The sequence below is a fragment of the Bacillus sp. GbtcB10 genome, from assembly GCF_019091365.1.
Lineage (GTDB): Bacteria > Bacillota > Bacilli > Bacillales > Bacillaceae > Bacillus > Bacillus altitudinis.
This window is the reverse complement of the sequence record NZ_JAGXJP010000002.1, coordinates 1-114641: the sequence shown is the minus strand read 5'-3', so window position 1 is coordinate 114641 and position 114641 is coordinate 1. Positions and strand designations below refer to the sequence as shown.

Below are 114641 nucleotides of genomic sequence, written 5' to 3'. Positions count from 1 at the left end.
ACAGCGACTCGTGTCAACGCAGTACGCCAATCGCTTATGAACAACTTGAAAACAAAGATTGTCCATTACTTAATGGATCAAGGAGAGGCATACTCCATTATTGGCAGACCGAAATTCAGCTTAGAGCCGATTCCAGGACGAGTCATTATTAACAAAGAAGAGCTTTACTTTGCCCAAATGTTCCTGCCAGTTGAAGGAGAGAACGATCTCGAATTGTTTGAGCATTTAAAACAAGAGATCCAGCTTCTAGACGCTCGCTTTGAATCAGCTGAAAAACCAAAACCTGTGCCAATGCTTCCTGATAAGCTGACCATTTGGGAGCTAGAGATCCGCTTAGGAGAACAAAAACAGCCGTATGACATTCCAGTCGGACTAGATGAGGAATCTGTTGCACCTGTTTACTTTGACTTGAAGAAGAATAAACACTGCCTCATCATCGGTCAAACGCAGCGAGGGAAAACAAATGTGACCAAACTGATGCTTGATCAGCTATTAGTAGCAAAACCTGAGAAGCTGGCTGTCTTTGATTCGATTGATCGGGGGCTCTCTCATTATGCAAAAGAAGAGAACATTGATTACCTTGAAACAAAGGATGATATCACAGAATGGGCAGAGGAAATAGATCGTTTATTCAAGGTGCGTGAAGAGATGTACGTCGAAGCTGTGCGCCGGGGAGAGACTGATCAGTTGTCGTTCTCTCAAATTGTGCTTGTGATTGATGGCATTACGCGTTTTCAGCAGACAATCGATCCACGTCTTCAAGATCAATTGGCTGATTTCATGAAGTCATATGCACACTTAGGCTTTAGCCTGATCGCGTCAGGAAATCATACCGAATTCAGTAAAGGCTATGATGCACTCACAAACGAAATCAAACAAGTTCGTCATGCCATGTTACTGATGAAAAAATCAGAGCAAAACATCATACCGCTTCCGTATGCAAGACAAGAACCAGAGATTCAGCCAGGATTCGGATATTTGGTTGAAAACGGGAAAGAGAAGAAAATCCAGGTTCCTTTATGTGCGGTAGAAAGGAAGAGTGTTCAATGACAGAGCAGCAAAAAAGCTCCATCAAAATCGTGTCGACCATGATACTGATTCTCGTCTTGCCGGTTCTATTTTTCCATCTCATTGGGGATGATCCGGCAAAACAGAAAAAGAATGCCACACGTAACATTGCCGTGGTCAATGAAGATATGGGGGCGAGCGAAAGTGAAAATACCGCTCGTTTTGGACAGGATGTGGTGGCGGCATTATCAGAGCGTCCAGATTACACATGGACAGTCGTCAATCGAAGTGCGGCAGAAAATGGCCTGAAAAATAGAAAGTACGATGCAGTTCTCTATATTCCATCTGACTTCTCTAAAAATGTGCTGAGCTATGATAAGGATCATCCAGAGAAGGCATCTATCCAATTCTCAATCCAAGATCAGCTCAATGCAGTGAATAAAGAAAAAGTACAAAGAGAGCTAGAAAATGCTCAAAAGAAAATGAATGAACAAATGTCGACTTTATATTGGAGTTTTGTATCACAGGAAATCGGCAATGTCAGAGAAGAGTTTGAGCATATTGTTGGTAAAGAGGTCGAATTCCAAAACACGATGTACAACTTCTATAAGCCAAATTCAAACAAACTATCTGATGCCGTCCAGCAGCAGAAGAAACAAATAGAAGAACTAAAAAATGCGATGGCCGACTCACAAAAACAGTATAAAGACGGTTTAAGTACAACAGAAGAAGCGAAAAGCCAGCTGAAGGATTTCGTAAAAGTAGTCGATCAATATCAGCAGTATCAAGACAAACAAAAGGATCTCTTGATCAAAGCGCAATCGACAAGCAAAAAACAAATCCAGCAAGGACTCAAACAGCTTGCGGAGATTCAAAACCAAAACGCCCGCAGCTTTAGCGATCAAATGGGCGGACTCAAAACCGATATCAATGGGGTCCAAAGTCAGCTTAAAACAACGGACAGCGCAATTCAATCTGTTCAAAGGGCAAGAGAAGACGTAATTCCTAAGCAATCGTCGGGATTAACGGACCTTGTGAAGGCGTCTCAAGAAGAACTATTGAAGAATTATGAAGGTCAATACTTAGAGGCCTATAAAAGTAAGATCATCGCCTTGCAGAATAAGCTAGAGACAAAAAGGCAAGAGTTAATGAACGCGCCCGAGCAGCCAGCTGATCCTGATGATGACGGGCAATCAGATCAAGATAACGAGAACCCAGAAGAGATTGGCATTAACTTAGATGATGAAACAAATGAACTCTCGCAAATTTCATCGGAAATGAACGATCTAGCTGATCAATTAGAAGATCAGACTGCACCTCCTACTAATGAAGATGATAAAGAGAGTGAAAATGGCCAGGATGCTGTTCAGCCAGATAACAGCGGCACGAATCAATCAAAAGACGACCTGAAAGCACTGTCTAATCGTTTAGAAGAAGTGAAAAAGAAGATTCAAGAAAAAGCGGCCGCTCATAACGACCAATTGAAAGACAAAGTAAGTCAAATGAGTAAGGAGCTTGAAAGCCTCACGAAAAAAGTAGAGAAGCTTGAAAAGATGATTCTAAGGTTACAAGATCGATATAACGTCATTCCGAATGAAATCAAAAATCAGGAATCCTCTATTTTAAACAAAGTGCAAGAGCTGAAACGAGTAAACTCGCCGATTGGCAACACTGTGAATACGAAAATATTTGATCAAGAGTTTAAAACAAATTCAACAAGCACCAAAAAGTTAATGGAATACTCCAATCAACTGTCTCAGCTAGAGATGATGCTTGGGAATCTATATCAACCAACAAACAACTCATCTCTACTAGACACAAAAGGAGATGAAATCCAGTCCATCCTTGCCATCAAAAAAGAAGAAACGGAAAACTGGGATACACTCAAAAATCAAATGCTGACGTCAAATGATGATGTGTCTACCTTTATTGATGAGATGCAAAAATTCTCAGATGGCTACGCAGAATACATTTCGACTCAGCAGGCAAGCATGGAACAGGAGTTAAATGCCATTTCTGAAAGTGCGGACACAGTAGCTGAACAAATGGCTGATCAAGGAGATGCGGTGTATACGGCAGACCTTGCGGGCAGTTCGATTGTTGTGAGTGCACAGGATTCAATTGGTCAGGAAGTGCTTCGTCTTTCTGAAAATATGAGTTCGTTAACCGACCGCCAAAAAGGGGTGGCGGATTATACGAATAACATTGAAGAAAGTGTCACAACCGTTCAAGAAAAAGCAGATACCCTGAACGAAAACTGGAGTAAGAATGTCAATTCTACAAAGCTTGTTCAACAAGATTTAAAGGGTATTTTAGGCAACACTTTAGACGATCAAGGCAACAGCAACTATGTGTATAACCATTTAGCCAATCCGTTGAAAATTAGCGGCGATGTGCCAGAAGAAAAAACGCAGACTGTACCGCCAGTAGTCATTTTGGTTATTGTCATGATCAGCAGTTTGTTGATTGGCTTTTTTAGCTCGTATTATGCGTCAGCGCCAATGCTGGTCAAAGGTGCACTCTTTGGTATTTTAAATCTGCTAGTCGGGCTCATGATCAGCCTGTTTGGACTCAACATTTACAAACTAGCTGATGACCAAGCCATTCAATGGTCGATCTTTACGATTTTGCTGCTAGTGGCATGCTCTGCCTTCATTCGCACAGCTTTCCTTTTCGGTTCAATTGCCGGATGGATGGCAGCAACGGCGCTTATTTTCTTCTTTGTTGCACCGTTAATTGATTTGGTCATGCCAAACTTCCATTTTACAAATCCAGTGACAGACGTGTATCTGTCCATCCAATATGGAAATGGAGACAACTTCGGTATGGGCATCACAGGGCTACTGATTTTAACGATATTGTTCATGGTCATTCCACTAGTGAAGAAGCTATGGAAAGACAAAACAGAGGAACGTGATGTCACTCATGAGGCTTAATCTATTCGTCAAAGGGATGGCACTTGGTGTCATATCCCTTTTTCTCCTCAGTCCTGCTGCTTTTGCTGCTACAGGTGAAGATACGGATACAAATGTCAAGCCGAATGAATATCAAGAAAAGAACCTCAATATTAATTCGAGTATATTGAGGGATCAAACGAAATACGAACAAAGCAAAACAACATCTAAAGTCAAAACGGACATTCACTTTGCTGACCCGCCTAAGACCTCTGGTGGTCAACTTTCGCCGCAAATTTTTAGTGATCTGAAAGACAATCCGCCTAAAACGCCAGCTCGTATGATGAAAGAGATGAATATCTCTTTCAGCGATTCGGCTGTATCAACTCCTTCTGGCGATGATCATGAAAAGCAGAGATCGGCGCTTCTGCCAATCATTTTTGGCATCTTGATCGCCTTTGGCATCATTGTCATGATCATTCTGATTCCAAAGGTGAATGTGAAGACGGAAAAGAAATAGCCTGCCTCTTTAAAAAGGGGCAGGCTTTTCTTTATGCAGATTGCTTGATGTGATACCGATTCACTATTTAAAATAGTGTTATCAAGGGAGGAGATTGTCATTCGAATTTCAATCGTCACAGGCGGATCAAAAGGATTTGGTTTAGCACTTGTCAAACAGCTACTTTCACGCGGGGATAACGTGTATACCGCTGCAAGAAGTGAGTCGCCACTATCCCATCCACACCTCACGCATTCACAGGTCGATCTCACTGATGAGGAATCGGCTGCAAAGTGGCTTCAGGGCATCTTGTCCTCGCAAACTCTCGCAGACGCTGATGACGTCTTGCTTGTCAATAATGCAGGAATGGTGACTCCTATCAAGCGTGCAGGGCAAGGCGGAGAAGATACGCTTCATCAGCATTATACGCTGAACCTTGTCATCCCTGTTTTGCTCAGTCACGTGTTTGTGAGGGAGACACAATCTCTTGAAGGGAAGAAAACCATCGTGCATCTTTCTTCTGGGGCAGCTAAAAACCCGTACAAAGGATGGAGTGCCTATTGCAGTTCAAAAGCAGGGCTTGATATGTTTATGAGGACTTTACATGAGGAACAGCAGGACGAAGCATATCCTGTCACCACGTTTTCCTTTTCACCCGGTACGATTGATACGGATATGCAGGGAGAGATTCGGAAATCCTCCAAACAGGACTTTGAACAAATTGAACGGTTTCAGCAATTACATGAAACAGGTACGTTAAAGAGCCCAGATGAAGTGGCCGGTATTTTACTCGACCTTCTAGCAGATGACCCAGCTGGCGGTTGTGTATACGATGCCCGTGAGTATGGAAAAAAGCAGTCATAACGGCTGCTTTTTTCGTATTGTACAAGCAAAGACAGCTTATCGAGCATAAGCTAATTTTGAGACTCATCGGAAATATGACAGAACATTTGAGTTTCTTTTCAGAATATGTTAGGATGCTAAAAATATAGATAAGGAGGGGTTTCCATGAGAAAGGTTACATTAATGGATGTTTACACCCATCCAGTCGCTCAAAAATATTTAAATCGTTCAGGAAAAGCCCACGCCATTGCTTGTGCTTATCACGCATTCAAACTGGCGATGCAGGCGGGGATTAACCCGGATCTTGCTGTGAAAGCAGCACTCTTGCATGACATCGGCCACTATGAATGGTATACAGCAGGCGGAGAATGGGATTACGAGACATATAGACGAAATGATATTCATGCCATTAAAGGGGCAGAGCGGGCACATAAACTGCTCATACGGCTCGGCGAGGAACCAAAAGCAGCCAAAGAGATTGCCCTTGCGATTTTGCTTCACACAGATTCATATTTGCCAGAGGGCGACCTGCATAAGGACACACTCCAGCAAATTGTGAAGAAAGCAGATGAAATGGACGAAGAGCCTGGTGGACACCATCATTACAGACAAATAGATGAATCACTTGCGCTCAAAAAAATTGCTGATTTGGATGAGAAGGTGCAGCAGGCGCTTCAGCCCATGAAACGCTCTGTTTAATATGGAATATCTCCATGAATCGTTCCGTGCTGATCCACATACAATGTGCGGATCACAGTACGGTTAAATGCCGACGTCCCTGACGCAGTGAGACCTGTGTAATGAACCGTGACGGAATAAGCACCTTCTTTTTTCAATTGAACGGCAGATGAAGAGCTCGTTTTCAGTGGATGATCCTTCTCGGCATCTTTAAAATAAGTGGTCTCTACAGTTTTGCTTAATCGTTTAATCAGCTTGCTCGAATGTGTCGATGCATCTCCTGATTTCGCTGCAGCGATTTTGATTTCTTCATTCAATGGTGAATCAAAGGATACAAGTAGCAAATAAGGATCCTTTTTTCCTGAATTTGATCGAATCGTCCATTTTCCTGGAACGGGTTTATTGATTTGCACATGGTGTGAATAGGCGCCTTCATATGGGAATGATGCTTCGGATGTCGTCAAATTGGTTAAGACATCTCCATTTGGCGCAACGATTTCCGGATTGGCTTCCTGTCTTTCATTTAACCACTGAATCGATAGGCCATTCGTTCCTTCCTCTACATAGAACGCTTCTGTTTTATCCTTTTCACTTTCTCCACCTTTCACATAAACGTTTGTATTTAGCTCTGAAGAGACTGGTTCTTGCTCTTGTTCGTCTTCGCTTTCAGCGCTTGCGGTACTTGCACGCAGCTGTGCCTGAAATACGGGGAACATGCTTGTGCCGTTTTTGATCGAAAAGTGATCCCATTTTCCTGTTAAAATATTGTTTGCATATGCTAGCTTTGTGCTGCTGACCGTCACAGCGCCATCGTTTGCACCAAAGCTTTTTAAATACATGCCGCCTAAATAAAGCACTCCGCCAAAGGTTCCCCAATCTGAACCAGAATAGGTTACATATTTATGAGGGAACGTCTCCAGCTGGTCGGTTTCACTTCGAAAAGCTGCCATCATCCCGGTTTGCAGAGAATAGAGCGCGTCGCTCTTTTGTCCAAGGATTTGCGCAAGCCAGCTTCCGCCTTTGCTATAGGCTAAATCCGCAAGCGGCGTCCCATAATGTGGAGAGCCAAGTGTGATGACTTTCTCTACATATGGATGAGCGTTGTAATACACGAGTGCAGCCTGCGTATCCACTCCACCTTTACTATGACCGATTATGATCAGTTTTCTGCCGAAAAATTCATAGATTTCTTTTAACTTTTCTGCTAATAGTTTCCCATTCTTTTTCATGTCCTGATCTGGATATAAATCTATGAACGCGCTTTCGTATCCGTTCAGAACAGCTTGTTTTGCCATATCGTTTCGATCAGACCATGTGGAGGAAGAACTGTTTATGCCATGTACAAAAACAAGTGGGGGTTTTGACAGGTCTTTTTGTACCGGTTCTTCGCCTTTAAACCACTTTCCTGGTGTACCAGGTGCATCTCCAATTGTGCCTGCGTGCGCATAACTTGCAGAGGATAGTAAGAGCATGACAGCAACGATACAGATTAATTTTTTCAAGATCATTCACCTCTTCAAATAATTTAAGATGTTGACAGCACCAATCTATTATACTTCTAAAAATTGTAAAAAAATATGAAATGTAAAAATACGGTAATAATGTTGTGGGTTTGCTGAGTGACACTCACATGGGTCATTGCATACGCTGTGGGTAAATACACAAGTAAAGGGGCAGGTAGCATGGCACAACAAGGAAGTCCACAGCTTGTTTCATTAGTTGATCCATATGTTTATCAAACATTGCAGAAAGTAGTCGGTATGAGATTGATTGTTCAAACAGTGAAAGATACAGTACGTGGAAAGTTGAAGGAAGTGATGCCGGATCATATTGTGATTGAGGCGGGGGCAAAATCAGTGTTTTATGTGCGGATCCAGCAAATCGTGTCGGTGATGCCTGATCACAGTGAAAGAGTGTAACAAGCAGACGCACAGGTGTCTGCTTTTTTCAATGCTTACAGAATGTATATCTGGAAAAAGTGCATGATATACCAATTGTTCTTTTTTTTTCAAAAAATATGGTTCTAAAACAAGAAGCAGTTGACAGAAGGTGGGTTGAATAGTAGTTTTTTAATAAGGTCAATACGTAACAGGAGGAGCATCTTTGTTAAAATCTAAAGTTCATTTTTGGACATTCCAAATATTACTGGTTTTACTGATTGTGTATGTATCAACAAAAGTTTCGTTTTTATTTCAGCCGATCATTTTATTTGCTTCAACGTTGTTTGTTCCTATTTTACTGGCAGGTATTCTCTTTTTCATCTTTAATCCGATTGTTCGATTTTTGTCGAAGAAGATACCTAGGACGCTCGCCATTCTGATTATTTATCTCCTATTCATCGGGCTTATCACGTTTGTTGTCAATGCTGCTGGACCTGTCATTGTCACGCAGGTGGGTGGACTTGTCAAAAGCTTCCCGGGGTATGTCACGGACATGCAGAAATTTATCAACGACTTCTCGCATTCTAAAACATTTACATGGATGATGAACCAAGATTATGTGTCTGTTTCGAAGTTTGAACAGTCGATCGTTTCGACATTAAAAGATTTACCGGAAAATATTGCTTCCAGTATGTCGGCGGTGTTTGGCGTGATTGCGAATATTGCCCTCGCTGTCATTACCGTTCCATTCATTTTATTTTACATGCTAAAAGACGGGCATAAGTTTCCGGACAAGCTCGTTCAATTTTTGCCAATGCCTTACCGTAAGGAAGGATTGAAGATTTTTAAAGAATTAAACGATACGCTTGCTGCTTACATACAAGGGCAAATCGTTGTTTGTTTATTTGTCGGAGTTGCTTGTTTTATCGGATACTTATTAATTGGTGTGAAATATGCGCTCATTCTCGGCATCATTATTGCGGTGACAAACGTCATTCCATATCTTGGGCCATATCTTGGTGCGGCACCAGCTGTGCTCATTGCTTTTCTTGATTCGCCTGGAAAAGCGGTTGTGACTGTTATTGTCATTCTTGTTGTTCAGCAGATCGATGGAAACGTCATTTCTCCATTGATCATTGGAAAACGTCTCAACACACATCCGTTAACAATTATCTTGCTATTAATTGGGGCAGGAAGTTTTGGCGGAATCCTTGGCATGATTTTTGCCGTTCCTGTCTATGCGTTGCTGAAAGCCATCACACTCAATATTGTCAGATTGGTTCAGCTGCGTCAGCGCTCTCGAAAAGAACAGCATTTAAACGTTTAGGGCAGATGCACAACTTTTCCCTTTTTGCATAACATAACTCACATAAGCGAATAGGGAGGAGAAGGAAGATGCCTGCGATTGTTGGACCCATCCATATTGAGTCTTTAGGCGGAAACGGCTCGGCTACTTTTGGTGACGTTCTCGCCATTGCCCCTTTGGCTGTAGATCACTCGACCGGTGGAGCGGGAGCTTTTAATTCAGGTGATTATATGTCCCTGACAAGCGATCCGAATGCCACTATGCTTTGGGACTTTACACTGTTTGGCCAGCCTCAATCATTTAATGCATAAAAGACAGCTGATCATATGACATATCAGCTGTCTTTTTTATGTTGGATAGACACGTATTGTTCCGCTAGGCATATGATGAGGGTAGTAAAGGTGGTGGAAAGATGCCAGCAATTGTTGGACCCATTCATATTGACCGTGTCATAGGAAACGGTTCTGCACATTTCGGCGATGTGTTTGCTATTTCGCCAAAAAGTGTGGATCATTCCGCTGGTGGTTCAGGCACCTATAATGCAGGAGACTTTGTTCAATTCTTCAACAATCCGAACGTCACATTTGTTTGGGATTCAAACCTGATCAGCCAGCAAAAGAGCTTTAACGCATAGCCAGCTTTGAAAGGGTCTCCTTTTCAGAAGCTGTCTTTTTTTATGGTACAATGGATAGAAGAAGGAAGAAGAAAAAGGGGGGAAAACACATCAAATGAAAATAAGAAAAGCGCATCTGACAAGCGGGCAACCAACAACCTACAATGTATATTTACATGAAAATAAAAAAGAATATAAAACGCTTGTCGCTGTACCTGATATGGAATGGAGTATTTCTATCGCGTATGAAGACGAAAAAACGCAGCTTGAGCAAGCACTAGAACAATCTTTAAACAAAAGAGTAGAAATAGACGAAGCCCGTGAACTTGCACAAAAAATTGTGCACTGGGTCACAGAAATGTAAATTCAGAAACCAGGAGTGAACACAGCAATGAAAGAAGAATCCGTAGACTTTTATTTGCAGCAAGGGATATTTGGACATGCTGAAACAAAACCAGATGAACGAAGAATGTTTCTCGGCTCATTAAGAGAACGTGCTCTTCTCGCTCTGACAAAAGGACAAGTATCGAGACATAAATCGTATCAAGAGGTAGAGCAAGTATTGAAGGCAAACCGAGAGGCCACTGTTCTTTTAAATGGTGAATTGTCATATGCTTCTTATTCTCCATATGTCAAAATGGCAAATGCCGCTGGTTGTTCTTTTAAAGTGGTCAACCATCACGAGTCACATTCACCTTTTGGGCTTGTGATAGAGGTGCCGCATGCGATCAATCAAGAGCACATCTATGTAGAAGATGAGCTTTTTCAAAAAGCTTTTTCTCGTGAATCTGTTGAATAGGTTTCCCTAGTGAAATGAATAAGCTATAATGATTCAAAAGAGCATATGGGAGAGATGCGGATGGGCAAAGCATTGATTTGTATTGATTATACAGTTGATTTTGTTGCAGACGATGGAAAACTGACGTGCGGAAAGCCTGGACAGGCGATTGAGTCGAAGATCACAGAGATCACTTCCTCATTTATTGATGAAGGACACTTTGTTGTTTTTGCCGTCGATCATCATGAAGAGCAAGATCCATATCATCCAGAGACAAAGTTATTTCCGCCCCATAATATTCGCGGGACAGAAGGAATTGAACTTTACGGAAAACTAAGTTCACTATTTCACACGTCAACACATTTAAATCATGTCTATTATATGGAAAAAACAAGATACTCTGCTTTTGCAGGCACTCAATTAGAAATGAAACTGCGCGAGCGTGGCATCACTGAACTTCACCTAGCCGGCGTGTGTACCGATATTTGTGTACTTCATACAGCTGTTGATGCGTACAATAAAGGCTTTGAACTTGTGATTCATGAGAATGCCGTAGCGAGTTTTAATGAAGCGGGGCACGAGTGGGCACTTTCTCACTTTGAGCATACGCTTGGTGCGAAAGTGGTTAAGTAAGGGAAGGAGAATGGAAGTTGGAGCATCGGTTTATTGACGACAGTTTATCACTACATACAGATCTTTATCAAATTAACATGGCAGAAACGTATTGGAGAGACGGCATTCATGAGAAGAAGGCAGTCTTCGAACTCTTCTTTAGAAAGCTTCCATTTGACAACGGCTTCGCTGTATTTGCTGGTTTAGAGAAAGCGATTGAATATTTATCGGACTTCTCCTTCACCGAGAGCGACCTTGCATATTTAAAAGATGAACTCGGTTATAAAAGCGATTTCATTGAATACTTAAGCGGATTGTCTTTTACAGGGACACTTCATTCAATGAAAGAAGGAGAAATTGTCTTTGCGAATGAACCTATTATGCGCATCGAGGCAACACTTGTTGAAGCGCAGCTAATTGAAACGGCACTGCTCAACATCGTGAACTTCCAGACGCTAATTGCAACAAAGGCGGCTCGTATTAAAGGAATCATTGAAGATGAGACAGCATTAGAATTCGGAACAAGACGTGCGCATGAAATGGATGCAGCCATGTGGGGAGCAAGAGCAGCACTGATCGGCGGATTTCAGGCAACAAGTAATGTCCGTGCAGGGAAACGCTTCAATATTCCCGTATCAGGCACCCATGCCCATGCCCTTGTACAAGCATATCGCGACGAATATACTGCATTTAGAAAATATGCCGAAACACATACAGACTGTGTCTTTTTAGTGGATACATATGATACGGTCAGATCAGGCATTCCAAATGCGATTAAGGTAGCGAAAGAATTCGGAGACAAAATCAACTTTATTGGGGTCAGACTTGATAGCGGAGACCTTGCCTACTTGTCTAAAAAGGCGAGAACGATGCTGGATGAAGCTGGATTCCATGACGCCAAGGTCATTGCATCAAGCGATCTTGATGAACACACCATTATGAACTTAAAAGCACAAGGTGCAAAAATCGATGTATGGGGTGTTGGAACGAAACTGATTACCGCATTCGATCAGCCAGCTCTTGGTGCTGTATATAAGCTTGTATCGATTGAAGAGAACGGTCAGATGAATGACACGATCAAAATTTCTTCTAACCCAGAGAAAGTGACAACACCAGGCCGTAAACGAGTGTATCGCATTATCAATCAATTGAATCATCACTCTGAGGGAGACTACATTGCCCTTGAAGAAGAAGATGTTCAAAGTGAAGATAAGCTGAAAATGTTCCATCCAGTTCATACATTTATCAGCAAATTTGTGACAAATTTTGTGGCAAAGGACCTTCATGTCCCAATTTTTGAACAAGGGAAGCTGGTGTATGATAATCCAGATATCCAAACGATTCAAGCATATGTGCAGGACAGTCTCGGACTCTTCTGGGAGGAATACAAACGAATCAGCAAACCAGAAGAGTACCCAGTCGATTTGAGTCAAAAATGCTGGGATAATAAGATGCAGTTTATCCATGATGTGAAAAATAAAATCAAAAAAGAGCTTTATGAAAGCTGATTACCCCGGGAAAGGAGATCATCAAGCCAGATGGTCTCTTTTTTTTCATGTTGGACGACTCAAAATGAACCTTATGGGCAATCATTTGGTATACTGAAAGCACATCTTGTTTGTCATTGCATAAAGGAGGAATGGAGCAGTTGAGGGTGTTTGTTGCAAGGCAGCCTATTTTTAACAGAAAAGAACAAGTCGTATCATACGAGCTGCTTTATAGAGATAGTGAAACCAATACATATAGCGCTGAAGATGGTGATCAAGCGACAACCGACCTCATTATTAATAGTTTTTTAAACATTGGCATCGAAACACTGACAGAAGGAAAACGATGCTACATCAATTTCACCGAAAGCTTGCTTTCGTCTGATCTGCTCACTTATTTTGATCCACATCAGCTTGTGATCGAAATATTAGAAAATGTACCGATTACCCCGGCACTTATTATGAGATGTAAGCAATTAAAAAAGTGGGGATACACGATTGCGCTCGATGATTTCTTTCTAAGCGGAACACATTTTCATGACAAGTTACTCGATGAACTCCTCTATTGCATTGATATTTTAAAAATTGATTTTCTGAAAACAACATGTGAAGAACGAAGAGACATTTTACATACATATAAAAAGTATCGACTTCGATTCCTTGCTGAAAAGGTAGAAACGCGAAAAGAATATGAAGAAGCGTTAGAAGCTGGCTTCCATTTGTTTCAAGGATATTTCTTTAGTGAGCCGCACGTCATTTCGGGACGAGCCTTATCGACTAGCTTCCACGCATACCATCAGCTATTGAATGAGCTGAGCAAGGAGCAGCCGAATATTCAGACCGTGACGCATTTTATAGAAAGTGATCTTTCTCTTTCATATCAATTATTAAAAATGCTGAATTCTGGCGGCATGAGACGTCTTTATCAAATCAAGAGTATTCGTCAGGCGATTATCCTGCTTGGGTTTAATGAAATACGGCGATGGATCTTTATCCTTTCATTTAAAGAACTAAATGTCCAAGCCAACTCAAGCCAAAAGGAAATCATCAAAATGTCGTTCATTCGTGCCAAAACGTGTGAACTCATTGCTAGTCGGACTGAACGAGAGCATCCCGCTTCTTATATGCTAACAGGTATGTTTTCACTCATTGATACGCTTGTCAGGGCGGACATTACTGAACTTGTGAAAGAACTGCCTCTTTCGGATGAAGTAGGTGAGGCACTGCTTGGCTATGAAAATGACTATTTCCTTGTGTTAGACGTTGCCAAACGTATTGAACGAAATGAATGGGATAATGAGATGTTAGGTGGAAGTCTCCCTAAGCAGGAAGCCTACGGCTGTTATATAGAAGCCATTGAATGGTGTCATAAAATGTTTGAATCTTAAGAAAAGCCGCTCCCACTAGAGCGGCCTTTTTCTTTGTTATCCCCACTGTAAAAGTAGAAAAAGCCTACTGGAAGAGAGGGATAAGTAGATACGGATGCCTTCTGGACTAAAGCGGATATCGATATTGCTTTTCACCCCAATCTGCTTCAGCATTCGAATCACACTTGCGGTGTCAGCACGTTCAGCAGCTTCCATGATTCGCTGTCCAAACGAAAGCGAACCGGAAATCTGCTGTGTAATGAGGGATGCATCAGCCACGAGACGGGTTGATTCCTTTGCAGCCTTTTGAAACGCATGAGCATCTACTGGAGGAAAAGTCATAGGTGTTCGCGGGTATGCGTTCCCCATTGCGGGAACCTGCAAAGGCGGATAAGGAACATAGTAAAACACATGGTCACCTCTTCTCTCATTGAAGTGAATTTGGACGGATATCTGTTCTAAATGTATGAAGAAAATCCGAATAAAGAATCAAAATGATCTTTCTACCTTTGCATATTCATCATAAAAATAGGTACTTTTGCGGTCAATTTCGGTGAATGTCGCCAAAAAATTGCGGTGTCTACAGTAGAGCCTGTCGTCTGACCTATAACATGAAAAACCGAGGAAATAGAGGGGATCGTATGTTCTGTATCGTGAGAATTGTGACGAATGATGCCTGTTCATGTCGCAAAAATGACGTATTTCCTTTGAAATTGAGATAAAAGTATCATTTGAAAAGTCTGAAAATGATGAAAAAAGACCTATTGAATTTTGCGGTATCACGCACACATTTTGTGCATACTTTTCGGTGAAAAAATACTCAATAGCATTTACACTGTTAGTAACAGATCAAATACTTATGACCCAATCAACATACACAAATACATTGATCTTCCAAAAAAGGAGAGTGGAATCGATGGAAAAGTATGAAATCGAAGAACTTAAACAACTATTATGGAAACTTGAAAACGAAATTAGAGAAACAACGGCTTCTCTTCATAACATTAACAAAAGCATTGATCAATACGACAAATATGAATATGTGAAAATTTCTTAAAGACTTGATAACCATCAAGTCTTTTTTTTATCCAAATACATACAAAAAAAGGATATATTATTATATAATTGTTAAATAGTGATGTCAGTGGACATTTGCTTATTTCTTTTTAGTAAAATAAGAGGCGAGAGGGTGAGGATCAAGATCGAGTATGCTAAACTATCTAGAGAATACAAAAATCAAGCAGAAAATGTCTGATTTTATTCAACATGCAGTCAGGCAAAATGATTTACAAAAGCTGCTTCTCGAATTTACAGATATAAAGAATGAATTTCCTTTTGGGCAATTGGCTTACCAACATTATGAGGCATTTGGCGGACAAGACAAGCAAGCGATTACAAAACTGGCAGCAGGGATTGAACTTCTCATCTTATCTGCCGATATATTAGATGATATTGAAGATCAGGATAATGATTCGTATCCTTGGATGAAATGTCAGAGCGGAATTGCGATTAATGCGGCGAATGTTCTCTTTGCATTGAGTTTTGATGTGTTTTCAAAGCTTGATCATGGAGCGAAGCTTTTAAACAATGTATATTCTTATTCCATTCAGTCAATGCAAGGGCAGCATATAGATATGACACTGGAGCCAGAGAATGAGCAGGATTGTTTAAATATCATGAAATTAAAAGCAGGGTCACTGTTTGTGTTACCTTGTGTGTTAGGTGTTGTTTTGGCAACAGGTTCTTTTGAAAAGAAGGTAGAAGAATATGCTTATTACCTAGGAATGGCGGAACAGCTTGAAAATGACTATCTAGGTCTTTTTAATAAAGATAATGTTGACTTTAAAAGAATGCAAACATTACCGCTAGTTTACTTGAAAAATGAGTTTAATCCATCTAGTTCAGACTTGCTCAGTTATTTTCAATCAAAGGATAAGAGTATTGGCTCTGAAGAATTAAAGGATAAATTAAAAGAATCTGGCGTTCAACAATATGTATTTATTATGAGAAACCTTCTCAGAAATAAGTTTAAAGAAGCATTCGAAATACTACATTTAAAGGCTTCTAAAAAGGAAAAGCTAATACTTTTTTTAATTGGAGATGGAGAAGATGAACATTCAGAAACTAGTTAGTTATCTAGCGGGAAACCCCTCGGCGTTAAAGCAAGTTGCTAATGGAAATGCATCGTTACTTCACGTTGATCAAGTGACTGCGAGTATTATTGTTGAAGGTTTTCAGAAAGAAGATACCATTAGATCAAAAAAATGGAGAGATGCTGGGGACTATTGAGGCTCTATGCAAAAATTTTATTCGAAATTAACTGTTATTCTAATTATCCTTAGTTTCATTTATGTGATTTATATTTCCTACATCAATGTGTTTAATATCTTTGTAGGAGCAGTCGTTTCGGTGAATAGTGACGGACAACTTGAAATAGAGGATGTTGTTGATTTTACAGACAGTTATTATGCTGGTGTTAGAAAAGGCGATATCATCCTTGAAGTGAACGGTAATAAAGAACCAACCGAAGAAGTAAGAAGAGGTTATTTAGCAAACGTCAAAAGTTTAGTTGTTGATAGACATGGTGATGAAATTGTCATAGAGAATGTGAGGTTATTAAGTCAAGAAAATCTATTTATTTACTTAATACCGATCATTTTTTATTCAATCTGTCTATTTTGTATATTTATGATTTTAAAAATCAACAAATCTAGGAAAAAAGAGTCTGCCTATATCCTTGCCCTTTTTTTATTGGCTGTTGCTGTAGCATATGTCAGTTCTGGTGGATCTGGTAAAGGTGAGTATATTAGTGGTTTTATCGTCATTACTACGATGACTTGTGTACCTCCTTTATATATGCACTTTATGTATCAGTATTTGAAGGAATTGGGTACGAAAATTATTAGCGTACGTGTGCTTCTTTCTTTGTATGCAGTTCCATTTATAAATCTTGTTTTAGAAATTTATTTTAAAAATATGGTTTTAGCTGCTTTCAACTTACTTTCGTTTTTTACACTTGCATTTATAACGATTATTATCACATTCAGATCAGCTAAAAGGTGGAAAGGCACGGAAATTGGTAATGTCCTTAGTGCATTTGGACTTGTCTTAATCACGTCATTTAGTCCTTTTATGCTGTTCTTTATCATTCCATATTTTTTTCATAAGTATTTTATTTCGCCTTATATTCTTGCTTCGTTTGCATTATTAATTCCGTTTTTCTTAGTCTATCAATTTATGTCAAATAAATTATATAATGTTGATTTCTTTATGGGAAGAATTAAATATTACAGCCTTTTAGCGATCACACCTACGATAGTAGTGGTGATTATATTTGATTTCATTCAGAAGCCAAGTGCTAATTTTTATACATTGAAATTTACAATTATCACATACATTCTTATGCTCACCGTCTTTTATTTTAAAGAAATCATCGATTTTCGTTTTCGTCTAAAGCGTTTCTCGGAGAAACATAATTATCAGGATAGTGTGTTTAAATTTACCCAGCTCATTCGTGATGCTTCATCACTTCATCAAGTGTTATATCATTTGAAATACACCATTTTAGAAGTACTTGTTGTGAATAAAGCCTTTGTGCTTGAGGTTAAGGCTGATGGACAAATTGAAGAAATTGATGAGCAGTCAGAAGACAGCGACCTATGGAAAAAGTATGTCGATCAATTTCACGATTTATTAGGCGAAGTAGGGAAAATCATCGAGCTTAATAAAGGGTTTATGATAAAAATTGGTGAGCGGGGCGGTCACTCGTTTGTGATTTGCTGTTTATCTAATTTACGGACACCTAAGCTGACTCGCGATGAAATCTCATGGCTGAAAACATTGGCATTTTACACAAGTGTCAGTTTAGAAAATGTCGTCAAGATTGAAGAATTGATGGAGCATCTTGAGGATTTGAAACAGCGGGAAGCCAATCCCGCCTGGCTGAAGAAAGTCATGTTCGCCATGGAAGAAAAGCAGCGTTCAGATTTAGCGAGGGATCTTCATGATTCTGTGCTGCAGGATTTGATTTCACTGAAGAGACAGTCCGAGATGTTCTTAACCAATTTCCAAAACAACCAATGCCCAACATCTATTGAAAATTCATTGATCTCATGGAATGAACAAATGTCTAAGGTGATTCAAACCACGAGAGAAACATGTCATGAACTTCGGCCGCAGCTCCTCTATGATTTGGGGTTAGTGAAGGCAATTTCGAAGCTGACTTCGCAAATTCAAGAGGAAGCGCCATTTCATATTAGGCTGAATACAACCCGCTTTGATAAAGAACTGGACATTGATATTGACTCACAGCTGAATATTTACCGGATTGTGCAGGAGCTGTTATCCAATGCGTTGAAGCATTCTAAGGCCAGCCAAGTCTTAGTGATGCTCATTTGTATTAAAGATCAAGTTGTTCTCCATTATGAGGACGATGGAGTCGGATTTGATGCAAGCCAGCTTGATCAGCACACGATGAGCATGGGTCTTTCTGGCATAAGGGAACGAGTCAAAGCTCTAAATGGAAAGCTTCAAATTCACACAGCACCTGAAAAAGGGCTCAAGGTGAAAATTGAAATGGAATTGTAACGATTTCTTAAGGAATAAGACTTGGCATCTGCCAAGTCTTTTATATAAAATGGAAGTGAGTGATTTAAAGGGAGGAAGACATGAAGAAGATATTGGTCATTGATGATCATCCGGCTGTCATGGAAGGGACAAAAAGCATATTAGAATCAGATCAGCAGCTATCAGTCGATTGTTTAAGTCCTGATGCAGAAGGCGCCTTTTTAAAGACGCATGACTTTTCCATCTATGATGTGATCTTGATGGATTTAAATCTCGGGGATATCAATGGAATGGACATTGCCAAACAAATTCTAGAAACGAATCAACAAGTGAAAATTATCATTTATACAGGATATGAAGTAGATGATTATTTCGAAGAGGCCATTCGAGCTGGATTGCATGGTGCAATAAGTAAAACAGAGACAAAAGACAAAATTATTGAATACATACACCGCACATTGCAAGGAGAAGTTGTCATTCAGCTATCCTATTTAAAGAAATTAATTTCACAGCAGCAAGAGAAGCCAGAACAGGCGCAGCAGACGGATCATGAGCTGTTAACAGAGCGTGAATGTTTAATCTTAAGAGAAGTGGAAAAAGGGTACACAAACCAAGAGATCGCCGATGTGCTTCATTTGAGCAAACGCTCGATTGAATACAGTTTGACCTCCATCTTTAATAAGCTGAATGTTGGATCTCGAACAGAAGCGGTGTTAATTGCAAAATCGGAAAGTGTGCTGTAAACGTGTGAAGGGAGAGGGCCTTGATGGATGTGAGTGGTTCAAATACACTGCTTGAGGCACTGGGGATTGAGATTGTGGAATGCAATACGTCACGATGCGTGGCGACAATGCCAGTCGATCACCGAACAAAACAGCCATTTGGATTACTGCATGGAGGAGCATCAGCTGCTCTAGCAGAAACAGTGGCAAGCATGGGTGCTGCTGCTCATTTAGACTTAACTCAGCAGGTTTGTTCAGGTATTGAAATCAATGCCAATCATTTAAAATCTGTACGTGATGGAGTGGTGACAGCTACAGCTGTTCCTGTACATGTAGGACGGCGTACAATGGTATTCCAAATCGATATAAAAGATGATCGAGACCGTCATATCTGTACGTCAAGATGTACACTCGCTGTCATTGATCGCATATAAAAAAGCTCCCGGTGCAGCGGAAGCTTTTTTTAATACCCTTTTATGAACATGCAGGTAAAGTGAACAAGACCTGAATGTCAGGTTCTTCATTTATAAATAAGAGTCTTCTTTTCGTTTAATGACAAAGTTACGGAAACCGCCATAATCATCTTGGACACTTCGTTTGTCCATTTTCACACCAGTGTTGTAAGCGGCTCTTCCGATCAAATGAGCGCCGACTGGTGCGGTCAGAAAGATAAAGACAATCCCAAGCAGGATTTTCGCAGAGATGATCCCTGCAAGAAACCATTCATGAAAGAATACACCAACTAAAATGAGAACAACACCAAGTGTCGATGCTTTTGATGCAGCATGCATACGTGTGTAAACATCCGGCAGGCGAAGGACACCAATGGCTGAAATCAAACAGAGGATAGCGCCAAGCAGAATAAAGAAAATCACAATAGCTTTAGCGATGACGATCATTTTCAATCACTTCCCCTTTCTCAAGGAATTTGGAAAAAGCGACAGTGCCGATAAAGGCAAGAATACCGAGCAGTAAAATAATTTCAAAGAACGTAGTGGTTTTCAGTAAGATAGACACGATGGCTGTCATCCCAATTAAATTGATTCCTATCGCATCAAGCGCACTGACACGATCAGGGATAGAAGGTCCTTTGATGACCCGTATGACAAAAAGCAAAGTAGACAGCGCAAGAATTCCAAGTGACATTTGCAAGATCAGTTCCATTACTTACCACTCACCTCCTGAATCGCTTTTTCAAATGATACCCGAATATCGTGGATGGCTTTTTCAGCATCTTCAATATCCATCGCATGAATATATAAAATCGAGCGATCATCGGAAATATCGATGACCAGTGTACCAGGTGTTAATGTAATCATATTAGCCAGTATGGTAATTTCCCAATCTGTTTTCAAATCTGTACGAAAGGCGAAAATACCAGGCTTGATTTTAAGCTTTGGAGATAACACCGTCTTGAGTACACTCAAATTAGCAAGAAGTAGCTCTCTGATAAAAATGATGACGAGCTTGAAAATCGCATAAAGGGCATAGCCGTAAAAACGTTGCGGGAAGAATCGCCGCAGCATAAAAATGGCGATCATCCCTAGTGCAAAGCCTGATACAAAGTCTGCAGCTCTGTATGTATCATTCATAAACATCCATGTAAAGGCGAGGAGAGCGTTTAATAATATTTGAAAGGCCATGTTCATCTACTCCTTCAGCACAGCTTGAATATATTTTTCTGGTGTTGAAAGCATTTCCGCAGCTTGATTGATATAAGGTGCAATGAATTCTGTGCCTAATCCAATCGCAAGCGATAAGACAACAAGCAGTACCCCAGGATACACCATTCCTCTAATGGATGGCTTTCTTCTTCGCATATCCTGTTTCTCTCCCCAAAACGCGAGCATGAAAATCCTCATAACAGAATAAAGGACAAGAAGACTGGACAGCAAAACAAGGATAGAGAACGTCATGTACCCAGCAGAAAACCCACCTTCAACAATTTTCAGCTTGCCAACAAATCCACTTAGCGGAGGAATACCCGCAAGTGATAAAGCCGATATGAAGAACATCCAGCCGAGTAGAGGCTGGGATTGAATCAGCCCACCCATTTTTTTCAGATGATTGGTTCCAGCATACACAAACAGTGCCCCTGCGAGCATAAATAGAGCTCCTTTGATCACCATATCGTGAATGAGGTAATAAATGGCGCCTTGAAGTGATGCCGGTGTATTGGCCGCAATCCCAAACAAAATGACACCAACAGCTGTGACAATGTTATAAATCACAATTTTTTGCACATCAGAATAGGCGATAGAGCCAATGACACCGAATATAACCGTTAGAGCGGCTAGCCAGGCCATAATTGTATGTGTAAAACCTGTATCATGTATAAAGATGAGCGTAAAGACCCTGGCAATCGCATATAGCCCGACCTTTGTCAGCAGTGCGCCAAACAAAGCTGAAATCGCTGCCGGCGGTGCATGATAAGACCCTGGCAACCAGAAATAAAGCGGGAAGACCCCAGCTTTTAAGCCAAATACAATCAGGAACAGAATGGCAATCACGGTGATTAACCCTGTTTGCCCAGATTCAGCTATTTTCACACTTAAATCAGCCATGTTCAGTGTGCCTGTGACTGCATATAAACACGCTACGCCAACAATAAATAATGCCGATGAGATAATATTAAACACAATGTATTTCAGTGATTCACGAAGCTGAGGCTTTGAACCACCCAGAACAATGAGCATATAAGATGCCATCAGCAACAATTCAAAGAAGACAAACAGGTTGAAAATATCTCCTGTTAAAAAGGCACCACTGACGCCAGCTAACAAGAATTGGACACCAGAATAATAGAACAGCCGCTCTCTTTCTTTCCCAATCGTTTGAAAGGAAAAAAGAACTGTGACAAGTCCAACAATGGAAGCGGTCAGCACAAGAAGTGCAGCAAACTGATCGGCCACAAGGGCAATGCCAAACGGTGCTTTCCAGCCACCCAAATAAAGGGTTTGTATGCCGTTTGTGAAAATCGTTTGGACCAAATAGACATTACAGATAATGGCTAAAAGAGATGCAAATACACTAAAGCCTCTCGACAGCATGGTGTTTTTATTCATAAAAATCAATAATGTAGCAGCTAGTAATGGTATTAATATAGGCAGGATCACGAGATTATTCATGCTGATCATTTCCTCTCATTTGATCCATGTCATCTGTTCTCAGCTCTTGGAAGGCACGGAAGGCCATCACGAGCAAAAAGGATGTTACACCAAAAGCAATGACAATAGCTGTTAAAATTAATGCTTGTGGCAATGGATCTACATAGGATGTGAGCCCCTCTTTCAAAATAGGAGGTGCTCCCTTTTTTAAGCCGCCCATTGTTAATAGAAGCAAATGGACGCCGTGACTTAAAACGGCAGTACCGACGATGACCCGCAGAAGGCTTTTTGAAAGCATTAAATAGGTCGCTGCCATAAAAATGATTCCGACGATAATAGACATTAGAAATTCCATTATTCCTTCTCTCCAATCGTTTGAATAATGGTCATGGTGACACCAACAACAACTAAATACACACCGATATCAAACAGGACTGCTGTCGCCAGTTCTGTTTTCCCTAGAAACGGCAGTTGGAAATAATCAAATGCATGGGATAGGAAAGGTGCTCCGAACAGAAAAGATCCCATACCTGTTAGGATGGCAACTAGCAAACCGACACCAGCCACATAAATAAAGTCAAATGGTAAAATGCGTCTGACTGTTTTAAGGTCATAGGCTAAAAGCAGAAGGACGACAGCACCAGCACTCATCAAACCGCCAATGAATCCTCCGCCAGGATTGTTATGTCCTGCAAGAAATAGGTGAAGTGAGAAAAGCAAGATGATGAATGCTGTAATTTTAGTAGTGACTTGTAAGAGCATATCATTCGTATCAATCTTTCTCATCGCCGTACGCCTCTCTTCCGTTTTCCTTGTGCTTTTACCTTTAATAATCCATAAATACCAAGTGCCGCAATGGCCAGCACTGTAATTTCAAAGAGTGTATCAAAGCCCCTGAAATCGACAAGAATGACATTGACAATATTGTCTCCGCCAGCCAGTTTGTAGCTGTTTTCAATGAAGTACGTTGAAATCGTGTCAAGAGACTGCTGGCTTGTGGAAGCAAAAGCAAGACAGGTGACAACAACTCCAACACCTAATGAGATCATCAAATTTGTTAATTTAAATCTTCGTGTTTTTTGCTTCAGACTCAGCTTTGGCAAATGATAGAAGCAAAGTAAAAACAGCGCGACAGAAATGGTTTCAATAATGAGCTGTGTCAGCGCAAGGTCAGGTGCTCTGAAAATCACGAAGAATAGTGACAGCGTGTAGCCCATAACACCTAGCGCAATAATAGCTGTTAAGCGTGAACGAGCAAATACAGTCGTGACTGTCGCTGCGACCATCACAAGTGAAAGGATGGCTTCGTACGTGCCGATTGATGCAGCGTGCTCAGTTTGAAATGAGAAGGCTTGTTTGTAGAACATCACGCTGCCCAGCACGATAATCATAAAACCAAATACATAGACAAGATAGTCACGAAGGAATCCTGTCATATAGCTGTTTGTTAGGCGGTAAGCCCCTTTTTCTACACCTATAAGCGAACGATCATACAAAGCGTTAAATGACCATTTTTCCTTAAATATGTTGTACATTGGGCGCCATTTTGACAGCGTTAAATAGCCAATGGTACCGAGCGCAACTACACCAATTGTCATGTAAAGCTCTGGCTGGAATCCATGCCACGCTTCAATTTTTACGGCAAAGCGGCTTCCTGTTTGAATGGCTTCTGGAATGATCGCTTGAATGGCAGGTTCAATGACAGAATAGGCAAGAATATTAGGGAAAAAGAAAAATGTGACCACAAGTGCAGCTAAAATAATTGGCGGGATCAGCATACCAATCGGTGCTTCATGCGGTTTTTTCTCCAATTGATCGACATTCAGACGGCCTCTAAATGTTTTGAAGACGATCATCATACTGTAGATGAACGTAAACACACTAGCGAGCCAAGCGATAGCAGGGAAGACAGCCCCCCATGTTGAAACATCCGTAAAGCTGATGTCAGAAATCCGAATCATACTTGTGAAAAATAGCTCTTTACTTAAAAATCCATTAAAAGGCGGGAGTCCAGCCATCGAGAATGTACCAATTAACGTAATTGTAAAGGTAATTGGCATGATGGTCATTAATCCACCTAATTTGCGAATATCACGTGTACCTGTTTCGTGATCGATAATCCCTGCTGCCATAAAGAGACTTCCTTTAAAAGTCGCGTGGTTAATGAGATGAAAAATAGCAGCAAGAACGGCTGCGCCAAAAAAGGCAGGGTTGTTTTCATGAATGGCAGCTGCGCCTACTCCTAGCATGAGCATAATCATCCCGAGTTGACTCACTGTCGAGAAGGCCAGAATGGCTTTCAAATCATTTTGCCGAACGGCGTGGAAAGATCCCCAGAATAGTGTGATAAGTCCGACAATCGAAATGGTCCAAAACCACACCTCTGATATAGCAAAAATCGGACTAAAGCGGGCAACCAGATAAATACCGGCTTTTACCATAGTAGCAGAATGTAGATAACTGCTTACAGGGGTTGGTGCTTCCATAGCATCAGGCAGCCAAATATAAAATGGGAACTGCGCTGATTTCGTGAAGGCCCCTAGTAAAATGAGAACCATCGCAGGGATGAAATAAGGTGATGCCATAATGAGCTGAAGCTGATTGACTGCTTCGCGAATACTGAATGAATCAGTGATCAGGTAAATGAGGATGAAGCCGCCAAGCATAGCTAATCCACCAAACACAGTAATAAGCAGTGATTTGGTTGCTCCGTAACGAGAACGCTCACGCTTATACCAATACCCAATTAAGAGGAAGGAAGAGATACTAGTTAGCTCCCAGAACAAATAAAGTACGACCATGTTGTCAGAGAGAACAACACCGAGCATAGCGGTCATAAACATTAATAAATACGTATAGAAAGAGCCAAGCTGTTCTTTTTCCTTTGATAAGTAGAAAATACTGTACAGTACCACAAGTGCACCAATACCTGTGATGAGTAAAGCAAATAGCAGGCTGAGACCATCTACATACACAGTGAAATTCATCCCTAGAGAGGGAATCCACTCAGCTTGTGAGAACAACGTTCGTCCACTCGAGGTGATCTGGAGCATTTGGATGAAATAGGTAAATAAAAGAATAGGCAAGATGAGAACAAACCATCCTGTATGTATACGCCTTACGTACTTAAAGAGAAAAGGGACGACAAAGGCAAGTAAAAAAGGTGATAGGATGGCGAAGTGAATAAGCTGCAAGAAAATGAACCTCCTTTGATCAATATAAATTCACGTTCTAAAGAACTGGTAACTAAAATTATAGCGTAAATACAGACATAGTGCATTGGTTTGAACTGATTTACGGCAAATCGAAATTGTTTTGAGTTCTTTTGACCACAAAAAATATTTTATCAAAAATGAAACTCGTTGTATATTGTTTTGTATTTCGTACATGCTTTTCTTAAAGGAGCTGATCAAATGAAACGAAAGATCGCCATCAGCTTAAGCATATTCTGCACGATTTTAGGAGGAGCATTCTTGATTGAACGAAATGATCAAAAAAGGTGGCAGGCCGGGAGTGAATGGCCGCTATTTTCCGAACAACTCCTCCATATGACCTATCCTCAGGCGAAACAGTATCCTTTTCAGCCTCGGGAGTATATACGAATTGTATTAGCTGATGAATGAGGATGTATGGGAGAAAAGAAATATAAAAAAAGCATGTCCCTTACGAAAAGGACATGCTCAGCGTGTAGACAAACCCTCGCATTCGTTGTCAGTCCTGCGCTCCGGTGCTCACGAATGTCAAATTCGCTCTGCTCCGGTGCTCGTCCTTCCTAGACTGCAAAGGTTTTCTATCACGCTGAAAAGAAGACAAAGGGCTAAAATAAAGTACATTTTAGCCCTTTGTCAACTATCTGTGCATGTCCCTTATGAAAAGGACATGCTTTTTGTTTCTTTTTTAAGTAAACATTCTGAGTAAGATTGTTGCGCAAATAACGGTTGCTGCTCCGCCAAGACGTGTAGAGACTTGAGCGAAAGGCATAAGGCCCATTCTTCCAGAAGCTGAAAGAATTGCAACGTCACCAGTACCGCCTAATCCACTGTGACAGCCAGTCACAATTGCAGATTCAACTGGATACATGTTCATGAATTTACCAACAAAGTAACCAGAACCAACCATGCCTAGAACAACAGCAATACATACACATACGAAAGGAATCGAAATAACAGTGGCCACATCATCAAGTGGAATGTATAGAATTCCTAAACCAACCATTAGAGGCCATGTAAAGCTTTTCGATACAAACTTGTAGAACTGCTGTGAGCCGTTTTGCAAATGCTGAGGCATCACGTTTAAGTATTTGATTAATGCAGCAAGAACAATCATTAAGATTGGACCTGGAATATGAACAAAACTTTCTAATAAGCCGCCAAAGATAAAAGTTGTACATGCAACAAGCACACCTGCACCCATTAAGCTGAAGTCAACTTTAGTATCCATTTCAGGCTGTTCAAAGATTTCATTTGCTTCTTTTGATTTAACAAGTCGTCCATTCCCGTTTAGTTCAGGACGTTTTTCACCAAGCTTTTTCATTGCGCCAGCACAAATGATGGCAATGACGTTCCCAATGACAGCAGCCGGAATTAATTGAGAAATTAATGACTCTGCTGATACACCAAGAATTTGTGAATAAGCAATCGATAATGGCAATATCCCTTCACCGACACCACCGGCAATAATCGGTACAATGATAAAGAAGAACGAATGATGCGGTGTGTAACCAACTAGAAGACCCACTAGAATTCCAGCAGCCACAGCTGTAATTGTACCTGCAACAAGAGGAACAAACATACGAATAAGGCCTTGTACTAAAACAGTTCGTTGCATCCCAAGAATACTACCTACTACAAGAGCAGATATATAGAAGTATAGGAAGTTCGACGTTTTCATCAGAGACGTAACCGCTTCCAACGAGTTTGGATTCAGAACATGAAAAAAGACCAGGAACGATGGTACGAATAAAGAAAGAATCGCCGGTCCACCAATATCTTTTAAGATTGGAATACGTTGTCCTACATCTCCTAGGAAAATCCCCAAAATCATAATAACAGCGAAACCACCAAGCATATTTGCTGGAATTTTATTAAAATAAGCGGCAGTTAAAATAATCGCTGCAAGTACTATATACACAGGTAGATCAATAACACCAATTTTCCAAGAAAGAATTTTTCGGAAAACGCTTTTATTATTGTCAGAATCGTTTGTAATCGATTTCAATTGTTGTGTATTAGCCACATAAACACCCCCAAATGCTATTTGTCTCAATTGTAGAAGATTCTGTGACACTCATCTATTTATTAAACTAAATTAAGTGTAATAAAAGTAAAATAAACGGGGGTTTTGTCGTTTTTATCATACAAAAATCCCCTGAAGATAGTTTGTCCTTCAGGGGATTGATCATACATGGTATTTATTTATCGTTTTCCTTTTAAATAAGGGGTACCAAGTGCTTTTGGTGCGTCTGCTCGTCCAATGAAGCCAGTAAGAGCTAGGATCGTCAGCACATATGGTGCAATGAGCATGTACACGTTCGGGATATCTTGAAACAGCGGAAGCAGAGAGCCAATGATGCTTAAGCTTTGTGCAAATCCAAAGAATAAAGCAGCGCCCATAGCGCCAAATGGGTGCCATTTCCCGAAAACAAGGGCGGCTAACGCAATGAAGCCTTGTCCCGTAATGGTGGCGTGTGAGAAGTCAAGAGCGATGGTCGATGCATACACAGCTCCGCCAAGACCGCCAAATAGACCACTAATGAAGACGCCAATATAGCGCATCCGGTATACCTTGATTCCCATTGTATCAGCTGCCATTGGATGCTCTCCGACTGCACGAAGTCGCAAGCCAAACGGCATTTTAAATAAAACAAACCAAGCGACAACCGCAAGAACTAATGCGAGAATGGACGTATAATACACATCTTTAAAGAAAATATCACCAATGATCGGAATGTCACTTAAAAGGGGAATATCTCCTTTATAGAAAGGTTCTGTAATTTTATCCGTTTGTGCTTTGCCATAAATCAGTTTGACAACAAACAGCGTAGCACCAAGGGCAAGCATGTTAATCGCAACACCACTGACCGTTTGATCTGCTCTGAACGTAATAGTGGCCACAGCGTGAATGAGTGAGAACACGCCGCCAATGGCCATACCAACAAGTAGACCGAGCCACGGGGTCAAGGCACCAAACGTATCAGCAAACATTAAGTTAAAAATAATACTAGAAAATGCTCCGACGACCATCAAACCTTCAAGACCGATATTGACGACACCTGATCTTTCTGAAAAGACGCCTCCAAGAGCGGTTAAAATAAGTGGTGCAGCATATACAAGTGTAGCCGGGACGATGATTTCAAGAATTTGCAGAAATCCCACTTATTTTCCCCCCTTTTTCTTCAATTGTTGAATGACAAGACGGATGATATAGCTTGAGGCAACGAAAAGAATAATGATCGCAATCACAATATCAACGACCTCAGTCGGTACGCCAGATTCAAGCGGCATGTTTAAAGCACCGACTTTCAATCCACCAAGCAATAATGCCGCTAAGACGACACCAATAGCTGTGTTTCCGCCTAATAAGGCAACAGCGATTCCATCAAAACCAACGCCAGTGAATGATCCTTTAATCGAAGCATATTCAAATGTTCCGAGTCCTTCCATCGCACCTGCAAGACCTGCAAAGGCACCAGAAATGAGCATCGCATAAATGATGTTGCGTCGAACGTTCATCCCAGCATAATGAGAGGCCTGCTGGTTCATCCCAACTGCGCGTAATTCAAACCCTTTAGAGGTTTTCTGGATAATAACCCACATGACAACAGCCGCAATAATGGCAACAAAAATCCCATTATGCATTCTAGAGAAATCAGTGATCTGCTCAAAAAAACCAGATCGAAGGGAAGCTGTTGCATCAATTTTTTCTGTTTTATCTTTATTGTTTGTTAAGACATTTGAGATTAAATAATTTGTGACATGAAGGGCAATGTAGTTCATCATGATGGTGACAATGACTTCATGTACGTAAAAACGAGCTTTTAAAAATCCGGGAATAAAGCCCCATAATGCACCAGCAGCTGCTGCTGTGATCAGTGCAAGAGGCAGATGGATATACATAGGTGCATGGACAGTTGTGCCGATCCATACAGCAGCTACCCAGCCAATCAGCATTTGACCTTCTACCCCGATATTAAATAGGCCTGTCCGAAATGCAAAGGCAACAGCAAGTCCTGATAAAATATAAGGCGTGACTTGTCGGATGGTTTCTCCCATATAATACGTTTCACCGAATACGCCATTCCAAAGGGCGCTATAACCTTCGATGACACTATAACCGCTTGCCAGCATAATGATGGCCCCAACGAAAAGACCAAGTACAATGGCGATAAGCGGAATCAGCAGATTTGTTAAGCGATTAGACATTTGCTTCTTTCCCCACTTCCTGTTGCGTACTTCCAGCCATTAACAGACCAAGTTCTTGCTCTGTTGTTTCTTTTGGATCCACAATGGCAATAATGCTGCCTTCGAAAATCACAGCAATCTTATCACTGACATTGATAATTTCATCAAGCTCAAAGGAGATGAGCAGAACAGCTTTGCCTGAATCCCTTTGTTCAATCAGACGTTTATGAACAAACTCAATGGCTCCGACATCAAGTCCACGTGTCGGCTGTGCGGCAATTAATAAATCAGGATTTCGGTCAACTTCACGGCCAATAATGGCTTTTTGCTGGTTACCCCCTGATAGCGCACGTGCTTCTGTATATTCACTAGGTGTCCGTACGTCGTATTCAGCAATGATTCGTTTTGCTTTTTGATAAATGTTTTTCATATTCATCAAGCCAAACTTCGAATATGGACGCTGATAATACGTTTGTAAGGAAATATTTTCTCCAATTGAAAAGTCAAGGACAAGTCCGTGCTTATGACGGTCTTGAGGAATATGTCCGATACCAGATTCTGTGACCTTACGAGGCGGGAGATTTTGAATGGATTTCCCGTTTAGCATGATCGTGCCAGATTCGGATTTTTTCAGACCTGTAATGGCTTCAATTAATTCAGATTGACCATTTCCGTCTACACCCGCAATTCCGACAATCTCACCAGCTTTTACTGATAAATTGAGTTGTTTCACGGCTTCAATTCCTCGCGCATCTTTGACAGTGAGATCTTGAATTTGCAAGACTTCTTCAGCAGGGGAGGCTACTTTTTTGTCTGTTTTAAATGAGACTTCGCGGCCGACCATTAAACTGGCAAGCTCGTCTTTGTTTGTGTGTTCCACATCAAGTGTACGAATGCCTTGCCCTTTTCGGATAATGGTCACGCGATGACAGGCATCCATAATTTCTTTTAGCTTGTGGGTAATTAAAATAATGGATTTGCCTTCATTGATTAAGTTTTTCATAATTTGTATGAGTTCTTTTATTTCTTGAGGTGTTAAGACGGCTGTTGGTTCGTCGAAGATCAAGATATCAGCGCCGCGGTATAGTGTTTTTAAGATTTCTGCTCGCTGCTGCATACCGACTGAGATGTCAGATACTTTAGCGGCAGGGTCTATTTTCAGTCCATAACGGTCAGAAAGTTCCTGCACTTGCTGAATGGCTTGTTCTTTGTCAATCTTTCCAAATTTCTTTGGCTCTTTTCCTAAAATGATGTTTTCAGCCACAGTAAATGTATCAACTAGCATAAAATGCTGATGGACCATTCCAATGCCTAAATCACTTGCATCATTTGGACTAGAGATTGTAACCGGTTTTCCGTGTACCTTGATTTCACCTTTTTCAGGCTGATACAGTCCGAAAAGCACGTTCATGAGCGTTGATTTTCCAGCGCCGTTTTCACCAAGCAGCGCATGAATTTCGCCCTTTTTTAGCTGCAGCGTAATGTTATCATTTGCTACAATGCCAGGGAATTCTTTGCGTATATTCAACATTTCAATGACATAATCCACAGGTTTAACCGCTCCTTTTTTAGGGTGCTGATGAAGATAAAAACTAGCAAAAGAAAAGCTGCAAAACAAGGCTGCAGCTTTTCTTTTACCACCTTTTACGAATAAAGAGGAGGTAAAGGAGAGGCAAGGGGATAAGGCGCGCTTATCCCGATGCACAAATTAAGCTTTAAAATCTTTTAGTTCATCACGTGTTGCAGGGATTTTCACTTCACCCTTGATGATTTTTTGTTTCCATTCTTCGACTTTCTTCAATACATCTTTATCAAGATTCTCTTGAGATGGAGAGATGTCAACGCCGCCTTCTTTCAGACCGTACGTGATCACTTCGCCACCAGGGAACTTACCTTCTTTTGCTTTTGTTGTTAAGTCTTGTACCGCTGTGTCTACTTTCTTAATCATAGAAGTAAGAGTGACACTTTGTTTTGTTCCAGGTACTTTACCTTCATCATACTGGTCTTTATCAACACCAATGACCCACACTTTGCGGTCAGGATCAGCTTTTTTCAGGTTTTTCGCTTCTGTGAAGACACCAGTTCCAGTTCCGCCTGCTGCGTGGTAAATGACGTCAACGCCAGATTTGTACATACTTTCAGCTGTTGCTTTACCGATGTCTGCTTTATCGAATGCCCCAGCATATTTCACTTCAACTTTTGCTTTTGGATTAGCTGCTTCAACGCCTGCACGGAAACCAACTTCGAATTTTCTGATTAATTCAGAATCAACGCCGCCAACAAAACCAATTTTGTTTGATTTTGTAGAAAGAGCCGCTGCAACACCTACAAGGAATGAACCTTCGTTTTCGTTAAATGTAATGCTTGCTACGTTGTCTTTTTTTACAACTGCATCAACGATGGCAAAGTGGTTTTTCTTACGTTGATTCGCAATTTCAGTAATAGAATCTTGCATTAAGAAACCAATTCCGTAAATCAAATCAAATTTCTCACGAGCAAGTGTGTTTAAGTTTGTTGTATAGTCAGCGTCTGATTTAGATTGTAAGTAATCAAAGCCGTTTTTACCTTTTGTTAAATTGTTGTCTTTCCCAAATGCTTGTAAACCTTCCCAAGCAGATTGGTTAAACGATTTGTCATCGACACCACCGACATCAGTTACCATTGCAACAGTGAATTGATCTTTATCTTTTTTGTTTTCACCGCTGTTTGAGCCAGAGTTGCCGCATGCTCCAAGGATGGTTCCTGCTGCTACGACTAAGGACAATGCAAGTCCAATTTTGCGCTTCTTCAAAACATAACCCCCTATAAAATTTAAAAGTTTCAGAAAAGTCTCGCGAAAAAAGACCGACTCTTGCCTTCTCCTATCCTTCTGAAAAGGGTATTTTATCCTGCATTCTTTTAAAATTGATGGAAACAGGAGAGAAGATGTAAGACATCAGACTTATATCTCGTTGAACTAATCAATCATAATTTATCATTTCCCATCGAATAAATAAATAGAAATTTGTTTTATTTTAAAAAAAATGTTAAAAGGCTAAATTCGATGTCTTTTTATGTGCTGAAATATGATATAATGCCGCTTTTATGATGTGCTCTACTACAGTGAAACCGCTGATATCAAGGGGTTTGTGACATCGTATGCCATAAAAAAACATCTGGCCTTTGTGAAAGGTCAGATGTGTCAAATTAAAGATATTGCTGAATCAAATTCATGTTGCTTGTATTCAGTTTATATTGGAAAACAGGGCGGCCGATTGTCCCGTATGCCATCTCCACATCAACCACTTCGATATCCTCAAGAAATTTCAAATATTTTCTAATCGAAACTTGAGAGATTTCAGTATGATTGGCTAGGTCTTCGGTCGTGAAAGCCTGCTGACCGAATGATTGAATGCTTGTCCAGATGAGTTTGAGTGTGCTCTTCGTCAGGCCTTTTGGCAGCAGGACTTTTTCCGCCTCTGCTTTTTTATGAAAAAGCTTCGCGTCTAAATCATTTTGAGAGATGCTATTCATCGTTTGGTATAGGGCATGTTTTCTTTTATATTCTGCCAGTGCTGATTGGAAGCGTTCAAACTCAAAAGGTTTGATTAAATAGTCGACAGCTCCGTTTCGCATCGTTTGCTGTACGACATCCACTTCATTTGCAGCTGAAATGACGATGACGTCAACGGAATGATTTTGCTTACGAATTTCTGATAATAGGGCGAGCCCATTTTGTCCAGGCATATAAATATCAAGCAATACAAGGTGAATGATTTCTGATTTTAAGATGTCTAGTGCCTTTTGAAATGAGGTGGCAATCCCTTTTAATTCAAATCCTTCTATTTGGGTCAAGTAGCGTTTATTCAGCTCTCCGACCATTGGGTCATCTTCTACGATCAACACATTAATCATGTGAATCCTCCTTTTGTTTATATGGAATACGGAGACTAAAGGTCGTTCCTTCTCCTTTTTCGCTTGTGACGATCATATGTCCGTTCAGTTTTTTGATGCTTTGGTCAACAAAATAAAGGCCAAATCCTCTGTCTTCTCCTTTTGTTGAAAAGCCTTGATCAAACATAATGTCCTGTTCTTCTTTTGTCAGACCGACCCCTGTGTCTGTAATTTCAATATGAAGCTGCTCTTGGACATATCTGAATGAGATGGAGATATTTTTGTTCTCTGTATGGGAAACGGCATCGAGTGCGTTATTTAACAGATTACCGATGACCGTAATAAGGTCATGTGTGACTGCTGGGTCCTCCGAGTTTGGTACCTGTGTACTGCAATTGACTTCTAAAGCTGCGCCTTGTTCTCTGATGTAGCTTTGTTTTCCTAGTAAAAACCCGGCTAAGACTGAGTTTTTCACATGGTTGATGATTTCATTTGTTTCTGTCTGCTGATAAATCGCAATATCTTTAATATAGGTGCCAAGGTCATCATAGTTCTTTAGCTGGACCAATCCTAAAATGACATGGAGCTTGTTCATAAATTCGTGTGACTGGGCACGAAGTGCATTGGCATACATCTTCACCCCGCTCAGCTGCTCAGCCAGATGTTTGACTTCTGTTTTGTCACGGAAGGTTGCGATCGCTCCGACAATTTCCCCTTTTACCGTAATCGGCACCTCATTAAAGACCAGCTCCAGTCCGTTCATTCTGACATCGCGATCAAGCAGCGGTTTCCGTGTTTCGATTACTTGCTTTAAGCCGCTTGAAGGCAGAAGAGCCTGTACATCTTGTTCTCTAGGGTCAACCATAATGCCCATATTATGAAAAAGACGTTTAGCTTCTGCATTTGCCAGCTTGATTTTACCGTGCTGATCAACGGCAAGAATGCCTTCTTTTGTTGATTCTAGCATAGCGCTTCGTTCTTTTAATAATGTGGCAATTTCATCTGGCTCTAGTCCAAACATAATCTTCTTTACTTTACGTGCCACAATGAGTGCGCCGATAATGCCAGATAAAAGGCTTAGCGATGTGACAAAGTAGAGCGGGAGCAGGCTTTGATGAATAATTAAATCAATTTCCTTTAATGTAATCCCAACTGCCACAGCCCCGAGCTGCTTGCCATCTTGGTTATAAACAGGAACAAAGGCACGCATGGACTTGCCAAGTGTTCCAGATGCGGTACTAATATGTTCTTTACCCTGTAATGCCGGTTTTTCATCACCGCCAGCAAACCGCTTCCCAATCTTTTGCGGATTCGGATGTGTTTTGCGGATACCGTTCATATCCATGACGACAACGAATTCGGTTTTGGTAATACGCTGAACACTTGTTGTATATTTTCGCAGTGCTGTATATGATTGATCTTTTTCCAATGATTTTGCTGTGATCGGAGCCTCTGCGACCATTTTGGCAGTGGAGAGGGCGATATCACGTTCCTGCTGATGAATATTTTTGGCTGTTTCTGACCAGATCGTAAAGAATGTGATACAGAGGGAGATCAGGACAACAATACAGACAAAGATCGTCAGCCGTGTTTGCAGTCTTAAAGTTTTTTTCACGAGTATACCCCTAACGCGCAATTTTTTCGTAATAGTAATACTTTAACGGGAAAATGTAAGTTTGTGAAGGAATGTACGTGCAAAATCACAAATTTGATTTAGATTCCAGTTTACTTGGAAAGCATCTTGTCAATCCGTTTTAAGTGAGCCATAATAAAAATGAGCTTATGAGAAAGGATCTATTTATGAAAAATACATATTTGACTGGATATTTTCCGCTGATTTCGATTTTGCTATTCAGCTCTGCCTTTTCTATTTTTACAGTAGGTATCACGACTGACTTCTTGACCCAAGCAGGAATTTTAAAAGGAATGCTGGAATTTTTCTCTGAACAGGGCATTCGTCTTGCTTTATTTGCCGCATTTGCACTTGTTTATTTTATGATTTTATCTGCTTTAAAACTCATTGCAGATACGGTGTTAGAGTTGGCGCTGCTCTTTTTTGCAAAGGACCCTGAAGGGGAGAACTTAAAGAAAATTCGGATTGCATCGGTTGTCTATTTGTTTGCCAGCTTACTTGCATTTCTATTGACGCAGCAGCTTATTCTGCTTGTTGGGCTTTTTGTTTTAGCAAGTCTCGTCTATTTTATCTGGGTTGTGGTACGCATTTATCAATCACTTTCCATGCTGAATTTAATTGGGTTTATGATGTTTAATCTGCTGTTTTGGGCCACGTTTTTGATCGGCATTTTGTACTTATTTATTAAGCTTTATAACAGTGTGATGGCGAGTCTGCCAGCTTAATCAGACGAAAGAAAGCATCCTCCGATGATGGAGGATGCTTTTTTTATGGAAGAAACCGCTTCTGAATATCAGGTGTAGGCATCATACAGGATGTTTTTTGACCAAACCATTTGTAGCGATTCTTTGCAATGAGTTGATAAAACCAGTCACGGATTGGTCGAGGGATCGCGAGGAGTAAATAGCTCCATCTGTATATCCCTTTTAAATGGCGCGCCGCTTTTAAGATGCCTGTTGACTTCATATAAAGGGTCCCATTTTCAATATAAATGAATGAATTGAACTCATCTAAAGGCAAGCCGTTTTCTTTTAAAATACGCTGCCCTGTATCTGATTGTAAAGAAGCAAACATCATCCGCTCATTCGGGTCGCGCTTGATGATAAACTGAACAGCACCACTGCACACGTTGCAGACACCGTCAAATAAAATGAAGTGAGAGGGTTGTGTTGAATGCATCGCAATCAAACCTCCTGTTTATCTAGCGTATTGCATAGTTTGTTTCCAAATACGTAAGTGCGGACTTGAACTATAAATAGATTCAACGGTTCCTCTATCTCTTCCTACCCATACACCCATTGTGTATTGATCTGTCAGGCCAACAAACCAAATGTCTTTGTAGTCATTGGATGTGCCTGTTTTTCCCCCAATGTAAGGAGAATTGAAATTCGCCTTTTTCCCTGTTCCACTTTTCACAACAGAGGCAAGCAGCTTGCGCATTGTTTCATTTGTACGCTGAGAATAGATTTGCTTCGGCGACTCTTTCCACTTGTAAAGGGTTTTGCCGTTTAAGTCTGTGACCTTTGTAATGGAGTGATTTCGCGTATAGGCACCTTGATTGCCAAACACGGTATATGCATCGGTTATTTCTAGCGGCGAGAAGCCTTTTGTAAATCCTCCAAGTGCAGAAGGGAGACGGTAATCATCTGCGACAATATGTTCGAATGAAAACTTTTCTAAATAGCTGAAGCCTTTTTTGACACCGACTGTATCAAGCATACGAATCGCTGGTGTATTGTAAGAGTTCTTAAAGGCTGTTTCAAGTGTTACAGTTCCATACGTTTTATGATTATAGTTTTGCGGGCAATATCCGCTACTGCAAAACTTGCCGGCACTGATTTTGCTTGATGCCGTGGCACCGGTTTGATCAATATAAGGGCCATAATCTAACAGCGGCTTAATGGCGGAACCTGGTTGTCTTTGCGCTTGATAGGCGTAGTTGAAATCAAATTTTTTATAATTCTTCCCGCCAGCAAGTGCGACGATTTGATGGGTTTGGTGGTTAATGACTGCTGAACCGCCTTCCACACCTTGATAAGGCAATTGTGCATTGAGCTGATAAACCGCTCTTTGTTGTAAGGAAGGGTCTAGTGCTGTATAAATCTTCACACCATCTTGAAGCAATGCACTAACCTTTTCTGATAATTCTTTTTGAATTGCTTTTTTTGCGCCAGCTGTTTTGGCTTTTTTCAATCGTTTTGTAAAGCCTTCCTGATCAGACACCAGATCGGTAAATTCTTCATTAGCATATGTCACATAGTCAGGATAAAGATTTTTCTTTTCACTTAAGGACAAGCTGATTTTTTCTTTCACTGCTTTTTTGTATTGCTTCTTCGTAATGACACCATCTTTTTCTAAAATACCAAGCAGCCGTTCCTGGCGTTTCTTTGTATGTTTGAATTGTTTCAATGGGTCATACAGCGTAGGGTTGTTAGGAATCGCAGAAATAAATGCCATCTGTGCAAGCGTCAAAGAACTAAGCGGCTTATCAAAATAGTAATTAGCCGCAGAACCGACACCGTAAACCCCGTTACTGAAATAAATCGTATTTAAATAGCTTTCGAGAATTTCCTCTTTTGTAAATTTTCGCTCGAGCTCATAGGAATAGAGCAGTTCTGTAAACTTTCGGCTGAATGAACGTTCATGACTTAAATATAAATTACGGGATAACTGTTGTGTGATGGTGCTGGCGCCTTGGCTAATGCCATGGTTTTTCACATTTGCAGCAAGGGCACGAATCACGCCCATAAAGTCAATGCCTTTATGGTCATAAAAGTTGCGGTCCTCTGATCGGAGGAACAGCTCCTTGACGGAATCAGGAATTTTATCGTACTTCACGAAAACACGGTTCTCATCGTTTGATACGATCTCAGAGATAAGAGAACCATCTCGATCATACATATAACTGTTTTGGGAAAAGTCTACCTTTTCCAGCTTGATTTTTTGATCAAGCACTTCGTTAACAGGTTTTACACTTGCGGCTTCTTCCTTTGATAGATAAAAAGTCAGAACAAATAATGGGATGAGGGCAGCAAGTAATAACCAACCAATGATTGCACGAAACATGAGGTCACTCACTTTCTTCGGATTTCTAGCCATATCGTACCATTCTTTTGCGATTACGAGAAGGTTATTTTTAGAAAAGAATAGACGTGAAGTCTAGTAAACAAGGCATTTAGACAGAAGAAAAGAGTATCTGATGATGGATCAGACACTCCTCTCTTTTGTCTTTGATTGTGAGCGGACCGCCCATAAAAATAATGCCCCGAAAAGGAAAATGCCGGCGGTAACATAAAAGACAGCTGGAATTCCGTAATGACTCGCCACAATACCGCCTATGACGGGTCCGACGACATTTCCAAGAAAGCGGAAGCTGACATTGTAACCAAGCACTTCTCCTTGCATAGAGGCAGGCGCTTTGATGCGAATATAGGCCGTCGTACAAGGAATGATGCCGCCTAGTGCCATCCCGTATAAGAAACGGAAGATCACTAACATCCCGTAGGAATCTGCCATCGCTTGCGGGATGAATAAAATGGAGGAGAGGATGAGAAGGGCAAGCAGCACCTTATCGTGACCAATACGATCTCCAAGGTCTCCCCATTTCCGTGTAAACAGCAAATTGCCAAGCCCGGTTGCAGAAAACGCCAGCCCTGCATAAAAGGCAAGATTGACTGGGCCGTGTAAATCATGAATGTACAAGGCTAAAAGCGGCTGAATACTAAAGTTCCCGACTTGCGTAATAAATGTGAGTAGCATGGTGACGACAAGTAAAGGCTGTTTGAAAATATGGACAAGGACGTCCTTCCGTGAGTAAGATACCCGTTTTGCTTCTTTTGAACGGATCGGCTGTTCTTTCACACCGAAGATAATGACAATCGCTGACACATATATGACAGCAGCTGTTAAGAAAAATGTATAAATGAATCCGACACTGTCTGCCATAAATCCACCCATTAACGGACCGAATAACCCTCCGGCGACATTACTCATCTGCATCGTACCAAGGGTCTTACCGGCTGTTGCCTTTTCGGTCTGTGCAGAAATCAGTGCCATCGAAGTCGAAATAAAGCCTGTCACAAGTCCCATGAAAAGCCTTAACGCAAATAGTTGATAAACGGTTTGAACAAGCCCCATTAATAAAATGCTTGTTGCAATCCCAATGCCATTAATGAGCAAAATCTTTTTATAGCCATGCCGGTCACCAATCCGTCCCCAAATTGGAGAAATGAGAAAGGCTGTTAAAAACGTAACCCCAAAGACATAGCCGCTCCATCTTTGAACAAATTCATTCGAATAACTGCTATCAAGAGACTCTATGTAAAGTGATAAAAAAGGGACGATCATTGTAATGCTGGCAGATACAAAAAAGTTCACAAACCACATGATGTACAAGTTTTTCTTCCTGTTTGTGATAAAGACCACCTTCTTTATTTATTTCGTGTTCCTTAATAATTATAAAGGAAAATAAACGATCTTTCATCTGATGAATAGGTTGGGCATAGTGAATCTGCATTATTTTCACGAAAATGAAGTGATTTCAAAGTCCGTCTTAATATAATAGTAGCAGGATGGAAAATAGACGAGAAAGTGGGGTGAGACTGATGGAACAGAAGACGCTGCTTGTGGTCGATTTTGAATTTACGATGCCTGATGGGAAATATCATCCGCAAAATTTTTTCCCGGAAATCATTGAAGCCGGTGTCGTTAAAGCATCAAATGAAACGATCATAGACACATTCTCAAGCTATGTCAAACCGAAAAAGTTCCCGAAGCTGACAAAGCGCTGTAAATCGTTCCTTGGCATTACGCAGCAGGATGTAGAAAGCGGGATTTCTTTTGAGACGTTTATCGAGAAGCTCGTGTCACTCGATGGGGGAGAAGACTGTGAGATTATCACATGGGGAAATATGGACATGAAGGTACTGAAGCAAAACTGTATGCTCAATCATATTGGTTTTCCTTTTAAGGGGAATCAAAGGGATCTGGCTTTTGAATATAAAACCTTTTTTGGGGATAGAACACTCACAGGACTTCGGAAAGCAGCTAAGGAGTACGGCAGTGAAGGAGCTGGTAAGCATCATAAAGCACTCGATGATGCCATGACCACTTATCAGCTGTTCACCCTTTTTGAAAAAGATCGATCCTATGTGGAAAATCCGCAAACAACCAAAATTGGTGAACTCATTGACTTCTCTCACTTTTTTGATTCGGCAGATTAGCGGGCGTCTTCTGGAAAATAATCTTTTTCAAGAGAAGAGAGGCACGCTCTTGATTTTTCAGCCCACTTGGAATCATCCGCACTGAGCCCTTTTTTCAATTTGTCTACGGCGTCTTTCAGTGATACTTGATAATCAGGTATGTCGCCATCATAAGGCTTGACCATATGATGAGGGATGTTCGTCTGTTCCCTAAAGGCCAAAGCCCGTCTTTCCTGAAAAAAAGGTACGTCCGCTTCTTTTGGATGATGCAGGTCACCTTGAGTGGGGTGTGTTAAAACCGCTTTTACTTGAACGAGATAAGTAGATGGTTTAATGGCTGTCACTTCCCCAATGTAAACACCTGTTTTGTAAAAACCTTTCACGATTTGTCCAATCTGAATGTCTGTCATATGAAATTCCTCCATTTCCTTCGCATAAGAAGGTATTTCCTTTCTTTTAGCCAATATAGTGAAGTAAACGAGCAAAAGGGGGAAGAGCGGAACATGTCGTTCATCATATTCTTTCTACTGTATTTTCCTGAAGATAAAAGGGAGTATATCCCTGCGGCAATCACGACGGTGCTTTTCTTTGCTGCTGCATTTATTTGCTTTCGTCTGATCGTTCGTGCTTCTAAGAAGCAGGAGCAGATCGATGAAAAAAGGACAAAAAAAATGGATTGATCATTTTCTTCTTGTATCTTCAGGAAACTTCACGGTGACTGTTGTACCAGACTGCAATGAGCTTTTGAAACGAATCGTTCCATGATGATTTTCAATGATGGAAAATGTCACTGTCAACCCAAGCCCTGTTCCTTTATTTTTCAATGTGTAATAGGGTTCACCAAGCTTTTTCATTTGGCTTTCTGACATGCCTACACCGTTATCAACGAAATAAAGGCAGATTCGATGATTTTCTTTTGAAGCAAACAGTTCGATTTTACCTTCGTGTTCGGGTGCTGCTTCGATTGCATTTTTGATTAAATTAATCATGACTTGTTTGATTTTCGTTTCATCACCTTGGATGTATAAGTCTGGTTCAATCGATTGATGAATCGTGACCGACTTAAAATTCGCATAGGATGTCATCAGCGACGCACACTCTTCAAGTAATTTAGATAAATTGAGAGACTCAATTTGATAATAATTTTGTTTCGCAATATCAAGATAGCTCGTAATAATATCCTGAGCACGGTCAAGTTCAGATAAAACGAGATTTTTATAATCTTTATTGGTTGACGGCTCTTTCGTATTGTCACTTGAAAAGAGCAGTTGGATAAATCCTCTCACCACCGTCAGTGGATTGCGGACTTCATGGGCGACACTTGCTGCCAGTTCACTCACAATCGTCAGTTTCTCTGATTGGACAAGCTGTGTTCTCATTTGCGCATTCTCTTTCACAAACTCAATGGAATAAATACTCAGCACAAGAAAGAATATGTAGTAAAGAGTTGAGAAAAATAATTCAAGTAGCTTTTGCTGCATAATGAATGCAGGGCTGTACTCAATTAAGCTGACCACAAGCAGTCCAATGTAAATAAACATCCCTTTTGATAACGCAATCATGACTCCGTATAACAGCTTTCTCTGCTTAGAATATTGGCGCCATTTCCGGTAAAGCAGGAAAGGGATGAAAAAGTAAATCGGTACAACAATCAATCCAATCCATAAAAAAGAGCCATACATCACGAACTTTACGGTTGAACTAACCAAGATAGCGACGATTCCGGCGGTATATCCCCCGTATAAAATAGCCAGTACAAGGGGAATCGATTGAAGCCCAGTCTGCAAATCTAAAATCGAACCAACTGGATACATAATACATAGTGCTGATGAAATGGATGCAAATATGGTGATGAGCAGTTTATTCGTTTTAGGGAAATGAGCAGGGGTCCGGCTTAGCCATAGTGCATGATATAAAAAGATTGGAAATAGAATAAAAGATACATGGAGCAGAAAATCCTTGAACATTTCCATTTAAATGCTCTCCTCGTAAATAATTGTAATTCCTCTCATTATATCATTTCATGTACAAAGTAGATATGATAATAGGAGGGTTTTTTTCTTTAAAAAGAACACCCGTTAGGATGTTCTTTTGATAGAAATGGTTTTATTCGGATGATTGAGTGAATGCTTGATGAAGGCGCTTCAGACCTTCTTTCACTGTTCCGGCAGGACAGCCTAGATTCATTCGAATAAAGCCGTCTCCTTCGTGCCCATATACGTTTCCGAGCTCTAGTATGACCTTGCCCTTTTTCAGCAGATTACGTTTCAATTCTGCTTGAGTGAGCTCATAATCATGAATATCCAGCCACAATAGATAAGAAGCATCTGGTTTCATATAACGCATGCTCGGCAGATATTCATCAATATAATCCATTGCGATCTTCATATTATTTTCGAGATAAAGAACAAGTGAATCAAGCCACTCATCTCCGTGGCGATAGGCAGCCTCCATGGCAGGAATCGCAAAGGCATTCAGTTTAGACAATCCATTTCTTTGCACTTCATTGGTGAAAAGGGTTCTTTTTTCTTCATCAGAAATGATAATGGCAGATGCCTGAAGACCAGCTAAATTAAATGTTTTACTCGGTGCAATACACGTTACCGTGATGTTAGCTATCTCATCAGAAAGGCTGGCAAAAGGCACATGCGGCTGCCCGTAAAGCATCAGATCCGAATGAATTTCATCTGACACGACGGTGACACCGTACTGTACACACAGATCTCCTACACGCTTTAATTCTTCTTTTGACCAAGCTCTCCCTGAAGGATTATGCGGATGACAAAGAAACATCAGCTTTGCTTCTGGTCTGCTTAATTTCTTCTCTAAATCATCAAAATCCATCATGTAGCGGTTGTTTTCTATTTTTAAAGGATTGGTTGAGACGATACGTCCGTTTCTTTCAATCATTTGATAGAAGGGCGTATACACCGGTGACTGAATGACCACTTCATCATTCGGAGCTGTAAAGGCTTGTACCGCAAAACTAAGTGCTGTCACGATACCTGGTGTGAAGGTGACGGCATCTGTTTGTATCGTCCAACCGTGTCTTCTTTTGAGCCAGTCAGCTACTGCTTGCTGCGTATCCTGATCCTGAAATGCATAGCCGAATACGCCGTGATCTAATCGTTCTTTTAAAGCATCAAGCACGACTTGGGGCGCTTTAAAATCCATATCTGCTACCCACATTGGCAGCGCATCTGTTGTCAGGAACAAAGACTCTGCTTGATCCCATTTGACTGATTTTGAACCTTTACGTATGATCTGTTCGTCGAAATTCATGAAACCCACCTCTAGCCGTTTTTCAACCATTCTTGGTTGTGCTAAAATAAACATCACAAAATTTATTATAAGCGGTGATCCCCATGAAAGATAGTCAAGCTGTAGAAGAGATGATTCAAGTCATTAAGGCATGGGACCCTTTTCAATATGGAGAGGACTTTTACGAAACGGAGCCTGCTGACGTCATCAGTGCCTTATACGACGCAGAAGACCCGTTATCTTTCGCGAAAGACATTCAAGCCATTTACCATCACTCGTTTGATCAGCTTCTTCCGATGGAAAGCTGCCAGCATATCGCAAATCAGCTTTTTGTCATAAGAGAAGGTAACTCCTGCTCGCTTTAAGACAGGCTGAAATGACCAATTTGATCAGACACAAAGACCGGATTTTCCTCAGGGATGAGGTGCCCGGTTTTTTTTAATGCATGCAAGGTTGAATGCGGTAGATCCTTGTGCAGTCTTTCGCCAATTTGAATAGGAACGATCCGGTCTTCCTCCCCCCAAATCAGCAGGACAGGTGTCTCCATTTTCTTCAAGACATCTGACGCTAAATCGCCTTCCCTGTGCCGAATCAAACGAAAAATACCTCTGAAAATTTGGTCATCTGAAAAAGGCTTTAAATATCCGTCCACCATCTCTTGATCAATAATCGAATGATCATGCACAACAGCGGTTAAATTCTTCATAATACCTTGCTTGAACAACTTTCTTTTTAAATAAAGATAAAAATAAGGAATATATGTGCTGTAAACAAGCGACTTTTTGGACTTATTCATATACCCTGAGCTGCACAAAAGAACAGCTTTTTCAAATAGGTCGGGACGCTCAGATGCAGCATATAAAGCAATTTGTCCCCCCATGGAATGCCCCACGAGGATCGCATGCTGAATCTGCAAATAACCAGCTAGTTCAATAATGATTTTTGCCATGTTGCGATAGCTGTAAATGAACGTATTCGATTTTTCGGACTGCCCGAATGGAGGCAGATCAATTGCAATTAAATTGAAGTCTTGTTTCAGAAGCGGGATGAGCTTTCGATAGCTGAAGGTAGATGAGAAGAGGCCGTGAATCAAAATCAATGTCTTCTTACCTTCATTTGGATAGTGTTCGTAATAGATATCTAAACCGAATTTACTTTTCATATAGGATGGCTGTACAATGTCCACACTCATCAACTCCGATATTTGATACTCACTCTCTGTTAGGTGACTGTATTGTACCCTAAAAAGTGGATTTTAAGCTACGATTAGAATCTTTTCCCTGCTTAGCATAATGGGAAAAACGTGCTATAATGTTCAGAAGATTTTTTAAAACTAGCTTTTTACAATTAGAGGTGTGAAATCAATGAAACTAACCGAAAAAGAAACTGAAATATTAGAGATTTTAGATGAAAACAGCCGCGCCGATTTAAATACAATTGCAAAAATGGCAGGTGTGACATCAGAAGAAGCAGAAGCCATTATTCAAAAGCTCGAAGATCAAAAAGTCATTATTGATTATTCGACCATGATTGACTGGCGAAAAGTAGACGGACACGAAGGCGTTACAGCGATGATTGATGTGAAAGTGACCCCAAAAAGAGGCGTCGGTTTTGATGAAATTGCTGAACGCATTTACAGGTTCCAAGAAGTGGAGTCCGTGTATTTAATGTCAGGCGTGTATGATTTATCTGTTGTGATCAGAGGAAGATCCATGTCTGATATCGCCCGCTTCGTATCTGAAAAATTATCGACACTTGATTCTGTTGTTTCAACCACTACTCATTTTATTTTGAAAAGATATAAGCATGATGGGAAAGTCTTTGAAACAGGGGACGATGACAAAAGAATCGTGGTGTCTCCTTAAATGAAAAAGTCTTATTTATCTGAAACGGTACAAAGTATTCAGCCGTCAGGTATTCGGAAATTCTTTGATTTGGCAGCCACAATGGAAGGGGTTATCTCCCTCGGGGTCGGCGAACCGGATTTCGTGACAGCTTGGAATGTGAGAGAAGCCAGTATTATGTCTTTAGAACAAGGGCTGACCTCTTATACAGCAAATGCTGGACTGCTCTCTTTGCGAAAAGAATTGAGCCATTATCTATATAAGCGGTTTCACATTGAGTACAGTCCTGAAGAAGAACTCATTATTACCGTTGGTGGTAGCCAGGCGCTTGATTTGGCCTTTCGCGCCATTTTAAACAGCGGGGACGAAGTGATCATCCCAGAGCCTTGTTTCGTCGCATATGGGGCTCTTACGACACTTGCGGGCGGTGTACCGGTTTATTTAAGTACATCGGCTGAAAAAGATTTTAAAGCCGATTCTGCTGATCTTCGTACGAAGCTGACGCCGAAAACAAAAGCCATCTTGCTATGCTCTCCATCAAACCCAACAGGGTCTGTTTACTCGAAAGAAGAGCTTGAAGATATTGCTCAGTTTGCAAAGGAGCATGATCTTTTAATCATCACAGATGAGATTTATGCAGAGCTGACGTACGATGAAGCTTTTACGAGCGTAGCTGCGATTCAAGATATGAAGGAAAGAACGATTTTGATTTCAGGCTTTTCCAAAGGGTTCGCTATGACGGGTTGGCGCTTAGGCTATGTGGCAGCACCCCCAGTCCTCCGTGATGCCATGCTGAAAATACATCAATATTCTATGATGTGTGCACCGGCTATGGCACAATATGCCGCAGAAGAAGCATTAAAAAATGGACTTGAAGATGTGGAGAAAATGAAGAAAAGCTACAGAAGGCGCCGTAATTTGTTTGTCGGCTCTCTCAATGAACTTGGACTCACTTGCCACCAGCCAAACGGAGCGTTTTACGCTTTCCCGTCCATTAAAAGCACAGGCATGACTTCAGAACAATTTGCCGAGGAGCTGCTGCTTAGCGAGAAAGTAGCGGTTGTCCCTGGAAATGTATTCGGTCCAAGTGGTGAAGGACATATTCGCTGTTCATATGCATCATCACTCGATCACTTGCAGGAATCACTTTCAAGAATCCAGCGTTTTTTGCAGAATAGACAAGTGAAAGAAGAGGCACCTGCTATCTTAAAATAAAAAAAGGCATCAATCCATCTGGATTCATGCCTCTCAAATTAGGGGGGAATACTAGAAAGCATTCTTGTTTTCAGGTATTCCCCCTTTTGAACGGATCTAAACCCAATTAAAAAATATTTTGCGTAAAAGACCGTTCTGTGATATAGTTTTTAATTGCGTATAAACGAATATTAAAACATTTATTTAGGAGTTGTTATCATGGCGACAAAGTTTGAAGTAGGCAGTGTTTACACTGGTAAAGTAACAGGATTACAAGCGTATGGTGCGTTTGTTGCATTAGATGAAGAAACTCAAGGACTTGTGCACATTTCTGAAGTGACACACGGTTTTGTAAAAGACATCAACGAGCACCTTTCAATTGGTGACGAAGTACAAGTGAAAGTTCTTTCTGTTGATGAAAATGCTGGTAAAATCAGCCTTTCTATCCGTGCAACGCAAGAAGCACCTGAAAGAAAAGAAAGCAAACCAAAGAAACAAAGACCACAGCAAGTGAAAGAAGAAGCTGCAGCACCACAAGGTTTCAATACACTGAAAGATAAACTTGAAGAGTGGATTGAGCAATCAAACCGTAAAGACCTTATCAAGAAATAAAAAAAGCACCGCTTCAAACGGTGCCTTAGGCTGCCTCATAGGCAGTCTTTTTTTATGTCTTTTTCATTAGCGGACCTCTGGATTTGGCTCGTCACGGCGGACAGCTTCTTCACTAGGTTTGAACAACAGACCAAGATTGACAAGGCCTGCAATTCCAACAAGACCATAAATAATACGTGATAATGCAGCACCTTGACCGCCAAAGATCGCTGCTACTAAGTCAAATTGAAAAAAGCCGATTAGTCCCCAGTTAATAGCACCGATAATCGTGAGCACGAGGGCAATACGCTGAATAGCACTCATCGTGATTCCTCCTTTCGCTACAGTATCAATACATTTATATTTTGCAGATTTTTAGCCAAACTATGCGTAAGAAAATGGATGAAAGCAAATTACTTTACTTTTGGAAAGAAAGAGGCGCATAATGTAGCGCGAGGAGGAGATCACATGGATCGATTTACTTATTGGAACCCAACGAAATTAATTTTTGGAAAGGGAGAAGTATCAGCCCTTTCAGATGAACTAAAACACTACGGAAAAAACGTATTGCTTGTATATGGTGGAGGCAGCATTAAACGAAATGGCCTTTATGACCAAGTTGTCAGCATTTTAAAAGAATCAGGAGCTGCAATCACTGAGCTTGCTGGTGTTGAGCCAAACCCGCGCTTAACAACAGTTAGAAAAGGGGTTGAGCTTTGCAAAGAGAACCAAATTGATTTTATTTTGGCAGTCGGCGGCGGTAGTGTCATTGACGCAACCAAAGCGATTGCAGCTGGTGCGAAATACGATGGAGATGCTTGGGATATCGTCACTCGTAAGCATGTCCCAATGGAAGCCATCCCATTTGGTACAGTATTAACACTTGCCGCGACAGGTTCTGAAATGAACTCTGGCTCAGTCATCACAAACTGGGAAACAAATGAGAAATACGGATGGGGCAGTCCAGCTGTCTTCCCTAAATTCTCTATTCTTGACCCAGTCAATACATTTACTGTGCCAAAAAACCATACGATTTATGGCATGGTCGACATGATGTCTCACGTGTTTGAACAATATTTCCATCACACGGAGAATACACCTTACCAAGATCGTATGTGTGAAGGACTTCTTCGTACGGTCATTGAAACAGCACCAAAGCTGATCAATGATTTGGAAAACTATGAGCTTCGTGAAACGATTTTATTCACAGGCACCATTGCACTGAATGGAATGCTTTCAATGGGCGCACGCGGAGACTGGGCATCTCACAATATTGAGCATGCGGTATCCGCGGTGTATGACATCCCTCATGCAGGCGGACTTGCGATCTTGTTCCCGAACTGGATGAAACATGTCATTCAAGAAAACCCAGGTCGCTTCAAACAATTAGCAGTGCGTGTATTCGATGTAGACCCTGCGGGCAAAACAGACGAAGAAGTTGGCTTAGAAGGAATCGAAAAACTTTCTGCTTTCTGGACAAGTTTAGGAGCACCAAACCGTTTAGCTGACTATGACATCAACGATGAGAAAATTGATCTGATTGCAGACCGTGCAATGGCACGTGGTGAATTTGGCCAATTTAAAAAGCTGAACAAGGAAGATGTTCTAGCTATTCTAAACGCTTCTTTATAATCGAACATGGAAAAGATAGCTGCTTTTAAGCAGTTATCTTTTTTGAGTTCTGCATGTACATATGTTACAGTAGTCTTTCATGTTTTTGGATATATATGTTTTAAGGAGATGTAGAACAGATGGAGAACTTTATTTACTATAATCCAACGAAATTAATGTTTGGAAAAGGACAACTAGACGGACTAAAAAGCGAACTCGCTCGTTATGGAAAGCGAGTGCTTCTTGTATATGGTGGAGGCAGTATTAAGAAAAATGGTCTTTATGATAAGGTCATCAGCACTTTAAATGAAGCAGAGGCTGACGTATTTGAACTGTCAGGAGTTGAACCGAACCCTCGCCTCACTACAGTGCAAAAAGGGATCGACATTTGCCAAAATGAGAACATTGATTTCTTATTAGCAGTTGGTGGGGGAAGTGTCATCGACTGTACAAAAGCCATTGCAGCTGGAGCTGAATATGACGGGAATGTTTGGGATATTATTTCAAAGAAAACGACCGCTCAAAAAGCACTGCCATTTGGCACAGTATTGACACTTGCAGCGACAGGCTCAGAAATGAACCCGGATTCTGTGATCACGAACTGGGAAACAAATGAAAAGTACGTGTGGGGCAGTTCAGTCACGCACCCTGCTTTTTCAATTTTAGATCCTGAGCACACATATTCTGTGCCAGAGAATCAAACGGTGTATGGCATGGTTGATATGATGAGCCATGTATTTGAACAATATTTCCATAATGTCAAAAACACGCCTTTACAAGATCGGATGTGTTTTGCTGTTCTTCAAACAGTCATCGAGACAGCGCCAAAGCTACTTGAAGACTTACAAAACTATGAGCACCGTGAAACCATCCTTTATGCAGGAACGATTGCTTTAAATGGCACGCTGCAAATGGGCTATTTTGGCGACTGGGCATCACATACGATTGAGCATGCAGTATCAGCTGTTTATGACATTCCGCATGCGGGTGGACTTGCGATCCTCTTCCCAAACTGGATGCGTCATACACTTGATCATAATGTCGAACGTTTTAAAAACCTCATGTTGAACATGTTTGACATTGAGACAGAAGGAAAATCGGATCGTGACATCGCATTAGAAGGAATCGACAAGCTGTCAGCCTTCTGGACAAGCCTCGGTGCACCGAGCCGTTTAGCGGATTATGATATTGGTGAAGATCAACTGGACAAAATTGCTGACATCGCAGCAAAAGAAATGGAATATGGTGGTTTTGGTAACTTTATGAAACTTGGCCGTGATGACATTTTAGCGATTTTGAAAGCTTCTCTATAATTTGGATGGCCGCTTCTCTTCATGAGGAGCGGCTTTTTGCTGCATCAATGACGATCACTTGATTTCAATAGCTAGTTCCGCTAAAGTGAAAGGGACAGAACTAACGTAATGGAGGGCTTACAAGCGATGACACATATTCAATTTGACTACTCGAAAGCGTTACCTTTCTTTCAAGAACATGAGCTTACATATTTAAAAGATTTTGTGAAGGTGGCCCATCATAATATTCATGAACAAACGGGTGCTGGCAGTGATTATTTAGGCTGGGTTGACTTACCGAAGCAATATGATCGCGAAGAATTTGCCCGCATTCAAAAAAGTGCTGAAAAGATTAAATCTGATTCTGATGTATTACTCGTTGTTGGAATTGGTGGATCTTATCTTGGGGCACGTGCGGCCATTGAGTTTTTAAACCATTCTTTCTATAATACTTTGCCAAAAGGCAAACGCAAAACACCGCAAATCATCTTTATTGGAAACAACATCAGTTCTTCTTATTTAACAGATGTAATGGATCTGCTAGAAGATGCCGATTTCTCCATTAACGTGATTTCAAAATCTGGTACAACAACAGAGCCAGCCATTGCGTTCCGTATCTTTAAAAAGCTCCTTATCGAAAAATATGGTGCTGAAGAAGCGAAAAAACGCATCTATGCGACAACTGACAAGGCACGCGGGGCACTCAAAACATTAGCAACTGAAGAAGGCTATGAATCATTTATCATCCCTGATGACGTCGGCGGACGCTATTCCGTCTTAACAGCAGTTGGTCTATTGCCAATCGCTGTAAGCGGTGCAGACATTGATCAAATGATGGAAGGTGCTGCGAAAGCAAGTGAAGACTTCGCTTCATCTGAGCTCTCAGAAAATGCGGCTTATCAATATGCGGTTGTTCGTAATGTTCTTTACAATAAAGGACGGACAATTGAAATGCTGATTAACTATGAGCCAGGATTACAATACTTTGCAGAATGGTGGAAGCAGTTATTCGGTGAAAGTGAGGGGAAAGATGAAAAAGGAATCTATCCTTCATCTGCCAACTTCTCAACGGATCTTCATTCACTTGGTCAATATGTACAAGAAGGAAGAAGAGACTTGTTTGAAACCATCGTGAATGTAGACAAGCCACGACATGAACTTGTCATCGAAGCAGAAGAACAAGACCTTGATGGGTTAAACTATCTTGCAGGAAAAACGGTTGATTTCGTCAATAAAAAAGCATTTGAAGGCACAATGCTTGCTCATACTGATGGGAAAGTACCGAACCTGATTGTGACGATTCCTGAAATGGATGCTTATACATTCGGATATCTCGTGTACTTCTTCGAAAAAGCATGTGCGATGTCTGGGTATTTACTAGGCGTCAATCCATTCGACCAACCTGGAGTAGAAGCGTATAAAGTGAACATGTTTGCTTTATTAGGAAAACCGGGCTTCGAAGAGAAAAAGGCAGAACTTGAGAGCCGTCTCAAACAATCATAAGAATAAAAGGCACATCTTTTCATAAGGTGTGCCTCAGATTGTTGACAAAGGGCTAAAATGAACTGTATTTTAGCCCTTTGTCTTCTTTTTAGCGTGATAGAAAACCTTTGAAGTCTAGGAAGGACGAGTACTGGAGCGGAGCGAATTTGACATTCGTGAGCACCAGTGCGCAGGACTGACAACGAATGCGAGGGTTTGTCTACACGCTAAGGCACATCTTTTCATAAGGTGTGCCTTTTTTTATGTTCTCATGGTGTCAGTGCAAGCCTCCCTAAGCTCTGTACATAGAATAATCAATGGAGGAGGTTGATGAAGCGATGAGAACAAATCATATTTATATCCATGACATTTCCGGGCAGGCCATCGTTAATTTTGGGAATGTTGGGCGGATTTGTCCAATGAGTGCTACGAAAGAAACATCAGGAGCGGGCAGTGCGAACGAGACAAATGCATCATCCAGCCAGGCCTTATTTGATGCCGCATTTACAAACAATGTGCAAATCACGAAAGGCAAATGTATGAATTCCTCTCTTTAACGAACCCTATACAAAAAGGAGGGTTCTGTATGATTCATGTACCATCTAGGCTAACTGGTGAAAGCTTTTCACTGTACCATTTAGAAGAAAACATGAAGCCGCTCGGATATGTCATTAATGGGAATTGGGATTATGATCATGGATATTTTGATTATAAAATTGACAACCGTGACGGCTATACCTTTCTCAGAGTTCCGTTTACAGCCGAGAAAGGACAGCTGGATCAGCCAGGCGTTGTGGTGAAAATGGGACATCCATTTCTCTTAAAGCATGTCTATCAAGATAAATTAGATGACCATGCGATGGTTGGAAATGTAGGGGCATCTTTTAACCAATTCCAAGAACCGAAAGAGAAAGACGGAGATGTGTCAAAGGCTTATGCCGAAATTGGCTTTTCACTCGTCAAAGAATTAGAAGATGCACTGCTTTAAAAGCTGATCAGCTCATCCTCTGGATGAAGCTCATATCCAAAAGGAGGATTCATCATGGGTCCTTCTTTTTTTTGTACGCCTACAATGATGACATGGTGCTCTAGAAAGTGATGAAGTGCCGTTAAGAATGTCTCTCCAGCTAATGAAGCCGGTACTGGAATGATGGTGATCTGTTTATGGAGGGTCATGTTTCTTTTGATTTTTAACGCCATGAGCTGTTCTTTTAAAAGAAAATGCTCCACCATTAAATGATTCACGGCATCAGAAGTATGGATGACTTGATTGGCTCCAGCCCGCTCAGCATTTTTCACATAGCGATCGGTTAAAATTTCAATTAAACAATATAACGAAGGATTTAATCCTTTTGCCGCAAGCAAGGTTAAGACACTCTGCATATCAGCCGTCACTTCATTTTCATGCTGGTCGGCGGTAATCATCAATGTATCAGCACTCATAATATTTGCTCTGCGAAGTGTGGCATCCTCTGTACCATGGCCTTTAATAAAATGGACATTCTCTAAAAGAGGTCCTTCCTTTAAGGAATCATCAATGAGTACAATCGGCATGGCGGGATCAATGGTTTGAAACGATTGAAGCAGTTTGTTCGTTTTCTCATTCCAGCCGACAATGATGAGATGTCCCTTCCCCTTGAAAGCCACCTTCCCCTCTACATAATGGTGCTGTTTGCTAAATACAGCGGCAGCAAGCGTGGCAAAATAAGCCGTTACAAAGCTTGCCCCGATCAGAATCAGCGCCATACCTGCGATTTGTCCGGGTATGGTTTGCGGCACAAAATCACCATAGCCTACCGTCGCGACTGTAATGAGAGCCCACCAGATCCCATCAAAGATCGTATGATACTGCTTTGGTTCAAGTATGACGATTAATTGTCCAAAAAAGAGAAGCAAGAAACAGATGATGATCGCAATGCGAACATAAAGAGGCCATCTTAGCCAGGCAATGAAGATACGGTTTGATTTCATCGAACTCGTCCTTTCAGGGAGACTGCTAATGTCAGTATGCCCGATTAGGAAACAATTTTTCATCATCGTCATGTATTGAAATAGAACCCATATCTTAAAATAAGAGAGAAGAAGGAGGGAATGCGAATGTCGTTTGTTCAAAAGACCGTACTTCTTTTTATCGGCGCCCACTTTTTATCATCTGCGGTGATTTTACTCGTGTTTGATTTAAATGCGGTGAACCATTTCATGAATGATTTCTCGTGGCTTCGTTTTTTTCAAGACCTATATGGAACGGTGACATTTTATACAGCATGCATCGGAATGTTCTTCTTTTTCATTGGTGTAGTGATTCCACTTAAAAAGACCTAGTGCTTTTTGCTGTACACGTTACATAAAAGTCATTAAAATTGTAAATAAATATATAAAATAAAAGGAAGCTGATGAGCATGCTGTTTTTTTATTTTTTAACATTTGCCGCATTGGGATTGTCTTTTTGGGCACAATTTAAAGTAAAGAATAATTTTGAAAAGTATTCAAAGGTTGAAGCTGCCAGTATGAAAACAGGTGCTGAAACCGCTCGATATATTTTAGATCGCAACGGGTTATACGACGTACCCGTTGAACCGGTAAGAGGAACTTTGACTGATCATTACGACCCGACGCAGCGTGTGGTTCGTTTATCTGAACCAGTGTATTATGGCCATTCCATTTCGGCCATTTCAGTCGCATCACACGAGGTTGGACATGCCTTGCAGCATCAGGAATCCTATGGTGCGCTTGTCTTGAGACATAAGATCTTCCCTGTCGTGAACTTTGCATCTGGTGTTGCCCCGCTTCTTTTCCTAGGTGGATTATTGCTCGGCAGCCTTAACTTAATCGGGCTTGGGATCGTTCTGTTCTCAGCTGCTGTGTTCTTTCAGCTAGTGACATTGCCTGTTGAGTTTAACGCAAGTTCTCGTGCAAAGAATATCATTGTTTCAGAAGGAATCATTAGAAGCAGTGAAGAAAGAGGCGTGAACAAGGTGTTAAATGCTGCAGCTCTTACGTACGTAGCAGCGGCCCTTGTCTCCCTGTTTGAATTGCTCCGTTTTGTAATGATCTTCCTAAATGGCCGTAATGATTAATTGACGCCAGAGGAGGTGAGCCCTTACCCGTGTTAGGTAAGGGTTTTTTTGTATATTTTAAACGTATTTTTAGTCCTATTACTCATTGCTGCGACAGCATTTTTTGTTGTCACTGAATTTGCGATTGTGAAAATTAGAGGCTCAAAAATCAATCAGCTGATTGAAAGCGGTGATAAGAGAGCCATTCATGTTCAAAAACTGACAACCAACCTTGATGAATATTTATCTGCCTGTCAGCTTGGTATTACCATCACGGCATTAGGCTTAGGGTGGTTAGGGGAGCCAACAGTGGAACATTTCCTGCATCCGCTTTTTGAAAAGGCAGGGCTTCATTCCGCTTTGACAGACATCATATCGTTTATCATTGCCTTTGTGATCATTACGTTTTTGCATGTTGTCGTTGGGGAACTTGCTCCCAAAACGATTGCCATTCAAAAGGCAGAAGCCGTCAGTCTTGTGACGGCAAAACCTCTTATTTTTTTCTATAAAGTCATGTACCCGTTTATTAAAGCATTAAATGGGGCTGCACGAGGCATTGTGAAATTATTTGGTTTTCATTCTGTCAAAGAACATGAAGTGGCGATCAGTGAGGAAGAATTGCGTCTCATCCTGTCTGAAAGCTACGAAAAGGGCGAGATCAACCAATCTGAATACAAATATGTCAATAAAATATTTGAATTTGATAACCGAGTGGCGAGAGAGATCATGATCCCGCGCACAGAAATCTCTGCCATTGAAATCGAACAGAGCCTGGAAGACGTGACGCATTATATGCTGAACGAAAGGTATACACGTTATCCTGTCATTAAAGAAGATAAAGATCATGTCATTGGTGTGATCAATAGCAAAGACGTATTTAAAGCAAGTTTTCTTAATCAAGAGGTGTCCATTGAAGACTTAATGCGCCCTGTCATTCGTGTCATTGAAAGTACACCAGTTCAAGAACTGCTGATTTTGATGCAAAAGGAACGGATTCATATGTCGGTGCTTGTAGATGAATACGGCGGAACAGCTGGTCTCGTCACAGTTGAAGACATATTAGAAGAAATTGTGGGGGAGATTCGGGACGAATATGATCAAGATGAGACCCCTCATATTGTGAAAAAAGGTGACTTTCATTATGTGATGGATGGGAAAGCCTTGATCGATGAAGTAAATGATTTATTGGATTTAGCGATTGAAAATGATGATGTTGATACAATTGCAGGGTGGATGATGACGCATAAAATTGATTTTGACATTGGAGATATCATTGAAGCAGAAGGCTGTGAATTTAAAATCGTCGATGCAGAAGATCATCATATTCGAACTATAGAAGTAAAAAAGGTTCACTTTTCCTAAAAACCTCGGAGCTATTGACGAGGTTTTTTTGCTTGGTAAACTTTAGGTAAGAAGATTTGTTTCTGCCAACCGGCAGTGATTGGTTTCACATAAAAAGGGTATGGTTTTATAGACATGATCAAAAGGAGCAGAGAAATGAAAAAAATCAACGTACAAACAGACAAACACGATGACATGATAGACATTACCCATGAAGTTCAGCAATATGTCCGGGAAACTGGGATTCAAAACGGAACGGTTATGGTCTATTGTCCACATACGACGGCTGGAATCACCATTAATGAAAATGCCGACCCAGACGTCAAACGAGATATGCTGCGCCGGCTTGACGAAGTCTTTCCGTGGGAACATCCAAAAGATCGTCATATGGAAGGCAACACAGCAGCACACATGAAAGCTAGTTATGTGGGGGCATCTCAGCACGTTCTTGTCCATCATGGTGATCTTGTGCTTGGAACGTGGCAGGGAATCTATTTTTGTGAGTTTGACGGACCGAGACATCGTCACTTTTATATACAGGTGTCAACTAACGAGTAAGGAGCGGGGAGAAGATGGGAGAATTCACAGCGTTACTTCAAATTGAACATGGCATCATCCAAGCACCAATGGCAGGAGGAGCGGTGACGCCGCAGCTTGTCGCCGCTGTTTCACAATATGGCGGTCTCGGTAGCTTAGCAAGTGGTTATGTACAGCCAGAAAATATGAGGCAGCAAATCAGACAGGTCAAACAGCTGACATCTCGTCCATTTCAAGTGAATGTGTTTGTCCCTGAACCCATTTCAGAAACGAAAACAGAAGATGTATCATTTTGGACAGACCGGCTGCCTGTCATACAAGAAGCACAGATGATCCCTAGAGAAGAAGAATTATGGAAGGACTATGAACAAAAAATCAAGATTCTTCAAGAAGAAGAAGTCCCAGCTGTGTCGTTTACATTTGCCTGTCCAAACGAACAAACAATTCATCACCTGAAACAAAAGGGGATCTTTCTCATCGGAACAGCTACAACAAAAGAAGAAGCACTACTTTTGGAAGAAAAAGGAATGGATGCCGTTGTCCTGCAGGGAAGTGAAGCAGGAGGGCACCGAGGCACCTTCTTACCTTCAAAGGGAGATGCTCTGCAGGGACTTTTCTGCCTGATCAGTGATGTCAAGTCTGTCTGTCATATCCCATTGATCGCCGCTGGAGGGATCACAGACCGGACCACTATGAAAGCAGCACTAGCACTTGGAGCGGATGCGGTTCAAATAGGGACACGATTTTTAGCGAGTCAAGAAAGTGCTGCGGCAGATGTTTACAAAAAGGCGCTGTTACAGGCAGAAGGCAGTGAAACAGTGATGACACGGCTTTTCTCTGGAAAAAAAGCCAGAGGCATTGTCAATCAGTGGATGGAGGAAGAAAGACGAAATGAAGACCGGGTTCTCCCCTATCCCATACAGCATGTATGGACAACACCGATGCGAAAAGCGGCAGCTGCTGCAGGAAACCGAGAACAAATGGCTCTTTGGGCAGGTCAGGGGGTTGGCCGCATTCTCTCGATTTTAACCGTTGAAGAGATCATGCATGAACTCACGCAGAAATAATTTGATAATGGGTGGTGTGACAGGATGCAAATCTTAAAACATTCATATCGGAAAAAAGGACAAATTGAATTTCTATTTGATGATTTTCCGCACTCCCCTGCCGTCCTTACCCCCATTCGTCATTACTATTTCGTTCGTTATGTCAAATGGAATCAGCACGACCCTCCAGTCACAAGAAACGATCTAGAAGAAATGGAAATCCTAGCAAACACAATGCTTGGCACGCTCCATGATTACCGCAAACGCAAGGCATACAAAGGCCCCTTGTCATAACCTATAGACAAGAGGCCCTTTTTAACTACCAAACATTTGCCTGAGATAAATAACATCCATCCTAGTAGTCTGCGGCAGTAAATAAGCGGACTGAACAGCCCCTGGCCGTCTTCTGGCATTTAATTTATCGATAATCTCTGCAGCTGTTAAGATCCCAAGCCCATGCCCATAATATTGATCTTCCCCTAAGTAAATCACATTTTCTCCGCGCCATTGAGACTGTTGATAGCTAAACTCTGGATTCTCGAAATATAGGCAATCCCCATAAATAAAATCATTTCCACGCTCTGTATAAATGGATAATGTATCATAGTGCCAGTCATACAGCGTTAAACTTCTAAGTCTTCGATTGAACTTCTCGTCTCCTACCGTTTGCAGGACTCCCATATAAAACACAATGACAATCGCTGTGGCACATTCAAAGGCATATTTTGAGCCATTTTCAAAGATGTCTTTAATCCCCGTAGATGGCTCGACTTGATAGCGCAGTTCTAACGCTCCGGCCTCTGATACACGCCAATAGGCGTCATTCGCACGGGATCTTTGAAAGATAGCAAATGAGGCACCGCTCTTGTTCAAATCTCTTGCCGCATTCATGATATTCGATCGTAAAGTCACCTCAAATAACAAATCAGATGCCTGCCTATAACGGAACGTATCATTTGAGGCTTGTAATTGCATCAAAATGATCCGCTTTTGTCCTTCTAGCTGAAACGATGCCAGCTGCTCATTTGTCACTGGCTGTCCTGAAAGGATAATCATATGAAAAGCGCCCCCTTTTGTATTAGCGTATGCGGGATGCTTGGGCAAGGAATCAATTTGTGAAAATAAACAAAAAGACATCCTTTTTATTTGAAAAACATGAAAATAATATGAAGCTGTCCGATATAAAACATAACGTTTAAAAGGAGGAAAAACATGAAAAGTATCATAAAATGGTTGAAAAAACCATCGATTTCTAAAAGGCTGATTATTTCATTCACACTTGTTCTCGTCTTGCCTATCATTACACTCAGTACGATTTCATATCAGATTGCTAAAGAAGAATTAGATCATGAAATCATGTACGGAGCCAACGCAAGAGTCAATGAGCTGAATGACATGATCGAGCAAAAGCTTTTGAATAAGGAGAACGCAGTCAAACTGTTTACCGAAACATCCAGTGCTGCAGACTTTAAAAAGAAAAACCAGGACGAACTGTATGAGCATTTCGAGATATACAGTAAAATCAATGAAGATGATGTAGTTGGATTTTATGCAGCAAGTAAAAATCGTGATTTTATTCAGTTCCCTAAAGTGGACATGCCAAAAGGCTATGATCCAACAACTCGTGATTGGTATAAAGCGGCGATGCAGGACGAAAAAGGCGAACCTGTGGTCACCAATCCATACATCTCTGCCACAACAAACGGCATGGTTGTCACAATCGCTCAGCGTCTGAAGGACGGGTCGGGAGCCATTGGGATTGATATTGATGTTCAAGATATCGTCGATAAAATCAAAGATATTAAAATTGGACGAGAAGGATACCCAATTATTGCAAATAAAAACAAACAGATTGTAGCTCACCCAGAAGAAAAATCAGGCTCTGCAGTTACAGAAAATATTTCATCAATCCTTTACAGCGGCAAAGAAGGAACATCAACTTATGAGAATAAAGGAGAGCAAAAACGCCTCGTTTTTGTGACAAATGATTTAACAGGTTGGAAAATTGCTGGAACGATGTTTGTATCAGAAACAGAAGAAGCAGCACAGCCAGTTTGGAATTCTGCCATTATTCTTTTAATTTCTTCTTTTATCCTTGGCGGTATTGCGATCTTCTTTATCGTTCGCTCCATCACAATTGGACTTAGAAGGCTTGTTGATTTCTCAGAAAAGGTGAGTGAAGGGGATCTAACGGAAACCCTCGAAACCAAATCGAAGGATGAAATAGGAGACCTCACAAGAAGCTTTAGTAAGATGAGTGAATCTTTGCGTGAAGTTATCCGAGCGGTCCAGCAATCTGTCGACAATGTGGCTTCAGCGTCAGAAGAGCTGACTGCTAGTGCCAGCCAAACAAGTCAGGCGACAGAGCATATCACCATGTCGATTGAACAATTCTCAAATGGGAATGAAGCACAAAATGAGAAAGTCGAATCTAGCACGAATCAGCTTGTCGCAATGAATGAAGGATTACAAGGTATGTCACAAACTTCATCAGAAGTGACTGCTGTCTCCATTCAATCGACAGAAGCGGCTGGACAAGGCGGACGTATCGTTGAAAGCACAGCGAATCAAATGAAACATATCGATACATCTGTACAAGAAGCCGAACAAGTCATGAAAGAATTAGAATACAAGTCTAAAGATATTACGAGTATTTTAAATGTCATTAATGGCATCGCAGATCAAACGAATTTACTTGCACTCAATGCGGCCATTGAAGCAGCAAGAGCAGGTGAATCAGGGCGCGGTTTCTCTGTCGTAGCAGAGGAAGTCAGAAAACTAGCGGTCCAATCTGCAGATTCAGCGAAAGAAATTGAAAAGCTGATCCAAGAAATTGTGTTGGAAATTTCCAAATCTCAAGAGATGTTCAAAGCTGTTAACCGAGAAGTAAATGCAGGACTTGGGATGACAGAAGAAGCAAAAGAAAGCTTCCAAAACATCTATGAGGCGGCAGAAGGTATGTCGAAAAAGCTCACTCAATTAAATGATACAGCGGTTGACCTATCAAGCGGATCAAAACTTGTGTCTCAAGCCATGCAGGAGATGCGTCAAGTTTCAAGAGAAAGTGCGGCGAACATTCAAGATATTGCGGCATCTGCTGAAGAACAATTGGCATCTATGGAAGAAATTTCGTCCTCTTCGGTCACACTTGCCAATATGGCTGAGGAACTAAAAGAGCTGACAAGTCAATTTAAAATTGATTAAAAAACGATGAAAAAATATCCAGAATTGTCTGGGTATTTTTTTTATTTTTAAACGTCATTTCCAGCCCTCTAAAAATAAACCTTTCATCCGATAATAACTTTAGAGAAGTAAAGGGGGAAAGAGAAAATGGGAAAAATGATCCAATGGTTCAAAAAACCATCCATTTCTAAAAAATTAGTTATTGCCTTTTTGGTAGTCCTCATACTGCCAACCGTCGCACTCACAATCAGTGCATTTTTTACATCAAAAACAGAGTTAGACAAGCAGATTATGGGCAGTGCAATGAGTCAGGTCAATGCATTTGATACCTTAATCGATGAGAATATTGGGAACAAGGCAGAGGCTGTGACTCTGTTTACAGATGATCTCAAAGCGGCTAATCTTCAAGAAAAAAATAGAAAAGCTACCATTAAAGAATTGCAGCAATATGGAAAAATTAATGAAAAAGATGTCTCAGCCATTTATGCAGGTTCAGAAAAGGGTTTGTTCATGCAATACCCAGTTCAAAAAATGCCTGAAGGCTATGACCCGCGAGAGCGTCCATGGTATCAAGAGGCCATGAGTGCTGATGGTAAACAAGTCATCACGAAGCCATATGTCGCAGCATCTACAGGTAAAATGGTCATCACCATTGCCCAAAAAACGAAAGATGGCTCAGGGGTGATTGGTCTTGATATGGAAATTGACAGCCTCATTCAAAAGCTAAAAGAAATTAAAATAGGTCAAAAAGGATATGCTTTCATCATGGAGAAGGATAAAACCGTGCTAGCAGATCCAACCCAAAAGCCAGGAAGCAAAGTCAATGAGAATTTGGCGAACATTATTTTTAAAAACAAACAAGGAAACGGCAGCTATACACTCAATGGAACAGATAAAAAGGTGGCGTATGTCACCAATGAACTAACCGGCTGGAAAATCGGCGGAACGATGCTCGTATCAGAAGTAGAGGATGCAGCTAAACCCGTTTTCAATACAGCCATTATTGTGTTCAGTGTGACACTGATCGTAGCAGGAACCCTCATCTTCTTTATTGTCCGCTCTATTTCAAGTAGATTATCCAATCTGGCCCGTTTCTCGAAAAAGGTCAGCGATGGTGATTTACGTGATAAACTTCAGATTCAATCAGATGATGAAATAGGACAAGTTGGTAAAGGCTTTAATACGATGATTGACTCATTAAGATCCCTCATTGGTGCCGTCCAAACCTCCGTTGAAAATGTCGCTTCTTCATCAGAAGAACTGACCGCAAGCGCAGGACAAACAAGTAAAGCAACAGAGCATATTACATTAGCCATTGAACAATTTTCTACTGGTAACGAAAGCCAGAATGATAAAGTGGAATCAAGCTCAGAAGAGTTAGAAGAAATGAACAGAGGCCTTCAGCACATGAACGAGTCGGCTGAATCGATTACCGCTTCATCCATCAAATCAACAGAGATTGCAGGAGAAGGCGGACAGCTAGTAGAAAAAACCGCTTCTCAAATGAACGTGATTGATCAATCAGTGAAAAAAGCAGAGAATGTCATCAGTGCGCTGGAAAGCAAATCAAAAGATATCACCCAGATTCTTGGTGTCATTAATGGCATCGCAGATCAAACGAATTTACTTGCGCTGAATGCAGCGATTGAGGCAGCAAGAGCTGGCGAATCTGGTCGAGGCTTCTCCGTTGTAGCAGAAGAAGTAAGAAAACTTGCTGTTCAATCTGCCAACTCAGCGAAAGAAATTGAAAACTTAATCAAAGAAATCGTTCAAGATATTGATGTATCACAAGAAGTATTCACAGCAGTAAATCAAGAAGTTCAATCAGGCTTAAGCTTTACTGAACAAACGAAAGTCAGCTTCCACAATATTTTCGACATGACCAAAGAAATCTCAGATCAGCTCCAAACAATGAATCGAACAGTTGTCCAGCTGTCAAAAGGATCTGCACATGTTTCTGAGGCTGTCCGTGAAATTGCAGACGTATCACGTGAAAGCTCCGCCAATATTCAAGACATTGCCGCTTCAGCTGAAGAACAGCTGGCATCAATGGAAGAGATCAGCTCATCCTCTGCCACCCTTTCTTCAATGGCAGAAGAATTACGTGATTTGATTAGCAAATTTAAAGTTGAATAAACAAAATGAAGAGAACCTCCAGCTTTTTGGGGTTCTTTTTTTGAAGTGAATAAATCGAAAGAAATAGGTAAATATGCTTATTTTGGTGGTTTTTTGAACATTATACCTTGAAAAATAATCCGTATTACCTAAAAATAGAGGGGGATGATCCCAAATCATAAACCAAAAGGAGTAGAGTCATGAAAAAAATCAACTTTTTTAAGCACTTTACGATGTCAAAGAAATTAATTACTGCATTCTTAGCGATTCTCCTAGTGCCCATTCTTGTGTTGGCCGCATTTTCCTATGAAGTGGCGTCTAAGTCTCTCAATGATGAGATTATGTCTAGCGCTGCAAATGGTGTGAATCAATTAAATGAATTGATCAATAAAGATGTACAGCCTAAAATTGATATTGTTTCATATTTATCTAAATCGGTGAAAAAAAAGGAACTGGCCTCTAAAAATAAGGATTTACTTAAGGTGAAATTAGAGCAACTATCGGAAACAGACGACGATGTCGTAGAAGTATTTGTTGCAGATCAGAATGGTAAACTAACTGAATATTCCGAGATTCATAAAGGCAGTGCCAAAAGCGCAAAAAATGAACCATGGTTTCAACAATCAATGGGAGATGACAAACTCATCATTTCAGATCCTTTTACAGACAAGTCATCAGATGACCTGCTCATCACAATATCAGAACAGTTAGCAGATGGTTCTGGTGTCATTGGTATAAATGTACGATTGAACACGATTGTGAAAGATACAAACAGCATCAAAATTGGTCAAGAAGGTTATGCGTTTGTCGCTACCTCAGACCAACGTTACATTGCTCATAAAACGGAAAAGGCCGGGACGAAACTGACAGGCGATTTCATCGAAAAGATGTATCACAATAAAAAAGGCAGTTTCGAATATGAATTCAACGGACAGCCGAAGCAAATGTTTTATGACACAAATGAAGCAACAGGCTGGAAGCTTGCGGGAACAATGTATGTCAACGAAGTGAAGGAAGCCGCACAGCCAGTGCTTGACTTAACCATGATCATCCTAGCTGCTGCGATTGTCATCGGTGGAATCGCGATTTATTTTATTATTAAATCGATCCGAAAACCACTCATAGAGCTCTCTGAATCGGCTGAGAAAATCAGTCAGGGGGATCTCACCCAGCATATCGAGGTGCGCACACACGATGAAATCGGCAAGCTTGCACAGAGCTTTAACGATATGTCGGCAAAGCTGAAACAAGTCATTCAAGCCGTCCAGAATTCAATTGAAAATGTGGCTGCCTCATCTGAAGAATTAACAGCTAGTGCAGGACAGACAGCCCAAGCAACTGAGCATATTACCTCATCTATTGAACAGTTTTCAAACAGCAATGAACATCAAAATGAGATGATCGAAAAAAGCTCTGTCCAGTTAAACGACATGGATCGCAGCTTATCACATATGGTCAACACGACTTCTCATATGATGGAATCATCTATTGAGTCTAGCAAAACCGCTCAGGCTGGTGGAGAGCTCGTTCAAAAAACAGCAGGTCAAATGCAAACGATTGAACAAGCAGTGAAAGAAGCGGAGCTTGTGATTGCAGGGCTAGAACAGAAATCTAAGGACATTACAAGCATTCTTGGAGTTATCAACGGCATTGCAGATCAGACGAACCTCCTTGCTTTAAATGCAGCGATAGAAGCAGCACGTGCAGGTGAGGCAGGAAGAGGCTTCTCTGTGGTCGCTGAAGAAGTCCGCAAATTGGCAGAGCAATCAGGCAGCTCTTCAAAAGAAATTGAAAGCCTAACGAACGAAATCGTAGATGAAATTGAAAAGTCGCAGAAGATGTTTAGACAAGTAGCAGGAGAAGTTCAATCTGGATTAAACATTACAGATGAAACGAAAGTGAGTTTTGAGAAAATCACCCATAAGACATCAGAAATGACAGAACAAATGAAACAAATGAACGGGTCAGCCCAAGAACTTTCTCATGGCTCAAACGATATTTCACAAGCAGTCAATCAAATCAAAGAGCTTTCACGTGAAAGTTCCGCAGGTTTCCAAGATATTGCGGCTTCAGCAGAAGAACAGCTGGCATCAATGGAAGAGATCAGCTCATCTTCCGCCACTTTATCTCAAATGGCAGAAGAACTGAGAGAGCTCATCAAACAATTTAAAATATAAGAGCCATAGAGGAACACCTGACGTTTTGACGTCAGGTGTTTTTCCGTTCTTTGCACATAATTTGGGTATTTTGGACTTATCTAGACTTTAATAAATTAAAAAAGTAAAGAACCTAGTAGTACTTCCGATATATATACTATCTTACTAAAAGGAGTTTTCTTTTTTATGAATTTCATACAGTATTTCAAAAAACCATCTATATCAAAAAAGCTCGTTTTCTCTTTCTTATTTATTCTTTTATGCCCAATTATCGTATTGGCATTCTCTTCATATCATACGGCGAGCACCTCTTTAAATGATCAAATCATGCAAAGTGCAAAGGAAAATGTAGAACAGCTGGACAAAAACATTACGAAGGTTGTGAAAGTAAAAACAGACGCAGCCGATTTCTTTAGCAAATGGATTACGAAGAAAAAGCTGGGGCAAAAAGGAACGACTGATATTCAAGGGCGCTTTGAGCAATTCATGAGCATGAATGATGACACAGAAGGCATCTTTGTTGCTTCAAGTGATGGAAAAGTGTTCTCAAGATATCCAAATCAAAAAATGCCTGCTGATTATGTCGCAACTGAGCGGGATTGGTACAAAGATGGCTGGGCGAAAAACGGTGAGCTGTCTGTTTCCGCTCCATACCCAACCGCATCAACTGGTACACTTGTTGTGACGATTTCTAAAAAACTAGAGGACGGTTCTGGTGTTATTGCCATGAACCTGGACATTGCGAATCTAGTAAAAGAGTCTAATAGTATCAATATTGGTAAAGAAGGTCATGCTTTTATCGGAAGCCCAGATCGAACATACGTGGCACATCCAACGAAAAAAGCAGGAACAAAATTAACAGGTGATTGGGTAGACAAGCTTTATACACAAGACAAAGGTTCAATGAGTTATATGTTTGAAGGGAAAGAAAAGCAAATGGAGTTCACAACAAACAAAGCGACTGGTTGGAAAATTGCCGGTACAATGTTTGTCAGTGAAGTAGAAGAAGCGGCGCAGCCAGTCTTCAATATGGCGGCCATTATATTAGCTGGTGCGCTCATCATTGGCGGTATTCTCATCTTCTTTATCATCCGTTCTATTACAAAACCACTTTCCATGCTTGTCTCCTCTTCTAAGAAGATTAGCGAAGGAGATTTAACAGAAAAAATTGATGTTAAATCAAAGGATGAAATTGGTCAGCTCGGTACAAGTTTTAATGAAATGAGTGAGTCACTCAGAGACGTCATCCAAGCTGTACAGACATCTGTTGAAAACGTGGCGTCATCGTCTGAAGAACTGACGGCAAGTGCAGGTCAAACGACAAAAGCAACCGAACATATTACATCATCCATTGAAACATTCTCGAATGGAAACGAAAATCAAAGTGAAATGGTGGAACAAAGTGCAGCCCACTTGAAACAAATGAACGAAGGGCTAAATGAAGTTGCACAAACATCTGATGTCATTACAGAATCATCGGTTCAATCAAAAACAGTCGCAGAAACAGGCGGACAGCTTGTTGAACAGACAGTTGGCCAAATGAAAACGATTGATCATTCAGTGAAAGAAGCTGAAAGTGTGATCAACGGATTAGAGCATAAATCAAAAGATATCACCAACATTTTAGGTGTCATTAACGGTATAGCAGATCAAACGAATTTACTGGCTCTGAATGCAGCCATTGAAGCAGCACGTGCGGGTGAGTCAGGCAGAGGCTTCTCGGTTGTAGCAGAAGAAGTCCGTAAACTGGCAGTTCAATCATCAGATTCTGCAAAAGAGATTGAAAAACTCGTCAAAGAAATTGTCTCTGAAATTGAAACGTCTCAAAATATGTTCAAATCTGTGAATGAAGAAGTAAAAAATGGTCTATCAATTACAGACCAAACAAAAGAAAGCTTCTCACAAATCAATCAGCAAACGGCAGAAATTGCGACAAGAATCAATGAAATGAATACGACAGTTCGTGAGCTTTCAAAAGGATCTGAGCAAATTTCTAAAGCAGTGAATGAAATTGCAGATGTATCGAGAGAGAGTTCAGCAAGTATTCAAGATATCGCAGCATCAGCAGAAGAACAGCTGGCATCAATGGAAGAGATTAGTTCTTCTTCGACGACGCTTTCCCAAATGGCGGAAGAATTGCGTGACTTAATTAAAAAATTCAAGATCAGTGAATAATAGAAAGTGGTTCTCCTCAAGGGGAACCGCTTTTCTTTTTAAGAGATGATCTCGTACAATAGAGGAAATCCGAAGAAAAGGAGAGATGTTATGCGTTTATCAAATAAGAAGGTCATTGCGTTAGTCAGTGATGATTTTGAAGATTTAGAGCTATGGTATCCCGTTTTGCGATTAAGAGAAGAGGGGGCAACTGTCCATCTCGTAGGCGAAAAAGCAGATCATGAATATATCGGGAAGTACGGAGTGCCGGCTGTATCAGATGCAGACTTCTATTCCATTCAAGCAGATGATTATGATGCGGTTCTCGTTCCTGGGGGATGGGCGCCCGATAAACTGCGCCGATATCCAGAAGTATTAGACATCGTTCGTACGTTTGATGCAAAGGGCAAACCGATCGGACAAATCTGTCATGCCGGCTGGGTGCTCATTTCAGCTGGTATCCTGAAAGGTAAAAAAGTAACGAGTACACCTGGTATTAAAGATGATATGACGAATGCTGGAGCAGAATGGTTTGATGAAGCCGTTGTGACAGATGGTCATATTGTATCTAGCAGACGCCCGCCGGACCTTCCGCCATATGTGAAAGCATTTGCCGATGTATTAGCGGCAAACTAGATTCACATGAACAAACAAAGGGCTGTAAAACGCCCTTTGTTCATTCAATGCCTCATTACATTTGTCTGTCGGCTGGATAGATAATGCCCATTTGTCTTCTCGCCTCGTCCATGACGGACATGGTTTGAACGGATAAGGCAAATGTATTGATTGGAGACTGTCCCTTTTTTTGCTTGATGCATTGAATGAAGTGATCGATTTCATAATACATAGCAGGTTGATCATCTTTGAGAGAAATATCGGTTTGCTGTCCATTCCGATCATGGATGATGATACGAGAAGGGCGATGGAATTGATCAATCACCATTGTGGCATCCTCCCCTTGAATTTCAGCAGATACATGAGATGTTGAGATTTTTGAATGGAAAAGAAGTGCTTGATGTCCTTCATATTGTAAAAGTAATGAACCGCTCCCATCTACTCCAGAAGAAAGTGTATAGCCTCTCGCGGTGATTTGATGTGGCAGCCCGAATAAATAAATGATGGGAAAGACAAGATACACGCCGATGTCCATTAAGGAGCCATTGGATAATTCCGGCTTAAAAGCATTTGGAATCTCACCGTTTCGGTAGGCATCGTATCTTGAGGAATATTTACAGTAATGAGCGATCACTTGCCGAATGGGGCCTAGTTGATCAAGATGCTGTTTGATTTGAAGAAAATTCGGCAGAAAGGTGGTCTTCATCGCTTCCATTAAGCACACCTGATATTTTTTCGCAGCAGCAATCATTTCTTCAGCCTCTTTCCGGTGAGAGGCCAATGGTTTTTCACATAATACATGTTTTTGATGCGCCATCATCAGCATCGCTTGCTCTTTGTGAAGGGCGTTTGGACTTGCGATATACACAGCATCAAACGCATCACTTGCCGCCATTTGTTGTAAATTAGTAAAGACGGTATCAATGCCATACTTGTCTGCAAATGCCTGTCCTTTTTCAGCAGACCGAGAATAGACGGCCGTACATGTAAAATCCGCCACTCCTTCACCAGCCTGTAAGAATCGATCTGTAATCCAATTCGTTCCGATGACAGCAAATCGAATCATCACATTCCCTCCTTCTGCTTTTCTCTGATTATACATGCTTTGAAAGCGTTTGTATGAAAGAATCTTCTTTTTTATTGAAAAGCGGATGAAACCTTTACCTTAGCTGATGCGTCTTACATAAAGAATATAAATGTACGAAAAGTGGATAGTTTCCTCCTTCATTCGGGTAATACTTGAGAAGGAGGGAGGAGGAAACGAACATGAAGCGCATCCTACATATAGGAAGTACATACGCATTCGCGCTTTTATTTATAGCAGCCGGTGTTTTTCATGTGATAGAGCCAAGCGGCTTTGCCCGCATGATGTCTGGATGGCCATTTCCCTATGGTATCATTTATGCCACCGCATGCTTGGAATGGCTGTTGGCCGTATTACTGCTTCTTCCAAACGTAAGGATTGTGGCAGCAAAAATGATCGCTGTCTATCTGGTGCTCATTTTCCCTGCGAACCTATTTGCTGCGAGAGAAGGGATTCCATTTCCAGGGCAAGAGAGCACAGAACAAGCCTTGTTATGGATGAGATTAATCGGACAACCGATTTTGATTGGATGGGCCATGTCCATTGCGAAACGTGAAAAAAAGCTAAAACAATGATCACAAAATGATGATCAAGTAGTGTACAATTTACTAATAAAATAGCCCGTGTTTGGAGGAAAGATATGAATTCTATGCAAATGTGGAGCAGTCGATTTAGAAAATTTTTTCTTGATAACAAGTTTGTTCTCTTTTTACTCATCCTGCTATTAATAGGGTTGAATATCCTTGTTTTCATGAAAGCATCTTTTATTTTCACACCGCTCATTGTACTCATCAAAACCATTGCCTTACCGATTATTTTAACGGGGGTTGTGTATTATTTATTAAATCCAATTGTGAATTTATTAGAGAGATTTAAGGTCAAACGGATCTTTTCGATTTTGCTTTTATATATCGTCATTATTGGGATCATTACTGTGACCATTGTATCTATTATTCCTTTTTTACAAGCACAAACGATGAGTCTGTTTCATAATCTGCCAAAATACGTTGATACGGTAGAAGAACAGATTAGACAATTAACTGGAAGCAACTTTATTAGTCAAGTGCAGAAAACGATGAACTTTAACGTCTCTGAATTGGTAAGTAAAGCGTCAAGTCAAGCGACGAAGATTTTGGAAAGCACTTTTACCGGAGTCGGCACTTTCTTAGGGGCGCTTACTGAAATTATCATCTCGATCGTGACGGTTCCGTTCATTCTGTTTTATCTATTAAAAGACGGCAAAAAACTGCCTGACTATTTCTTGAAATTTATCCCGAATAAGTTTAGAGACCATACTCATATCGTGCTTCACGAAATGAACCATCGTCTAAGTTCTTATATACGCGGGCAGATCATTGTCAGCTTCTGTATCGGTATTCTTCTTTTAATTGGCTATATGATTATTGGACTTGACTATGCGCTGCTGCTGGCGATTATTGCGGCATGTACAAGTGTAGTGCCATACCTTGGTCCAACCATTGCGATTACACCAGCGATTGTGATTGCGCTTGTGACATCACCAGTGATGCTTTTAAAACTCATCATTGTCTGGACAGTGGTTCAACTTATTGAAGGGAAATTCATTTCTCCTCAGGTCATGGGGAAAAACCTTCATATCCATCCGATTACGATTATTTTTGTTCTATTAACAGCAGGTAAATTGTTCAGTGTCGTCGGCATCATTGTCGCAATTCCGACGTATGCCGTTCTGAAAGTGATCACGACCCACCTGTTTGATTGGTTCAAAATGCGATCCAATTTGTATAAAGAAGAAAAGGTTTGATGTCATAATCTTTTTTAGAAAAAAATATAGTATCATAAAGACGAGCTTTCGAAAAAGGAAGCTTGTCTTTATGTGGACATAGATGTTTGGCCAGTTCAAAAGATCAGAATTGAAAGGAAAGAAAATCATGAATCTATGGGATTTATTCGTGGCACTGGTTTTAGGAATTGTCGAAGGATTAACAGAGTATGCACCTGTCTCGTCTACAGGGCATATGATCATTGTTGATGATCTTTGGCTAAAATCAAAAGACATCATTACGCCAGAGGCTGCAAACACATTTAAAGTCGTGATTCAGTTAGGTTCTATTTTAGCTGTCATGATCGTGTTCAAAGATCGTATTTTGAACTTATTAGGCTTAAAGAAAAATATCACAGAAGAACAAAAACGCAGCGGACATAAGCTGACCATCGCTCAAATTGCTGTTGGACTCGTCCCAGCCGTCATTTTAGGATTCTTATTTGAAGATTATATTGATAAATATTTGTTTGACGTGAGAACAGTCGCCGTCGGTTTGATTTTAGGGGCTGTGTTGATGCTTGTCGCTGATTGGATCAATAAACGTAAAACAGAAACAAGCTCTGTGGATAATATGACGTACAGACAAGCGCTGTATATCGGGTTATTTCAATGTTTAGCACTATGGCCAGGCTTCTCGCGTTCAGGTTCTACAATAGCAGGTGGTGTTATTCTTGGTCTGAATCACCGAGCGGCGGCTGACTTTACGTTTATTATGGCCATGCCGATTATGGCGGGAGCAAGCCTCTTGACACTTGTTAAAAATGCCGAATATTTAACAACAGACATGCTTCCATTCTTTATTGTGGGCTTTGTGAGTGCGTTTATTGTGGCTCTCTTTGTTGTTCGATTCTTCCTAAAACTGATTAATAAAATCAAACTTGTGCCTTTTGCGATCTACCGAATCATCCTAGGTCTGATTTTATTTATCATGTTTATGTAATGATGGAAAACTACTCTTTTAAAAGAGTAGTTTTTTTGTTGTTTTGCCCTTTTAAACAGTAAAAACAGCCTCTTAATTGATAGAAAAAGAAGTTTTTTCTTAAATTAGTGTTTAAGTGACAAAGAAAAGGGTAGTACATAAACATACCAATTAAAGGAGGAGTTAGAAATAATGAGGAAAACAAGTAAATTTTTTGTTAGCTCTGTGATTGCTACGTCAATGGTTGCTGTCCCTTTATCTCTTACGACTTTTGGTCAAAAGGCTGAAGCTGCTACGACAACAGGTGTCGATGGAAGTGTCTCGATTGATCCAGTAGCCATTGCCGATAAAATTGAACAAGCAGTAAAATCATCTCAAAATCGTGATGGATTTGTAAAAAATGCGGCATACAGTGCATTCTATGAAGCAGGTCAAAATTACAACGTAGTTGTTCAAAACTTAAGCCAAGATCATGATTTTAGCGGACTGAACAATGTTGTCTATTATGATAGTGTTGAATATGACGGCATTACGTTTGGTATTTGGGTATTTGAAGATGGTACGTTTGTCAACAATGGTGACGGCGGCTATATTAACTGGACTTTTGTTGGCAGCTTTGACCGCGAAGAAGGAAGCGGTACTGTCGATTTCCATAAAAGATTCTAATCTCAACGTCAAAAGTCTGCCGATCCATCGGCAGACTTTTTTTAAAGCGCACATTCTTCTATTTCAAAACCTAAATCTTCAATGATGTGATGATCGGTTTGAACTTGCTGTCCTTTTGTCGTTAAATAATCGCCTACAAAAATAGAGTTCGCTGCATATAATGCGAGAGGCTGAAGCGTTCGTAAATTAAACTCTCTTCCCCCAGATACTCGAATTTCCTTAGCCGGGTTGATAAATCGCATCAGTGCCAAAACCTTCAACGCTTTGATCGGATGTGTACGTTCTTGATGTTCAAGAGGCGTTCCTTCAATTGCATGGAGAAAGTTGACGGGAATCGAATCCGCATCAAGGGCTCTAAGCGCAAAAGCCATTTCGACAATTTGCTGATTGGTTTCGCCCATCCCAATAATAACCCCTGAACATGGTGACATCCCTGACTGTTTGACCTTCTCAAGGGTCGATACGCGGTCATCATACGTATGGGTCGTTGTAATTTGAGCATGATGATCTTGATGTGTATTGAGATTATGATTATACCGATGAACACCCGCTTCCTTCAGCCGCTTCGCTTTTTCTTCATTTAATAACCCAAGGCATGCACAAACTTTCAAAGGCATTGTCTCAGTAATTTCCTTCACTGCTGCGGTGACTTCATCTAATTCACGGTGCGAAGGTGCTCTCCCGCTTGCTACAATACAATAAGTCCCTGCTTTTCTTTTTAACGCCTCACGCGCACCGGCCACAATGGTTTTTTGGTCAAGCATTGTATATCTCTCAACAGGAGCTGTTGAAATCACCGATTGTGAACAATACCCGCAGTTTTCAGGACAATATCCGCTTTTGGCGTTAAAGATCATATTTAACTTCACCTTTTTTTGAAAAAAATGAAATCTCACCTGATAAGCTGCATGCATAATAGGCAGCAACTCTGCGTCGTCTGCTCCAAGAATTTTTAGACCTTCTTCCATCGTAATCGGTTCATGATTGATGGCTTTCTTCACGATCGTTTCCCAAGACAAAGACGTTATTTTTCCCATCATAAGCCCCTCTCAATATGTAAACTTATTTTTATTAAAAGTTAACATAATAGATAGAGATTGGCAAGCACTGGTAAGCAGCTTAAAAGTAAAAACACAAAAAGGCGATGAACATGTAGTCATCGCCTTTTCATATGAAAAAAATCGCTTAACGAACAGTAATATAGTTAATGACGAGCTCACCTAGTGAATTATAGTAAGAAACTGTAACAGAACCGCGTTGTACAGCACGGATCCAAGTGAAATTTGGAGCAGTTTGGTCTAATTGAATGGCATACGTTGCGCCTGATACAGAAATTTGGCTAGCTGGAAGTGAGACAGCAATTGAAGAACCTACAGTAAGTGTGCGGTTCACTGTAATCACTTTATTCATAATAGGAGCTTTTGCTATAACTGGTTCTTTAGGCTGTGCAGCTGCATGAGCACCTTCAGTTTGGAAGAACGTAAGAGCACCTAAAGCAGCTAAAGACAATGTACAAGCTTTCATTAATTTTTTCATCGGTAACACTCCTTTTTTTGGTATATACATATATTAATAATAATAGAATTATATGTCAATCAAAATAAGTGGAAAAATGAGTATTTTTGGTGAAAATTGTCACATATTATGTAGGGGAAGACGATTTTACCCAAAAAACACATGATTTTTTATTCATATGTCATTCTTTTTTAGGAGGAAAAAGAGACATAAAAAAAGCTGGGTATCTACCCAGCTATGTGATGCTTTATAAAAAGAGATCTTTTATTTGTCGTCTGTCTGTTTTGGCTGACGGCCTTTTTGTTTCTCTTTCTCTCTAATGTAGTTAATAAAGTCGATGGTTTGTCTTCGTGCTTCTTCAGAAAAATCGGAGGCAGCTTTAAACGCAATTTGCAAATCAGGATCATCTGCAAGATCGTCATCAGAGGCGTTTTTGTCTTTACCTGTGAGAAGATAATCTGTTGAGACCCCGTATAACTCGGCGATTTTCACAATCATTTCACCATCTGGCTTTCTCAATCCATATTCCCAGTTAGCATAGGTTGACATCGCCTTTAATCCGAGTTTTTTGGCAACGGTAGACTTACTCCATCCATGTTTCTCTCTTAATTCAGTTAGAATCTTTCCAGTCAAATTATCCATCGGAAACACCTTTTTTTCATATTATGTGTAAATTTTATCATGAATTACACGGAAAAGATAAATAAATACACAAAAAGAATAAAAATTTGATTGACTTACTCGTTTTGTGTATATTATCATAATAAATATAACTTACACATAATGAGTAAGAGGTGGAAACATGAAACTTGAAAATTTACGAGAAGAACGAATATTACAAGGAAAAACACAAACGTATATGGCGAAAAAACTTGGATATAAGTACACGAGTGGCTATGCAAATATAGAAATGGGCCGAACAAAGCCCAGCTTAGAAATAGCCAAGCATATTGCAGATTTGCTAAATATCGGTGTTCAAGAGCTTTTTTTTGGTCAAAAGTTACACAAAAAGAGTAATAGTCGTAAGGAAGACCGTTCTTAAAAAGGGGAGACAAACAGAATGAATATCGAACATCCGATGGTGACACAAATGAATGATTTCGGCTATCCAAAACGTTACTGGCCATATGAAATGTCCCGAAATGGTTATCGATTAGAGGACGAGAACCGTGAGAAAGGATTTGATGATGATGAGACATCAGATGACATTTGATGCCCGAAAAGAAGCACAGCATTGCCTAGTACAAGCTGGCGGCTGGATCACTTTTCATCAAAAAGAGCCGATGTTTGCTTTCCCCACGGCAGAAGAAAAACGCACATACATGACCCTCATGGCAGAAAAAGACGTTGATGACAATAAGAAGGAAAGGATGAATGCGACATGAATCGATTGAAGCAAATCATGACATTCCTGAAATGTTTGCTCAATGCGGGTCAAAACGAACAAGACATTCGGCAGTGGGCGAAGGATGACGGGAGATCGTAGCATGGTCCTTCATTTTATCATTGAAAAAGAACATTTATGCAAAAAAGAGACATTGATAAACAGAATTCAAGCAGCCGCAAAAGCGCAATGCTCAAGCAGAATAAAAGGCGCATTATCACTCGACATTCGCTTATTTTACAATATGCCCATTGATCTAGCGAACAGCCAAGACACGCGTACATCTGCTGAAAAAGGCTTGATACGCCCAGTACACATCAGCATTCTTCAACCAAGTTTGCAGTATATACAAGAAGCACTTCATGCCTTTACCGATGACGCCTCTTTACAGATTGTAGAATTAAGAGTTTCACAGTTTTATAGCATGCGTCCTCGAATGGAAATCATCTTAAATACGATGGGTGATGATATGAGATCCTCACCACCAAATAAGGAGACAAGCATATGAACGAGCCAAAACAACTCATGATTCAAGAAAACCAGACATTTGTCGGTGAAATGGAAAAAGGAAAGATTCAAGTCATTGTGTTAGATGGAAACGTAGGAACGGCTTATATGATGGATGTACCTGAGCATGGAAAAACGATTATTCAAACAGCAAAAGGACATTTTGCAAGAGTCGATCACGAGATTGGTTTTAAAATCAGCTAGCCTGATGAACAAGAATAACTGAATAAGTCCAAGACGGAAAGCCTGCGGACACTGATCAAGACCCTATAAAAAGGGGCTGATTGGTGTCCGTTTTTTATTTTCTTAAAAAAGGGAGAGAGCACAGATGCAAGATTTACTGATCGAATATAAAAGAAGTTTAAAAGATGCCAGAAAACGATATGAACAATTGAAAGACAAAGAAGAGAAACAGATGTCAGATCAGGACAAACATGATCAAAAAATGATCGCCAGTATGGTCAGCGATCTAGAATACGTGGTGGAATGGCTTCAAATCGGTAGAGAGCCAGGCGCACGCAGAGGATTAGACAGAAGATCTGTGTATCAGCGCACCATTCTTGCCAATCCAGAAGTATTAGAGGCTTTATCACATGAATACACCCTCATTCAAGAGAAAGAAAGAGAGGTAAGTGAGCGAGACAAAAGGCGAATCGATGAAGCTTTGTCTGTTTTAACAGATCGAGAGAAAGACGTATTTTTTATGCACACAACGCAGGGTCTGTCATTTAGCGAGATTGCGATTATGCTAGATGTAAAAAAAGGAACAGTCCAAAAACATATGGAAAGAGCTCGGACCAAAATGTCCAAAAAAGTACAAGAACGCCTATTCAAAGCTGCTGAATAGGTGTTTTTTCTTTCATCACTCAATCTTCAAAAGCTTGTCTTACAGTTGCCACCTATAGTTAGAAAGACCAAACGAATGTTTGCTAGCCCGGCACAAATGATTCCTCTTCAGGGAATCATTCGAACTAAAAGGAGGCGGCAGGTGAATGTAAATGAAAGATAAACGGATAGAGGCTAAGCAGGATTATATGAAAGGGATGACGTACCAGCAGCTAGCGGATCATTACAACGTCTCCATCCATACCGTCAAATCATGGAAAAGACGATACGGCTGGCAAAGACAAAAAACACCGTCAAAGCAGGCGCACTCGATTTTTCATCAATTTCTTTCAGATGAAACGATTGAAATCATGGAAAAAATGGATGGGCGCACATCTCTTGATATCATCTGGGATCAAATTCAAATTCAATACGCAGCCATTATTCGAGCGCAGCGCATCATGCATGTAGCAGATCAAGATGACATGATCAAAGAACTGAAAAAGGCGACGTACTTGCCTTCTTCATTAGAGGAAGAAACAGGTGAAGGCATTCATCCAGAGCCAGAGATCACGGCAGAGGAATTTTCGTTTCAATTTTCATGGGATCGGCATGCTACTTTTTTAAATGCCCAATCTCGTGCAATGGGAGAGCTAAGACGGCTGATTAAACAGTTTGAAGAGCTCGCTCATGCGAAAGATGAACGAAGATTAAGGCTGAAGCAAATTGAGCTAACAATCGAAAAAACAAAAAAAGCAGTTCGTGAGGAAAAAGAAGAAGATCTTCATATCATGATCAAAAGAAAAGAGGACGATTCATGACGCCGTTGATTGAAAAAGAAGTCAATCCTCACTTTGAACACTTTTTGTTCGATTGGAATCAAAAGTTTCAGTTTTTAGTAGGCGGCTATGGCTCATCCAAAAGCTATCACATTGCTTTAAAGCTGATCTTAAAGCTGCTTGAGGAAAAACGGACAGCACTTGTCATTCGAGAAGTGTATGATACGCACCGGGAGTCGACCTATTCTCTTTTACAAGAAATCGTCAGCGATCTTGGCATCGATCATCTAGTAAAGTGCCGCAGTTCACCGCTTGCTCTCACTTTTCGCAATGGGAGCAGCATTTTATTTAAAGGACTGGACAAGCCTGAGAAATTGAAGTCGATCAACAACATCTCAATTATTTGGATTGAGGAGTGTTCCGAGGTTTCTTATGAAGGGTTTAAAGAACTGCTTGGAAGGCTGAGACATCCGGTTTTACCTCTTTATATGATGTTATCGACGAATCCCGTTGGTCAGGATAATTGGACGTACAGACATTTCTTTCGAGATGAGCAGCTGAAACGTTTTGTCCTTGATGACGAAACCTTATACAAACAGCGAACCATCGTGATAAAAGATACGTACTATCACCACTCAACAGCAGAAGACAATCTATTTCTTCCTAAAAGCTATGTCAAGCAGCTGGATGAGCTGAAAGAATACGATCCAGATCTTTATCGAATTGCAAGGAAGGGATACTTCGGTATCAATGGCACAAAAGTGTTTCCGCAATTTGAGGTCAGACAGCATACTGACGTATTAGAAGCGATCGGGCAGATTGAAAGACCGCTGAAACGAGCGGGGATGGATTTTGGATTTGTCGAATCCTACAATGCGCTCATTCGGTTAGCTGTCGATCATGAAAAAAAGTACTTATATATTTATTGGGAATATTACGACCGCGGGAAAACGGATGATGAAACAGCTGTTGATCTGAAAGAATTTGTTGAATCAAAGGAACTCATTAAGGCAGATGCAGCAGAACCTAAAACGATTCACTATTTTCGGCAGCGCGGATTTCAAATGGTCGCTGCACATAAGTTCCAAGGCTCACGTTTGCAATATACAAAGAAAATCAAACGATTTAAGAAAATCATTTGTTCTGATGCTTGCCCTTATACCATCTATGAACTTCAATCACTAACCTATAAGGCAGATAAGAACGGCCGCTTACAGGAAGATGAATTTCAAATCGATCCACACACATTATCCGCCATTTGGTATGCGCTAGATGATTATGAGGTGACCGATTTGAAACAGACTGCTTCAGAGCGTGTCCGTCCAAACCGAGAGAGGAGGTCCATACAATGAAACAATTAAAAGCAACGATTATGAAGGCCAACATGTCTGATCATACAAAACAAATGTATGAGGATGAATTTTCATACGAAAAAGATGACATTGTCCCCCCGCCCTACCATATCAATGAATTAAAAAGCATGGCAGAATACTCAACGATTCTTCAGCAATGTATAGATGCGTATCGAACAAACATTTTAGGTTTTGGATTTGGGGTGGAATACGCCTTTGATTTTAATGCGGAAGATGTGAAACCGGTCAAAAAGAAGACAGCCGAGAAGGAATGGACAAGACTCGAAGAGTTTACGAAATACATGAACTATGATGAGTCTGCTGACGTAATTCTTGGTTATGTCCTAGAAGACCGGGAGAAAACAGGAAATGGCTTTTTAGAGGTGCTGCGGGATGGACAAGGAAAGCCGGCAGGAATCGAGTATTTGGATGCACTCCATATCCGCATTTGCAAGCTAAGTGAGCCAGTCGACGTCGAATTCCGCTACACAGAAAACGGCGAATTAAAGACGATGAATCGCAAGAAACGATTCCGAAAATATGTGCAGGTCATCAATGAGAAGAAAGTCTTTTTCAAGGAGTATGGTGATCCGCGCATATTAAATTGTGAAACAGGCAAGTACGATGATGCTACACCAGAACCGCTTCAAGCAACAGAAGTCATTCATTTTAAAATTGGCAGTGGGACGTATGGGATTCCCCGCTGGATTGGCAACATCGTCAATATGTATGGCGCACGAAAAGCAGAAGAGCTGAATTATCTTTATTTTAAGCAAGGACGGCATGTACCTGGTGCCATCATTGTCGAAAACGGCATGCTGTCAGAGACTTCTTATCAGCAGCTACAAGATTATATGGATGATATTGAAGGCTCTGACCATGCGCATAAGTTTTTATTGCTTGAAGTAGAAGGGCTTCCGACAGAAAAAGGATTAACAGGTGAAGAAGATGTATCAAATGTCAAAGTGAACTTTAAATCCTTGGCGGAAATCCTGCAAGAGGATGCGCTCTTTTTAGAATACGATGAAAAGACGAGAAACAAAATCCGCTCCGCTTTTCGTCTGCCGCCTATTTACACAGGAGAGTCACAAGATTATAACAAGGCCACAGCAGATACCGCGCGTAAAACAACGGAGGAGCAAGTGTTTCAGCCAGAGCGGCATCTTATTACAGGGAAACTCAATACTCTTTTTCTCCCGGATTTAGATATATGGCATGTCCGCTTTCTATTAAATGGCCCTGACTTTAGAGATCCATTAGAGATAGCGAAGGTTCTGACACCATTTATTCAGGCTGGGGCAGTATCGCCAAATGATTTACGAGATCTTGCGGGGCGTATTCTTGGCAAGACGTTAGAGGAATGGCCGGAAGAATTCTACCACCGACCTTTAGAAAGCCGCATAAAAACAGCTGATGGGCTGTCTCCATCTGAGCCAAACCGGCTAGAGAAATAGAAGGACGTGAGCTTTTTTTGAAAGGGGGTGAACATATGCCAAGGGAATTAAAAAACGCAAAAATTACGCATGTTTCCTATGTAGACAGGGCCGCCAACCAAAAGAAATTTTTCTTGATGAAAGCAAAGAAAAAGCAGCCTGACTTTCAAAAAGAAGTCAGTGTCCTGACGAAGGCAGAGGATGCCCATCGCCTCGTATATGGCGTCGTGTATGAACCAAATACACCTGATGCACATCAAGACTTTATGTCGGCCAAAGAAATTGAAAGAGCAGCACACGGTTTTATGAAAGATGCCCGTCACATTGATAAACAGCATGATTTTCAAGACGGTGTTGGCGAAGTCGTCGAATCATACATTGCCCCAGCGGATTTTGAAGTAGGCGGGGAGCTGATTCAAAAAGGATCTTGGGTACTTGTGACAAAGGCATCACAAGATATTTGGGACCAAATTCAGCAAGGCCACATTACAGGCTACTCAATGGCTGGAACAGCAGACATCATCGCAATAGAGGAACACGATCAGCTCCTATCTCAAGAAACGAACGAGAGAGGGCTTTTTTCTTTGCTGAAAAATTTCTTTTTGAAAGAGGAAGGTGCAAATATGCCACAACAATTTTGGAGCGTTTTAGATCATCTGCTGGAAACGTTGCAGTCAAGTGATGGTGATGAATCTAGCGTAAGAGCGGCACTTGAACAATTGATTCCAATTGTGCAGGATGTGTTGAAAACAAATGATGTCCTCCAAACGATTGGCGAAAGACCAGCATCCGTTCAAAAGCAAGATGCCGGATTAACGACTGATCAAGTACGCGAACTAGAAAAAGCAAAAATGGCCATCGACAACGTTTTACAACAAGCGGATAAACAAGGGACAGATCAAACAGGTGAAGAAGAACCTGTACAAAAAGTGCTGGAGCAAGTGGTTGCGCCAATTCGCCATCAGCTCTCTTCCTTAGAGAAATCAGCAGGCAGAGAAAAAGCAGCGATTCAGGATGTGTTTCAGCAACAGCTACTGCCTATTTCAGAGCGGATACACATGCTTGAAAAAGCGCGGGGCATTTCTAAACAAACAAATCACGATACACAAAATGATATGACAAAGCCCATATGGGATGGCTTACTATAAGCCTAAATAAGGAGGAAAAAGTGTGAGAAATCAAGAGTTGATTCGCAAGGCTGAAATGACACTTGCCAGCTTAAAAACAGGCGGTCTCATGAACGCAGCCCAATCCAACACATTCATTAGAATGATGCAAAATACACCAACCGTTTTAAATGATGCACGTATCATTCCAATGGAAAGTGATTCACAAAAAATCGAAAAAATCGGCTTCGGTCAGCGCATTTTACGCCCAGCAGAAGAAGGCAAAGCGCTTGATGCAAAAGACCGTGTTGTCCCAGCGACAAGCACTGTTCAGCTCAATGCAAAAGAAGTCATTGCTGAGATTCATATGACGTACGACAGCATTGAAAACAACATTGAAAAAGACGGGATTCAGCAAACCATTATGCAAATGCTGGCGGAACGAGCGGCAGTCGATATTGAAGAACTGATCGTCAACGGTGATACAACATCACAAGATCCATTTTTAGCTCAAATGGATGGCGTACGAAAACAGGCAGTTTCTCATATTGTCGATGCGAATGGAGCGGAAATTAGCCGTCAAATGTTCAAACAAGGCTATAAAGCGATGCCGTCAAAATATTTACGTGTACCTCAGGATTTCCGTTTTTATACATCCCCAAGTTTAGAGGTCGAGTGGAAAGACCAAGTAGCAAACCGTCAGACAGGTCTCGGAGATGCGGCGATTCAAGGCGGCCTTTCTTCTGCATTCGGTGTTCCGGTCAAAGGTCTTGCCAATATGCAGCCATATGATGAAGAAGGAACAGATGTATCAGATATTTTACTGACACATCCGAAAAACATTATCGTAGGGTTTTCTCGCAATATTCGCATTGAAGTAGAAAAAGATATTCGCAGCCGTAAGTTTATCATTGTTCTGACAGCGAAGCTCGACAGCAAATTTGAGGAAGAGGATGCTGTAGCCAAAGTAATGAAAGTGAAAGAGTAGGTGACAGCAGGCTATGATCATTTCTGCTGAGGAACTACAAGCCTATTCTGTATTTGATCGCGTGAAAAATCGTTCTGTAGAGAGACTAGCGGCAGATATTATTGAAGCAGAAGCAGCGGTATTTCAAATGGTCGGGCACGATTTTACACATGAAAAATATCAGCCCATTCCTGAAAAAGCAAGGATCGCCTTATTAAAAATGGCCCAGTATTTTGCCATGCTGAATGATGACGAATCCATGATGAAAGGCTTGACTTCAGAAAAAATGGGTGATTATTCATATGCAAAGGCAGCGGACAAAGTGAAAGGCAGACCTTATGTGTATGCCCTTCTTGTTGATTATATTGAACCTTCATTAACTGGCGGCAGCGCCAATTTAAAGGTGAGATCATTATGAGCTATGATTCTCTATTAACGGATCGCTGTGATCTTTTTCACTTGGAGAATGAGGAGGCAGTCCGCGGCAAATTTGGTATACCAGCAGGAGATCTGCAGACGGACCTCACTTATCCTGATACACCAAGTATGAGAGATGTGGCTTGCTATGTTGTAGAAAAAAGCCAGTCAATCGTGCAAGAAGAACCGAATACAGTTATCTATCAGTCCTATCTCGTCCATTTCCCTTTAGCAAGCGACATTCGCTTGCATGACAAAATGGTGTGGAACGGCATCTCACTCAAGTTGCAGCAGCCAAAAAGAGTGAAAAATCATCACATGGAAGTGATGGCCGTCAGAAAGGAAAACTTATGAAAATTGATGGACTTGACCGGCTGCTATCCCAGCTCCAACAGGCAAATAGTATCGGCTTAACGGCGCAATATCAAGAGTGGTTACAGGGAATGGGCTTACAGTTCCTAGACATCATTCAAGATGAAATCATCAAAGAAAAGGCTGTTGATACAGGCCGTCTCCTCAATTCCTTTCAAAAAGGTGACAAGGAGAATTACTTTCTCACTTCCCGAGGCGGGCTCACGCTAGAAGTGGGGACACAGCTTGATTATGCCTCTTACGTGAACGATGGACATGCCATTTCTTCAAATGGAGAACGAAGATGGGTGCCTGGCAGATGGAACGGCAGCCGCTTTGAATATGATCCGAATGCCAGTACTGGCATGATGCTTTCATCTCAATGGATTGAAGGAAATGGGTACTGGGATCATGCCGTCATGCTCTATGAACAAATGTTTGAACACTCGCTAGATCGAAAGCTTCAAAGCTGGATCGATCGACATTTTGGGAGGTGATGGAATGAATCAAGAAGTCGGGGCAATCATGCATTATATATACACACGCTTTCCTGTGAAAATGTATGATCGTCTTCTGCCAGAGCGTTTCCAAGTGCCATCTGTTTATGTGCCGCCAGTGACTGTCATTAGTGGTCCAGATACAGTGTCTACTTTTATGAAATCTTATTCGCTGCAAGTGAAAGTGTTTCATATGGATACAGAAAAAGCGCATGATGCGGCGGAAACAGTCGTCGATGCATTGCTTGCTGATCGTCAAATCATTCAGATGATCAGTGAAGATGGAGAGGTGCTTGATGATTATGTCCGCATAAAAAGAGTGGAAACAAGAATCATAGATCAAGGTGTAGCAGCGATTGTCCTGACGTGGGATAGCAGCTATTGGTACAACCGAGATAAACAGCCAAGCCTAGAAGATATCAATTTTTCAGATGGGGTGATCAAACGTGAGCAAGACTAAAAAAACACAGCTCGATCAAACAGCGGGCGAAGAAAAAGAATTTGGCTTTTCATTTGAAGCCTTAAAAGAGCACAGCAAGGATCTTTTTGGGGTAAAACCAGAAATCCTTGAAGGTGCTCTTTTTTATATCAAACATCAACCAATTACAAAAACAGAAGCAAAGAAGCACATCGATGCTTTTTTGTCCAAGGAGGTTTAAAGGATGAACGGAGGCACTTTTACACCAGGTACAGAGAAAAAGCGTCCTGGCATTTACTTTAATTTTAAAACAACAGCAGAGCAGCGAATTACTTTAGGCGAGCGAGGAACAGTTGCACTTCCTCTTGTCATGAGCTGGGGAGAACCAAAAACCTTTATTTCCGTTTCCGATATGGAAGACTTAAATAAAAAGGTCGGGCTTAACATTGATGATAAGTCACTTCTTCTTTTCCGTGAAGCGAAGAAAAAAGCGCAAACGGTTCTACTTTATCGTTTAAACGAAGGAGAGCCAGCCAAAGCGGAAATTGCAGAAAACTTTGTGGTCACAGCCAATTATGGTGGTCAAAAAGGAAATGAGATCACCATTCAAGTGGCAGAAAATGTACTCGACAGCACAAAACGTGACGTCATCACCTATCTTGGAACAGATATTGTCGATAAACAGGTGGTCACAGATGTCAAAGATCTTGTGAAAAACAAATACGTTCAATTTTCTGGTGAAGGCGAAGCGGTCATTACTGCTGGCGCGGCTTTAAGCGGCGGGAAAAACGGTGTGGCAAGTGTCGCAGATTATACAGCTTTCCTAGAAGCAGCTGAAACGGAATACTTTGATGTCATTGCACTCCCAGTCGATAATAGTGAGCAATTAAAAGCAACATTCGCGTCATTTATTGAGCGTTTACGTGATAAACAAGGACGTAAGGTACAAGGCGTTGTGGCTAACTATGCAGCTGATCAAGAAGGAATCATCAATGTCACAAGCGGTGTTGTTTTAGAAGACGGAACAGAACTGACGCCTGCTCAAACAACAGCTTGGGTCGCAGGAGCAAGTGCAGGAGCGAATTTTAATCAGTCACTGACCTTTGTTGAATACGAAGGCGCAGTCGATACATTAGAGCGTCTTGATAATGATCAAGTAGAATACCGTTTATCACAAGGAGAGTTTCTTTTCACTTTCGATGCAAGAGACCGCACGGTGAGCGTTGAAAAAGATATTAACTCTTTGACAAGCTTCACGGTTGAAAAGAACCAGCAAATGGCGAAAAACAAAATCATCCGTGTGCTAGATGCAATCAACAATGATTTAACATTTGAACTGAAAAATTTGATTAAATTACGCAAAGCCAATGGCAATGACATTCCAGCATCAGACGACGGTGTGCAGCTTGTGAAAACACTGATTACACAGTATCTCACACAACTTCAAGATGGAAGCGGCATTACAGGCTTTAACTCAGAAACAGATATCGTCATTGGCCTCAATGAAGATCGTGATGGATTTATCATCGATTTAGCAGTACAGCCAGTAGACGCAGCAGAAAAATTCTATTTCAATGTGGAGGTGAAGTAAGATGGCTTTTAAAGCGCAAAATACAATCTCAGGTAAAGAAGGTCGTCTTTTCTTAGAAGGTGAGGAGCTTGCCTTTATCAAAACGTTTGAAGCAAACGTGGAGAAAAATAAATCAGAAGTGAATGTGATGGGCCGCCGAATGACTGGTCATAAAACAACAGGGGCAAACGGAACAGGAACGGCAACATTCTATAAAGTTACGTCACGTTTCGTTCAACTTATGCTCAACTATGTGAAAAAAGGGGAAGATCCTTATTTCACTCTTCAAGCGGTAATTGATGATAAATCATCAGGCCGAGGCACAGAGCGTGTGACATTATTCGATGTCAACTTTGATTCAGCTAAAATTGCTGGACTAGATGTCGATTCAGAGGCACTTGAAGAAGAAGTTCCATTTACATTCGAAGACTTTGATCTGCCTGAAAAGCTGAAGAATTCTTTCTAAGAAATGTGGAGGAAATTAGCTAATTAATTAGCTAAATAAAAACCAAATATGCTATAATGCAAATGTAATGAAAAATGAATGCATTTGTAATGCACATGGCATTCAATAACACACAAAATGATGTTTACATGCAAAGCGATTTGCATACAATAAAAAGAAGCCAGGATGCGCTAACATCCCGGCAATGTACAATGAGGCCCTTCAAGGGACTGGCTTATCAATTAGATAGTTTTAAGGATAGACTTTCCCTTTCACCTACCAAAGCTCAAGGGGGAGTCTATTTTTTGTTTATATACGTCAACAAAGCAAGGATAAACATCCCGAATAAAAGCATTAGGGAAATCGCTTGGAACGTTGACATGAGCATCACCCCCTTCCTATCGGGGATGAGCCAGACACCCTTGAGCAAGCCGTTCAATTGTACGAGTTATATTATACATGAAAAGATTGGAAAGCACATTCAAAAATGGATGTGCTTTTTTGTATTCAAAAAACAAACAAAAGGGAGTTTTTAAACATGAGCGAAAAACAAACATTTGATCTTTCATTTTTTATGCCAGGACAAACAGTAGAAGCAGAAGAGGTCAAAGTACCAATTTCTAAGCGTTTTGTTGATAAAAAAGGGAATGTCATTCCTTTTGTCTTCAAAGCGATTACTACGGAACGTATTGATGAACTGGAAAAAGAAAACACAACGTTCAAAAATGTCAAAGGCAGAGGCCGTGTGAAAGACTTAGACAGCCAGCGCTTCTACGCACGAATTGCCATTGAATCGACGATTTATCCAGATTTCCGCTCAAAGGAATTAAGAGAAGCCTACAGCACACAAGATCCAGTTGAAGTTGCAAAACGTGTTTTATCTGTCGGCGGTGAATACGCAAACTGGTTAAACAAAGCCATTGAAATCAACGGATTTGAAGACGAAATTGAAGATTTAGAAGATGCAGCAAAAAACTAATAAAAGATGGGGATAAGGAAGCAGTGTTTTTATATTACGCCATGCATGAGCTTCACTATTCCCCATCAGAACTTCTCGATTTATACGAAGCACCCAGACAATTTAAGGCATTCTTATTCGGACTCATCAGCTACAAGCTCGATATGCTAGAAAAAGAAGCAAAGAAAGGAGGGAAATAAACTGGCGAAGCTCACTGCACGATTTGAATTAGAAGACAAAGTATCAAAGAAGCTGTTGCGCATTCAAAAACGTTTTCAAACGTTTGAGAAGCAGCTCAAACCATTTAGAAAACCGGTGAAAATAAGCCTGGAAATGGATGAAAAGAAGCTAAGGAACCTCAATTTATCGATGAGAAGGTTTTCTGTATTGTCCATGAAGCTAGATCAAGGAATCTATCGTGATCTCAAATCATTAACAAACCAGCTGAACATGATACCGAAACAGATGGTCATATCGATTCAAGCAAAAGGACTAGATGTCATTAAATCCAGTATAGATCGATTGAAACAATCCGGAACAAGTCCAATCCTGGTGACGTTCAAACTGAATGATCAGTTGTCAGGAAAAATGTCATCAATCAAAAAATCAATCCTTCAGCTCATGAACAGAACGTACTATATGAGATTAAACATGGTTGACCAAGCCACCGCTGCCATTCAACGAATCAAAAAGACACTCAAAAGCTTGACAATGGCTAAACACGAAATCAGAGTATCTGTTCAAGACAATGCAAAGAGTAAGTTGAAAAAACGAGATCAGGCAGAGTCAGTTGTGAAAGAACAAAACATAAAAAAAGAGCCTGAAGCTGTTAGTCCGCCAGTTAAAACGGATGAACCTAAACAGGGTTGGCTCCAGAGCCTTGCTAATAAAGGGTTAAATGAAATTCAAAAATATGCAGGTGATGTTGCAGACAAGGTGAAAGAAAAATTAAGTCCTAGAAAATTTTGGGACGAAAAGGCACTTCCTTGGGTTGAAAATAAAATGGAAGAGTACAAGCAAGATGTGATCGGAAGAATAAAAGAGAAGATTAAATTTAATCCTGAAAAAAAACTAGATGAATTGGTGACCAATGTATTAGATCGTCTCTTTGGTGCAGGTGATCAATCGAATGGAAGTAGCACTCCAGCGCCAACAACAGCGCCAACAACAGCGCCAACAACAGCGCCAACATCCACACCATCAAATTCAGCTCCCAATAATAAATCTAAGCCGCGAGGTGGTAAAGGTTTGTTTCGCAATAGTTGTTGTCCCTGTTGTGCAAGAGGTTTAAGCAGGGGAGGATCTACTAAAACTAAAAATAGAAATGGTCAATCACCAAGACAACCTAGAAATCCAAATGCCACAACAAGAACCGAAATGAATAGAAGACCTCCAAGTAAATTAGGGGATGCGTTGAAAAATATCGGTAAAGGGAGCGGTAAATTATTAAAGAAAGTACCTATTCTAGGCAGTGTACTTAGTGCAACAAATCTAATTGGTATGAAAAAAGAGAATGCTGGTGAAAAGATCGGTGCGACTGGAGGAGGAATCGCCGGTGGAATGGCAGGTGCTGCAGCAGGTGCTGCTATTGGCAGTGTAGTTCCAGGGGTAGGTACAGCCATAGGCGGCTTAGTAGGCGGCATCGCTGGAAGTATGGGTGGAGAATCTATCGGTGAAACAATTGGAAAATGGTTTGATGGCGGTGGATTTGAGAAGATTGGCCAAAAGGCCATTGAAATCAAAGATCAAATTGTTGAAGTGTGGTCTACAGTTGCGGACTGGTTTATACAAAATGTGTGGACACCATTAAGCAGCACGGTTGGCACAGTAGCAACCACAATCTGGTCAAGTCTAGTCAATGCATGGACATGGATACAAGAAACATTCAGTGCAGTTGCGGGCTGGTTTATCGAAAATGTGTGGACACCGTTAAGCGATACAGTTATTACGGTAGCAACCACGATCTGGTCAAATCTAGTCAATGCATGGACATGGATACAAGAAACATTCAGTGCAGTTGCGGGCTGGTTTATTGAAAACGTTTGGACACCGCTAAGCGACACAGTCGTTACGGTAGCAACCACGATCTGGTCAAGTCTAGTCAATGCATGGACGTGGATACAAGAAACATTCAGTGCAGTAGCAGGCTGGTTTATTGAGAATGTGTGGACACCGCTAAGCAGCACAGTTGTCACAGTCGCTACGGGGATTTGGACAGCATTATCAAATGCGTGGAAAACCATTCAATCAATTTTTGGAGCAGTATCCTCTTGGTTTATGAACAATGTATGGAATCCGCTTGTAGAAACGGTTGGAACCATCAAAGATAGCATTGGGAAGAAGTTTGAAGAAGCGTATAAAGTGGTGACAGATATATGGGATGGATTATCCAAATGGTTTAAAGATAATATTCAGACACCGATCGTAAAAGTGGCAGGTGCCATAAGTAATGGTTTTTCTGCAGCATTTGGTTGGGTTCAAAAGATTTTTGAAAAAGCAGGCGGTATTGTAGATGTTGTAATAAATTGGATCGTTGGAAAGAAAAAACCTGATAATAATGCAACAGGCGGCTATATCACCCAGCCTACCTTATCATGGATTGGTGAAGCGGGTAACGAATTTGTCATTCCAACTCAAAATAACCGGGGCCGTGGGAAGATGTTGCTTGCACAAGCTGCTTCTCATCTTGGAATGTCTGTTGTGCCAAGCAGCAGCGGAGCAGCAAGTCCAGTTTCTAGCTCTCCAGCTTCAATAACGCCGAATGCTCCAGCAGCTCCAACTGCTTCTGCCGGTTCAATTGGTGGAACGGTTTCAATGAATGGAAACATCCAATCTGCCAGCATAGGTGAGCAATTTAATCATGATTTTGAACAAGGGCTGAATCAAAAGGTGGTTTCACTTGATCAATGGAAGCAAAAAAACATTCAGCAGCCATTTAATCAAATGACATCAGATTCAGGAAAGTACGGACAACAAACGGTATCGGCATTTGCTACTGGCCAGCAAATGACACCAACAGGAACTGATAGCTTTTTGCAAAGTTGTGTAAAAGCACCATACCAACAAGTGATGACAGCATCACCAACTTGGGGTTCTGGAACTGTTAGTGGCTTTGCAACAGGTCAAAATGCCACATCAATTGGCACAAGCCAATACGTAGACCAACACGTCAAACAACCATTCCTGCAAGCCAAACAAGAATCACCAGGATGGGGTTCAGGAATGATCGACGCCTTCAATAGCGGCATGCGTTCAAAAGCAAGTGAAGTCACACAAGCTGCCAAAGAAATGGCGAAGAAAGTGGAACAGGCGTTTAGAGAAGAACTAGATATTCATTCTCCTTCACGTGTCATGATGAGTCTAGGGAAATTCGCATCGATTGGTGTCGTCAAAGGGCTCGATTCAGTTGATGTGAAAAAGTTTGCTGAAAATCAAGCGGGTTCATTAATCGGAGCGTTCAGCGGTATGGGTGCTTCAGGTCTTAGTGTTCAGCAATGGCTCATGGCAGCTCTGATGGCGACTGGCACATCGATGAGCTGGCTTCCAGGTCTTATGACAATCGCTCAGCACGAATCAAATGGTAACCCGAAAGCCATCAACTTGTGGGATTCCAACGCCAAGAAGGGAACGCCTTCTAAAGGGTTAATGCAAACCATTGGGCCGACCTTCCATTCCAATAAAGGCAAGGGCATGAATGATATTTGGAACCCAATTCATAATGCCGTAGCAGCCATTAACTACATTAAGGGCAGATATGGAACAGTCTTCAATACACCGGGATTACGGAGTATGAGAAGAGGCGGTCCTTATAAAGGCTACGCCAATGGCGGATTGATTACTCAGGAGCAGGTAGCTAGAGTCGGTGAAGGAAACAAACGCGAATGGATTATTCCAGAAGAAAGAGGCATTCGCGGGAGATATTTATTGACGCAGGCAGCCAAGGCACTTGGGATGCAAGTCTATGATCCATCAAATGCATCTGCTCCTTTACCAGAATCACAGATGCAGCAAGTCACCTCAGCACAGCGAGCTGGGACTGCAACAACGTCAGGCAATAAACAAATCACCATCCAGTTCAATGGTGATCAGCATTTCCATAATGGACAGGATCAGCAATCGCTTGTCGAAAAAATTAGACAAATGCTTGTAGACGAACTGGAAGTAGAGCTTCAGACAGGAACGAAAGGGGTCGTGATCGATGGGTAAATCAGTGTATCAATTGTGGATTTCCCAAGGCAAGGAGAAGTTGCGATTCCCTGTGCTTCCATCCGAACTTGAGATCACAAATAACGTACAAAATGAAACGGTGAAGGTCTCCTCTTTTGGAGAACTGACTTTTATTGATGTACCATCGGCTAAACAAGTATCATTCACCTCATTATTTCCTAAGAAATATTCGCCAATTGCTGAATATAAAAGCATTCCATCACCAGAGAATGCAATAGCGAAAATTGAACGAATGATGCGTTCAAAGAAGTCTGTGCGACTGATTGTGACAGGGACTAAAATCAATATGACGTGCAGCATTGAGAGCTTCACACACAAGGAAGGGTCTTATGACATAGGGGATCGTGAATTTACGATCGAGTTAAAGGAATATAAAACCGCATCGCCTAGGAAAATCAAACGAAAGAAAAAAGCAAAACAAACCAAAAAGAAAAGACCCTCAAAAACACCACCAAAATTGTACACTGTCAAAAAGGGAGATACTCTGTGGGCCATTTCAGGCCGTTTTTATGGCGATAGTACAAAATGGCGGCGTATTTGGAATGCCAATAAAGCAGCGATGATCAAACGAAGTAAACTCAATATTAAACAGCCGGGATATTGGATTTTTCCAGGGCAAAAATTGAAAATACCACAATAGGGGGGCTGACATTGATTGAGCTTTTTGCCATCAGAAGCGGCACGATGTATGAGCTTGTCACAGAGAGTGTGACACTTCAGGGGCAAAGGTATCAGGCCCCTCGCTCTATTCAGGCGAATATTATCACAAAGCAAGGCAGTCAAACATATTACCGTGTCTCAGAAGGAGACACGGTTCTTTTTAAATGGAAAGGAAAAGAGCTGTTCAGAGGCATCGTGTTTTCTAGGACGCCTGTTGAAGGAAAGCTGACCTTTACCGCATACGATATGCTCCAATATTTAGTGAAAAACCAAGATGTATATGTTTTTTCAAATCAACGGGCAGATCAAATTTTGAGGCGGATCGGGGCAGACTTTCAAATTCCTATGACATCCATCGCAAATACAGGACATGTCATGAAGTCTCTCGTTTTTAAAAATGACACGAGTTTATATGACATCATTTTAAAAGCATTGAAGGAAACGAAGCGGCAAACCGGTAGAAATTATCAAATTTTTTCTGCTAAAGGCAAGATGGGGCTGAGAGCTTGGCCCGATCCAGAGGACGTGTGGGTCATTGAATCAGGCGTCAACCTCATCGGTTATCAGTACAGCACCTCCATTGAAGAGACAGCAACACGTGTGAAGATGCGCACGTCTGTAGACGAACAGGGGAAGAATAAGAAAAAAGGTAGCAAATCAGATATTGTGGTGATCGAACAGGATAAAGCGGGTCAGAGTCAGTACGGCATTTTACAGCATGTGGAGACGGTCACAGGTCAAATCAACCAGCCGCAGCTTCAAAAAAGAGCGAAAGTACGCCTAGCTGAGAAAAAAGGCGTCAAACAAGAAGTGAAAAGCATACAAGCACTCGGAATCCCTGAACTGCAAAGCGGTCTGCCAATCTATTTGAAAATCCCTGAAATCAACATCAAAAAAACCTACTGGATCGATCAAGACAAGCATGAATTCAATGGAGTGAAGCACACCATGACAATTGACGTCGTTGAGAAAAATTCCATGCCAAAGGGTGATCAAGCATGAGATTAAGTGAAGCAATTAAACGACTCGCTGTCAATGCAGTAGATGCAGCTTCTCCAATTGATCTGGTGATTGGAGAGGTCACAATGGCTTCGCCTCTTCACATCCGATTAAATGAAAACAGTAAGCTGATCATTCCGGAAGAACTGCTTATTTGGCCTAAACGCTTAAATAAGGGTGAGGATGATGAGTTGAAAAGGGGAGACAGCATTATGGTACTTGCAATGGCAGGAGGGCAGTCCTTTTACATCATCGACAAATTGTAAGGGAGGTGATGAACGTGGCACTTTCACCAGAGGAAGAAATCGAGGAAACAGAGGAAGATGAAGAGGTAGAAACCTCGACGACGTATCGCATAGATTTTGAAAATGGCAGGCTGACAAATGAAGCCATTACAGGCATTGAATCGATCCGTCAATTTATTTATATGACATTGCGAACAGAGCGCTATGCACATCCCATTTACAGTCACGACATTGGCACTGAAATTCAGGAGCTATTGACCGATACAGAAGCAACAGATGAATACAAAGAAATGGAGATTCCAAGATTGCTAGAAGAAGCATTGGTCGTTGATGAGCGGATTGATCATATTGAAGAGATAGAGGTCACGAAGCAAAATGATGCCTTTCAAGTCAAACTAGCCATTGTCACAGATGAAGGCACATTAGAAATAGAGGAGGTGATGGAGGGAGATGTTTGAGGAGCAAACGTATGAGGCGTTGATGGAAAGAATGCTGGATAGGCTGCCAGATGACATAGATAAAAGAGAAAACAGCGTCATTTGGAATGCCTTGGCGCCTGCTGCTGCTGAACTGGCTCAGTCGTATATTTGGCTTGATCAAGTGTTTGAGCTTGTCTTTGCTGATACAGCACAGGGGGAATTTTTAGATCGACGAGCGGCTGAAGTAGGGATTGAACGAAAGCCAGCCACCAAAGCGGTCTGGTCCGTAACCATTCAACCAGAGAACGTAAACATTCCAGCAGGATCAAGATTCTTTATTGAAGATGTTTATTTTCAATTTTCAAAGGACGGTACACTAGAATGCGAGACAACAGGTACAGCCGGCAATGGGCAATTAACAGGTCAGCCGCTACTATCGCTTGATACAATTCCGGGTCTAGAGTCGATGATCATGAAGGAATTGGTGATACCAGGGCAAGAGGAAGAAGATGATGCGTCATTATACGATCGGTATTTAATACGCGCAAGGCGAGAGGCTGTCAGTGCCAACAGAGCACATTACAAAAAGTGGGCCGAGGAAGTGGTTGGTGTCGGCAGAGCGAAAGTGTTCCCGCTATGGAATGGAGAGGGAACGGTCAAAATTGTCATCACAGACGGCAATCTAGATGTAGCCTCTGAGCTTCTTGTCAAAAGGGTCCAGGAGTATATTGACCCTGTACCGGGAGAAGGAGAAGGGCAAGCTCCTATTGGTTCAAAAGCAACCGTGGAAAGTGCCAAGTGGCTAGATATTGACATAGAAGTGTCCGTCGAACTTCAGATGGACTGGACACTTGAAGGTGCGCAAAAAGAAATAGAAGAAAAGGTCAAAGCACTGTTAAAATCAATCGCATTTGAAAAAAGTACGATTCGAATGTCCGCCTTAAATGATATTTTGTACCATTCAGAGAGCGTGTCCGATTATGCAAACGTCTTATTGAATGGGGAGTCAAAAAACTTAGTATTACAAGACATTGAGATACCACGTCTGAGGCAGGTGAAGGTTATTGAGCAAACTTGATGAAATGAAAAACTACTTGCCGCCATATTTCACAGAGATTTATGATGTGGATCATTTACTAAAAACGGAGGCGCCAGAGTTTGAACAATTGGACGAATCCATTTTTGATGTAACGGATCAGTTCTTCCCTTTAACAGCGACGTGGGGATTGAATCGGTGGGAGAGAATGCTCAAGGTGCAGCGAGAGTCAGATGATTCGATTGAGCTGCGCAGGGCACGATTACTCAATATGATGTCGAACATTCCACCAATTACGTATCTGTCATTAGAGAAATCTGTGAATCGATTTCTTAAAAATCCGAGTGCAATCATCCGTCTTACAGTCAACCGTTATCATTTTGCATTGCGTGTCAACCTGGACGACCTGCAAAACACAAGATATATCGTCGAAATACTCGAAACGTTAAAGCCAGCGCATTTGGCGTATACGTTCACCGCCATTCATCATACAGATGTTCATGAAAAAAATGATCATCACCAGCGGCTCACACTGCGAAGCAGAGTGGGCTTTTTCGATCATATTCCAATTTTACTCAATGGTGAATTCGTATTAAATGGAACGTTCTATCTTAGCGGGATACGAGGTACTACGGAGGTCCCAGCTCGTTTTCGGCATTCATTAAAGATGAGAATGCCGCTTCAACAAGAGAAAGAAACAGCATATCGTCTGAATTATGTCATGACTGGAGCATCGTATGAAACGAAGCAAGCAGCTACGCTGACTTTGCGCGCAAAGAACCAGCTTTCACATCACGCGAAAAAGAGGATGACGTTCCGCTTACCAGTACATGTTCAAAATGAACAAGGCGGCAGTTTACTGATCAAGGAGCATTACTGGATTCTCGATGGATCCGTTCCGCTTGATGGATCAAAAATGCTGGCAGCAACTTCTAAAAAAATAGATCTATAAGGAGGATCACAATGGCTGATCAATTAACCGTAACCACACTATATGCACGTCAACAAATGGCAAAGGCACGAGCAGAAGGAACAAAACTCACAAAAGTCGTCAAAATGGCGTTCGGCAATGGAGGAACAAAGGATGGAAAACCGATCTCTCTTGACGGAACCGAACAAGCACTCAAAAAAGAACTGGTTCAAAAAAATATTGATTCATTTACCTTCATGGAACCGGCAAAAATCCGCTACACCTGCACCATCGCTGAAGGAGAACTCGCAGGCGAAGTCATCAATGAACTAGCCCTTGTCGACGAAGCCGGCAAATTCACTGCCATCCGCACCATGACAGATAAACAAAAAGACGGCGACATCGAATTTGTTTTTGAGATTGATGATATTTATTAATGGAGGGGAAAAGAAGTGGACATAAAATCACCTTTACCGTTTGAAACCTCTGACAAAGCCCATGCCAACTTATTTAACCGGATGGTCGATACACTTGTGGAGAATGACAATGCGCTCAGTAGACAAATAGAAGGAATCACAAATGAAAGCTTGTTCATTTTAACAGGCGATCAAGCCATTCAAGATGCATCAGTCAGCGGTGAGCAATATCCAAATGGGATTACGTTGATGGCTATAGCGAATGATACCGGATATCCTACAAAATTAGGTTTTGTGAAGAACGAAAAAATAAATGAGTATCGTTTTATACAATATTATTATGGCAACGGTAATGAAACAACTAGTTATTTTACTAGTACTGGTATTTGGTTTAGACAATGGTATATAGCCTCAGGGTGGACAGAGTGGCACAAAATCTCTGGTTTTCTTCATACGAACATTGGTACAACTGGTAAGCAGTTGCTTAATAATGCTGAGCGACAAAAAATCCTTTTTAATCGAAAAATCAAAGATAGTCACAATAATTTTGATATAAAAAATAGTCGTTTTATTTGTCCGGAAAACGGAATGTATCTAGTAAACGCTGGAGTCTATATTGAGACGGTTCAAATGTATGCAAATTTTGAGCTGTCTATTTTTTTAAATGGTAAAAATTATAAAAATATATCTCATTATAGACATCTCCCTGCCACACCCTCTGAAACGGCAAAACTTGATATAGGTTTATATGGGGCTGCGAATGTTCCAGCTAATAAAGGAGATTACGTTGAAATTTACATGTATATAGGCTATGCGGGAAATTCTGATCGTTATATATCTGATAATTCAGGTTGGTACAACTATTTCGATATTACGGAATTAGGCGGCCGCAATTTCCCGAGAGTGTAGGAGGATTCAGATGATTTTATATGAAGCCATTAAGTATAAATACCCCGATGCGGACCCGCAAAAAGATTTTGAACTAAGAAATGATGGCGATGGTTCGTATTTAAACGAGTGGCATCTAGATGTGCCAAAGCCAACGGTAGAAGAGTTGAAAAAATGGTGGGAGGAATCCCAAGCCAACCCGAGGTATGAACCACCTCTTCCACTAGATTATCTAGCACAAGAAGTAGCCAAAGAAAAGCTAGTGAGAAAACAGCTTGAACACCAATGTGATCTTTTAACAAATGAACTAAAGGCGCTGAAAAATGAGATCCTCTTCATTAAAGGAGGGAGTGAAACATGAATTATTGGGTTATGGCATTATATTTCCAATGGGTGACACCTGAATTAGTTAAAGAAGCAGTTGAATTAGGTGATTGTTCGATGGAAGATCTAAATGCAGGATACGAGCAAAGGATGCTCACTTTAGAGCAGTTGCAAGAAATAAAACAAGCATCAAGAGTGAAAACTGAATAGAAATAAAAGGACCATACCTGATTTTTCAATGACATGTTCAAAGCACTACTTGAGAACGATATTAGAGCAGTTCTTAAAACATACAAATGATGCGAGAATACAGCAGCTAATACAAAAAAGCAGAAATGTGATGATTCACAGAGTGATTAGATAACATTATATAGTGGAAGGAAGCGTATAGTGATAATAGATTTGAAAGGAGAATGATCATGGAGATTAAGACACCACGTACTTTTAAAACAACTGATAAAGCCCATGCTGATCTATTTAATGACATGGTTGAGGCTTTTCTTGATAATGATGTGGGTCTATTAGAGTCAATCAATCAACATATGAAAGATATAAATCCACATGCATCTGAAGCAGAAAAGAAAAAATGGAACGATTCTCAGGGCTATAAAATTACAGCGGATAATGGAAGTCATTTAATTAATGTGCGAGCTGATGCTAGGATTTTTGATATGATAAAAGGAAAAGGAACGTGTACTTTTTATGCAGCTTCTGGAGTCGAAGATTCCCCATCAAATCTTTCATTGAGAGGATTACAGACAGTAGGCCAAGATAACATTGGTACTGGCTTTGCTGTAGATATTACTGGTAATGCTTATAGTTTTTACTATAATGCTGCAGATACTACTATTAACTGGACAAAGCTCCCGTCAAATGCTGAAAGAAATAAATGGAATGATGGGCAATTGTCTAAGATTACTTCAGATAATGGAGGGGTGATTCTATCTGTTTCAGATGGTGAAGATTTACTTGAAAAGGTTGTTTCTTTAGGCCCGAAGCATGGTACATTTTATGCCACAGGTAAAGCATTAAACAGCCCAACTACAAGATCATGTCGTGGTATGTATCATTTTACTTCTCAAGATAGTAATGGAAAAGGTACATTTGGATGGGTCATAGCAATAGATTATAACAATTACATGTATACAAATTATCTTGATTTAAATTTGGGGTGGCAAGGCTGGAAACGTGTTTTAACAAAGGAGGATATGGATAATACTTCTTTTGTTGATACGTATGATCTCGATAATTCTTCTGTATCAGCCGTTGAAAATGTTCCAACAAAACTTAATTTTGGTGATACAAGATCAGACGATTTAGGAGAGTATAATCGTTCGCGAGCTGAAATTACACTGAAAAATAATGGTCTGTATTTAATTAGGCTTTATCTTAATAGCAATAACATTCCTGTTGGATCAGATAGCATTTTGTCATGTTATGTGAATGGTACAGAATTTCAACGATTAGGTAATTGGAATCCTGTTATCTCATCAAGTATATGTGTATTGTACCTTCAACAAAAGTTTAAAGCGGGGGATAAGTTAACATTTTATATTACACCCAAAAACACTGGAAGAACTATTACAGTAAATAGGGCTTATGTTACTTTGTCACAGCTAAGATAGGATTATTTGAAAAATAAAGTGTGTGTGCAAATCGGTGGAAGCTGTCGTTCAAAACTTAATGACGTTCACTTTTACTAGATTCTATTTTATGTGTTCAATACAACAAAGGAACGAGAACAGAAACGCAATGCACAATACATGTTGTTAAAATTATTGGGACAAATTGCAGGAAGAAAGAATGAGTTTGACTCTGTTGTTTTTACAATAAAGGAAGGGAATAGACCCATGCAATCGATCCACTTTATTGGAGTGGCGTCAATCATAGGTAAGGGCAGACGTGACAAATTAATATTATAAAAATCAGGATATTTAAAAAATATGTACTTAATATTGTTCTAATGACTTGAATCCTAATGAATTCATCACGTTTGGTTCCAAATCTAAGAACGAAGTGAAATAACTGATTTTTATCATAACATCACCTAATTCGTAATGTTTTTTGGAAGGAGAATAAGATCATAAAAACACCTCAACCTTTTAAGACGAGCGATAAAGCTCATGCAGATCTCTTTAACGATTTAGTGAAAATTTTAATTGAAAATGATCAGGAACTACTAGAACAATTCAACCTTCATACGAGAGATCCAATTCGTCACGTATCTGGTTCAGAAAAGAAAAAATGGAACGAATCTCAGCTATATAAACTGACAAATGATAACGGGTCCCAATTGATCAATATTCCTGCTGGTGGCAGTATCTATGAGGGAATTAAAGCGCTAGGGGCTTGCTCATTTTATGCGCCAGGTGGTTCTGGAGTAGTCGATTCCCCAGCTATAGGCAATGCTGCACTAAGAGGCTTTCAGTTTGTAGGTCAAAATAATATTGGCGTAGGAATTGCAATTGATACATCAGGCAACTCATTTTGTTTTTCCTATCATGTGAATGACATCGGAATCAACTGGATGCAAATGCCGACTCAAAATGAAAAAAACAAATGGAATGCAGGACAATTGTCTAAAATTACTGCTGACGATGGAAAAGCTTTTGAAAGAATTAATGCAGATGATCCTAGTATTTTAGATAAGCTGATAAAATTGCCGGGAGTTCATTCATGGTACATTCATGAAGCACATCCAGATCTTCCGACAAGAAGTTCAATGAGGGCGTTGTCTGTTTTTAGTGAAAATACCTATGGATGGGTCATCGGTGCAAACAATACAGGAGATGTCTATATTAACCGTTCAACAACTGATGTAACGGGTACACAACAAGAGTGGAGCGGTTGGAAACGTCTTAATGACCATAACCTATTAAATTCAAAGGGATTAAGACTTTCCATGTCAATAGGAACTGATATTTTAACGCTGCCATCCGGCTTTTACTTTGCAGTAGGATCTAATGTTGTAAATATGCCTGTCGATAATGATTCTTCTTGGTTTAATATTGATATCTTAGAAACGGTAAATGGTAGAAAGACTATTCATGTCATTAGAAGTTATGACAACACTCATTGGTTTGGTACTGTTCATACAGATGGTGTCTTTAAAGGTTGGAAAAAATTAGTGACTGATGCTGATTTTGAAAGTGTCAAGTGGCTAGATGTCACACTAGTCAATGGTTCCTCTATTGGAGACAGAGCGGTCCAATATGTTAAATGGGGGAACTTATTATTGTTGAGGGGTCACCTAATAGCAAATAGAGAAGTGATCTGTGGAAGTATTCCAAATACAGGATTACCCGATAAAGGCATAGTAGTATCAGTTCCCGTATCAGGTACAACGGGTCATAGTAAATTATATATCTATAATACAGGAGAGCTAAAACTAACTGGTTTACATGCAGTGAATAACAGTGCAGTAACTGGCTACTATTTAGACATGGTTGTTCCATTAAATTAAGGAAGTGATACAAATGATACAAGCCTATGAATACAATCAGCAAAATGAATTGATCAGACCTATCGAAGTGTTCGAAAGGGATGATGAAGGAAATTATATTATTCCAGAGCAATGCACAACAATTGCACCACCCAATAATCCTTCTTTTTATAAGGCTGCATTTGATGTGAAAAAACAACAATGGTATGAATCAGCGACCCAAGAGTATATAGACAGCTTAAAACCGGCCCTTCTCCCGCCAAGTGATATAGAACTTTTAAAGAAACAAAATGCTTTGTTATCAAAACAATTAACGCAGCTATTAGCTATGCAAAAAGTAGGTGCTTCAGATTGATGTTTCCAACTGTAGCGGATATCAAACAATTCTGGGACTGGCAGTGTTACGGCCCAGAGGACATTGCATTTTATGTAAGCATTGGCTGGATCTCGGCAGAAGACTATCAAAATATAACTGGAGAAATATACGAAGCCTAATGGCTTTATTTTTTTGCCGGAAAGAAGGTGATTCAAATGGAAGTAGATGTCGTTCAAAACTTAATGACACAAGGCCCATTCGCCGTTCTCTTTTGCTGGATTCTGTTTTATGTTCTCAACACAACAAAAGAACGAGAAAACAAACTCAATGAGCAAATCGAGGCACAAAATGATGTGTTAGCAAAGTTTAGTGAGAAGTATGACGTCGTGATCGACAAGCTCGATAAAATTGAACGGAATTTAAAATAGGAGGAAAACATCATGAAAACATTCGACAAAGGCACTGTGATTCGCACAGTGCTTCTTTTTATTGCGCTTATCAACCAAACGCTTGTCATGTTTGGACAAACGGTGCTGCCGATTAGCGAGGAGCAAGTGCAAACCGCAGGAGAGGCACTATATGTGGCAGGTTCCACAATTTTCACTATGGTCACTGCCGTGATCGCTTGGTTTAAAAATAATTATGTGACCTATAAAGGTCAATTGCAAAAAGATGCCCTGAAACAAAGAGGGTTAACAAAATAATTCTTAAAGGAGAAACAATATGGTGAAGATCATTCAAGCACTCATCCCAAAACAGAATCGCAACAGACCAGGAAACAGGATGAAGCCGCTCTATATTACGGTGCATAATACATCGAACACTGGACGGGGGGCTGATGCGGCAAATCATGCAGCATTTGTTGCTCGGGCAAGTACCGGGGTTAGCTGGCACTACACGGTCGATGATCAGGTCATTTATCAGCATTTACCTTTAAACGAAAATGGCTGGCACGCAGGAGATGGCAGGGGAACCGGCAATATGAAATCAATTGGAATTGAAATTTGTGAAAATGCAGGCGCTAATTTTGAACAGGCTGTTAAAAACGCCCAATGGCTTATTCGGAAACTGATGGGGGATTTAGGAATTCCTTTATCAAACGTGGTGCCGCATAAGCATTGGAGCGGGAAAGAGTGTCCGCGTAAGCTGTTAAATCGTTGGGATGGCTTCAAGGCTGGTATTGCATCAGCATCTACAAGTCAAATGACAACAGCTAAACCTGTGAAAGAAACATCTATCAAAACCATATCAACGAGATCAACATCTAAAACCAACAAGGTCAAAAAAACATACAGTTTGCCTGCAGGTATTTTAAAAGTGACGAAGCCTCTTACAAAAGGGTCAGCTGTAAAAGCTGTACAACAAGCCTTAGCATCGATTTATTTTTATCCTGATAAGGGAGCGATCAATAATGGAATCGATGGGTACTACGGACCCAAGACTGCGAATGCAGTGTCTCGATTTCAAATGATGCATGGGTTAACCCCGGATGGCATATATGGTCCAAAGACCAAAAAAACATTAAGTAAGGTCATAGAAAGTTAACACATATGGAATGAATCAACCCTTATCTATTATAAAAAAGTAAAATAAAACCATTTTTGGCGTTATTTGTTGTATAATGGTAAAAATGAATGGAGGGGTTGTATGAAGCGGATAAGTGTAATGATGTCTCTTTGTTTCATTGTCATGTTCCATTTTAATATGGAAAAGGTTGCAGCTAAGACCATTTATCGAGAAGTAGAAGTTGATTTCATCATGACGGAACAGGAAAAATATCTGTGGGTACCAGGAGGTCAAAATAATCCTGAACAATATCCATCTACTCACGGCTACCAATTTTCTATACTAAATGCAGAGGGTTGTACTCTAGAGGTGACACTCTACAGAACATCCTTATCAGGAACGGATTTTCCGTCATCAGTCAAAGAGTATACAGGTAACCAATATGATCTAAGTGCAACAGACCGAATTTTATCAAGTGGGCGCTACATTTATAGACCCCATGGTATTAAACTGACCAAAAAAGAAGGCTGTGGGGATGTTGAGATAAAAGGAGTCTTTGGTTATCAAATTCAAGAACCAGACAAATAAGCTTTTATGAGTAAAATCAAATGAAAAAGCCTATCCATCATTGGATAGGCTTTTGATAATGGAGCATAGCGGGATCGAACCGCTGACCTCTACGCTGCCAGCGTAGCGCTCTCCCAGCTGAGCTAATGCCCCAAAGTATTACGACATAACTTATTATAATCAATCCTCCTGTAAAATTCAAGCTGTAAAACACAAACACCCCGGCTATTTTTCTTTCTGATCAATCGGAATATAGTCAAAGATGTCTCCCGAATGAACCGAGTGGGCTAATCGTCTAAGCCAGTCGTAGTAGGCTTTTGAGCTTTCAAGCTGTTCAATGAGCTGTTTCGCTTCCTCTCTTTCATGTTCCTCCGCCTGATCATCACGAGCTACACCTTGAAGGCGTTCTTGCGCTTCTTCAATCGCTGCTAGATTAACCTCGACCTCTCGTTCCCATTTTTGCGGGAAGAAGTTCATGAAAAACTTAAAAAAGTCTTTCTCAGCAACAAAGCTGTGTTTTCTTCGGCCGCGGTGAAAGGTCTTTTTGACAATATTCATGTCTTGCAGTTTTTTCACACCCGTACTCATACTAGGCTTACTCATTTGCAGCTCTTCACGCATTTCATCCAGCGTCATTTCCTCATTTAAATACATCGTCCCATATAGAATACCCGCACTTCTAGTAATGCCATAGAGATCCATTGTTTCAGCGATGGAATCAATGACGAGATCTTTAGCAGCTAAAATGCGTTCTTCTGCTTGTGGCTGTTCCTGCTTTTTCATCTTGTCCCTGCTTTCTATTAAGTGAATTCAATACGTTCAAAAAAATCTTTATGGACTATATGTTAACGAAAGAATGCAAAATGTCAAAATAAAAGAAGCATATCCCCCTTTGACAGAAAAATTTGAACATGTTAAGTTAATTATGTTCAAAACGTTAAATTTTTATTTAACAAACTTACCAAAGAGAATCAGAGGAGGTTCCTTCTATGAGTCAAACACTATTTATCGATGGACAATGGGTTGGCGCTAAGAGTGGCGACACAAGAGATATCATCAATCCATTTAATCAAGAAGTGATCGCGACAGTCAGTGAAGGATCAAGAAATGACGCGCAGTTAGCCATTAAGGCAGCGAGAAAAACCTTCGATCAAGGTGATTGGGCAAACATGCCTGGACTTGAAAGAGGAAATATTGTGTTTAAAATTGCTGAATTGATTAGGCGAGACCTAGATGAATTAGCCAAATTAGAATCACTTGATACCGGCAAAACATTAGAAGAAAGCAAAGCGGATATGGACGATATTGCGAACGTGTTCCAATATTATGCGGGGCTTGCTGATAAGGATGGCGGGGAAATCATTGTATCGCCTATTCCAAACTCAAAAAGTGAATTAGTCCGAGAACCTGTCGGTGTATGCGGTCAAATCACTCCTTGGAACTATCCATTGCTTCAAGCGAGCTGGAAAATCGCTCCTGCACTTGCAGCTGGAAATACAATCGTACTAAAGCCAAGTGAAATTACACCATTAACCACGATCAAAGTTTTCAAACTTATGGAAGAAGCGGGTGTTCCAGCAGGCGTTGCCAACTTAGTACTTGGACCTGGAGCAACTGTTGGAGATGAGCTGGCTGTCAATGACCAAGTCGATTTAATTTCATTCACAGGCGGTATTGAAACAGGTAAGAAAATCATGCAGGGAGCCAGCGGGAATGTGAAGAAAATCGCCCTTGAGCTCGGCGGGAAAAACCCGAATATCGTCTTTCAAGATGCTGATTTAGACGTAGCGGTTGACCAGGCAATGAATGCTGTGTTTTTCCATGCAGGGCAAGTGTGTTCAGCAGGTTCACGCTTGTTAGTGGAAGAATCTATTCATGATGAATTTTTAGAAGAACTGGTGAAGCGTACGAAAAAAATCAAGCTAGGCAACGGCTTTGATGAAGGAACCCAGAGCGGACCGCTCATCTCAGCTGAGCATCGAGAAAAAGTAGAAAAATACGTCAGTATTGGTCTAGAAGAAGGAGCAACCTTAGAGACAGGTGGGAAACGACCTGATGCAGAGGAGCTTCAAAAAGGATTCTTCTACTTGCCGACGATTTTCTCAGGCTGTACATCAGAGATGCGAATTGTACAGGAAGAAGTGTTTGGACCAGTCCTCACTGTCGAATCCTTCCGATCAGAGGAAGAAGTCATCGAGCTGGCAAATGACACGATTTATGGTTTAGCAGGAGCGGTGTGGTCTTCTGATATCGGCAAAGCCGAACGAGTGGCTCGTCAATTAAGATTAGGCACGGTATGGATCAACGACTTCCATCCTTATTTTGCCCAAGCACCGTGGGGCGGATATAAACAATCAGGTCTTGGACGTGAATTAGGACGTACGGGCCTTGAAGAATATACGGAACTAAAACATTTATATCGAAATACAAAACCAGAAGCGGTTCATTGGTTTAAATAAATATCACTTATCTGGAGGAGATTCTATATGACTTTAAATATGAAAATTGAAAGCATGCAAAAATTCCATACGTTTGAAATTCCGACTGTCATCAAGCATGGCATTGGGGCAGTGAAACATGTTGGGGAAGAAGTGAAAGCATACGGCGTTTCAAAGGTATTGCTTGTCACAGATCCTGGTATTTATCAAGCGGGTGTTGTAGATCCAGTGATTGCTTCATTAAAAGAAGCACAAGTTGATGTGGTTCTATTTAATAAAGTAGAACCAAACCCGCCAGTCCGTTTAGTGAATGAAGGATCTGCGTTATATGAAAAAGAAGGCTGTAATGGTTTAGTCGCAGTAGGCGGCGGAAGCTCAATGGATACAGCGAAGGCTATTGGTGTGGAAGCGACTCATGAAGGATCAGTTCTTGATTACGAAGCGGCTGAGGGGAAAAAACCGCTTGAAAATAGAATCCCTCCGTTAACCACCATTCCGACAACGGCTGGTACAGGTTCAGAGGTCACGCAGTGGGCAGTGATTACTGACGAAGAAAGGGAATTCAAATTCAACACAGGTGGCCCACTCATTGCAGCTCACCTAACAGTGATTGACCCTGAGCTTCATGTATCTATGCCGCCGCATGTGACGGCTATGACGGGTATCGATGCGCTTGCGCACGCGATCGAATGCTATACGATGAAGTTTGCTCAGCCAATTACAGATGCGGTAGCGCTCATGGCCATTGAATATGCTGCTCATTATATTCGCCGTGCCTTTGCTGATGGAGAGGATTTAGAAGCAAGATATGGAATGGCACAAGCTGCGATGCTTGCAGGACTTTCCTATGGAAGTGAATCAGCTGGTGCAGCCCATGCGATGAGTCAAACGCTTGGGGGTATTATTCCTGTCGCACATGGCCAATGTGTAGCGGCAATGATGGGACCTGTCATGGAATATAACTGGAAAGGGTACCCAGAGAAGTTCGCTCGAATTGCGCAAGCATTCGGAATTGATACAAGCAGAATGACAACAGAGGAAGCTGCAAAAGCAGCAGTGAATTGGATGTATGATTTAGTGGAAGACCTAGAAGTTCCTTCATTAGAAGAACAAGGTGTACCAAAAGATATGATCGACCGTTTATCTACAGAAGCAATGAAAGATCCGCAAACAGTTGGAAACCCAAGAGACCTGAACGAAAAAGCATACAACTGGATTTACGCTCGTTGCTTTGATTTAACACCTAAAACAGTGTAACAATGAAAAAAGGCTCCCAAAAGGGAGTCTTTTTTACATCTTATAGCTGTTCTTTAATTTCTTTAATTTGATGAATATGGCGCTTTTCATGTGCGCCGATAAAATCAAGGTATTGCTTTAATGAAAGTTCTTCAAATACAGGATGTGCAATCACGCGTTTGAAATCTTCCTCTATAAACGTTGATAAAATTTGATTTAATTTCTCACGAGCTGTATCAAGCTCATCTTTTAAATGTGTAGGTGTCACATGCTTGCGCTCTGGTTCAACAATACTAGGCGCGGTGGCTTTTCTTGAACGATCCTCTGCCATTTCCACCGGCTTTGGCTCATATTCTTTAATCGGTGCTTTTTTCCCCTCGGCAGCTAGATGTTTTGCTGCAACTAGGTCCATCTTCTTTAAATGATCTGCAACTTCTTGAATACTCCAAGTATCATCAGATAATTTTTGATTTAATTGTTCTTCGCTCAATCCTTGCAGCTCCTGCCACAATTCTTGTCTTGCTTCATGTAATAAACTCATTTCTCTCACCTCAAGATCAAATTTTATCATACTGGTACAAGACAATCATTCTTTAGCTATCCGAGAAATCCTTTAATGAATTGTGATGAAAAATGAAACCTTTACAAAAGTGGTTCGTATTACCTGTTAGAAGGAATACACTTGGATGTGAGCATAGTCTAAATGAATGAAAGGCTGCTCATTTCATAAAGAAAGGGTGAGGAAGATGGACGTGTTTGGGCTGCCTCTTCAGACGCTGTACTTATACATATTGATGGTATCAGGAATCCTGACGCTTGTTTTCGTCTTTTTTGGCGATGTATTTGATGGATTGTTTGAAGCGATTCCTGTCCCGTTCCTTCAACCAACATTGATCCTCGCATTTCTTACCTTTTTCTCGGCTGGAGGATTTATCTCTGAAAAAACAGCAATTGTAGGAAGTGGACTTGGCGCCGTATTATCTGCCATCCTCGCAGTGGTTCTCGTTACTTGTTTACATGTATTTGTCTTAGTCCCGCTTTCCTCTGCTGAAGAATCTCTTTCATATACGGAGGCCGACCTAAAAGGAAGAACTGGGGAGATCATTGTATCTGTACCAAAAGATGGGTTTGGAGAAGTGCTGTTAATTAGTAACAGCGGAAAAATCTCAAAGCCTGCCGTCAGTTTCGACGAAGAGGAGATTCCATATGGAACCCGGGTGCTGGTCGTCGAAGTGAACAAAGGCGTGTTATCTGTTATACCAAATGAAGAAATCTAGGAGGGAATGCTATGCCAGGAACAACCATATTAATTATTATTGGAATTGTGCTTGTGATTCTCATTGCACTTATTGGTGTATTTGTTTCGAAATACCGGACTGCTGGTCCAGATGAAGCATTAATCGTCACAGGAAGTTACCTCGGAAGTAAAAATGTCCACGTGGATGAAGGTGGAAACAAGATTAAGATTGTAAGAGGTGGAGGTACCTTTGTACTCCCTGTTTTTCAACAAGCAGAGCCGCTCAGCTTACTATCTAGCAAGCTAGATGTTTCAACGCCTGAAGTCTATACTGAGCAGGGTGTACCGGTCATGGCGGATGGAACGGCGATCATTAAAATTGGCGGATCAATTGAAGAAATCGCCACTGCTGCAGAGCAGTTTTTAGGGAAAACAAAAGAAGATCGTGAAAATGAAGCAAGAGAAGTACTAGAAGGACACCTTCGCTCCATTTTAGGGTCAATGACAGTTGAAGAGATTTATAAAAACAGAGAGAAATTTTCTCAAGAAGTACAGCGTGTCGCTTCTCAAGATCTAGCGAAAATGGGTCTTGTCATTGTATCGTTTACAATCAAAGATGTCCGTGATAAAAATGGCTATTTAGAATCACTAGGTAAACCTAGAATTGCTCAAGTGAAACGCGATGCAGATATTGCGACAGCAGAAGCAGATAAAGAAACACGTATCAAACGTGCAGAAGCAGATAAAGATGCGAAAAAATCTGAGCTTGAGCGTGCCACTGAAATCGCTGAAGCAGAAAAAATCAATGAGCTGAAAAGAGCAGAATTCAGACGTGAACAAGATACAGCAAAAGCAAGCGCTGACCAAGCGTACGATCTTGAAACAGCTCGTAATCGTCAGCACGTAACTGAACAAGAAATGCAAGTCAAAATCATTGAACGTCAGAAGCAAATTGAATTAGAAGAAAAAGAGATCCAGCGTCGTGAGCGTCAATACGATTCTGAAGTGAAAAAGAAAGCAGATGCGGACCGTTATGCTGTTGAGCAGTCGGCTGCGGCGGAAAAAGCGAAGCGTCTTGCAGAAGCAGATGCGAAGAAATACAGCATTGAAGCAATGGCAAAAGCAGAAGCAGAGAAAGTTCGGATTGACGGGCTTGCCAAAGCGGAAGCCGATCGTGCAAAAGGGGAAACAGAAGCAGAAGTCATTAGGTTGAAAGGACTTGCGGAAGCAGAAGCGAAAGAGAAAATTGCAGAAGCATTCGAACAGTATGGTCAAGCGGCGATTCTTGATATGATTGTGAAAATGCTACCTGAATATGCGAAACAAGTATCTGCTCCACTTTCTAACATTGATAAAATTACAGTTGTTGATACAGGTGGTAACGGGGAAGGCAGCGGCGCCAACAAAGTGACCAGCTATGCGACAAACCTTATGTCCAGTCTTCAAGAAAGTCTGAAAGCTTCCTCTGGAATTGATGTTAAAGAAATTATTGAGAATTTCTCTGGCAAAGGCAATGTGAAACAAAGCATCCAAGAACTGACGAATGAAATCAAACAGCCAAGAAAAAAAGAAATCGCTGATCGTCAAATAGAAGAATAAAAATCAAAAGACACCTTCTGATAGAGGGTGTCTATTTTACTTGGGGCACATGCCGGTGTCTTTTGATAGATGAAGAGAGATTCACAAGAATGCCTGCAGATATCATCATGAACACCAATGAAGATCCGCCGTAGCTAATAAAGGGAAGAGGAATGCCTGTAATGGGGAGAAGCCCAAAGACAGCTCCGAGATTAAAGGCTGCTTGAATCATAATTTGAAAAGTAAGCCCGATCGTTAATAGTTTTCCAAATGGATCTTGTAAACCTTGAACGATTCGAACGGCGCGATATATGATGAGTAGGTAGGCACCCATCACAAACAACAGCCCCATGATTCCCAGCTCTTCACTAATGATGGCCATAATAAAATCTGTATGGGCTTCAGGAAGAAACCCTAGTTTTTGAATGCTTCCGCCTAAACCATTCCCGGTAAGCCCTCCTGAATTCATGGCGAGATAAGAATGGATCAGCTGATAACCATCTCCATCCTCATACATGAAAGGATCACGAAAAGAAGTGATTCGTTTCAAACGATAAGGAGCGGTCACAGCAAAAAAAGTGATTCCTGCCGCAGCCGTCGAACCTAGTAGAATGAGGTGGCGTGTTCTAAGTCCAGCACATAATAAGACGATACCGCAGCTCAATAAAATAGAAACTGCTGTACCTAAATCTGGCTGTTTTAAAATCAATAAAAAAGCTAGACTTAAAAGAAGAAGTGGAGGCAATACTCCTTTTTTAAAGGATGTAATGTACGCTTGTTTCCTTGCATATACATAGGCAAAATAGATGATCATCACTAATTTCACAGCCTCAGACGGCTGGATGATCAGAGAGCCCAAATGAATCCATCGCTGTGAATTGTTTTTGACAACACCGATTCCTGGAAGTAGGACAAGGAGAAGACATAGCAGTGACAGCATCACAAGCCAACGAATCCATTTACGGTAAGCTTGATATGGAACCAGGGCCGCAGCGATGAAAAAGAAGAACCCAATCAAAAGCCATTGCCACTGTTTCATGAAGAAGTAGCTGCCCTGTCCATATTTTATTTCGCCTAAAGGATAACTCGCACTGTACACCATCAGCAATCCAAAGAAACAAAGACAAACAATCGTCCCAGCAAGAATGTGGTCGATTTTTTTTAGGTGAGAAAGAATCAATGACATCACCTTCAATCCCAGTTACGTCCAAACATGTAGGATGAGGACCTCAAATTGACACTAAACACAAGGCCAATGGCGATCATATTGGTTAAAAGCGCACTACCCCCATAACTGATAAAAGGAAGGGCAAGACCAGTCACAGGCATTAGCCCTACTGTCATCCCAACGTTTTGGAAGACTTGAAAGACGATCAGCCCAACCACCCCAGCACATATATAAAGCCCATAAAGGGTATTCGCATGCATAGCCACATGAATCATTCGATAGACCATCATAAGATATAAACAGATCAATAGGGAGGCGCCGATAAAACCAAATTCCTCGCCAATGACTGCAAATATAAAATCTGTATGGGCTTCAGGGATATTTCCCCCTTGTACTTGATTTCCTTTTGTATACCCGCTTCCTGATAATTGCCCTGACCCAATGCCAAGCATTGCTTGTTTCAGTTGATACCCATATGTCGAATCAAATTCATCAGGGGAGAGCCACCCATAAATGCGATCAAGCTGATGAGGTTTAATCACTTTTGTAAAGTGCTCAAAATGTTCATTGTGCAAGTAGGTCAAAAATGCAAGAAGCGCGAGAAAAGAAGCGATTAATGCAGCGATCATCTTACTTGAAATGCCTGACACAAGCATCAGTGTAAAAGCGATAGACAAGATCACAAGTGCCGTCCCCAAATCTGGCTGAATTAAAATCAGGAAAAAAGGAACAGCGGTCCAGCATATGATGTTCATTGTAGGAATCATGCTTTCTTTAAACGAAAAGCGCTGATGTTTGTATCGATTTAAAATAGCCGCTAACAGAAGAATGACAAAAATTTTCATAAATTCTGATGGTTGCACTTTCATGGGCCCCAAGTTGATCCATCTTTGGGAGCCATTTTGATTCGTGCCAAAAAAATGAACGAGAATGATGAGGAAGAGACCACCTGCAAATAATCGAAAAGATAACCGCTCAAGCAGTTCATAATCAAAGTAAGCAACTGCCGCCATAAGGCCAAAGCCGACGATATACCAGAAAACTTGTCTTTTGACGAAATAAAACATATCTTGCGTTTCATACTGTCCCGATCCGCTATACACAGCTAGTAGGCTGATCACAAAGAAGCAAATGACAGTGAATAATAATGCGAAGTCAATGCTGTTCTGTTTTTTCATGTCTCCGTCACCTGCTATGACCTATTTGTCAGCTGGTTTAATACGACCTGCACCGCTGCAGCGTCATCAATATAGCCGATCGGAAAAATATAATCTGGTATTAAATCAACGGGCATAATGAAGTAAAGTAATGCGCCTCCCATCAACATCAATTCTCGAGAAGTCCCCCGTCCGCTCATGAACGAGCAGTACATGCTTTTCAATTGATCAAGAAATGGCCCAACACCACTTATCGTATCTATCTTTTTTTCAAACTTTGCTGAGATTGTTTCTTTTCCCTCATCTGATTGACTATAGGTTTCATATTCATTTAACTTCTGTTTCAATTCATTCTCGCTGAACGTCCCGTCATAGACATCATGATCTTTCAGCGTTCGCTCAATCTCTTCTACTGCTTGAATGAACGTATTACCGTGAACTCTTTCGTTTTTAATTGAGAATCCGGCCGTGGCCAATAGATGATCTAAAGAAATGTGTAGAGCATCTGAAAGCCGCTGTAAATGGTTCAAAGTCGGTTTTCTTTTTCCGTTCATGATTCTAGACAGTGTCGCTTTATCAATTTCTGTTTGTGTACTGAGTTCTCTTAATGAAAGAGAACGTATTTGCAGTTGTTCTTTTAAAAACTGCCGAAGCTCAGTTGTTTTAAATTCCATCTCTTTCTTCACCCTTTCCATAAAGTTCAACTCTTCAATAGAAGAAGTCGTACCCAATATATAGGGGTGTTGACAAAAAGTCAACGAATATCCATTAGGGATTGAATTTTATAAAATAGCAACTTATCATATGAAACATAGAGTAGGAAATGGCTAAAAGGGGTGTGCAGATGAAGGTTAGACATGCAGTACATAATGATATTCCTAAAATTGCCGAAATTCATGTGAAGAGCTGGCAAACGACTTATCACGGCATTATTTCACAAGAGTATTTAGATGCTTTGAATGTAGAGGAGCGGGAAGAGAGCTGGAGAAGCAGGTCGCTTGAAGGCACGTTTGTCGCAGAGGATGCTGATGGAGTATTTGGTTTTGCTTCCTTCGGAAAACAGCGTGATGAGAGATATTCAATATATGATGGTGAGCTTTATGCCATCTATTTGTTGCAGAGAAAACAGAAATCAGGAGCGGGTATGGCTTTGATTGCAAAAGGTGTGGATTATTTAATAGAGAAAGGCTATCAGAATATGCTGCTCTGGGTATTTGAGCAAAATTCAGCGAAGCAATTTTATCAAAAACTTCAACCTAGTTTTGCCGTCACCAGCCAATTCGAGTTGGCTGGTGAGAACCATGAGGAAATAGGGTATGGATGGGAACTGTCTGTACTAAGTGATCATGTTCAACAAATTATATCGTCAGCTTCCAATAATAATGAGAGAAAAAAGTAAAAAGGATGGCGAGTAAAATATAAGATATAAAAGGAGAAGCCTCTACTTTCCCTTTCACACCTGCTATTTTTAATGCCTCATAGAAACTGGCCAAAAAGTAGGCGAGACTGAGGATGTAACAGCACAGCATAATGGAGTAAGGATTCATTGTCGTACCTCCAGCATGAAATCTTCTACTATTAATAGATTCAATAGAGCAGCAAATTATGCATAAAAAAATAACCCGCTGAAACAGCTGGGTTATTTTTGTCGAGGAAAAACCAAACGAGACGCACTAGGGATGAGTAAACAAAGAACAATACTACAAATGATAAATGAAGGAATCATATATGTGCTGTTATAAACTAATGAATACACCCAACCTGGTGTTCCTTTTGGTGCATAATGAGAAAAGAAGACTACACCTGAAATAAAGAACGTCAGCAGTCTGAAGAAACTGGCGACAAATACAGCTAGGATAATATAGAAGAATTGTTTCTTTCGCTTTTTATCCTGAATGGCTTTTTTAATTGATCCTGAGAATAGCCCGCTTAAACAAATCACAACAGATGCGACAAAGTAATCTAGAAATCCTTGTACAGGTGTAGCAATAATAGGATTGTTCATCAGCTGCAGTCCTGCGATTAACACACCGATGATAAATCCAGCAGACACGCCCCATCTAATGGACATGAGAATGACAGGAATCATGATCAGTGCAATTGACCCGCCGTTTGGCATTCTTAAAAAGAGACCTGATAAATAATCTAAAACAAGTGCAAGAGAAGTCATGATGGCGATCTCCATCAGTCGTACTAATTGATTTGATTGCTGCATAAAAAAATCCCCTTTTCACGAATTGTGCAAGGAGAGACCATGTCAGGATGAGTATGTGATTCATAGAAAAACATATCGGCTTGCATACATGCATGTATGCAAGTGATTCCACATTCCTACTTCAGTATTAACTGACAGGTTCAAAGGGTCAGAACAACGAATTGTTCACTCTCAGCACAAAGCTCCCCCTGCGGTTATTAAATTTCAATCTATTATAAATATACTAAAGACCTACAGGATCAACAATAGTGAATTACTGAGAGAAGCCCTTTTTGTACGAATATATAGGAAGAGATCAGGAAAAATAAATTATTTAGAAAAAATACTTGTTTCTTCTTTTAAAAGGTGTTATATTTGTATTCGCCGCTGAAACAGCGCGGTTGAGAAATAACATTCAAGAAAAAAGTTGTTGACTTCATCTTGATAGAATGTTATATTAATAAAGTCGCCTCTGAGCGATAACGAAGATGATCTTTGAAAACTAAACAAGACAAAACGTACCTGTTAATTCGAGTTTTTATAAAAAAATCCTATGATACATCATAGGTAGTCAGTCAAACTGGCGAGGCAGGAAATGATCACATGCTAAGTTCGCTACATCGTGTAGCAACGCATGTGTGATATGCATCCTGCATACCTCGGAGAGTTTGATCCTGGCTCAGGACGAACGCTGGCGGCGTGCCTAATACATGCAAGTCGAGCGGACAGAAGGGAG

129 protein-coding genes, 1 tRNA gene, 1 rRNA gene, 4 pseudogenes and 1 riboswitch (1 of these 136 running past the window's edge) are annotated in these 114641 nt (G+C 40.9%); of the genes and pseudogenes, 97 read left to right on the top strand and 38 right to left on the bottom strand.

Annotated elements, in window-relative coordinates; all coding sequences use genetic code 11:
* The 5 genes from essC to KVT11_RS06005 all read left to right on the top strand — a co-directional run.
* Positions 1-1050: the 3' end of a type VII secretion protein EssC gene (gene essC / locus KVT11_RS06025; protein ID WP_210552197.1), read on the top strand. Its footprint begins 3426 nt before the window's first position; only the last 1050 of its 4476 coding nucleotides appear in the window; its start codon lies beyond the left edge, outside the window; it ends in the stop codon at positions 1048-1050.
* Positions 1047-3944, top strand: coding sequence for a type VII secretion protein EsaA (esaA, locus tag KVT11_RS06020; protein ID WP_008345891.1), 2898 nt, complete (start codon positions 1047-1049; stop codon positions 3942-3944). The genes essC and esaA overlap by 4 nt, the downstream gene beginning before the upstream one ends.
* Positions 3925-4422, top strand: a complete 498-nt coding sequence (essA, locus tag KVT11_RS06015) for a type VII secretion protein EssA (protein WP_017358933.1) — start codon at positions 3925-3927, stop codon at positions 4420-4422. The genes esaA and essA overlap by 20 nt, the downstream gene beginning before the upstream one ends.
* 99 nt (positions 4423-4521) lie before the next feature.
* The gene (locus KVT11_RS06010; RefSeq protein WP_039963912.1) at positions 4522-5265 is read left to right on the top strand and encodes a (S)-benzoin forming benzil reductase; all 744 of its coding nucleotides are present in this window, start codon (positions 4522-4524) and stop codon (positions 5263-5265) included.
* 144 nt (positions 5266-5409) lie between these two features.
* A complete protein-coding gene (locus KVT11_RS06005; RefSeq protein ID WP_007500462.1) occupies positions 5410-5943 on the top strand; it encodes an HD domain-containing protein in 534 nt (177 codons plus the stop codon).
* On the opposite strand, the gene KVT11_RS06000 is transcribed toward KVT11_RS06005, so the two are convergent.
* Entirely contained in the window at positions 5940-7424 is a 1485-nt protein-coding gene (locus KVT11_RS06000; RefSeq protein WP_039956281.1) for an esterase/lipase family protein, read from the bottom strand. The genes KVT11_RS06005 and KVT11_RS06000 overlap by 4 nt on opposite strands.
* A gap of 180 nt (positions 7425-7604) precedes the next feature.
* Here KVT11_RS06000 and KVT11_RS05995 point away from each other — a divergent pair, with 180 nt between their 5' ends.
* The 9 genes from KVT11_RS05995 to KVT11_RS05955 all read left to right on the top strand — a co-directional run bounded on the left by KVT11_RS05995 (position 7605) and on the right by KVT11_RS05955 (position 13986).
* Positions 7605-7841 carry a YuzF family protein gene (locus KVT11_RS05995; RefSeq protein ID WP_003213721.1) on the top strand — a complete coding sequence of 79 codons (237 nt, stop codon included), beginning with the start codon at positions 7605-7607 and terminating at the stop codon, positions 7839-7841.
* 184 nt (positions 7842-8025) lie between these two features.
* Positions 8026-9129: an AI-2E family transporter gene (locus KVT11_RS05990; RefSeq protein ID WP_008345881.1), complete on the top strand. Its 1104-nt coding sequence runs from the start codon at positions 8026-8028 to the stop codon at positions 9127-9129.
* A gap of 68 nt (positions 9130-9197) precedes the next feature.
* Positions 9198-9419 (top strand): spore germination protein, encoded by a 222-nt coding sequence (locus KVT11_RS05985; RefSeq protein ID WP_008345880.1) that lies wholly within the window; start codon positions 9198-9200, stop codon positions 9417-9419.
* A gap of 101 nt (positions 9420-9520) precedes the next feature.
* On the top strand, positions 9521-9742 hold the full coding sequence (locus KVT11_RS05980; protein ID WP_008345878.1) for a spore germination protein: 222 nt from the start codon (positions 9521-9523) through the stop codon (positions 9740-9742).
* Between the two features lie 94 nt (positions 9743-9836).
* Positions 9837-10085, top strand: a complete 249-nt coding sequence (locus tag KVT11_RS05975) for a YueH family protein (protein ID WP_008345876.1) — start codon at positions 9837-9839, stop codon at positions 10083-10085.
* A 27-nt stretch (positions 10086-10112) separates the two neighbouring features.
* Positions 10113-10520 carry a YueI family protein gene (locus tag KVT11_RS05970; RefSeq protein WP_041091828.1) on the top strand — a complete coding sequence of 136 codons (408 nt, stop codon included), beginning with the start codon at positions 10113-10115 and terminating at the stop codon, positions 10518-10520.
* A 60-nt stretch (positions 10521-10580) separates the two neighbouring features.
* Positions 10581-11132 (top strand): cysteine hydrolase family protein, encoded by a 552-nt coding sequence (locus KVT11_RS05965; RefSeq protein ID WP_008345872.1) that lies wholly within the window; start codon positions 10581-10583, stop codon positions 11130-11132.
* A 17-nt stretch (positions 11133-11149) separates the two neighbouring features.
* On the top strand, positions 11150-12619 hold the full coding sequence (locus tag KVT11_RS05960; protein ID WP_017358937.1) for a nicotinate phosphoribosyltransferase: 1470 nt from the start codon (positions 11150-11152) through the stop codon (positions 12617-12619).
* A 140-nt stretch (positions 12620-12759) separates the two neighbouring features.
* Entirely contained in the window at positions 12760-13986 is a 1227-nt protein-coding gene (locus KVT11_RS05955; protein ID WP_210552474.1) for an EAL and HDOD domain-containing protein, read from the top strand.
* Between the two features lie 36 nt (positions 13987-14022).
* Here the strand turns inward: KVT11_RS05955 and KVT11_RS05950 are convergent, their stop codons facing one another.
* Positions 14023-14376 carry a YuzC family spore coat inner layer protein gene (locus tag KVT11_RS05950; RefSeq protein WP_019744042.1) on the bottom strand — a complete coding sequence of 118 codons (354 nt, stop codon included), beginning with the start codon at positions 14374-14376 and terminating at the stop codon, positions 14023-14025.
* Between the two features lie 505 nt (positions 14377-14881).
* On the opposite strand from KVT11_RS05950, the gene degQ reads away from it, so the two are divergent.
* From degQ to KVT11_RS05920, 6 genes are all read left to right on the top strand, one after another.
* The gene (gene degQ / locus KVT11_RS05945) at positions 14882-15022 is read left to right on the top strand and encodes a degradation enzyme regulation protein DegQ (protein ID WP_003213123.1); all 141 of its coding nucleotides are present in this window, start codon (positions 14882-14884) and stop codon (positions 15020-15022) included.
* Positions 15023-15173: 151 nt separating this feature from the next.
* Positions 15174-16097 (top strand): polyprenyl synthetase family protein, encoded by a 924-nt coding sequence (locus KVT11_RS05940; protein WP_210552196.1) that lies wholly within the window; start codon positions 15174-15176, stop codon positions 16095-16097.
* Entirely contained in the window at positions 16066-16254 is a 189-nt protein-coding gene (gene comX, locus KVT11_RS05935; protein WP_306160900.1) for a competence pheromone ComX, read from the top strand. The genes KVT11_RS05940 and comX overlap by 32 nt, the downstream gene beginning before the upstream one ends.
* A gap of 6 nt (positions 16255-16260) precedes the next feature.
* Positions 16261-18552 carry an ATP-binding protein gene (locus KVT11_RS05930; protein ID WP_116306137.1) on the top strand — a complete coding sequence of 764 codons (2292 nt, stop codon included), beginning with the start codon at positions 16261-16263 and terminating at the stop codon, positions 18550-18552.
* 80 nt (positions 18553-18632) lie between these two features.
* A complete protein-coding gene (comA, locus tag KVT11_RS05925; protein WP_007500477.1) occupies positions 18633-19274 on the top strand; it encodes a two-component system response regulator ComA in 642 nt (213 codons plus the stop codon).
* Positions 19275-19297: 23 nt separating this feature from the next.
* Positions 19298-19687: a hotdog fold thioesterase gene (locus tag KVT11_RS05920; protein WP_008345855.1), complete on the top strand. Its 390-nt coding sequence runs from the start codon at positions 19298-19300 to the stop codon at positions 19685-19687.
* A 90-nt stretch (positions 19688-19777) separates the two neighbouring features.
* Here the strand turns inward: KVT11_RS05920 and mnhG are convergent, their stop codons facing one another.
* The 7 genes from mnhG to KVT11_RS05885 are packed head-to-tail and all read right to left on the bottom strand — an operon-like array spanning position 19778 to position 25554.
* Positions 19778-20152 (bottom strand): monovalent cation/H(+) antiporter subunit G, encoded by a 375-nt coding sequence (gene mnhG, locus KVT11_RS05915; protein ID WP_003213369.1) that lies wholly within the window; start codon positions 20150-20152, stop codon positions 19778-19780.
* Positions 20136-20417, bottom strand: coding sequence for a Na(+)/H(+) antiporter subunit F1 (locus KVT11_RS05910; RefSeq protein ID WP_008345849.1), 282 nt, complete (start codon positions 20415-20417; stop codon positions 20136-20138). The genes mnhG and KVT11_RS05910 overlap by 17 nt, the downstream gene beginning before the upstream one ends.
* Entirely contained in the window at positions 20417-20896 is a 480-nt protein-coding gene (locus KVT11_RS05905; protein WP_008345848.1) for a Na+/H+ antiporter subunit E, read from the bottom strand. Before KVT11_RS05905 ends, KVT11_RS05910 begins: the two co-directional genes overlap by 1 nt.
* Positions 20897-20902: 6 nt before the next feature.
* Positions 20903-22381, bottom strand: coding sequence for a Na+/H+ antiporter subunit D (locus KVT11_RS05900; RefSeq protein ID WP_116306135.1), 1479 nt, complete (start codon positions 22379-22381; stop codon positions 20903-20905).
* Positions 22374-22715, bottom strand: a complete 342-nt coding sequence (locus tag KVT11_RS05895) for a Na(+)/H(+) antiporter subunit C (protein ID WP_003213576.1) — start codon at positions 22713-22715, stop codon at positions 22374-22376. The genes KVT11_RS05900 and KVT11_RS05895 overlap by 8 nt, the downstream gene beginning before the upstream one ends.
* Positions 22715-23146, bottom strand: a complete 432-nt coding sequence (locus KVT11_RS05890) for a Na(+)/H(+) antiporter subunit B (protein ID WP_008345843.1) — start codon at positions 23144-23146, stop codon at positions 22715-22717. Before KVT11_RS05890 ends, KVT11_RS05895 begins: the two co-directional genes overlap by 1 nt.
* Positions 23143-25554, bottom strand: a complete 2412-nt coding sequence (locus KVT11_RS05885; RefSeq protein ID WP_057079134.1) for a Na+/H+ antiporter subunit A — start codon at positions 25552-25554, stop codon at positions 23143-23145. The genes KVT11_RS05890 and KVT11_RS05885 overlap by 4 nt, the downstream gene beginning before the upstream one ends.
* Positions 25555-25773: 219 nt before the next feature.
* Between KVT11_RS05885 and KVT11_RS05880 the strand changes: the two genes are divergently transcribed.
* Positions 25774-25983: a hypothetical protein gene (locus KVT11_RS05880; RefSeq protein WP_019744044.1), complete on the top strand. Its 210-nt coding sequence runs from the start codon at positions 25774-25776 to the stop codon at positions 25981-25983.
* Positions 25984-26257: 274 nt separating this feature from the next.
* On the opposite strand, the gene KVT11_RS05875 is transcribed toward KVT11_RS05880, so the two are convergent.
* From KVT11_RS05875 to malK, 7 genes are all read right to left on the bottom strand, one after another.
* Positions 26258-27595, bottom strand: coding sequence for a 2-hydroxycarboxylate transporter family protein (locus KVT11_RS05875; RefSeq protein ID WP_008345838.1), 1338 nt, complete (start codon positions 27593-27595; stop codon positions 26258-26260).
* Between the two features lie 179 nt (positions 27596-27774).
* The gene (locus KVT11_RS05870; RefSeq protein ID WP_008345835.1) at positions 27775-28734 is read right to left on the bottom strand and encodes an ABC transporter permease; all 960 of its coding nucleotides are present in this window, start codon (positions 28732-28734) and stop codon (positions 27775-27777) included.
* The gene (locus KVT11_RS05865) at positions 28735-29781 is read right to left on the bottom strand and encodes an ABC transporter permease (RefSeq protein WP_017367955.1); all 1047 of its coding nucleotides are present in this window, start codon (positions 29779-29781) and stop codon (positions 28735-28737) included.
* Positions 29774-31309, bottom strand: a complete 1536-nt coding sequence (locus tag KVT11_RS05860; RefSeq protein ID WP_116306132.1) for an ABC transporter ATP-binding protein — start codon at positions 31307-31309, stop codon at positions 29774-29776. Before KVT11_RS05860 ends, KVT11_RS05865 begins: the two co-directional genes overlap by 8 nt.
* A gap of 159 nt (positions 31310-31468) precedes the next feature.
* Positions 31469-32551: a BMP family lipoprotein gene (locus KVT11_RS05855; RefSeq protein WP_008345828.1), complete on the bottom strand. Its 1083-nt coding sequence runs from the start codon at positions 32549-32551 to the stop codon at positions 31469-31471.
* 395 nt (positions 32552-32946) lie between these two features.
* Positions 32947-33654, bottom strand: coding sequence for a response regulator (locus tag KVT11_RS05850; RefSeq protein ID WP_041091824.1), 708 nt, complete (start codon positions 33652-33654; stop codon positions 32947-32949).
* The gene (gene malK / locus KVT11_RS05845; protein WP_017367953.1) at positions 33647-35248 is read right to left on the bottom strand and encodes a malate sensor histidine kinase MalK; all 1602 of its coding nucleotides are present in this window, start codon (positions 35246-35248) and stop codon (positions 33647-33649) included. Before malK ends, KVT11_RS05850 begins: the two co-directional genes overlap by 8 nt.
* Before the next feature lie 185 nt (positions 35249-35433).
* Here malK and KVT11_RS05840 point away from each other — a divergent pair, with 185 nt between their 5' ends.
* Positions 35434-35991: a YufK family protein gene (locus KVT11_RS05840; RefSeq protein ID WP_017367952.1), complete on the top strand. Its 558-nt coding sequence runs from the start codon at positions 35434-35436 to the stop codon at positions 35989-35991.
* Between the two features lie 43 nt (positions 35992-36034).
* Here the strand turns inward: KVT11_RS05840 and KVT11_RS05835 are convergent, their stop codons facing one another.
* The 3 genes from KVT11_RS05835 to KVT11_RS05825 form a co-directional block, all read right to left on the bottom strand.
* Positions 36035-36445 carry a thiol-disulfide oxidoreductase DCC family protein gene (locus KVT11_RS05835; protein ID WP_017358953.1) on the bottom strand — a complete coding sequence of 137 codons (411 nt, stop codon included), beginning with the start codon at positions 36443-36445 and terminating at the stop codon, positions 36035-36037.
* An 18-nt stretch (positions 36446-36463) separates the two neighbouring features.
* Positions 36464-38365, bottom strand: a complete 1902-nt coding sequence (locus tag KVT11_RS05830; RefSeq protein ID WP_017358954.1) for a transglycosylase domain-containing protein — start codon at positions 38363-38365, stop codon at positions 36464-36466.
* A gap of 108 nt (positions 38366-38473) precedes the next feature.
* Complete coding sequence (locus KVT11_RS05825) at positions 38474-39652, bottom strand: MFS transporter (RefSeq protein WP_220482436.1); 1179 nt, start codon at positions 39650-39652, stop codon at positions 38474-38476.
* Positions 39653-39870: 218 nt separating this feature from the next.
* Between KVT11_RS05825 and kapD the strand changes: the two genes are divergently transcribed.
* Positions 39871-40488, top strand: a complete 618-nt coding sequence (gene kapD, locus KVT11_RS05820) for a 3'-5' exonuclease KapD (protein WP_025207898.1) — start codon at positions 39871-39873, stop codon at positions 40486-40488.
* Here the strand turns inward: kapD and kapB are convergent.
* Entirely contained in the window at positions 40485-40877 is a 393-nt protein-coding gene (gene kapB, locus KVT11_RS05815) for a kinase-associated lipoprotein KapB (RefSeq protein WP_041091822.1), read from the bottom strand. The two genes, kapD and kapB, sit on opposite strands and share 4 nt — an antisense overlap.
* Positions 40878-40970: 93 nt before the next feature.
* Here kapB and KVT11_RS05810 point away from each other — a divergent pair, with 93 nt between their 5' ends.
* A complete protein-coding gene (locus KVT11_RS05810; RefSeq protein ID WP_008345810.1) occupies positions 40971-41147 on the top strand; it encodes a hypothetical protein in 177 nt (58 codons plus the stop codon).
* Here the strand turns inward: KVT11_RS05810 and KVT11_RS05805 are convergent, their stop codons facing one another.
* Together KVT11_RS05805 and KVT11_RS05800 are read right to left on the bottom strand one after the other, a co-directional pair.
* Entirely contained in the window at positions 41148-42440 is a 1293-nt protein-coding gene (locus tag KVT11_RS05805) for a sensor histidine kinase (protein ID WP_136944514.1), read from the bottom strand. It abuts the gene before it with no gap.
* Positions 42441-42573: 133 nt separating this feature from the next.
* Positions 42574-43749 carry a MalY/PatB family protein gene (locus KVT11_RS05800; protein WP_144739421.1) on the bottom strand — a complete coding sequence of 392 codons (1176 nt, stop codon included), beginning with the start codon at positions 43747-43749 and terminating at the stop codon, positions 42574-42576.
* An 83-nt stretch (positions 43750-43832) separates the two neighbouring features.
* Here KVT11_RS05800 and KVT11_RS05795 point away from each other — a divergent pair, with 83 nt between their 5' ends.
* Positions 43833-44093, top strand: coding sequence for a YugE family protein (locus KVT11_RS05795; RefSeq protein ID WP_019744047.1), 261 nt, complete (start codon positions 43833-43835; stop codon positions 44091-44093).
* Here the strand turns inward: KVT11_RS05795 and KVT11_RS05790 are convergent.
* Positions 44090-44914 (bottom strand): alpha/beta fold hydrolase, encoded by an 825-nt coding sequence (locus KVT11_RS05790; RefSeq protein ID WP_017367944.1) that lies wholly within the window; start codon positions 44912-44914, stop codon positions 44090-44092. The two genes, KVT11_RS05795 and KVT11_RS05790, sit on opposite strands and share 4 nt — an antisense overlap.
* A 178-nt stretch (positions 44915-45092) precedes the next feature.
* On the opposite strand from KVT11_RS05790, the gene KVT11_RS05785 reads away from it, so the two are divergent.
* The 3 genes from KVT11_RS05785 to yugI all read left to right on the top strand — a co-directional run bounded on the left by KVT11_RS05785 (position 45093) and on the right by yugI (position 47378).
* Positions 45093-45593: an Lrp/AsnC family transcriptional regulator gene (locus KVT11_RS05785; RefSeq protein ID WP_007500517.1), complete on the top strand. Its 501-nt coding sequence runs from the start codon at positions 45093-45095 to the stop codon at positions 45591-45593.
* Entirely contained in the window at positions 45594-46787 is a 1194-nt protein-coding gene (locus tag KVT11_RS05780) for an aminotransferase (protein ID WP_017358961.1), read from the top strand.
* Between the two features lie 198 nt (positions 46788-46985).
* Positions 46986-47378 (top strand): S1 domain-containing post-transcriptional regulator GSP13, encoded by a 393-nt coding sequence (yugI, locus tag KVT11_RS05775; RefSeq protein ID WP_008345795.1) that lies wholly within the window; start codon positions 46986-46988, stop codon positions 47376-47378.
* A gap of 66 nt (positions 47379-47444) precedes the next feature.
* Here the strand turns inward: yugI and KVT11_RS05770 are convergent, their stop codons facing one another.
* Complete coding sequence (locus KVT11_RS05770) at positions 47445-47681, bottom strand: DUF378 domain-containing protein (protein WP_008345792.1); 237 nt, start codon at positions 47679-47681, stop codon at positions 47445-47447.
* Between the two features lie 144 nt (positions 47682-47825).
* Between KVT11_RS05770 and KVT11_RS05765 the strand changes: the two genes are divergently transcribed.
* The 5 genes from KVT11_RS05765 to KVT11_RS05745 all read left to right on the top strand — a co-directional run bounded on the left by KVT11_RS05765 (position 47826) and on the right by KVT11_RS05745 (position 52730).
* Complete coding sequence (locus KVT11_RS05765) at positions 47826-48989, top strand: iron-containing alcohol dehydrogenase (protein WP_017358962.1); 1164 nt, start codon at positions 47826-47828, stop codon at positions 48987-48989.
* Positions 48990-49108: 119 nt separating this feature from the next.
* Complete coding sequence (locus tag KVT11_RS05760; RefSeq protein ID WP_058213663.1) at positions 49109-50281, top strand: iron-containing alcohol dehydrogenase; 1173 nt, start codon at positions 49109-49111, stop codon at positions 50279-50281.
* Between the two features lie 126 nt (positions 50282-50407).
* Positions 50408-51763, top strand: a complete 1356-nt coding sequence (locus KVT11_RS05755) for a glucose-6-phosphate isomerase (protein ID WP_017367943.1) — start codon at positions 50408-50410, stop codon at positions 51761-51763.
* A gap of 317 nt (positions 51764-52080) precedes the next feature.
* The gene (locus KVT11_RS05750) at positions 52081-52299 is read left to right on the top strand and encodes a spore germination protein (protein WP_008345782.1); all 219 of its coding nucleotides are present in this window, start codon (positions 52081-52083) and stop codon (positions 52297-52299) included.
* Positions 52300-52328: 29 nt separating this feature from the next.
* Positions 52329-52730 carry a YugN-like family protein gene (locus tag KVT11_RS05745; protein WP_008345780.1) on the top strand — a complete coding sequence of 134 codons (402 nt, stop codon included), beginning with the start codon at positions 52329-52331 and terminating at the stop codon, positions 52728-52730.
* Here the strand turns inward: KVT11_RS05745 and KVT11_RS05740 are convergent.
* Positions 52727-53713, bottom strand: coding sequence for a potassium channel family protein (locus KVT11_RS05740; protein ID WP_017358964.1), 987 nt, complete (start codon positions 53711-53713; stop codon positions 52727-52729). The two genes, KVT11_RS05745 and KVT11_RS05740, sit on opposite strands and share 4 nt — an antisense overlap.
* Before the next feature lie 126 nt (positions 53714-53839).
* Between KVT11_RS05740 and KVT11_RS05735 the strand changes: the two genes are divergently transcribed.
* The 6 genes from KVT11_RS05735 to KVT11_RS05710 all read left to right on the top strand — a co-directional run bounded on the left by KVT11_RS05735 (position 53840) and on the right by KVT11_RS05710 (position 58016).
* Complete coding sequence (locus tag KVT11_RS05735; RefSeq protein ID WP_008345775.1) at positions 53840-54064, top strand: YuzI family membrane protein; 225 nt, start codon at positions 53840-53842, stop codon at positions 54062-54064.
* Positions 54065-54144: 80 nt separating this feature from the next.
* Positions 54145-54819 carry a zinc metallopeptidase gene (locus KVT11_RS05730; RefSeq protein WP_024719711.1) on the top strand — a complete coding sequence of 225 codons (675 nt, stop codon included), beginning with the start codon at positions 54145-54147 and terminating at the stop codon, positions 54817-54819.
* Between the two features lie 48 nt (positions 54820-54867).
* The gene (locus tag KVT11_RS05725) at positions 54868-56160 is read left to right on the top strand and encodes a hemolysin family protein (protein WP_007500537.1); all 1293 of its coding nucleotides are present in this window, start codon (positions 54868-54870) and stop codon (positions 56158-56160) included.
* 135 nt (positions 56161-56295) lie between these two features.
* A complete protein-coding gene (locus KVT11_RS05720) occupies positions 56296-56697 on the top strand; it encodes a secondary thiamine-phosphate synthase enzyme YjbQ (RefSeq protein ID WP_008345770.1) in 402 nt (133 codons plus the stop codon).
* 14 nt (positions 56698-56711) lie between these two features.
* Positions 56712-57743 carry a nitronate monooxygenase gene (locus KVT11_RS05715; protein ID WP_046344366.1) on the top strand — a complete coding sequence of 344 codons (1032 nt, stop codon included), beginning with the start codon at positions 56712-56714 and terminating at the stop codon, positions 57741-57743.
* A gap of 24 nt (positions 57744-57767) precedes the next feature.
* Positions 57768-58016: a hypothetical protein gene (locus KVT11_RS05710; RefSeq protein ID WP_008345765.1), complete on the top strand. Its 249-nt coding sequence runs from the start codon at positions 57768-57770 to the stop codon at positions 58014-58016.
* 21 nt (positions 58017-58037) lie between these two features.
* Here KVT11_RS05710 and KVT11_RS05705 read toward each other — a convergent pair whose 3' ends face one another.
* Positions 58038-58778 (bottom strand): protein-glutamine gamma-glutamyltransferase, encoded by a 741-nt coding sequence (locus KVT11_RS05705; protein WP_008345763.1) that lies wholly within the window; start codon positions 58776-58778, stop codon positions 58038-58040.
* Between the two features lie 156 nt (positions 58779-58934).
* Between KVT11_RS05705 and KVT11_RS21565 the strand changes: the two are divergent.
* The 9 genes and pseudogenes from KVT11_RS21565 to KVT11_RS05680 form a co-directional block, all read left to right on the top strand.
* Positions 58935-59984 (top strand): annotated as a pseudogene (locus KVT11_RS21565) (cache domain-containing protein); the annotation flags it as partial.
* Positions 59976-60926: a methyl-accepting chemotaxis protein gene (locus KVT11_RS21560; protein WP_370529240.1), complete on the top strand. Its 951-nt coding sequence runs from the start codon at positions 59976-59978 to the stop codon at positions 60924-60926. The pseudogene KVT11_RS21565 and the gene KVT11_RS21560, both read left to right, overlap by 9 nt.
* 126 nt (positions 60927-61052) lie before the next feature.
* A pseudogene (locus KVT11_RS21555) lies at positions 61053-62096 on the top strand (HAMP domain-containing protein); the annotation flags it as partial.
* Positions 62091-63041: a methyl-accepting chemotaxis protein gene (locus tag KVT11_RS21550; RefSeq protein ID WP_370529239.1), complete on the top strand. Its 951-nt coding sequence runs from the start codon at positions 62091-62093 to the stop codon at positions 63039-63041. The pseudogene KVT11_RS21555 and the gene KVT11_RS21550, both read left to right, overlap by 6 nt.
* Before the next feature lie 179 nt (positions 63042-63220).
* Positions 63221-64258 (top strand): annotated as a pseudogene (locus KVT11_RS21545) (HAMP domain-containing protein); the annotation flags it as partial.
* The gene (locus KVT11_RS21540; protein ID WP_370539194.1) at positions 64250-65197 is read left to right on the top strand and encodes a methyl-accepting chemotaxis protein; all 948 of its coding nucleotides are present in this window, start codon (positions 64250-64252) and stop codon (positions 65195-65197) included. The pseudogene KVT11_RS21545 and the gene KVT11_RS21540, both read left to right, overlap by 9 nt.
* Before the next feature lie 165 nt (positions 65198-65362).
* Positions 65363-66406, top strand: a pseudogene (locus KVT11_RS21535) (HAMP domain-containing protein); the annotation flags it as partial.
* Positions 66398-67351 carry a methyl-accepting chemotaxis protein gene (locus tag KVT11_RS21530; protein WP_370529237.1) on the top strand — a complete coding sequence of 318 codons (954 nt, stop codon included), beginning with the start codon at positions 66398-66400 and terminating at the stop codon, positions 67349-67351. The pseudogene KVT11_RS21535 and the gene KVT11_RS21530, both read left to right, overlap by 9 nt.
* 90 nt (positions 67352-67441) lie before the next feature.
* Positions 67442-67966, top strand: a complete 525-nt coding sequence (locus KVT11_RS05680) for a type 1 glutamine amidotransferase domain-containing protein (RefSeq protein ID WP_008344162.1) — start codon at positions 67442-67444, stop codon at positions 67964-67966.
* Between the two features lie 55 nt (positions 67967-68021).
* Here KVT11_RS05680 and KVT11_RS05675 read toward each other — a convergent pair whose 3' ends face one another.
* Positions 68022-69011, bottom strand: a complete 990-nt coding sequence (locus tag KVT11_RS05675) for a Gfo/Idh/MocA family protein (protein WP_041091811.1) — start codon at positions 69009-69011, stop codon at positions 68022-68024.
* A gap of 200 nt (positions 69012-69211) precedes the next feature.
* Between KVT11_RS05675 and KVT11_RS05670 the strand changes: the two genes are divergently transcribed.
* The 4 genes from KVT11_RS05670 (at position 69212) to KVT11_RS05655 (ending at position 72418) form a co-directional block, all read left to right on the top strand.
* Entirely contained in the window at positions 69212-69604 is a 393-nt protein-coding gene (locus KVT11_RS05670; RefSeq protein ID WP_008344160.1) for a DoxX family protein, read from the top strand.
* A 65-nt stretch (positions 69605-69669) separates the two neighbouring features.
* Entirely contained in the window at positions 69670-70812 is a 1143-nt protein-coding gene (locus KVT11_RS05665) for an AI-2E family transporter (RefSeq protein ID WP_007500555.1), read from the top strand.
* 127 nt (positions 70813-70939) lie between these two features.
* Positions 70940-71773, top strand: a complete 834-nt coding sequence (locus KVT11_RS05660) for an undecaprenyl-diphosphate phosphatase (RefSeq protein WP_035390159.1) — start codon at positions 70940-70942, stop codon at positions 71771-71773.
* Positions 71774-71944: 171 nt separating this feature from the next.
* Complete coding sequence (locus KVT11_RS05655) at positions 71945-72418, top strand: hypothetical protein (RefSeq protein ID WP_008344156.1); 474 nt, start codon at positions 71945-71947, stop codon at positions 72416-72418.
* 41 nt (positions 72419-72459) lie between these two features.
* Here the strand turns inward: KVT11_RS05655 and bioB are convergent, their stop codons facing one another.
* The 3 genes from bioB to KVT11_RS05640 form a co-directional block, all read right to left on the bottom strand.
* Entirely contained in the window at positions 72460-73455 is a 996-nt protein-coding gene (bioB, locus tag KVT11_RS05650) for a biotin synthase BioB (protein ID WP_048001765.1), read from the bottom strand.
* 148 nt (positions 73456-73603) lie between these two features.
* A complete protein-coding gene (locus tag KVT11_RS05645) occupies positions 73604-73954 on the bottom strand; it encodes a hypothetical protein (RefSeq protein ID WP_003213146.1) in 351 nt (116 codons plus the stop codon).
* Between the two features lie 243 nt (positions 73955-74197).
* Positions 74198-74575, bottom strand: coding sequence for a helix-turn-helix domain-containing protein (locus KVT11_RS05640; protein WP_007500560.1), 378 nt, complete (start codon positions 74573-74575; stop codon positions 74198-74200).
* 160 nt (positions 74576-74735) lie between these two features.
* On the opposite strand from KVT11_RS05640, the gene KVT11_RS05635 reads away from it, so the two are divergent.
* From KVT11_RS05635 to KVT11_RS05550, 18 genes are all read left to right on the top strand, one after another.
* Positions 74736-74975 (top strand): helix-turn-helix transcriptional regulator, encoded by a 240-nt coding sequence (locus KVT11_RS05635; protein WP_008344138.1) that lies wholly within the window; start codon positions 74736-74738, stop codon positions 74973-74975.
* Positions 74976-74993: 18 nt separating this feature from the next.
* On the top strand, positions 74994-75146 hold the full coding sequence (locus tag KVT11_RS05630) for a hypothetical protein (RefSeq protein WP_008344135.1): 153 nt from the start codon (positions 74994-74996) through the stop codon (positions 75144-75146).
* Positions 75124-75318, top strand: coding sequence for a hypothetical protein (locus tag KVT11_RS05625; RefSeq protein ID WP_223255589.1), 195 nt, complete (start codon positions 75124-75126; stop codon positions 75316-75318). The genes KVT11_RS05630 and KVT11_RS05625 overlap by 23 nt, the downstream gene beginning before the upstream one ends.
* Before the next feature lie 102 nt (positions 75319-75420).
* On the top strand, positions 75421-75825 hold the full coding sequence (locus KVT11_RS05620) for a RusA family crossover junction endodeoxyribonuclease (RefSeq protein ID WP_210552193.1): 405 nt from the start codon (positions 75421-75423) through the stop codon (positions 75823-75825).
* Positions 75826-75842: 17 nt separating this feature from the next.
* Entirely contained in the window at positions 75843-76028 is a 186-nt protein-coding gene (locus KVT11_RS05615) for an XtrA/YqaO family protein (RefSeq protein WP_370648332.1), read from the top strand.
* Positions 76029-76152: 124 nt separating this feature from the next.
* Positions 76153-76671: a sigma-70 family RNA polymerase sigma factor gene (locus KVT11_RS05610; RefSeq protein WP_007500562.1), complete on the top strand. Its 519-nt coding sequence runs from the start codon at positions 76153-76155 to the stop codon at positions 76669-76671.
* Positions 76672-76822: 151 nt separating this feature from the next.
* Positions 76823-77470 (top strand): phage terminase small subunit, encoded by a 648-nt coding sequence (terS, locus tag KVT11_RS05605; protein ID WP_008344125.1) that lies wholly within the window; start codon positions 76823-76825, stop codon positions 77468-77470.
* 8 nt (positions 77471-77478) lie between these two features.
* On the top strand, positions 77479-78780 hold the full coding sequence (locus tag KVT11_RS05600; protein WP_164999012.1) for a PBSX family phage terminase large subunit: 1302 nt from the start codon (positions 77479-77481) through the stop codon (positions 78778-78780).
* On the top strand, positions 78777-80234 hold the full coding sequence (locus KVT11_RS05595; protein ID WP_035389215.1) for a phage portal protein: 1458 nt from the start codon (positions 78777-78779) through the stop codon (positions 80232-80234). The genes KVT11_RS05600 and KVT11_RS05595 overlap by 4 nt, the downstream gene beginning before the upstream one ends.
* Before the next feature lie 35 nt (positions 80235-80269).
* Positions 80270-81361, top strand: a complete 1092-nt coding sequence (locus tag KVT11_RS05590; RefSeq protein ID WP_210552192.1) for an XkdF-like putative serine protease domain-containing protein — start codon at positions 80270-80272, stop codon at positions 81359-81361.
* Between the two features lie 22 nt (positions 81362-81383).
* A complete protein-coding gene (locus KVT11_RS05585; protein ID WP_017358986.1) occupies positions 81384-82307 on the top strand; it encodes a phage major capsid protein in 924 nt (307 codons plus the stop codon).
* A gap of 13 nt (positions 82308-82320) precedes the next feature.
* Positions 82321-82704, top strand: a complete 384-nt coding sequence (gene yqbG, locus KVT11_RS05580) for a protein YqbG (protein WP_007500574.1) — start codon at positions 82321-82323, stop codon at positions 82702-82704.
* Complete coding sequence (locus tag KVT11_RS05575) at positions 82701-83057, top strand: YqbH/XkdH family protein (protein ID WP_060832590.1); 357 nt, start codon at positions 82701-82703, stop codon at positions 83055-83057. Before yqbG ends, KVT11_RS05575 begins: the two co-directional genes overlap by 4 nt.
* Positions 83054-83551, top strand: coding sequence for an HK97 gp10 family phage protein (locus KVT11_RS05570; RefSeq protein WP_060832589.1), 498 nt, complete (start codon positions 83054-83056; stop codon positions 83549-83551). The genes KVT11_RS05575 and KVT11_RS05570 overlap by 4 nt, the downstream gene beginning before the upstream one ends.
* A gap of 4 nt (positions 83552-83555) precedes the next feature.
* Positions 83556-84011 carry a phage tail terminator family protein gene (locus KVT11_RS05565; RefSeq protein WP_046344349.1) on the top strand — a complete coding sequence of 152 codons (456 nt, stop codon included), beginning with the start codon at positions 83556-83558 and terminating at the stop codon, positions 84009-84011.
* Entirely contained in the window at positions 83998-84210 is a 213-nt protein-coding gene (locus KVT11_RS05560) for a YqzN/YkzM domain-containing protein (RefSeq protein ID WP_008344108.1), read from the top strand. The genes KVT11_RS05565 and KVT11_RS05560 overlap by 14 nt, the downstream gene beginning before the upstream one ends.
* 3 nt (positions 84211-84213) lie before the next feature.
* Positions 84214-85560, top strand: coding sequence for a phage tail sheath family protein (locus KVT11_RS05555; RefSeq protein WP_046344348.1), 1347 nt, complete (start codon positions 84214-84216; stop codon positions 85558-85560).
* A 1-nt stretch (position 85561) separates the two neighbouring features.
* The gene (locus KVT11_RS05550) at positions 85562-86005 is read left to right on the top strand and encodes a phage tail tube protein (RefSeq protein ID WP_003213309.1); all 444 of its coding nucleotides are present in this window, start codon (positions 85562-85564) and stop codon (positions 86003-86005) included.
* Between the two features lie 277 nt (positions 86006-86282).
* On the opposite strand, the gene KVT11_RS21000 is transcribed toward KVT11_RS05550, so the two are convergent.
* Complete coding sequence (locus KVT11_RS21000; RefSeq protein ID WP_229200408.1) at positions 86283-86339, bottom strand: putative holin-like toxin; 57 nt, start codon at positions 86337-86339, stop codon at positions 86283-86285.
* A 183-nt stretch (positions 86340-86522) separates the two neighbouring features.
* Here KVT11_RS21000 and KVT11_RS05540 point away from each other — a divergent pair, with 183 nt between their 5' ends.
* From KVT11_RS05540 to KVT11_RS05440, 21 genes are all read left to right on the top strand, one after another.
* Complete coding sequence (locus tag KVT11_RS05540; protein ID WP_008344099.1) at positions 86523-86963, top strand: phage tail assembly chaperone; 441 nt, start codon at positions 86523-86525, stop codon at positions 86961-86963.
* Between the two features lie 41 nt (positions 86964-87004).
* Positions 87005-87142 carry a hypothetical protein gene (locus tag KVT11_RS05535; RefSeq protein ID WP_008344097.1) on the top strand — a complete coding sequence of 46 codons (138 nt, stop codon included), beginning with the start codon at positions 87005-87007 and terminating at the stop codon, positions 87140-87142.
* A gap of 1 nt (position 87143) precedes the next feature.
* Entirely contained in the window at positions 87144-91148 is a 4005-nt protein-coding gene (locus KVT11_RS05530; protein ID WP_411231172.1) for a transglycosylase SLT domain-containing protein, read from the top strand.
* Positions 91141-91809: a LysM peptidoglycan-binding domain-containing protein gene (locus KVT11_RS05525; RefSeq protein WP_008344093.1), complete on the top strand. Its 669-nt coding sequence runs from the start codon at positions 91141-91143 to the stop codon at positions 91807-91809. The genes KVT11_RS05530 and KVT11_RS05525 overlap by 8 nt, the downstream gene beginning before the upstream one ends.
* Before the next feature lie 11 nt (positions 91810-91820).
* Positions 91821-92831 carry an XkdQ/YqbQ family protein gene (locus KVT11_RS05520; RefSeq protein WP_052320655.1) on the top strand — a complete coding sequence of 337 codons (1011 nt, stop codon included), beginning with the start codon at positions 91821-91823 and terminating at the stop codon, positions 92829-92831.
* Positions 92828-93094: a DUF2577 family protein gene (locus tag KVT11_RS05515; RefSeq protein WP_017358996.1), complete on the top strand. Its 267-nt coding sequence runs from the start codon at positions 92828-92830 to the stop codon at positions 93092-93094. The genes KVT11_RS05520 and KVT11_RS05515 overlap by 4 nt, the downstream gene beginning before the upstream one ends.
* A gap of 14 nt (positions 93095-93108) precedes the next feature.
* On the top strand, positions 93109-93531 hold the full coding sequence (locus KVT11_RS05510; RefSeq protein WP_041507673.1) for a DUF2634 domain-containing protein: 423 nt from the start codon (positions 93109-93111) through the stop codon (positions 93529-93531).
* Positions 93524-94570: a baseplate J/gp47 family protein gene (locus tag KVT11_RS05505; protein ID WP_007500587.1), complete on the top strand. Its 1047-nt coding sequence runs from the start codon at positions 93524-93526 to the stop codon at positions 94568-94570. Before KVT11_RS05510 ends, KVT11_RS05505 begins: the two co-directional genes overlap by 8 nt.
* A complete protein-coding gene (locus KVT11_RS05500; RefSeq protein WP_076820990.1) occupies positions 94557-95480 on the top strand; it encodes a YmfQ family protein in 924 nt (307 codons plus the stop codon). Before KVT11_RS05505 ends, KVT11_RS05500 begins: the two co-directional genes overlap by 14 nt.
* A gap of 11 nt (positions 95481-95491) precedes the next feature.
* The gene (locus KVT11_RS05495; protein ID WP_116306108.1) at positions 95492-95875 is read left to right on the top strand and encodes a phage tail-collar fiber domain-containing protein; all 384 of its coding nucleotides are present in this window, start codon (positions 95492-95494) and stop codon (positions 95873-95875) included.
* A 15-nt stretch (positions 95876-95890) separates the two neighbouring features.
* Positions 95891-96763 (top strand): hypothetical protein, encoded by an 873-nt coding sequence (locus KVT11_RS05490; protein WP_046526570.1) that lies wholly within the window; start codon positions 95891-95893, stop codon positions 96761-96763.
* 10 nt (positions 96764-96773) lie between these two features.
* Positions 96774-97103 (top strand): XkdW family protein, encoded by a 330-nt coding sequence (locus KVT11_RS05485; RefSeq protein ID WP_017367928.1) that lies wholly within the window; start codon positions 96774-96776, stop codon positions 97101-97103.
* Complete coding sequence (locus tag KVT11_RS05480; RefSeq protein ID WP_017367927.1) at positions 97100-97276, top strand: phage portal protein; 177 nt, start codon at positions 97100-97102, stop codon at positions 97274-97276. Before KVT11_RS05485 ends, KVT11_RS05480 begins: the two co-directional genes overlap by 4 nt.
* Positions 97277-97485: 209 nt before the next feature.
* Positions 97486-98691 carry a hypothetical protein gene (locus tag KVT11_RS05475; RefSeq protein ID WP_046526571.1) on the top strand — a complete coding sequence of 402 codons (1206 nt, stop codon included), beginning with the start codon at positions 97486-97488 and terminating at the stop codon, positions 98689-98691.
* 521 nt (positions 98692-99212) lie between these two features.
* A complete protein-coding gene (locus tag KVT11_RS05470) occupies positions 99213-100529 on the top strand; it encodes a hypothetical protein (protein ID WP_223255587.1) in 1317 nt (438 codons plus the stop codon).
* Positions 100530-100542: 13 nt separating this feature from the next.
* A complete protein-coding gene (locus tag KVT11_RS05465; RefSeq protein WP_019743387.1) occupies positions 100543-100863 on the top strand; it encodes a heme oxygenase-like domain-containing protein in 321 nt (106 codons plus the stop codon).
* Positions 100863-101003, top strand: a complete 141-nt coding sequence (locus KVT11_RS05460) for an XkdX family protein (protein WP_017367923.1) — start codon at positions 100863-100865, stop codon at positions 101001-101003. The genes KVT11_RS05465 and KVT11_RS05460 overlap by 1 nt, the downstream gene beginning before the upstream one ends.
* Positions 101004-101039: 36 nt before the next feature.
* Entirely contained in the window at positions 101040-101252 is a 213-nt protein-coding gene (locus tag KVT11_RS05455) for a BhlA/UviB family holin-like peptide (RefSeq protein WP_017367922.1), read from the top strand.
* Positions 101253-101264: 12 nt separating this feature from the next.
* Positions 101265-101528, top strand: coding sequence for a phage holin (locus KVT11_RS05450; protein WP_019743388.1), 264 nt, complete (start codon positions 101265-101267; stop codon positions 101526-101528).
* 19 nt (positions 101529-101547) lie between these two features.
* Entirely contained in the window at positions 101548-102369 is an 822-nt protein-coding gene (locus tag KVT11_RS05445) for a peptidoglycan recognition protein family protein (protein ID WP_202734266.1), read from the top strand.
* A gap of 102 nt (positions 102370-102471) precedes the next feature.
* Positions 102472-102918, top strand: coding sequence for a hypothetical protein (locus KVT11_RS05440; RefSeq protein WP_039169955.1), 447 nt, complete (start codon positions 102472-102474; stop codon positions 102916-102918).
* 59 nt (positions 102919-102977) lie between these two features.
* Here the strand turns inward: KVT11_RS05440 and KVT11_RS05435 are convergent.
* A tRNA-Ala gene (locus KVT11_RS05435) sits at positions 102978-103050 on the bottom strand.
* A 72-nt stretch (positions 103051-103122) separates the two neighbouring features.
* Positions 103123-103680: a transcriptional regulator GbsR gene (gene cudC, locus KVT11_RS05430; RefSeq protein WP_060832585.1), complete on the bottom strand. Its 558-nt coding sequence runs from the start codon at positions 103678-103680 to the stop codon at positions 103123-103125.
* Positions 103681-103886: 206 nt separating this feature from the next.
* Here cudC and betB point away from each other — a divergent pair, with 206 nt between their 5' ends.
* Both betB and KVT11_RS05420 read left to right on the top strand, forming a co-directional pair.
* Positions 103887-105356, top strand: a complete 1470-nt coding sequence (gene betB, locus KVT11_RS05425; RefSeq protein WP_108611768.1) for a betaine-aldehyde dehydrogenase — start codon at positions 103887-103889, stop codon at positions 105354-105356.
* Between the two features lie 27 nt (positions 105357-105383).
* A complete protein-coding gene (locus KVT11_RS05420; RefSeq protein WP_116306097.1) occupies positions 105384-106592 on the top strand; it encodes a choline dehydrogenase in 1209 nt (402 codons plus the stop codon).
* A 40-nt stretch (positions 106593-106632) separates the two neighbouring features.
* Here the strand turns inward: KVT11_RS05420 and KVT11_RS05415 are convergent, their stop codons facing one another.
* On the bottom strand, positions 106633-107112 hold the full coding sequence (locus KVT11_RS05415) for a DinB family protein (protein ID WP_035701118.1): 480 nt from the start codon (positions 107110-107112) through the stop codon (positions 106633-106635).
* Between the two features lie 205 nt (positions 107113-107317).
* On the opposite strand from KVT11_RS05415, the gene KVT11_RS05410 reads away from it, so the two are divergent.
* A complete protein-coding gene (locus KVT11_RS05410; protein ID WP_017367919.1) occupies positions 107318-107848 on the top strand; it encodes an NfeD family membrane protein in 531 nt (176 codons plus the stop codon).
* Between the two features lie 11 nt (positions 107849-107859).
* A complete protein-coding gene (locus KVT11_RS05405) occupies positions 107860-109407 on the top strand; it encodes a flotillin lipid rafts scaffold protein FloT (protein ID WP_007500611.1) in 1548 nt (515 codons plus the stop codon).
* Between the two features lie 31 nt (positions 109408-109438).
* On the opposite strand, the gene ftsW is transcribed toward KVT11_RS05405, so the two are convergent.
* The 3 genes from ftsW to KVT11_RS05390 are packed head-to-tail and all read right to left on the bottom strand — an operon-like array spanning position 109439 to position 112406.
* Entirely contained in the window at positions 109439-110572 is a 1134-nt protein-coding gene (gene ftsW, locus KVT11_RS05400; protein ID WP_393920093.1) for a putative lipid II flippase FtsW, read from the bottom strand.
* A gap of 5 nt (positions 110573-110577) precedes the next feature.
* Entirely contained in the window at positions 110578-111732 is a 1155-nt protein-coding gene (gene rodA, locus KVT11_RS05395) for a rod shape-determining protein RodA (protein ID WP_017359008.1), read from the bottom strand.
* A gap of 14 nt (positions 111733-111746) precedes the next feature.
* Positions 111747-112406 (bottom strand): DUF1232 domain-containing protein, encoded by a 660-nt coding sequence (locus KVT11_RS05390; RefSeq protein ID WP_008344040.1) that lies wholly within the window; start codon positions 112404-112406, stop codon positions 111747-111749.
* A 149-nt stretch (positions 112407-112555) separates the two neighbouring features.
* Here KVT11_RS05390 and KVT11_RS05385 point away from each other — a divergent pair, with 149 nt between their 5' ends.
* Complete coding sequence (locus KVT11_RS05385; RefSeq protein WP_017359009.1) at positions 112556-113110, top strand: GNAT family N-acetyltransferase; 555 nt, start codon at positions 112556-112558, stop codon at positions 113108-113110.
* A gap of 240 nt (positions 113111-113350) precedes the next feature.
* Here KVT11_RS05385 and thiT read toward each other — a convergent pair whose 3' ends face one another.
* The gene (gene thiT, locus KVT11_RS05380) at positions 113351-113926 is read right to left on the bottom strand and encodes an energy-coupled thiamine transporter ThiT (protein ID WP_007500615.1); all 576 of its coding nucleotides are present in this window, start codon (positions 113924-113926) and stop codon (positions 113351-113353) included.
* A 96-nt stretch (positions 113927-114022) separates the two neighbouring features.
* Positions 114023-114125, bottom strand: a riboswitch (TPP riboswitch).
* Positions 114126-114561: 436 nt separating this feature from the next.
* On the opposite strand from thiT, the gene KVT11_RS05375 reads away from it, so the two are divergent.
* A 16S ribosomal RNA gene (locus KVT11_RS05375) occupies positions 114562-114641 on the top strand; the annotation flags it as partial.

Bases quoted from the DNA above. Each gene is read 5' to 3' on its own strand.
- KVT11_RS05590 (WP_210552192.1), top strand. From the start codon at position 80,270: ATGCCAAGGGAATTAAAAAACGCAAAAATTACGCATGTTTCCTATGTA.
- KVT11_RS05720 (WP_008345770.1), top strand. From the start codon at position 56,296: ATGAAAAAAATCAACGTACAAACAGACAAACACGATGACATGATAGAC.
- KVT11_RS05420 (WP_116306097.1), top strand. From the start codon at position 105,384: ATGACTTTAAATATGAAAATTGAAAGCATGCAAAAATTCCATACGTTT.
- KVT11_RS05480 (WP_017367927.1), top strand. From the start codon at position 97,100: ATGAATTATTGGGTTATGGCATTATATTTCCAATGGGTGACACCTGAA.
- KVT11_RS05565 (WP_046344349.1), top strand. From the start codon at position 83,556: ATGAATCAAGAAGTCGGGGCAATCATGCATTATATATACACACGCTTT.
- KVT11_RS05800 (WP_144739421.1), bottom strand. From the start codon at position 43,749: ATGAATTTCGACGAACAGATCATACGTAAAGGTTCAAAATCAGTCAAA.
- KVT11_RS05735 (WP_008345775.1), top strand. From the start codon at position 53,840: ATGTCGTTTGTTCAAAAGACCGTACTTCTTTTTATCGGCGCCCACTTT.
- KVT11_RS05880 (WP_019744044.1), top strand. From the start codon at position 25,774: ATGAAACGAAAGATCGCCATCAGCTTAAGCATATTCTGCACGATTTTA.
- KVT11_RS05930 (WP_116306137.1), top strand. From the start codon at position 16,261: ATGCAAAAATTTTATTCGAAATTAACTGTTATTCTAATTATCCTTAGT.
- KVT11_RS05505 (WP_007500587.1), top strand. From the start codon at position 93,524: ATGTTTGAGGAGCAAACGTATGAGGCGTTGATGGAAAGAATGCTGGAT.
- ftsW (WP_393920093.1), bottom strand. From the start codon at position 110,572: ATGTCATTGATTCTTTCTCACCTAAAAAAAATCGACCACATTCTTGCT.
- KVT11_RS05780 (WP_017358961.1), top strand. From the start codon at position 45,594: ATGAAAAAGTCTTATTTATCTGAAACGGTACAAAGTATTCAGCCGTCA.
- KVT11_RS05660 (WP_035390159.1), top strand. From the start codon at position 70,940: ATGAATCTATGGGATTTATTCGTGGCACTGGTTTTAGGAATTGTCGAA.
- yqbG (WP_007500574.1), top strand. From the start codon at position 82,321: ATGATCATTTCTGCTGAGGAACTACAAGCCTATTCTGTATTTGATCGC.
- esaA (WP_008345891.1), top strand. From the start codon at position 1,047: ATGACAGAGCAGCAAAAAAGCTCCATCAAAATCGTGTCGACCATGATA.
- KVT11_RS05410 (WP_017367919.1), top strand. From the start codon at position 107,318: ATGGACGTGTTTGGGCTGCCTCTTCAGACGCTGTACTTATACATATTG.
- KVT11_RS21540 (WP_370539194.1), top strand. From the start codon at position 64,250: ATGTCGGCAAAGCTGAAACAAGTCATTCAAGCCGTCCAGAATTCAATT.
- KVT11_RS05710 (WP_008345765.1), top strand. From the start codon at position 57,768: ATGCAAATCTTAAAACATTCATATCGGAAAAAAGGACAAATTGAATTT.
- KVT11_RS05805 (WP_136944514.1), bottom strand. From the start codon at position 42,440: ATGGAAATGTTCAAGGATTTTCTGCTCCATGTATCTTTTATTCTATTT.
- comA (WP_007500477.1), top strand. From the start codon at position 18,633: ATGAAGAAGATATTGGTCATTGATGATCATCCGGCTGTCATGGAAGGG.
- kapB (WP_041091822.1), bottom strand. From the start codon at position 40,877: ATGACAGACATTCAGATTGGACAAATCGTGAAAGGTTTTTACAAAACA.
- KVT11_RS05910 (WP_008345849.1), bottom strand. From the start codon at position 20,417: ATGGAACTGATCTTGCAAATGTCACTTGGAATTCTTGCGCTGTCTACT.
- KVT11_RS05980 (WP_008345878.1), top strand. From the start codon at position 9,521: ATGCCAGCAATTGTTGGACCCATTCATATTGACCGTGTCATAGGAAAC.
- bioB (WP_048001765.1), bottom strand. From the start codon at position 73,455: ATGGGAAAAATAACGTCTTTGTCTTGGGAAACGATCGTGAAGAAAGCC.
- KVT11_RS05570 (WP_060832589.1), top strand. From the start codon at position 83,054: ATGAAAATTGATGGACTTGACCGGCTGCTATCCCAGCTCCAACAGGCA.
- KVT11_RS05965 (WP_008345872.1), top strand. From the start codon at position 10,581: ATGGGCAAAGCATTGATTTGTATTGATTATACAGTTGATTTTGTTGCA.
- KVT11_RS05640 (WP_007500560.1), bottom strand. From the start codon at position 74,575: ATGGATAATTTGACTGGAAAGATTCTAACTGAATTAAGAGAGAAACAT.
- KVT11_RS05450 (WP_019743388.1), top strand. From the start codon at position 101,265: ATGAAAACATTCGACAAAGGCACTGTGATTCGCACAGTGCTTCTTTTT.
- KVT11_RS05895 (WP_003213576.1), bottom strand. From the start codon at position 22,715: ATGGAATTTCTAATGTCTATTATCGTCGGAATCATTTTTATGGCAGCG.
- KVT11_RS05755 (WP_017367943.1), top strand. From the start codon at position 50,408: ATGACACATATTCAATTTGACTACTCGAAAGCGTTACCTTTCTTTCAA.
- KVT11_RS05535 (WP_008344097.1), top strand. From the start codon at position 87,005: ATGCATGAGCTTCACTATTCCCCATCAGAACTTCTCGATTTATACGAA.
- thiT (WP_007500615.1), bottom strand. From the start codon at position 113,926: ATGCAGCAATCAAATCAATTAGTACGACTGATGGAGATCGCCATCATG.
- KVT11_RS05555 (WP_046344348.1), top strand. From the start codon at position 84,214: ATGAACGGAGGCACTTTTACACCAGGTACAGAGAAAAAGCGTCCTGGC.
- KVT11_RS05540 (WP_008344099.1), top strand. From the start codon at position 86,523: ATGAGCGAAAAACAAACATTTGATCTTTCATTTTTTATGCCAGGACAA.
- KVT11_RS05985 (WP_008345880.1), top strand. From the start codon at position 9,198: ATGCCTGCGATTGTTGGACCCATCCATATTGAGTCTTTAGGCGGAAAC.
- KVT11_RS05970 (WP_041091828.1), top strand. From the start codon at position 10,113: ATGAAAGAAGAATCCGTAGACTTTTATTTGCAGCAAGGGATATTTGGA.
- mnhG (WP_003213369.1), bottom strand. From the start codon at position 20,152: ATGATCGTCATCGCTAAAGCTATTGTGATTTTCTTTATTCTGCTTGGC.
- cudC (WP_060832585.1), bottom strand. From the start codon at position 103,680: ATGAAAAAGCAGGAACAGCCACAAGCAGAAGAACGCATTTTAGCTGCT.
- KVT11_RS05385 (WP_017359009.1), top strand. From the start codon at position 112,556: ATGAAGGTTAGACATGCAGTACATAATGATATTCCTAAAATTGCCGAA.
- KVT11_RS05810 (WP_008345810.1), top strand. From the start codon at position 40,971: ATGTCGTTCATCATATTCTTTCTACTGTATTTTCCTGAAGATAAAAGG.
- KVT11_RS05835 (WP_017358953.1), bottom strand. From the start codon at position 36,445: ATGCATTCAACACAACCCTCTCACTTCATTTTATTTGACGGTGTCTGC.
- betB (WP_108611768.1), top strand. From the start codon at position 103,887: ATGAGTCAAACACTATTTATCGATGGACAATGGGTTGGCGCTAAGAGT.
- yugI (WP_008345795.1), top strand. From the start codon at position 46,986: ATGGCGACAAAGTTTGAAGTAGGCAGTGTTTACACTGGTAAAGTAACA.
- KVT11_RS05785 (WP_007500517.1), top strand. From the start codon at position 45,093: ATGAAACTAACCGAAAAAGAAACTGAAATATTAGAGATTTTAGATGAA.
- KVT11_RS05415 (WP_035701118.1), bottom strand. From the start codon at position 107,112: ATGAGTTTATTACATGAAGCAAGACAAGAATTGTGGCAGGAGCTGCAA.
- KVT11_RS05665 (WP_007500555.1), top strand. From the start codon at position 69,670: ATGAATTCTATGCAAATGTGGAGCAGTCGATTTAGAAAATTTTTTCTT.
- KVT11_RS05995 (WP_003213721.1), top strand. From the start codon at position 7,605: ATGGCACAACAAGGAAGTCCACAGCTTGTTTCATTAGTTGATCCATAT.
- KVT11_RS05900 (WP_116306135.1), bottom strand. From the start codon at position 22,381: ATGAATAATCTCGTGATCCTGCCTATATTAATACCATTACTAGCTGCT.
- KVT11_RS21550 (WP_370529239.1), top strand. From the start codon at position 62,091: ATGATTGACTCATTAAGATCCCTCATTGGTGCCGTCCAAACCTCCGTT.
- KVT11_RS05440 (WP_039169955.1), top strand. From the start codon at position 102,472: ATGAAGCGGATAAGTGTAATGATGTCTCTTTGTTTCATTGTCATGTTC.
- KVT11_RS05825 (WP_220482436.1), bottom strand. From the start codon at position 39,652: ATGTGGTTTGTGAACTTTTTTGTATCTGCCAGCATTACAATGATCGTC.
- KVT11_RS05445 (WP_202734266.1), top strand. From the start codon at position 101,548: ATGGTGAAGATCATTCAAGCACTCATCCCAAAACAGAATCGCAACAGA.
- KVT11_RS05515 (WP_017358996.1), top strand. From the start codon at position 92,828: ATGAGATTAAGTGAAGCAATTAAACGACTCGCTGTCAATGCAGTAGAT.
- KVT11_RS05485 (WP_017367928.1), top strand. From the start codon at position 96,774: ATGATTTTATATGAAGCCATTAAGTATAAATACCCCGATGCGGACCCG.
- KVT11_RS05975 (WP_008345876.1), top strand. From the start codon at position 9,837: ATGAAAATAAGAAAAGCGCATCTGACAAGCGGGCAACCAACAACCTAC.
- KVT11_RS05615 (WP_370648332.1), top strand. From the start codon at position 75,843: ATGATTCAAGAAAACCAGACATTTGTCGGTGAAATGGAAAAAGGAAAG.
- KVT11_RS05765 (WP_017358962.1), top strand. From the start codon at position 47,826: ATGGATCGATTTACTTATTGGAACCCAACGAAATTAATTTTTGGAAAG.
- KVT11_RS05940 (WP_210552196.1), top strand. From the start codon at position 15,174: ATGCTAAACTATCTAGAGAATACAAAAATCAAGCAGAAAATGTCTGAT.
- KVT11_RS05575 (WP_060832590.1), top strand. From the start codon at position 82,701: ATGAGCTATGATTCTCTATTAACGGATCGCTGTGATCTTTTTCACTTG.
- kapD (WP_025207898.1), top strand. From the start codon at position 39,871: ATGGAACAGAAGACGCTGCTTGTGGTCGATTTTGAATTTACGATGCCT.
- KVT11_RS05525 (WP_008344093.1), top strand. From the start codon at position 91,141: ATGGGTAAATCAGTGTATCAATTGTGGATTTCCCAAGGCAAGGAGAAG.
- KVT11_RS05905 (WP_008345848.1), bottom strand. From the start codon at position 20,896: ATGGCCTTTCAAATATTATTAAACGCTCTCCTCGCCTTTACATGGATG.
- KVT11_RS05675 (WP_041091811.1), bottom strand. From the start codon at position 69,011: ATGATTCGATTTGCTGTCATCGGAACGAATTGGATTACAGATCGATTC.
- comX (WP_306160900.1), top strand. From the start codon at position 16,066: ATGGAGAAGATGAACATTCAGAAACTAGTTAGTTATCTAGCGGGAAAC.
- KVT11_RS05655 (WP_008344156.1), top strand. From the start codon at position 71,945: ATGAGGAAAACAAGTAAATTTTTTGTTAGCTCTGTGATTGCTACGTCA.
- KVT11_RS05620 (WP_210552193.1), top strand. From the start codon at position 75,421: ATGGTCCTTCATTTTATCATTGAAAAAGAACATTTATGCAAAAAAGAG.
- KVT11_RS05830 (WP_017358954.1), bottom strand. From the start codon at position 38,365: ATGGCTAGAAATCCGAAGAAAGTGAGTGACCTCATGTTTCGTGCAATC.
- KVT11_RS21530 (WP_370529237.1), top strand. From the start codon at position 66,398: ATGAGTGAGTCACTCAGAGACGTCATCCAAGCTGTACAGACATCTGTT.
- KVT11_RS05680 (WP_008344162.1), top strand. From the start codon at position 67,442: ATGCGTTTATCAAATAAGAAGGTCATTGCGTTAGTCAGTGATGATTTT.
- KVT11_RS05890 (WP_008345843.1), bottom strand. From the start codon at position 23,146: ATGAGAAAGATTGATACGAATGATATGCTCTTACAAGTCACTACTAAA.
- KVT11_RS05610 (WP_007500562.1), top strand. From the start codon at position 76,153: ATGCAAGATTTACTGATCGAATATAAAAGAAGTTTAAAAGATGCCAGA.
- KVT11_RS05625 (WP_223255589.1), top strand. From the start codon at position 75,124: ATGAGACATCAGATGACATTTGATGCCCGAAAAGAAGCACAGCATTGC.
- KVT11_RS05465 (WP_019743387.1), top strand. From the start codon at position 100,543: ATGATACAAGCCTATGAATACAATCAGCAAAATGAATTGATCAGACCT.
- KVT11_RS05850 (WP_041091824.1), bottom strand. From the start codon at position 33,654: ATGATTAATGTGTTGATCGTAGAAGATGACCCAATGGTCGGAGAGCTG.
- KVT11_RS05645 (WP_003213146.1), bottom strand. From the start codon at position 73,954: ATGAAAAAATTAATGAAAGCTTGTACATTGTCTTTAGCTGCTTTAGGT.
- KVT11_RS05495 (WP_116306108.1), top strand. From the start codon at position 95,492: ATGGCTGATCAATTAACCGTAACCACACTATATGCACGTCAACAAATG.
- KVT11_RS05920 (WP_008345855.1), top strand. From the start codon at position 19,298: ATGGATGTGAGTGGTTCAAATACACTGCTTGAGGCACTGGGGATTGAG.
- KVT11_RS05740 (WP_017358964.1), bottom strand. From the start codon at position 53,713: ATGAAATCAAACCGTATCTTCATTGCCTGGCTAAGATGGCCTCTTTAT.
- KVT11_RS05750 (WP_008345782.1), top strand. From the start codon at position 52,081: ATGAGAACAAATCATATTTATATCCATGACATTTCCGGGCAGGCCATC.
- KVT11_RS05405 (WP_007500611.1), top strand. From the start codon at position 107,860: ATGCCAGGAACAACCATATTAATTATTATTGGAATTGTGCTTGTGATT.
- KVT11_RS05630 (WP_008344135.1), top strand. From the start codon at position 74,994: ATGAATATCGAACATCCGATGGTGACACAAATGAATGATTTCGGCTAT.
- KVT11_RS05390 (WP_008344040.1), bottom strand. From the start codon at position 112,406: ATGGAAAGGGTGAAGAAAGAGATGGAATTTAAAACAACTGAGCTTCGG.
- KVT11_RS05635 (WP_008344138.1), top strand. From the start codon at position 74,736: ATGAAACTTGAAAATTTACGAGAAGAACGAATATTACAAGGAAAAACA.
- essA (WP_017358933.1), top strand. From the start codon at position 3,925: ATGTCACTCATGAGGCTTAATCTATTCGTCAAAGGGATGGCACTTGGT.
- KVT11_RS05760 (WP_058213663.1), top strand. From the start codon at position 49,109: ATGGAGAACTTTATTTACTATAATCCAACGAAATTAATGTTTGGAAAA.
- KVT11_RS05455 (WP_017367922.1), top strand. From the start codon at position 101,040: ATGGAAGTAGATGTCGTTCAAAACTTAATGACACAAGGCCCATTCGCC.
- KVT11_RS05705 (WP_008345763.1), bottom strand. From the start codon at position 58,778: ATGATTATCCTTTCAGGACAGCCAGTGACAAATGAGCAGCTGGCATCG.
- KVT11_RS05475 (WP_046526571.1), top strand. From the start codon at position 97,486: ATGGAGATTAAGACACCACGTACTTTTAAAACAACTGATAAAGCCCAT.
- KVT11_RS05670 (WP_008344160.1), top strand. From the start codon at position 69,212: ATGAAGCGCATCCTACATATAGGAAGTACATACGCATTCGCGCTTTTA.
- KVT11_RS05550 (WP_003213309.1), top strand. From the start codon at position 85,562: ATGGCTTTTAAAGCGCAAAATACAATCTCAGGTAAAGAAGGTCGTCTT.
- terS (WP_008344125.1), top strand. From the start codon at position 76,823: ATGAAAGATAAACGGATAGAGGCTAAGCAGGATTATATGAAAGGGATG.
- rodA (WP_017359008.1), bottom strand. From the start codon at position 111,732: ATGAAAAAACAGAACAGCATTGACTTCGCATTATTATTCACTGTCATT.
- KVT11_RS05865 (WP_017367955.1), bottom strand. From the start codon at position 29,781: ATGTCTAATCGCTTAACAAATCTGCTGATTCCGCTTATCGCCATTGTA.
- KVT11_RS05595 (WP_035389215.1), top strand. From the start codon at position 78,777: ATGAAACAATTAAAAGCAACGATTATGAAGGCCAACATGTCTGATCAT.
- KVT11_RS21560 (WP_370529240.1), top strand. From the start codon at position 59,976: ATGAGTGAATCTTTGCGTGAAGTTATCCGAGCGGTCCAGCAATCTGTC.
- KVT11_RS06005 (WP_007500462.1), top strand. From the start codon at position 5,410: ATGAGAAAGGTTACATTAATGGATGTTTACACCCATCCAGTCGCTCAA.
- KVT11_RS05795 (WP_019744047.1), top strand. From the start codon at position 43,833: ATGAAAGATAGTCAAGCTGTAGAAGAGATGATTCAAGTCATTAAGGCA.
- KVT11_RS05745 (WP_008345780.1), top strand. From the start codon at position 52,329: ATGATTCATGTACCATCTAGGCTAACTGGTGAAAGCTTTTCACTGTAC.
- KVT11_RS05460 (WP_017367923.1), top strand. From the start codon at position 100,863: ATGTTTCCAACTGTAGCGGATATCAAACAATTCTGGGACTGGCAGTGT.
- degQ (WP_003213123.1), top strand. From the start codon at position 14,882: ATGGAAAAGTATGAAATCGAAGAACTTAAACAACTATTATGGAAACTT.
- KVT11_RS05840 (WP_017367952.1), top strand. From the start codon at position 35,434: ATGAAAAATACATATTTGACTGGATATTTTCCGCTGATTTCGATTTTG.
- KVT11_RS05770 (WP_008345792.1), bottom strand. From the start codon at position 47,681: ATGAGTGCTATTCAGCGTATTGCCCTCGTGCTCACGATTATCGGTGCT.
- KVT11_RS05715 (WP_046344366.1), top strand. From the start codon at position 56,712: ATGGGAGAATTCACAGCGTTACTTCAAATTGAACATGGCATCATCCAA.